General features: G+C 55.9%; 106 protein-coding genes, 3 tRNA genes and 2 pseudogenes (2 of these 111 cut by a window edge). 66 read left to right on the top strand and 45 right to left on the bottom strand.

The features are described from left to right. The 3 genes from mscM to rsgA all read right to left on the bottom strand — a co-directional run. On the bottom strand, positions 1–1,700 hold the 5' portion of the coding sequence (gene mscM / locus ACTJJI_RS11990; RefSeq protein ID WP_014830372.1) for a miniconductance mechanosensitive channel MscM. 1,624 nt of this gene lie to the left of the window's left edge; the window shows 1,700 of its 3,324 coding nt (coding positions 1–1,700); the start codon lies at positions 1,698–1,700; the stop codon falls past the left edge of the window. A gap of 19 nt (positions 1,701–1,719) precedes the next feature. After that, positions 1,720–2,688 carry an archaetidylserine decarboxylase gene (gene asd / locus ACTJJI_RS11985; RefSeq protein WP_440654185.1) on the bottom strand — a complete coding sequence of 323 codons (969 nt, stop codon included), beginning with the start codon at positions 2,686–2,688 and terminating at the stop codon, positions 1,720–1,722. Between the two features lie 97 nt (positions 2,689–2,785). Next, a complete protein-coding gene (gene rsgA, locus ACTJJI_RS11980) occupies positions 2,786–3,838 on the bottom strand; it encodes a small ribosomal subunit biogenesis GTPase RsgA (protein ID WP_046887415.1) in 1,053 nt (350 codons plus the stop codon). Between the two features lie 107 nt (positions 3,839–3,945). Here rsgA and orn point away from each other — a divergent pair, with 107 nt between their 5' ends. The 4 genes from orn (at position 3,946) to ACTJJI_RS11960 (ending at position 4,994) form a co-directional block, all read left to right on the top strand. Continuing rightward, on the top strand, positions 3,946–4,491 hold the full coding sequence (gene orn, locus ACTJJI_RS11975; protein WP_013095280.1) for an oligoribonuclease: 546 nt from the start codon (positions 3,946–3,948) through the stop codon (positions 4,489–4,491). A 185-nt stretch (positions 4,492–4,676) separates the two neighbouring features. After that, positions 4,677–4,752 (top strand) — tRNA-Gly (locus ACTJJI_RS11970). Between the two features lie 45 nt (positions 4,753–4,797). After that, a tRNA-Gly gene (locus ACTJJI_RS11965) sits at positions 4,798–4,873 on the top strand. A gap of 45 nt (positions 4,874–4,918) precedes the next feature. Next, positions 4,919–4,994: transfer RNA gene (locus tag ACTJJI_RS11960), tRNA-Gly, on the top strand. 270 nt (positions 4,995–5,264) lie between these two features. Here ACTJJI_RS11960 and queG read toward each other — a convergent pair. Next, entirely contained in the window at positions 5,265–6,404 is a 1,140-nt protein-coding gene (gene queG / locus ACTJJI_RS11955) for a tRNA epoxyqueuosine(34) reductase QueG (protein ID WP_047360711.1), read from the bottom strand. Between queG and nnr the strand changes: the two genes are divergently transcribed. The 14 genes from nnr to rlmB all read left to right on the top strand — a co-directional run bounded on the left by nnr (position 6,403) and on the right by rlmB (position 22,172). Then, positions 6,403–7,926, top strand: a complete 1,524-nt coding sequence (gene nnr, locus ACTJJI_RS11950) for a bifunctional ADP-dependent NAD(P)H-hydrate dehydratase/NAD(P)H-hydrate epimerase (RefSeq protein WP_047360710.1) — start codon at positions 6,403–6,405, stop codon at positions 7,924–7,926. The two genes, queG and nnr, sit on opposite strands and share 2 nt — an antisense overlap. After that, positions 7,919–8,380 carry a tRNA (adenosine(37)-N6)-threonylcarbamoyltransferase complex ATPase subunit type 1 TsaE gene (gene tsaE, locus ACTJJI_RS11945; RefSeq protein ID WP_013095283.1) on the top strand — a complete coding sequence of 154 codons (462 nt, stop codon included), beginning with the start codon at positions 7,919–7,921 and terminating at the stop codon, positions 8,378–8,380. The genes nnr and tsaE overlap by 8 nt, the downstream gene beginning before the upstream one ends. Positions 8,381–8,396: 16 nt before the next feature. Continuing rightward, positions 8,397–9,728 (top strand): N-acetylmuramoyl-L-alanine amidase AmiB, encoded by a 1,332-nt coding sequence (amiB, locus tag ACTJJI_RS11940; protein WP_194516725.1) that lies wholly within the window; start codon positions 8,397–8,399, stop codon positions 9,726–9,728. 9 nt (positions 9,729–9,737) lie between these two features. Then, positions 9,738–11,582 carry a DNA mismatch repair endonuclease MutL gene (gene mutL, locus ACTJJI_RS11935; RefSeq protein WP_182382001.1) on the top strand — a complete coding sequence of 615 codons (1,845 nt, stop codon included), beginning with the start codon at positions 9,738–9,740 and terminating at the stop codon, positions 11,580–11,582. Continuing rightward, positions 11,575–12,525, top strand: a complete 951-nt coding sequence (miaA, locus tag ACTJJI_RS11930) for a tRNA (adenosine(37)-N6)-dimethylallyltransferase MiaA (protein ID WP_014830380.1) — start codon at positions 11,575–11,577, stop codon at positions 12,523–12,525. Before mutL ends, miaA begins: the two co-directional genes overlap by 8 nt. A gap of 85 nt (positions 12,526–12,610) precedes the next feature. Continuing rightward, positions 12,611–12,922, top strand: a complete 312-nt coding sequence (gene hfq, locus ACTJJI_RS11925; RefSeq protein WP_013095287.1) for an RNA chaperone Hfq — start codon at positions 12,611–12,613, stop codon at positions 12,920–12,922. Positions 12,923–12,996: 74 nt separating this feature from the next. After that, positions 12,997–14,277 carry a ribosome rescue GTPase HflX gene (gene hflX / locus ACTJJI_RS11920; protein ID WP_014830381.1) on the top strand — a complete coding sequence of 427 codons (1,281 nt, stop codon included), beginning with the start codon at positions 12,997–12,999 and terminating at the stop codon, positions 14,275–14,277. Between the two features lie 56 nt (positions 14,278–14,333). Further along, the gene (gene hflK, locus ACTJJI_RS11915; RefSeq protein ID WP_014830382.1) at positions 14,334–15,593 is read left to right on the top strand and encodes an FtsH protease activity modulator HflK; all 1,260 of its coding nucleotides are present in this window, start codon (positions 14,334–14,336) and stop codon (positions 15,591–15,593) included. 2 nt (positions 15,594–15,595) lie between these two features. Continuing rightward, on the top strand, positions 15,596–16,600 hold the full coding sequence (gene hflC / locus ACTJJI_RS11910; protein WP_014830383.1) for a protease modulator HflC: 1,005 nt from the start codon (positions 15,596–15,598) through the stop codon (positions 16,598–16,600). Between the two features lie 71 nt (positions 16,601–16,671). Continuing rightward, complete coding sequence (locus tag ACTJJI_RS11905; protein ID WP_440654179.1) at positions 16,672–16,869, top strand: DUF2065 domain-containing protein; 198 nt, start codon at positions 16,672–16,674, stop codon at positions 16,867–16,869. A 104-nt stretch (positions 16,870–16,973) separates the two neighbouring features. After that, the gene (locus ACTJJI_RS11900) at positions 16,974–18,272 is read left to right on the top strand and encodes an adenylosuccinate synthase (RefSeq protein ID WP_440654216.1); all 1,299 of its coding nucleotides are present in this window, start codon (positions 16,974–16,976) and stop codon (positions 18,270–18,272) included. A 192-nt stretch (positions 18,273–18,464) separates the two neighbouring features. Then, positions 18,465–18,890 (top strand): nitric oxide-sensing transcriptional repressor NsrR, encoded by a 426-nt coding sequence (nsrR, locus tag ACTJJI_RS11895; protein WP_014830384.1) that lies wholly within the window; start codon positions 18,465–18,467, stop codon positions 18,888–18,890. 38 nt (positions 18,891–18,928) lie between these two features. After that, positions 18,929–21,370: a ribonuclease R gene (rnr, locus tag ACTJJI_RS11890; protein WP_013095293.1), complete on the top strand. Its 2,442-nt coding sequence runs from the start codon at positions 18,929–18,931 to the stop codon at positions 21,368–21,370. Positions 21,371–21,437: 67 nt separating this feature from the next. Beyond that, entirely contained in the window at positions 21,438–22,172 is a 735-nt protein-coding gene (rlmB, locus tag ACTJJI_RS11885) for a 23S rRNA (guanosine(2251)-2'-O)-methyltransferase RlmB (protein ID WP_014830386.1), read from the top strand. A 90-nt stretch (positions 22,173–22,262) separates the two neighbouring features. On the opposite strand, the gene ACTJJI_RS11880 is transcribed toward rlmB, so the two are convergent. Next, on the bottom strand, positions 22,263–23,537 hold the full coding sequence (locus tag ACTJJI_RS11880; protein WP_440654176.1) for an MFS transporter: 1,275 nt from the start codon (positions 23,535–23,537) through the stop codon (positions 22,263–22,265). A gap of 193 nt (positions 23,538–23,730) precedes the next feature. On the opposite strand from ACTJJI_RS11880, the gene ACTJJI_RS11875 reads away from it, so the two are divergent. Then, on the top strand, positions 23,731–25,353 hold the full coding sequence (locus ACTJJI_RS11875; protein ID WP_050859654.1) for an isovaleryl-CoA dehydrogenase: 1,623 nt from the start codon (positions 23,731–23,733) through the stop codon (positions 25,351–25,353). On the opposite strand, the gene ACTJJI_RS11870 is transcribed toward ACTJJI_RS11875, so the two are convergent. From ACTJJI_RS11870 to bsmA, 3 genes are all read right to left on the bottom strand, one after another. Next, complete coding sequence (locus ACTJJI_RS11870; protein WP_348567186.1) at positions 25,350–27,281, bottom strand: methyl-accepting chemotaxis protein; 1,932 nt, start codon at positions 27,279–27,281, stop codon at positions 25,350–25,352. The two genes, ACTJJI_RS11875 and ACTJJI_RS11870, sit on opposite strands and share 4 nt — an antisense overlap. A 170-nt stretch (positions 27,282–27,451) precedes the next feature. Beyond that, positions 27,452–27,739 (bottom strand): DUF1471 family protease activator YjfN, encoded by a 288-nt coding sequence (gene yjfN / locus ACTJJI_RS11865; protein WP_043951556.1) that lies wholly within the window; start codon positions 27,737–27,739, stop codon positions 27,452–27,454. A gap of 136 nt (positions 27,740–27,875) precedes the next feature. Further along, the gene (bsmA, locus tag ACTJJI_RS11860; RefSeq protein WP_071830088.1) at positions 27,876–28,205 is read right to left on the bottom strand and encodes a biofilm peroxide resistance protein BsmA; all 330 of its coding nucleotides are present in this window, start codon (positions 28,203–28,205) and stop codon (positions 27,876–27,878) included. A 137-nt stretch (positions 28,206–28,342) separates the two neighbouring features. Between bsmA and yjfP the strand changes: the two genes are divergently transcribed. Next, the gene (gene yjfP / locus ACTJJI_RS11855; RefSeq protein WP_046887402.1) at positions 28,343–29,065 is read left to right on the top strand and encodes an esterase; all 723 of its coding nucleotides are present in this window, start codon (positions 28,343–28,345) and stop codon (positions 29,063–29,065) included. On the opposite strand, the gene ulaR is transcribed toward yjfP, so the two are convergent. Both ulaR and ulaG read right to left on the bottom strand, forming a co-directional pair. Further along, positions 29,062–29,817 (bottom strand): HTH-type transcriptional regulator UlaR, encoded by a 756-nt coding sequence (gene ulaR, locus ACTJJI_RS11850; RefSeq protein WP_013095301.1) that lies wholly within the window; start codon positions 29,815–29,817, stop codon positions 29,062–29,064. The two genes, yjfP and ulaR, sit on opposite strands and share 4 nt — an antisense overlap. Positions 29,818–29,927: 110 nt before the next feature. Next, positions 29,928–30,992: pseudogene (ulaG, locus tag ACTJJI_RS11845) on the bottom strand (L-ascorbate 6-phosphate lactonase). 358 nt (positions 30,993–31,350) lie between these two features. Between ulaG and ulaA the strand changes: the two are divergent. The 6 genes from ulaA to ACTJJI_RS11815 are packed head-to-tail and all read left to right on the top strand — an operon-like array spanning position 31,351 to position 35,759. Beyond that, positions 31,351–32,751 (top strand): PTS ascorbate transporter subunit IIC, encoded by a 1,401-nt coding sequence (gene ulaA / locus ACTJJI_RS11840; protein ID WP_440654171.1) that lies wholly within the window; start codon positions 31,351–31,353, stop codon positions 32,749–32,751. A 12-nt stretch (positions 32,752–32,763) separates the two neighbouring features. Continuing rightward, positions 32,764–33,069, top strand: a complete 306-nt coding sequence (gene ulaB / locus ACTJJI_RS11835; RefSeq protein ID WP_004109091.1) for a PTS ascorbate transporter subunit IIB — start codon at positions 32,764–32,766, stop codon at positions 33,067–33,069. Positions 33,070–33,078: 9 nt separating this feature from the next. Continuing rightward, positions 33,079–33,546, top strand: coding sequence for a PTS ascorbate transporter subunit IIA (ulaC, locus tag ACTJJI_RS11830; RefSeq protein ID WP_440654169.1), 468 nt, complete (start codon positions 33,079–33,081; stop codon positions 33,544–33,546). Between the two features lie 13 nt (positions 33,547–33,559). Next, on the top strand, positions 33,560–34,210 hold the full coding sequence (gene ulaD / locus ACTJJI_RS11825; RefSeq protein ID WP_013095305.1) for a 3-keto-L-gulonate-6-phosphate decarboxylase UlaD: 651 nt from the start codon (positions 33,560–33,562) through the stop codon (positions 34,208–34,210). Positions 34,211–34,219: 9 nt separating this feature from the next. Next, positions 34,220–35,080: an L-ribulose-5-phosphate 3-epimerase gene (locus ACTJJI_RS11820; RefSeq protein WP_046887399.1), complete on the top strand. Its 861-nt coding sequence runs from the start codon at positions 34,220–34,222 to the stop codon at positions 35,078–35,080. Continuing rightward, the gene (locus ACTJJI_RS11815; RefSeq protein WP_047360703.1) at positions 35,073–35,759 is read left to right on the top strand and encodes an L-ribulose-5-phosphate 4-epimerase; all 687 of its coding nucleotides are present in this window, start codon (positions 35,073–35,075) and stop codon (positions 35,757–35,759) included. The genes ACTJJI_RS11820 and ACTJJI_RS11815 overlap by 8 nt, the downstream gene beginning before the upstream one ends. A 92-nt stretch (positions 35,760–35,851) precedes the next feature. On the opposite strand, the gene yjfY is transcribed toward ACTJJI_RS11815, so the two are convergent. Then, entirely contained in the window at positions 35,852–36,127 is a 276-nt protein-coding gene (gene yjfY, locus ACTJJI_RS11810) for a DUF1471 family protein YjfY (RefSeq protein WP_014830396.1), read from the bottom strand. Between the two features lie 343 nt (positions 36,128–36,470). Here yjfY and rpsF point away from each other — a divergent pair, with 343 nt between their 5' ends. The 5 genes from rpsF to ACTJJI_RS11785 all read left to right on the top strand — a co-directional run bounded on the left by rpsF (position 36,471) and on the right by ACTJJI_RS11785 (position 38,992). Further along, positions 36,471–36,866, top strand: a complete 396-nt coding sequence (gene rpsF / locus ACTJJI_RS11805) for a 30S ribosomal protein S6 (protein ID WP_014830397.1) — start codon at positions 36,471–36,473, stop codon at positions 36,864–36,866. 6 nt (positions 36,867–36,872) lie between these two features. Next, positions 36,873–37,187 (top strand): primosomal replication protein N, encoded by a 315-nt coding sequence (gene priB / locus ACTJJI_RS11800; RefSeq protein WP_008502895.1) that lies wholly within the window; start codon positions 36,873–36,875, stop codon positions 37,185–37,187. Positions 37,188–37,191: 4 nt separating this feature from the next. Further along, positions 37,192–37,419: a 30S ribosomal protein S18 gene (rpsR, locus tag ACTJJI_RS11795; protein ID WP_000135199.1), complete on the top strand. Its 228-nt coding sequence runs from the start codon at positions 37,192–37,194 to the stop codon at positions 37,417–37,419. Positions 37,420–37,460: 41 nt separating this feature from the next. Then, positions 37,461–37,910: a 50S ribosomal protein L9 gene (gene rplI / locus ACTJJI_RS11790; protein ID WP_008502894.1), complete on the top strand. Its 450-nt coding sequence runs from the start codon at positions 37,461–37,463 to the stop codon at positions 37,908–37,910. Between the two features lie 152 nt (positions 37,911–38,062). Beyond that, entirely contained in the window at positions 38,063–38,992 is a 930-nt protein-coding gene (locus tag ACTJJI_RS11785) for a DMT family transporter (RefSeq protein WP_014830398.1), read from the top strand. A gap of 46 nt (positions 38,993–39,038) precedes the next feature. Here ACTJJI_RS11785 and ACTJJI_RS11780 read toward each other — a convergent pair whose 3' ends face one another. Further along, positions 39,039–39,683, bottom strand: coding sequence for an OapA family protein (locus ACTJJI_RS11780; RefSeq protein WP_014830399.1), 645 nt, complete (start codon positions 39,681–39,683; stop codon positions 39,039–39,041). 233 nt (positions 39,684–39,916) lie between these two features. On the opposite strand from ACTJJI_RS11780, the gene fklB reads away from it, so the two are divergent. Together fklB and cycA are read left to right on the top strand one after the other, a co-directional pair. Next, entirely contained in the window at positions 39,917–40,537 is a 621-nt protein-coding gene (gene fklB / locus ACTJJI_RS11775; protein WP_008502892.1) for an FKBP-type peptidyl-prolyl cis-trans isomerase, read from the top strand. Between the two features lie 310 nt (positions 40,538–40,847). Continuing rightward, entirely contained in the window at positions 40,848–42,257 is a 1,410-nt protein-coding gene (cycA, locus tag ACTJJI_RS11770; protein WP_013095311.1) for a D-serine/D-alanine/glycine transporter, read from the top strand. Positions 42,258–42,332: 75 nt separating this feature from the next. Here the strand turns inward: cycA and ytfE are convergent, their stop codons facing one another. After that, positions 42,333–42,995 (bottom strand): iron-sulfur cluster repair protein YtfE, encoded by a 663-nt coding sequence (gene ytfE, locus ACTJJI_RS11765; protein WP_440654154.1) that lies wholly within the window; start codon positions 42,993–42,995, stop codon positions 42,333–42,335. 244 nt (positions 42,996–43,239) lie between these two features. Here ytfE and ACTJJI_RS11760 point away from each other — a divergent pair, with 244 nt between their 5' ends. After that, positions 43,240–44,889: a methyl-accepting chemotaxis protein gene (locus ACTJJI_RS11760; RefSeq protein ID WP_046887583.1), complete on the top strand. Its 1,650-nt coding sequence runs from the start codon at positions 43,240–43,242 to the stop codon at positions 44,887–44,889. Positions 44,890–44,951: 62 nt separating this feature from the next. On the opposite strand, the gene ACTJJI_RS11755 is transcribed toward ACTJJI_RS11760, so the two are convergent. From ACTJJI_RS11755 to ACTJJI_RS11745, 3 genes are all read right to left on the bottom strand, one after another. After that, entirely contained in the window at positions 44,952–45,917 is a 966-nt protein-coding gene (locus ACTJJI_RS11755; protein WP_014830403.1) for a DMT family transporter, read from the bottom strand. Between the two features lie 75 nt (positions 45,918–45,992). Continuing rightward, positions 45,993–46,817, bottom strand: coding sequence for an AraC family ligand binding domain-containing protein (locus ACTJJI_RS11750; RefSeq protein WP_440654151.1), 825 nt, complete (start codon positions 46,815–46,817; stop codon positions 45,993–45,995). Between the two features lie 81 nt (positions 46,818–46,898). Next, on the bottom strand, positions 46,899–47,747 hold the full coding sequence (locus ACTJJI_RS11745) for an SDR family oxidoreductase (RefSeq protein WP_014830415.1): 849 nt from the start codon (positions 47,745–47,747) through the stop codon (positions 46,899–46,901). An 89-nt stretch (positions 47,748–47,836) separates the two neighbouring features. Between ACTJJI_RS11745 and ACTJJI_RS11740 the strand changes: the two genes are divergently transcribed. Continuing rightward, entirely contained in the window at positions 47,837–48,217 is a 381-nt protein-coding gene (locus ACTJJI_RS11740) for a winged helix-turn-helix transcriptional regulator (protein ID WP_014830416.1), read from the top strand. Positions 48,218–48,315: 98 nt separating this feature from the next. Here the strand turns inward: ACTJJI_RS11740 and ACTJJI_RS11735 are convergent, their stop codons facing one another. After that, positions 48,316–50,259, bottom strand: coding sequence for a bifunctional 2',3'-cyclic-nucleotide 2'-phosphodiesterase/3'-nucleotidase (locus tag ACTJJI_RS11735; RefSeq protein WP_050859667.1), 1,944 nt, complete (start codon positions 50,257–50,259; stop codon positions 48,316–48,318). 190 nt (positions 50,260–50,449) lie between these two features. Between ACTJJI_RS11735 and cysQ the strand changes: the two genes are divergently transcribed. Next, positions 50,450–51,190, top strand: coding sequence for a 3'(2'),5'-bisphosphate nucleotidase CysQ (gene cysQ, locus ACTJJI_RS11730; RefSeq protein WP_323283095.1), 741 nt, complete (start codon positions 50,450–50,452; stop codon positions 51,188–51,190). On the opposite strand, the gene ACTJJI_RS11725 is transcribed toward cysQ, so the two are convergent. After that, on the bottom strand, positions 51,184–51,741 hold the full coding sequence (locus tag ACTJJI_RS11725; RefSeq protein WP_013095323.1) for a YtfJ family protein: 558 nt from the start codon (positions 51,739–51,741) through the stop codon (positions 51,184–51,186). The two genes, cysQ and ACTJJI_RS11725, sit on opposite strands and share 7 nt — an antisense overlap. A gap of 324 nt (positions 51,742–52,065) precedes the next feature. On the opposite strand from ACTJJI_RS11725, the gene ACTJJI_RS11720 reads away from it, so the two are divergent. From ACTJJI_RS11720 to ACTJJI_RS11705, 4 genes are all read left to right on the top strand, one after another. Further along, the gene (locus ACTJJI_RS11720; RefSeq protein ID WP_008501430.1) at positions 52,066–52,272 is read left to right on the top strand and encodes a DUF1107 domain-containing protein; all 207 of its coding nucleotides are present in this window, start codon (positions 52,066–52,068) and stop codon (positions 52,270–52,272) included. A 264-nt stretch (positions 52,273–52,536) separates the two neighbouring features. Then, positions 52,537–53,022, top strand: a complete 486-nt coding sequence (locus ACTJJI_RS11715; RefSeq protein ID WP_063412890.1) for an Hcp family type VI secretion system effector — start codon at positions 52,537–52,539, stop codon at positions 53,020–53,022. A 1-nt stretch (position 53,023) separates the two neighbouring features. Beyond that, the gene (locus tag ACTJJI_RS11710) at positions 53,024–53,440 is read left to right on the top strand and encodes a polymorphic toxin type 44 domain-containing protein (RefSeq protein WP_072058346.1); all 417 of its coding nucleotides are present in this window, start codon (positions 53,024–53,026) and stop codon (positions 53,438–53,440) included. Beyond that, on the top strand, positions 53,418–53,825 hold the full coding sequence (locus ACTJJI_RS11705; protein WP_153908224.1) for a hypothetical protein: 408 nt from the start codon (positions 53,418–53,420) through the stop codon (positions 53,823–53,825). Before ACTJJI_RS11710 ends, ACTJJI_RS11705 begins: the two co-directional genes overlap by 23 nt. A gap of 76 nt (positions 53,826–53,901) precedes the next feature. Here the strand turns inward: ACTJJI_RS11705 and ACTJJI_RS11700 are convergent, their stop codons facing one another. Continuing rightward, positions 53,902–55,239: a hemolysin family protein gene (locus tag ACTJJI_RS11700; protein ID WP_013095324.1), complete on the bottom strand. Its 1,338-nt coding sequence runs from the start codon at positions 55,237–55,239 to the stop codon at positions 53,902–53,904. A gap of 748 nt (positions 55,240–55,987) precedes the next feature. On the opposite strand from ACTJJI_RS11700, the pseudogene ACTJJI_RS11695 reads away from it, so the two are divergent. Next, positions 55,988–56,632, top strand: a pseudogene (locus ACTJJI_RS11695) (HNH endonuclease signature motif containing protein); the annotation flags it as partial. A gap of 16 nt (positions 56,633–56,648) precedes the next feature. Then, the gene (locus ACTJJI_RS11690; RefSeq protein WP_394327179.1) at positions 56,649–57,143 is read left to right on the top strand and encodes a YrhA family protein; all 495 of its coding nucleotides are present in this window, start codon (positions 56,649–56,651) and stop codon (positions 57,141–57,143) included. A gap of 92 nt (positions 57,144–57,235) precedes the next feature. Here the strand turns inward: ACTJJI_RS11690 and ACTJJI_RS11685 are convergent, their stop codons facing one another. The 5 genes from ACTJJI_RS11685 to ACTJJI_RS11665 all read right to left on the bottom strand — a co-directional run bounded on the left by ACTJJI_RS11685 (position 57,236) and on the right by ACTJJI_RS11665 (position 63,314). Then, entirely contained in the window at positions 57,236–58,783 is a 1,548-nt protein-coding gene (locus tag ACTJJI_RS11685) for an MFS transporter (protein ID WP_014830423.1), read from the bottom strand. A gap of 79 nt (positions 58,784–58,862) precedes the next feature. Further along, positions 58,863–59,885, bottom strand: coding sequence for a Gfo/Idh/MocA family protein (locus tag ACTJJI_RS11680; protein ID WP_440654144.1), 1,023 nt, complete (start codon positions 59,883–59,885; stop codon positions 58,863–58,865). 12 nt (positions 59,886–59,897) lie between these two features. After that, the gene (locus ACTJJI_RS11675) at positions 59,898–60,965 is read right to left on the bottom strand and encodes a Gfo/Idh/MocA family protein (RefSeq protein ID WP_014830425.1); all 1,068 of its coding nucleotides are present in this window, start codon (positions 60,963–60,965) and stop codon (positions 59,898–59,900) included. Beyond that, the gene (locus ACTJJI_RS11670; RefSeq protein ID WP_440654142.1) at positions 60,962–62,146 is read right to left on the bottom strand and encodes a Gfo/Idh/MocA family protein; all 1,185 of its coding nucleotides are present in this window, start codon (positions 62,144–62,146) and stop codon (positions 60,962–60,964) included. The genes ACTJJI_RS11675 and ACTJJI_RS11670 overlap by 4 nt, the downstream gene beginning before the upstream one ends. A 16-nt stretch (positions 62,147–62,162) precedes the next feature. Next, positions 62,163–63,314, bottom strand: a complete 1,152-nt coding sequence (locus tag ACTJJI_RS11665; protein WP_050859671.1) for a Gfo/Idh/MocA family protein — start codon at positions 63,312–63,314, stop codon at positions 62,163–62,165. A 192-nt stretch (positions 63,315–63,506) separates the two neighbouring features. On the opposite strand from ACTJJI_RS11665, the gene ACTJJI_RS11660 reads away from it, so the two are divergent. Further along, entirely contained in the window at positions 63,507–64,565 is a 1,059-nt protein-coding gene (locus tag ACTJJI_RS11660; protein ID WP_050859672.1) for a LacI family DNA-binding transcriptional regulator, read from the top strand. Here the strand turns inward: ACTJJI_RS11660 and msrA are convergent, their stop codons facing one another. Continuing rightward, the gene (gene msrA, locus ACTJJI_RS11655) at positions 64,566–65,207 is read right to left on the bottom strand and encodes a peptide-methionine (S)-S-oxide reductase MsrA (RefSeq protein ID WP_046887599.1); all 642 of its coding nucleotides are present in this window, start codon (positions 65,205–65,207) and stop codon (positions 64,566–64,568) included. It abuts the gene before it with no gap. 225 nt (positions 65,208–65,432) lie between these two features. Here msrA and tamA point away from each other — a divergent pair, with 225 nt between their 5' ends. Genes tamA through ACTJJI_RS11640 form a run of 3 tightly spaced genes read left to right on the top strand, consistent with a single transcriptional unit; the run spans position 65,433 to position 71,286 of the window. Then, complete coding sequence (tamA, locus tag ACTJJI_RS11650; protein WP_046887600.1) at positions 65,433–67,166, top strand: autotransporter assembly complex protein TamA; 1,734 nt, start codon at positions 65,433–65,435, stop codon at positions 67,164–67,166. Further along, a complete protein-coding gene (tamB, locus tag ACTJJI_RS11645) occupies positions 67,163–70,939 on the top strand; it encodes an autotransporter assembly complex protein TamB (protein ID WP_440654138.1) in 3,777 nt (1,258 codons plus the stop codon). Before tamA ends, tamB begins: the two co-directional genes overlap by 4 nt. Positions 70,940–70,941: 2 nt before the next feature. Continuing rightward, positions 70,942–71,286, top strand: a complete 345-nt coding sequence (locus tag ACTJJI_RS11640; RefSeq protein WP_028027890.1) for a gamma-glutamylcyclotransferase family protein — start codon at positions 70,942–70,944, stop codon at positions 71,284–71,286. A 130-nt stretch (positions 71,287–71,416) separates the two neighbouring features. Here ACTJJI_RS11640 and ppa read toward each other — a convergent pair whose 3' ends face one another. Continuing rightward, positions 71,417–71,947, bottom strand: a complete 531-nt coding sequence (gene ppa / locus ACTJJI_RS11635; RefSeq protein ID WP_008501423.1) for an inorganic diphosphatase — start codon at positions 71,945–71,947, stop codon at positions 71,417–71,419. A gap of 309 nt (positions 71,948–72,256) precedes the next feature. Here ppa and ytfQ point away from each other — a divergent pair, with 309 nt between their 5' ends. From ytfQ to ACTJJI_RS11610, 5 genes are all read left to right on the top strand, one after another. Further along, complete coding sequence (gene ytfQ / locus ACTJJI_RS11630) at positions 72,257–73,213, top strand: galactofuranose ABC transporter substrate-binding protein YtfQ (RefSeq protein WP_014882271.1); 957 nt, start codon at positions 72,257–72,259, stop codon at positions 73,211–73,213. Between the two features lie 130 nt (positions 73,214–73,343). Beyond that, complete coding sequence (gene ytfR, locus ACTJJI_RS11625) at positions 73,344–74,846, top strand: galactofuranose ABC transporter, ATP-binding protein YtfR (RefSeq protein ID WP_014830434.1); 1,503 nt, start codon at positions 73,344–73,346, stop codon at positions 74,844–74,846. Between the two features lie 10 nt (positions 74,847–74,856). Beyond that, positions 74,857–75,882, top strand: coding sequence for a galactofuranose ABC transporter, ATP-binding protein YtfT (gene ytfT, locus ACTJJI_RS11620; RefSeq protein ID WP_440654134.1), 1,026 nt, complete (start codon positions 74,857–74,859; stop codon positions 75,880–75,882). Next, entirely contained in the window at positions 75,869–76,870 is a 1,002-nt protein-coding gene (yjfF, locus tag ACTJJI_RS11615) for a galactofuranose ABC transporter, permease protein YjfF (protein WP_014830436.1), read from the top strand. The genes ytfT and yjfF overlap by 14 nt, the downstream gene beginning before the upstream one ends. 93 nt (positions 76,871–76,963) lie before the next feature. After that, a complete protein-coding gene (locus ACTJJI_RS11610) occupies positions 76,964–78,535 on the top strand; it encodes a methyl-accepting chemotaxis protein (protein WP_046887604.1) in 1,572 nt (523 codons plus the stop codon). Here the strand turns inward: ACTJJI_RS11610 and ACTJJI_RS11605 are convergent. Beyond that, on the bottom strand, positions 78,507–78,863 hold the full coding sequence (locus ACTJJI_RS11605; protein WP_440654214.1) for a LysR family transcriptional regulator: 357 nt from the start codon (positions 78,861–78,863) through the stop codon (positions 78,507–78,509). The two genes, ACTJJI_RS11610 and ACTJJI_RS11605, sit on opposite strands and share 29 nt — an antisense overlap. Before the next feature lie 150 nt (positions 78,864–79,013). After that, complete coding sequence (gene fbp, locus ACTJJI_RS11600) at positions 79,014–80,012, bottom strand: class 1 fructose-bisphosphatase (protein WP_013095345.1); 999 nt, start codon at positions 80,010–80,012, stop codon at positions 79,014–79,016. Between the two features lie 197 nt (positions 80,013–80,209). Between fbp and mpl the strand changes: the two genes are divergently transcribed. Next, a complete protein-coding gene (gene mpl / locus ACTJJI_RS11595) occupies positions 80,210–81,583 on the top strand; it encodes a UDP-N-acetylmuramate:L-alanyl-gamma-D-glutamyl-meso-diaminopimelate ligase (RefSeq protein ID WP_014830439.1) in 1,374 nt (457 codons plus the stop codon). Between the two features lie 90 nt (positions 81,584–81,673). On the opposite strand, the gene yjgA is transcribed toward mpl, so the two are convergent. Next, positions 81,674–82,225, bottom strand: a complete 552-nt coding sequence (yjgA, locus tag ACTJJI_RS11590) for a ribosome biogenesis factor YjgA (RefSeq protein ID WP_008501414.1) — start codon at positions 82,223–82,225, stop codon at positions 81,674–81,676. Between the two features lie 95 nt (positions 82,226–82,320). Here yjgA and pmbA point away from each other — a divergent pair, with 95 nt between their 5' ends. Further along, on the top strand, positions 82,321–83,673 hold the full coding sequence (gene pmbA, locus ACTJJI_RS11585) for a metalloprotease PmbA (protein WP_440654131.1): 1,353 nt from the start codon (positions 82,321–82,323) through the stop codon (positions 83,671–83,673). Positions 83,674–83,714: 41 nt separating this feature from the next. Continuing rightward, the gene (gene cybC / locus ACTJJI_RS11580) at positions 83,715–84,101 is read left to right on the top strand and encodes a cytochrome b562 (RefSeq protein ID WP_014830441.1); all 387 of its coding nucleotides are present in this window, start codon (positions 83,715–83,717) and stop codon (positions 84,099–84,101) included. A gap of 69 nt (positions 84,102–84,170) precedes the next feature. Here cybC and ACTJJI_RS11575 read toward each other — a convergent pair whose 3' ends face one another. Next, complete coding sequence (locus tag ACTJJI_RS11575) at positions 84,171–84,326, bottom strand: Hok/Gef family protein (protein WP_046887605.1); 156 nt, start codon at positions 84,324–84,326, stop codon at positions 84,171–84,173. A gap of 416 nt (positions 84,327–84,742) precedes the next feature. Here ACTJJI_RS11575 and ACTJJI_RS11570 point away from each other — a divergent pair, with 416 nt between their 5' ends. From ACTJJI_RS11570 to ACTJJI_RS11525, 10 genes are all read left to right on the top strand, one after another. After that, positions 84,743–85,081: a glycine dehydrogenase gene (locus ACTJJI_RS11570; protein WP_028027887.1), complete on the top strand. Its 339-nt coding sequence runs from the start codon at positions 84,743–84,745 to the stop codon at positions 85,079–85,081. Between the two features lie 10 nt (positions 85,082–85,091). Continuing rightward, entirely contained in the window at positions 85,092–85,454 is a 363-nt protein-coding gene (locus tag ACTJJI_RS11565) for an SFCGS family glycine-rich protein (RefSeq protein ID WP_006179053.1), read from the top strand. Positions 85,455–85,456: 2 nt separating this feature from the next. Then, complete coding sequence (locus tag ACTJJI_RS11560; protein ID WP_006810338.1) at positions 85,457–85,756, top strand: DUF4312 family protein; 300 nt, start codon at positions 85,457–85,459, stop codon at positions 85,754–85,756. Between the two features lie 22 nt (positions 85,757–85,778). Further along, positions 85,779–86,555 carry a DUF4311 domain-containing protein gene (locus ACTJJI_RS11555; RefSeq protein WP_006810337.1) on the top strand — a complete coding sequence of 259 codons (777 nt, stop codon included), beginning with the start codon at positions 85,779–85,781 and terminating at the stop codon, positions 86,553–86,555. A gap of 13 nt (positions 86,556–86,568) precedes the next feature. Next, positions 86,569–87,210, top strand: coding sequence for a DUF4310 family protein (locus tag ACTJJI_RS11550; RefSeq protein WP_008501407.1), 642 nt, complete (start codon positions 86,569–86,571; stop codon positions 87,208–87,210). Positions 87,211–87,252: 42 nt separating this feature from the next. Next, positions 87,253–88,386 carry an amidohydrolase/deacetylase family metallohydrolase gene (locus ACTJJI_RS11545; RefSeq protein ID WP_440654126.1) on the top strand — a complete coding sequence of 378 codons (1,134 nt, stop codon included), beginning with the start codon at positions 87,253–87,255 and terminating at the stop codon, positions 88,384–88,386. Next, positions 88,370–89,488 carry a DgaE family pyridoxal phosphate-dependent ammonia lyase gene (locus ACTJJI_RS11540; protein ID WP_046887608.1) on the top strand — a complete coding sequence of 373 codons (1,119 nt, stop codon included), beginning with the start codon at positions 88,370–88,372 and terminating at the stop codon, positions 89,486–89,488. Before ACTJJI_RS11545 ends, ACTJJI_RS11540 begins: the two co-directional genes overlap by 17 nt. Beyond that, positions 89,485–90,225, top strand: a complete 741-nt coding sequence (dagF, locus tag ACTJJI_RS11535) for a 2-dehydro-3-deoxy-phosphogluconate aldolase (RefSeq protein ID WP_014830446.1) — start codon at positions 89,485–89,487, stop codon at positions 90,223–90,225. Before ACTJJI_RS11540 ends, dagF begins: the two co-directional genes overlap by 4 nt. Before the next feature lie 84 nt (positions 90,226–90,309). Continuing rightward, a complete protein-coding gene (locus ACTJJI_RS11530; RefSeq protein ID WP_440654123.1) occupies positions 90,310–91,446 on the top strand; it encodes a lactonase family protein in 1,137 nt (378 codons plus the stop codon). Between the two features lie 19 nt (positions 91,447–91,465). Further along, on the top strand, positions 91,466–93,376 hold the full coding sequence (locus ACTJJI_RS11525; protein ID WP_440654121.1) for a BglG family transcription antiterminator: 1,911 nt from the start codon (positions 91,466–91,468) through the stop codon (positions 93,374–93,376). 32 nt (positions 93,377–93,408) lie between these two features. Here ACTJJI_RS11525 and nrdG read toward each other — a convergent pair whose 3' ends face one another. The 5 genes from nrdG to treR form a co-directional block, all read right to left on the bottom strand. Further along, complete coding sequence (gene nrdG / locus ACTJJI_RS11520) at positions 93,409–93,873, bottom strand: anaerobic ribonucleoside-triphosphate reductase-activating protein (RefSeq protein ID WP_440654119.1); 465 nt, start codon at positions 93,871–93,873, stop codon at positions 93,409–93,411. Positions 93,874–93,990: 117 nt separating this feature from the next. Further along, the gene (nrdD, locus tag ACTJJI_RS11515) at positions 93,991–96,129 is read right to left on the bottom strand and encodes an anaerobic ribonucleoside-triphosphate reductase (RefSeq protein WP_014830450.1); all 2,139 of its coding nucleotides are present in this window, start codon (positions 96,127–96,129) and stop codon (positions 93,991–93,993) included. Positions 96,130–96,502: 373 nt separating this feature from the next. Next, on the bottom strand, positions 96,503–98,146 hold the full coding sequence (gene treC, locus ACTJJI_RS11510; RefSeq protein ID WP_440654117.1) for an alpha,alpha-phosphotrehalase: 1,644 nt from the start codon (positions 98,144–98,146) through the stop codon (positions 96,503–96,505). Positions 98,147–98,197: 51 nt separating this feature from the next. Next, a complete protein-coding gene (gene treB, locus ACTJJI_RS11505; protein ID WP_096927904.1) occupies positions 98,198–99,616 on the bottom strand; it encodes a PTS trehalose transporter subunit IIBC in 1,419 nt (472 codons plus the stop codon). A 127-nt stretch (positions 99,617–99,743) separates the two neighbouring features. Next, positions 99,744–100,691, bottom strand: a complete 948-nt coding sequence (gene treR, locus ACTJJI_RS11500) for a trehalose operon repressor TreR (RefSeq protein WP_014830453.1) — start codon at positions 100,689–100,691, stop codon at positions 99,744–99,746. A 391-nt stretch (positions 100,692–101,082) separates the two neighbouring features. Here treR and mgtA point away from each other — a divergent pair, with 391 nt between their 5' ends. Together mgtA and ACTJJI_RS11490 are read left to right on the top strand one after the other, a co-directional pair. After that, positions 101,083–103,791 carry a magnesium-translocating P-type ATPase gene (mgtA, locus tag ACTJJI_RS11495; protein WP_333090070.1) on the top strand — a complete coding sequence of 903 codons (2,709 nt, stop codon included), beginning with the start codon at positions 101,083–101,085 and terminating at the stop codon, positions 103,789–103,791. Positions 103,792–104,137: 346 nt separating this feature from the next. Then, the gene (locus ACTJJI_RS11490; protein ID WP_440654114.1) at positions 104,138–106,522 is read left to right on the top strand and encodes a beta-N-acetylhexosaminidase; all 2,385 of its coding nucleotides are present in this window, start codon (positions 104,138–104,140) and stop codon (positions 106,520–106,522) included. Between the two features lie 75 nt (positions 106,523–106,597). Here the strand turns inward: ACTJJI_RS11490 and gbpA are convergent, their stop codons facing one another. The 10 genes from gbpA to arcA form a co-directional block, all read right to left on the bottom strand. Continuing rightward, on the bottom strand, positions 106,598–108,052 hold the full coding sequence (gene gbpA / locus ACTJJI_RS11485; RefSeq protein ID WP_440654112.1) for an N-acetylglucosamine-binding protein GbpA: 1,455 nt from the start codon (positions 108,050–108,052) through the stop codon (positions 106,598–106,600). 131 nt (positions 108,053–108,183) lie between these two features. Further along, a complete protein-coding gene (ridA, locus tag ACTJJI_RS11480; RefSeq protein WP_006810315.1) occupies positions 108,184–108,570 on the bottom strand; it encodes a 2-iminobutanoate/2-iminopropanoate deaminase in 387 nt (128 codons plus the stop codon). Positions 108,571–108,644: 74 nt separating this feature from the next. After that, complete coding sequence (pyrI, locus tag ACTJJI_RS11475) at positions 108,645–109,106, bottom strand: aspartate carbamoyltransferase regulatory subunit (protein ID WP_014830457.1); 462 nt, start codon at positions 109,104–109,106, stop codon at positions 108,645–108,647. 12 nt (positions 109,107–109,118) lie between these two features. Continuing rightward, complete coding sequence (pyrB, locus tag ACTJJI_RS11470; protein WP_014830458.1) at positions 109,119–110,051, bottom strand: aspartate carbamoyltransferase; 933 nt, start codon at positions 110,049–110,051, stop codon at positions 109,119–109,121. Between the two features lie 34 nt (positions 110,052–110,085). Next, positions 110,086–110,190, bottom strand: coding sequence for a pyrBI operon leader peptide (locus ACTJJI_RS11465; protein WP_022646880.1), 105 nt, complete (start codon positions 110,188–110,190; stop codon positions 110,086–110,088). A gap of 100 nt (positions 110,191–110,290) precedes the next feature. After that, a complete protein-coding gene (locus ACTJJI_RS11460) occupies positions 110,291–110,770 on the bottom strand; it encodes an arginine repressor (RefSeq protein ID WP_043951733.1) in 480 nt (159 codons plus the stop codon). An 80-nt stretch (positions 110,771–110,850) separates the two neighbouring features. Then, complete coding sequence (locus ACTJJI_RS11455) at positions 110,851–112,254, bottom strand: YfcC family protein (protein ID WP_014830460.1); 1,404 nt, start codon at positions 112,252–112,254, stop codon at positions 110,851–110,853. Positions 112,255–112,301: 47 nt separating this feature from the next. Then, a complete protein-coding gene (argF, locus tag ACTJJI_RS11450; protein ID WP_219280501.1) occupies positions 112,302–113,306 on the bottom strand; it encodes an ornithine carbamoyltransferase in 1,005 nt (334 codons plus the stop codon). A 91-nt stretch (positions 113,307–113,397) separates the two neighbouring features. After that, positions 113,398–114,309 (bottom strand): carbamate kinase, encoded by a 912-nt coding sequence (locus tag ACTJJI_RS11445; protein WP_440654108.1) that lies wholly within the window; start codon positions 114,307–114,309, stop codon positions 113,398–113,400. A gap of 10 nt (positions 114,310–114,319) precedes the next feature. Beyond that, positions 114,320–115,343: the 3' portion of an arginine deiminase gene (arcA, locus tag ACTJJI_RS11440; RefSeq protein WP_440654106.1), read on the bottom strand. Its footprint extends 197 nt past the window's final position; the window shows 1,024 of its 1,221 coding nt (coding positions 198–1,221); its start codon lies off the right edge, out of view; its stop codon occupies positions 114,320–114,322.

Here is a 115,343-nt window from a genome sequence, read left to right as displayed (position 1 = left end):
CACAGCAGGGGAACGGTGGCGGTGACGCCATCGCCAATGGCGACCGCGAGCGGATAGGGCCAGGCCTCCCGCAGGCCGTATCCGAGCGTCATCCACAGGACCGGCAGCGGAGAGGCGACAAGTATTGACCAGAATACGGTACGCAGCGTCAGCCAGAAGTGATCCTGCGTGACCTTACCCACCCGGGCGCTGGAGCGCTCCAGGAAGCGGGTGAAGTGCCTGCGCGAGTAAATACTAAAGCCCACCAGGATTAACGCGCCCAGAAGAGGGAAAATGGTCTCTTTGCTGGTGAGCATCATCACGCTGGCTTTTCCAAGCTGGCTGAAGGTATCCAGCGAGATCAGACGGCGCAGATCCTGGACGATGTCGATCGGCCACGAGAAAGTCAGTGGGCGCACGTCAGAGGTCCAGAAGAGATAACGGTGCGTTGCCTCGTTGACCTCTTTCAGCGCATCTTCCAGCTGGCTGTTGGAGACCTTCAGCTTGGTCAGCTCCAGAATCAGCGTGTCCCCACCCTGTAACAGGGAGTTCAGCAGCTCGCGCTGGGTCCGCAGCTGGGCTTCCAGAATACGGTTCTGCTCGCTGGTAAGAGGTTGTCCATCGGCCTGACGGATCTGGCGGATTTGCGGCTGTTTATTGAGAAGGTCTTCATAGTGCAGGCGTTGCACACGCAGTTGCGCCATCTCGGTATCCAGCTGCTGCGGTTTTGGCATCTCCGGCAGGCGTGAAACCTGGGCGCGTAACGCCTCACCCAGCAGGTTGGACGAGCCCAGCCACTGAGACTGCTCGCGCAGGGTATTGAGCGCCTGGCGAACCTGAAGGGTTTGATTGGTGGCCTGACGCTGCTGCGACGCCACCAGATCCATACGCTGTGCCTGCTGATTCAGTGCTGCAGACAGCTCACGGTTAACCTTGAACTGGTCAACGATACCCGCAGGCAGGTTAGCGCTGTTTTCCGCCAGCAGTTCGGTACTTTCCAGCGCGCGCTCGGCTTCACGCTGGCGCTGGCTGTTGAGCAAATTACGAAGTGCCTGCAGATAAGCATCGAGCTGTTCGCTCTGCTTTTGTGCAAGCTCAGAGCGCATCCGCGACAGCTCCTGGCGGTTATTTGCCGAGAGTTGCGCCAGCTCCAGTTCATCGACCAGCGCTTTGAGTCTGGCTGATTCCGCCTGAAGCGACAGATTTTGCGCCTGGTTTTGCGGCGTGTTACCCGTTTGGGTACCGACGCGGCGCTCAACCTCGTTGAGCTGACGGCGGGCATCGGTTTGCTGTTGCGGAAGCTGGCTCAGCGAGTCGGCAATTTCGCGGGCGCGTTCCTGCTCCTGCTGTGCCAGACGGCTTTTTTCCAGAAGCTGACTGCTGACCTGCAGGATCTCCTGATTCAACGCGTCGGACGTCATGCCAGCAGGCACATCGCGCGGTTCATCGCGCAGATTGTTCAACTGGGTACGTAGCGTTTGCGAGAGTTTGGGGAAGTTGTCGATAACCTGCTGATATTGCTGAGCGCGCTCAAGAGAGCCTTTCCGCTCCTCAAGCGCATTCAGTGCAGACTGGAGCGACTCAACGGTCTCTGGCTGAGCGGGTTTTGCCGCTTTCGCCTGCTCCAGTTCCTGAGTTATCTGTTTTGCGTCGGGGGCTGTCGCTGCGTACGCCCCCATGCTGAGGCACCAGGCCATCAGTAGTACGATAATCGGGCGCACGTCAGCGTTCCTTCTGTTGTTAGCCTTCGTCTTTTTTGTCGTCAACCAGCGGGCTGGCGTCGTGTTCGGCCTTGATCTCTTCTTCCGGGAGCGGTGCAGGCTCTGCATCCGGCGTCATGAAAGGTTCAGTCGAGACCGCCAGCGGCTGGCCGAGTTTGGTGACTGACAGACTCTGCAGCTGTTCAGCCAGCTTCACTTTACCAGGGGCGAAGAGGTTGATAACCGTGGAACCCAGTTTGAAGCGCCCCATCTCCTGGCCTTTCAGCAGAGCGACCGCGCCTTCCTCCTCACCGGCAGGCCAGGTCCAGCGTTTGATCACGCCTTCACGCGGCGGGGTGATGGTTCCAGCCCAGACGGTTTCGATGCTGCCGACAATCGTTGCACCCACCAGAATCTGTGCCATTGGGCCAAATTCAGTATCAAACAGGCAGATGACGCGTTCGTTACGCGCGAACAGGTTGGGTACGTTTTGCGCGGTCAGGTGGTTCACGGAGAACAGATCGCCCGGCACGTAGATCATTTCACGCAGGATCCCGTTGCACGGCATGTGCACGCGGTGATAGTCACGCGGAGAGAGATAAGTGGTAGCGAAGGTACCGTTGCGGAACAGATCCGCCATCAGGTAGTTACCTGCCAGCAGCGCTTCCAGGCTGTAGTTATGGCCTTTCGCCTGCAGGATTTTGTCGTCTTCGATGTTACCCAGCTGGCTAATCACACCATCTGCAGGCATCACCAGCACGTTAGGATCGGTATCAACCGGGCGGACTTCGTCGCGCAGCGGGCGCACGAAGAATTCGTTGAAGGTGCGATAGCTGGCGGTATCTGGCTTCTGCGCCTCTTTCATGTCGACCTTGTAATATTTTACGAAAAGGTCGATGACCAGTTTGGTCAGCCAGCCCGCTCGTTTGCTCGCGCCCCAGCCCGCCAGGCGAGTGAGCCACAGTTTTGGCAGAATGTATTGAAGCGAAAGTTTAAATGCGTTTAACAAGGTAGCCTCCAGGCCATTTTTTGTCGTTCCTGATCCGGCTGTAATCAGCCGGAACCTGAAAAAAGGGGGACGATTTTAGCGATGCTTAGCTTAGTTGTCAGTTATCAGAATCAGAAAAGTTTTTACGCGTTTTTACCTGATCCATGCTCTCAAGAATGCGGTGGTAGTTATCAAAGCGGGTCTCCGCAATCTCACCTTTCTCGACCGCTTCGCGGATGGCACAGCCCGGGTCGTTATCGTGTTTACAGTCCCGGTATTTGCAAGCACCTAAATAATCATGGAATTCGACAAATCCGTTGAAGATTTGTTCCGGCTCAAGGTGCCACAAACCGAATTCGCGCACCCCGGGGGAGTCAATCACATCGCCGCCATGCGGGAAGTGGTAAAGACGAGAAGCGGTGGTGGTGTGCTGGCCCAGACCCGAAACATCAGAAACATCGTTGGTCAGGATCTCTTGCTGGAGACCGAGAAGATTATTCAGCAGGCTGGATTTCCCCACGCCGGACTGACCGGCAAAGATGCTGATGCGCCCGGTCAGCGCTTCTTCTAATGGTTTCAGGCCATCTTTGGTGTAGCTGGAGACCATCAGCACGCGATAACCGATCTTACGGTAGATATCCATCTGCTCATTTACGAAGTCCATACCTTCGTTATCCAGCAGATCGATCTTGTTCAGGACGATGATGGGCTCAACCTGTAACGTTTCGCAGGCGACAAGATAGCGGTCGATAATATTGAGCGACAGCTCGGGTAAAATCGCCGAGACGATGACGATCTGGTTGATATTGGCGGCAATGGGTTTCACCCCGTCGTAAAAATCGGGACGGGTAAGTACCGACGTACGCTCGTGTACCGCTTCAACGATACCTTTGACCGTTACGCCTTCTGCCGCCTCTTTACCCGGACGCCAGACAACGCGATCGCCGGTGACCAGCGAACGGATAGTCCGTCGAATGTTGCAACGGTGGATCTCACCGTCGGCGGATTCCACGTCGGCATGCATACCGAAACGGCTGATGACGACGCCTTCCGTCGGCTCACCAAACAGGTTGTCGTCGTAATCGACCTTCTCCGAAGTGGTTTTAAGACGGCGCTGGTGGTTGGCATTCACGCGGCGCTGCTGCCCTTTGGAGAGTTTATTTTTACTCAATCGCGCTGGCTCCTGGTCGCCCGTAAGGGGCAAAACCTCTATGATACACTCTAATTAATACTAGTTAACCTGCTACAGCCGGTTATGCGAGAAGGGTGGAAAATAACATGAGCGCGGATGAAAACAACCTGATTTGGATCGATCTTGAAATGACCGGGCTGGATCCCGAGCGCGATCGCATTATTGAGATTGCCACGCTGGTCACCGATGCTAACCTGAATATTCTGGCTGAAGGGCCAACCATTGCGGTGCATCAGTCCGACGATCAGCTGGCGTTGATGGATGAGTGGAACGTGCGTACCCACACCGGCAGCGGGCTGGTTGAACGGGTGAAGGCGAGCACCATGGGTGACCGGGAGGCAGAGCTGGCGACGCTTGAGTTTCTGAAACAGTGGGTTCCGGCGGGCAAATCCCCTATCTGTGGTAATAGCATTGGCCAGGATCGTCGTTTCCTGTTTAAGTACATGCCGGAGCTGGAGTCTTACTTCCACTACCGTTATCTGGACGTGAGCACCCTTAAAGAGCTGGCGCGCCGCTGGAAACCTGAAATCCTCGATGGCTTTAAAAAGCAGGGGACGCATCAGGCGATGGACGATATCCGAGAGTCCGTCGCGGAGCTGGCGTACTATCGCGAAAACTTTATTAAGCTGTGATTTTTAGACCTGGTGCCTTGCGTGGCCGGGTTTTTGTCGTTAAATTGTTCAGCTTGCCGATTTAATAAGCATTTGAACTGAATTTCGAAAAAATCGCGTTGAGGGGGGTTGCAGCTAAAAGGATTTCTCGTATAATGCGCCTCCCGTAACGACAGAGAATTACGCGTTACGACAGCAACAAATTTGCGGGAATAGCTCAGTTGGTAGAGCACGACCTTGCCAAGGTCGGGGTCGCGAGTTCGAGTCTCGTTTCCCGCTCCAAAATTTGAAAAGTATCGCAAGATACGCCAGCACCAGAACACCCAAGCGGGAATAGCTCAGTTGGTAGAGCACGACCTTGCCAAGGTCGGGGTCGCGAGTTCGAGTCTCGTTTCCCGCTCCAAAATTTGAAAGTATCGCAAGATACGTACAGCTTCAGAACACCCAAGCGGGAATAGCTCAGTTGGTAGAGCACGACCTTGCCAAGGTCGGGGTCGCGAGTTCGAGTCTCGTTTCCCGCTCCAAATTCTTCTTGATATCAAAAATATCCACAGCGATAAGATGCGTTGGGGACGTTTTCTATTACTTCCGAAATACTCTTGTAAACAGAGTTATCCACAGATTTCGGGTCTGGCTGAAACCTCGCAAAAAGTTAGCAGGGTGAATAGTATCTCTGTAACTTGCTGTATCTGCTTGAGAAAATTTGATTTCAAAATGTTATTGAGATCACTTGACCTCATCTCCAGCCCTGATGCTGCTTGAGTTTGTAATTTTATTCACAGGCTGTGAATGGTTCACGCATCCCGCGGAAGCCCTTTTTCGATCACCCTCACCAGGCGTTGTTTTTGCGGTGGTTGTACCTCAACCACGCAGGCATTTCGCTTCTCGATCTGCTGCGCAATCGCCCACTCTATGTGTTCATCGAGAAGTGGGTGCTCACCTCTACGGCTCTCAAGCGCCCGGATATTCGCTTCATCCCACGGGGCATTCCCTAGCGCAACGGCGACATTACGCAGCCAGCGCAAATGGCCAATACGGCGAATGGCCGAACCTTCCGTCACTTTCAGAAACCAGGCTTCACTCCAGGCGAACAGTTCAATGAGCTGTGGGGCATGCAGCGCCTTACGCGGGCTGAAATCCTCTTCGTCCGTGAGTTGCGAATAGCGGTTCCACGGGCAGATTAACTGGCAGTCGTCGCAGCCGTAGATGCGGTTGCCGATAAGTGGCCGAAATTCTTCAGGGATTGCCCCTTCCAGCTCAATGGTGAGATAGGAAATGCAGCGCCGGGCATCCACCGTATAGGGCTCCACGATAGCGCCCGTCGGACAGATGGTCATACAGGCCACGCAGCGCCCACAGCCTTCTTCTACCGGGCCATCTATCGGCAGCGGTAAATCAATCAGCAGTTCACCAAGGAAAAAGAACGATCCGGCGTCGCGGCTCAGAATAAGTGAGTGCTTACCCGTCCAGCCAAGCCCGGCTTTTTCAGCGATCGGGCGCTCAAGAACAGGCGCAGAGTCGACAAACGGTCTAAAATTCAGCGAAACACAGTGCTGCTGAATAGTTTCGCCGAGTTTTTTTAGCCGGTTACGCAGAAGTTTATGGTAATCACGCCCCAGGGCATACCGGCTGACGTAACCCAGAGAGGGATTTTTTAACGTACGCGCAAAGGCCGCATTGGCAGGCAGGTAGTTCATGCGTACGCTGATAACGCGTAATGTACCCGGCAACAGCTCGTGTGGACGGGCCCGCATCATGCCATGACGCGCCATCCACTCCATTTCGCCGTGGTATTGTTTGTCCAGCCAGGCCTGCAGTTTCGGCTCGCTGGCGGAGAGGTCGGTGTCGGTGATCCCCACCTTCTGGAAGCCAAGCTCAGCACCCCACTGTTTTATATTTTGCGCTAATTGATTGAGATCGAGGGGCTGTGACATGACGGACCATACAGTGAAGAAAAACCCCGCAAGTATACCACATTCCATCTGGCATGCGGATGACCTCAGACGCGCCGAAAAAGAGGCCGCGGACAGCCTTGGCATTACCCTTTATGAACTCATGCAACGGGCGGGCGAGGCGGCATTTAACGTTGCCCGCAGCGCGTACCCGCAATCCGCTCACTGGCTCATTTTATGCGGACACGGCAATAACGGCGGTGATGGTTACGTCGTCGCCCGTCTGGCGGTCGCGACAGGTCTCCGCGTTACGTTACTGGCGCTGGAGAGCGATAAGCCGCTGCCGGAAGAAGCCAGCGCCGCGCGGGAAGCCTGGCTGAATGCAGGCGGAGTGATTCATGCATCCGATATCGTCTGGCCAGAGGATGTTGATCTGATTGTTGATGGCCTGCTGGGCACCGGGTTACGTAGTGCGCCCCGTGACAACGTTGCCGCTCTGATTGCGCGCGCCAATGCCCATACTGCGCCGGTGGTGGCCCTGGATATTCCCTCTGGCCTGATGGCAGAAACCGGTGCGACGCCGGGAGCGGTGATCCAGGCTGCGCAAACCGTCACGTTTATTGCCCTGAAGCCGGGGTTGCTCACCGGGAAAGCGAGGGATGTGGTGGGCATGTTGCACCATAACGCCCTGGGGCTGGAGAGCTGGCTTGCCGGGCAGGAGACACACCTTTCCCGCTTTGATGCCACGCAGCTTAGCCACTGGTTGCCGCCGCGTCGGCCAACGTCGCACAAGGGCGACCACGGCAGGCTGGTCATCATTGGCGGCGATCGCGGTACGGCCGGCGCTATCCGGATGACAGGGGAAGCGGCGCTGCGCAGTGGCGCGGGGCTGGTACGGGTACTGACGCGCGGTGAAAACATCCCCCCCATTATTACAGCCCGACCGGAACTGATGGTGCATGAGCTTACGCCGCAGACCCTTGAAGAGAGCCTTGAATGGGCGGATGTGGTGGTGATTGGCCCGGGCCTGGGGCAACAGGCCTGGGGTAAGCAGGCGCTGCAAAAGGTCGAGAATTTTCGTAAACCGATGCTCTGGGATGCCGACGCGCTGAACCTTCTGGCAATCAACCCGGATAAGCGTCACAATCGCATCCTGACGCCACACCCCGGCGAAGCCGCGCGGCTGCTTAACTGCAGCGTGGCAGAAATTGAAAGCGATCGCTTACTTTCTGCCCGCCGTCTGGTAAAACGTTACGGAGGTGTTGCGGTTCTGAAAGGGGCGGGAACCGTTATCGCAAGCGATGAGGCACTGGGCATTATCGATGCCGGAAATGCGGGCATGGCGAGTGGCGGAATGGGCGATGTGCTTTCAGGCATTGTCGGCGCATTGCTTGGACAGAAACTTCCCCTTTATGATGCAGCCTGTGCTGGCTGCGTGGCTCACGGTGCGGCGGCTGACAGCCTGGCTGCACGGTATGGCACACGCGGGATGCTGGCCACCGATCTTTTTTGCACGCTGCGGCGTGTTGTTAACCCGGATGTGATTGACGTAGAAAATGACTAATCGAGCGATTCCTTTACCTGATGAACAAGCCACTTTAGAACTCGGCAAGCGCGTGGCGCAGGCCTGTCAGGGGGCGACCGTCATTTATCTTTATGGTGATTTAGGTGCGGGTAAAACCACCTTCAGCCGGGGTTTTCTGCAGGCGTTAGGCCATAACGGGAATGTGAAAAGCCCAACCTACACGCTGGTAGAGCCGTACACTCTTGAAAATCTCATGGTGTATCACTTCGATTTATACCGACTTGCGGATCCTGAGGAGCTGGAATTTATGGGGATCCGTGATTATTTTGCCAATGATGCCATCTGCCTGGTGGAGTGGCCGCAACAAGGTGCGGGTGTGTTGCCTGACCCGGATGTCGAAATTCACTTAGATTACCAGGCACAAGGGCGTGAGGCGCGCATCAGTGCTGTTTCCTCATCAGGCAGTTCCTTACTGGCGCGTTTAGCCGGTTGAGCGTAGGGATGACGGGATGATAAATCGCGTTAAAGGTTGGTTAGTGGCTGCCACAGTGCTGCTGTGCGCGCAGGCTGGTGCGGCAAGCCTCTCGGATATTCAGGTGTCGAACGGGGAGAGTCAGGCCCGGATCACGTTCAGTTTTATGGGCGACCCTGAGTATGCTTTTTCACAACCAGACAGCCGCAGTGTGGCGCTGGATATCAAACAAACCGGTGTGATCCAGGGGTTGCCGTTGCAGTTCAGCGGGAACAACCTGGTCAAAAGTATCCGTTCGGGGACGCCAAAAGACAGCCAGTCATTGCGCCTGGTGGTCGATCTGACCGAAAAGGGTAAAACGCGGGCGGTGAAGCAGCAAAACGGCGCAAATTATACGGTGGTGTTTACCATCAACGCTGACGCGCCACCGCCACCGCCACCGGTTGTGGCGAAGCGCGTGGAAGAGCCGGTTTATACCCCGCGTCCATCTCAACCTGCGCGTAATCCGTTTAAAACCGACAACGATCGCATGACCAGCGTCACCAGCAGTAACACCGTGACGCGCCCGGCGGCCAGCGCGCGTCGTGTGGTCAGCGGTGATAAAGTGATTATCGCCATTGATGCCGGTCACGGTGGGCAGGATCCTGGGGCAATTGGCCCGGGCGGTACGCGCGAGAAAAATGTGACCATCGCCATTGCCCGTAAGCTACGGACCCTGTTGAACGACGATCCGATGTTTAAAGGCGTGTTGACCCGTGACGGCGATTACTTTATCTCCGTGATGGGACGCTCAGACGTGGCGCGTAAGCAAAATGCTAACTTCCTGGTCTCCATTCATGCGGATGCCGCGCCAAACCGTAACGCCACGGGGGCATCGGTATGGGTGCTTTCGAACCGTCGGGCGAACAGTGAAATGGCCAACTGGCTTGAAGAGCATGAGAAGCAGTCCGAACTATTAGGTGGTGCGGGCGATGTGCTGGCCAACAGCCAGTCTGACCCGTATCTCAGCCAGGCGGTGCTCGATTTACAGTTCGGTCATTCCCAGCGCGTCGGGTATGATGTCGCCACTAATGTACTGAACCAGTTGCAAGGCATCGGGGCATTGCACAAGCGCCGCCCGGAGCATGCGAGCCTCGGGGTTCTGCGTTCGCCGGACATTCCATCGATCCTCGTGGAAACGGGCTTTATCAGCAATAACAGCGAAGAGCGTTTGCTGGGCAGTGACAGCTACCAGCAGCAAATTGCCGAAGCGATTTATAACGGTCTGCGTAAATACTTTGAGGCACATCCGCTGCAGTCTGCGCCGCAGGGCGGTGCAGCCCAGACGGCCAGTGCCGTGCTGCCGGGTGAGATGACCGCGACCAACTAAGGAGAATTCATGCCGATTCAGGTTCTACCGCCGCAGCTTGCGAACCAAATCGCCGCCGGTGAGGTGGTGGAGCGCCCTGCGTCGGTGGTGAAGGAGCTGGTCGAAAACAGTCTCGATGCGGGAGCCACCCGCATCGACATTGATATCGAACGTGGTGGCGCAAAGCTGATTCGCATTCGTGACAACGGGTGTGGCATAAAAAAAGACGAGCTGGCGCTGGCGCTGGCGCGTCACGCCACCAGTAAAATCGCCTCTCTGGACGACCTTGAAGCGATCATCAGCCTCGGATTTCGCGGCGAGGCGCTGGCCAGTATCAGCTCGGTTTCCCGTTTAACGCTGACCTCCCGTACGGCCGAACAGCAGGAAGCCTGGCAGGCCTACGCCGAAGGGCGTGATATGGACGTTACGGTCAAGCCTGCGGCGCATCCTGTCGGCACGACGCTCGAAGTACTGGATCTCTTCTACAATACTCCCGCCCGCCGTAAGTTTATGCGCACCGAGAAGACCGAATTCGGTCATATCGATGAGATTATCCGCCGTATCGCGCTGGCGCGTTTCGATGTCACCATCAACCTCAGCCATAATGGCAAGCTGATGCGTCAGTACCGTGCGGTAGCGGAAGGTGGGCAGAAAGAACGTCGTCTGGGCGCTATCTGCGGTACACCGTTTCTGGAACAGGCGCTGGCCATTGAATGGCAGCACGGCGATCTGGCCCTGCGCGGTTGGGTTGCCGACCCGAACGCCAGCAGTGCCGCCTTCGCGGAGATCCAGTATTGTTACGTGAATGGTCGTATGATGCGCGACCGTCTGATCAACCACGCCATTCGTCAGGCCTGCGAGGATAAGCTTGGCGCGGATCAGCAGCCTGCGTTTGTGCTTTATCTTGAAATCGACCCGCATCAGGTTGATGTTAACGTCCATCCCGCCAAGCATGAAGTTCGGTTCCATCAGTCGCGACTGGTGCACGATTTTATCTATCAGGGCGTGCTGAGCGTCCTGCAGCAGCAGGTTGAACCCACGCTGCCGCTGCAAAATGAAGAGCCCGCTCCGCGTCCGATACCGGAAAACCGTGTTGCGGCGGGGCGCAACCACTTTGCCGAGCCTGCCGTCGCGCGTGAAGCGGAAGCGCCGCGTTTCTCATCGGCGGGGAGCGCGCCGCGACCCACCGGCGCAAACTATCCCAACGCCCAGCCCGGCTATCAAAAGCAGCAGGGGGCGTTGTACCGTAAATTGCTGGAAACCCCCGCAGTTACGCGTAAAGAGCACATTGAGGTGCAAACGCCTTCGCTGGAAGGGCATAGCCAGAGCTTTGGCCGGGTGCTGACGATTATCGCCCCGGATATGGCGTTACTCGAACGTGAGGGCAAGCTTATGCTGCTGGCTCTGCCGGTTGCGGAACGCTGGCTTAAACAGGTGCAACTGACCCCGGGTGAAAACGCGGCTTGCGCTCAGCCGTTACTGATCCCGGTTCGGCTAAAAATATCCGCTGACGAAACAAGGGTATTGCAGCGCGCAGAGGCCCAACTGGCGCAGATGGGGATAGAAATGGTACTGGAATCACAGCATGTGACAATTCGTGCAGTGCCTTTACCCTTACGCCAACAAAATTTACAAAACTTGATTCCTGAACTGATAGGCTACCTGGCGCAGCAAACGTCGTTTGATGCCGCCAACACCGCGCAGTGGATCGCCCGCCATTTGGCCAGCGAACATACGCCGTGGAGTATGGCGCAGGCGATTAGCGTGCTGGCAGAGGTGGAACGCCTTTGTCCGCATCTGGTGAAAGCACCGCCGGGTGGATTATTACAACCTGTTGATTTACAAACGGCGATGACCGCCCTGAAACATGATTGATATCAGTAAGGCGAGCCTGCCTAAGGCGATTTTTTTGATGGGCCCTACGGCCTCCGGCAAAACGGCGTTAGCTATTGAGCTTCGTAAAGTTTTGCCCGTAGAGTTGATTAGTGTCGATTCTGCCCTCATCTACCGAGGAATGGACATCGGCACAGCGAAGCCAGACGCAGACGAACTGCGCGCGGCACCGCATCGTTTGCTGGACATTCTCGACCCGGCTCAGGCCTACTCCGCAGCGGATTTTCGCCGCGATGCCTTAGCCGAGATGGCCGAGATAACGGCGGCGGGACGTATACCGCTGTTGGTTGGCGGAACCATGCTCTATTTCAAGGCGTTGCTGGAGGGGTTATCTCCTCTGCCATCAGCGGACCCTGAAATAAGAGCAAAAATTGAGCAGCAGGCGGCAGAGCAGGGATGGGACGTTTTGCATCAGCAACTGGCAGAAATTGACCCGGTTGCCGCAGCACGGATCCATCCAAATGATCCGCAAAGGCTTTCCCGGGCACTGGAAGTTTTTTTCATTTCGGGTAAAACTTTAACGGAACTGACGCAAACGTCAGGAGACGCTCTGCCGTATCAGGTGCATCAGTTCGCCATCGCCCCGGCGAGCCGTGAACTGCTCCATCAACGAATTGAGCAGCGTTTTCATCAGATGTTGGCTTCAGATTTTGAAGCAGAAGTGCGGGCGCTATTTGCCCGTGGAGATTTGCATACGGATATGCCTTCCGTTCGTTGTGTGGGATACCGCCAGATGTGGTCATACCTTGAAGGCGAGATTTCATATGATGAAATGGTTTATAGAGGTGTTTGCGCCACGAGACAGTTAGCGAAGCGCCAGATCACCTGGTTGCGCGGTTGGGAAGGTGTTCACTGGTTAGACAGTGAAAAACCGCAACAGGCGTTAAACGAAGTGATTGAGGTTGTTGGTGATATCGCTCACTGAATGTGTACAATTGAGACGTATCGTGCGCAATTTTTCAGAATCGCAAGGTTCTAAGTACAAAACAAGCATATAAGGAAAAGATAGAATGGCTAAGGGGCAATCTTTACAAGATCCGTTCCTGAACGCATTGCGTCGGGAACGTGTTCCAGTTTCTATTTATTTGGTGAATGGTATTAAGCTGCAAGGTCAGATTGAGTCTTTCGATCAGTTCGTGATCCTGTTGAAAAACACGGTCAGCCAGATGGTCTACAAGCACGCTATTTCTACTGTTGTTCCGTCCCGTCCGGTATCCCATCACAGCAATAACGCTGGCGGCGGCACTGGTAGTAACTACCATCATGGCAGCAACGCGCAGGGTTCTTCTGCTCCTGCGCAGGACAGCGACGAGACCGAATAAGGTTTCGCACTGTTATCCACACGGGGAGCCAGGGATCCTGCGTTCCCCGCTGATCTTTTTAGAGGGTTTTACGCTTGTTTGACCGTTATGATGCCGGTGAGCAGGCGGTGCTGGTACACATCTATTTTTCGCAAGACAAAGATATGGAAGACCTCCAGGAGTTTGAATCTCTGGTCTCTTCCGCCGGTGTCGAAGCAATGCAGGTGATTACCGGTAGCCGTAAAGCGCCGCACCCAAAATATTTTGTTGGTGAAGGTAAAGCAGTAGAAATTGCGGATGCCGTAAAAGCAACCGGTGCGTCAGTCGTGTTGTTTGATCATGCGCTGTCTCCGGCGCAGGAGCGTAACCTGGAAGCGCTTTGCGAATGCCGTGTTATCGATCGCACGGGGTTGATTTTAGATATTTTTGCTCAGCGTGCACGCACCCATGAGGGTAAGCTGCAGGTTGAGCTGGCGCAGCTGCGCCATCTGGCCACGCGTCTTGTACGTGGCTGGACCCACCTTGAACGACAAAAAGGCGGGATTGGTTTGCGCGGTCCGGGTGAAACCCAGCTCGAAACCGACCGCCGTTTGCTGCGTGGCCGTATTACCCAGATCCTCTCACGTCTGGAAAGAGTCGAGAAGCAGCGTGAGCAGGGACGTCGGGCGCGCACGAAAGCCGACATCCCGACGGTGTCGCTGGTGGGGTATACCAACGCCGGTAAATCCACCCTGTTTAACCAGATTACCGAGGCCCAGGTCTATGCCGCAGACCAGCTGTTTGCGACCCTGGACCCGACGTTGCGTCGTATAGACGTGGCGGATGTGGGGGAAACCGTGCTGGCGGATACCGTAGGGTTTATCCGCCATCTGCCTCATGACCTGGTGGCCGCGTTTAAAGCCACCCTGCAGGAGACGCGTCAGGCGACCCTGCTGCTGCACGTGATTGATGCTGCAGATGTTCGCGTGCAGGAAAACATCGACGCGGTGAATGTGGTGCTGGAAGAGATCGAGGCCCACGAGATCCCAACGCTGTTGGTGATGAACAAGATCGACATGCTGGATGAATTTGAGCCGCGTATCGATCGTGATGAAGAGAACAAACCGATTCGGGTCTGGCTTTCTGCCCAGACCGGTATTGGTGTGCCACTGCTTTTCCAGGCTTTGACAGAACGTCTTTCCGGTGAGGTAGCCCAGCACACGCTGCGACTGCCGCCACAGGAAGGCAGGCTGCGCAGCCGGTTTTATCAGCTTCAGGCGATAGAAAAAGAGTGGATGGAGGATGACGGCAGCGTGGGGATGCAGGTGCGTATGCCGATCGTTGACTGGCGTCGCCTCTGTAAACAAGAACCTGCGCTGGTCGACTATATCGTCTGATCGGAAAGGGTATGCCTGAATAATTCGCCCTTGCATAACAAATATGGAGCATATACATGGCGTGGAATCAGCCCGGTAATAACGGACAGGACCGCGACCCGTGGGGAAGCAGCAATAATCAAGGCGGCAACTCTGGGGGAAATGGCAACAAAGGTGGTCGCGATCAGGGGCCGCCGGATCTGGATGATATCTTCCGCAAGCTAAGCAAGAAGCTTGGTGGGCTCGGTGGAGGAAAAGGGTCTGGCTCGGGTGGCAATTCTACCCAGGGCCCGCGCCCGCAAATGGGTGGCCGCATTGTGGGCATTGTGGCCGCTGCCGTGGTCATCATCTGGGCTGCCAGCGGGTTCTACACCATTAAAGAAGCCGAGCGCGGCGTGGTCACCCGTTTTGGTAAGTTCAGCCATCTGGTTGAGCCGGGCCTGAACTGGAAACCGACCTTCATTGACGACGTGACCGCAGTGAACGTGGAATCGGTGCGTGAGCTGGCCGCTTCCGGCGTGATGCTGACCTCTGACGAGAACGTGGTGCGCGTTGAGATGAACGTACAGTATCGCGTGACCGATCCAGAACGTTATCTGTTTAGCGTGACCAGCGCAGATGACAGCCTGCGTCAGGCCACCGATAGCGCCCTGCGCGGCGTGATCGGTAAATACACCATGGACCGTATTCTGACCGAAGGTCGTACCGTTATTCGTAGCGATACCCAGCGTGAGCTGGAAGAGACCATTCGTCCGTACAACATGGGGATCACCCTGCTTGACGTCAACTTCCAGGCCGCTCGTCCGCCGGAAGAGGTGAAAGCCGCGTTTGATGATGCGATTGCCGCGCGTGAAAACGAACAGCAGTACATCCGTGAAGCAGAAGCGTACACCAACGAAGTTCAGCCTCGTGCTAACGGTCAGGCGCAGCGTATTCTTGAAGAAGCACGTGCCTATAAGACTCAGACGATCCTGGAAGCACAGGGTGAAGTGGCTCGTTTCGCGCGCATTCTGCCGGAATATAAAGCGGCTCCGGAAATTACCCGTGAGCGTCTCTATATCGAGACCATGGAAAAAGTGCTGAGCCATACACGTAAAGTGCTGGTTAACGACAGCAAAGGTGGAAACCTGATGGTACTGCCGCTGGATCAGATGCTGAAAGGCGGTTCTGCACCGGCAGCGAAAGACAACAGCGGTGCCAATAACCTGCTGCGTCTGCCACCTGCATCGTCCGGTAGCTCAAGCGCAACAACCACGCCTTCTTCGAACGATGGTGACATTATGGACCAACGCCGTGCTAACGCGCAGCGTAACGACTACCAGCGTCAGGGGGAATAAGGATGCGTAAGTCAGTTATTGCGATCATCGTCATCGTACTGGTCGTACTTTATACCTCTATCTTTGTGGTGAAAGAGGGCGAGCGCGGGATTAAGTTCCAGTTCAGCAGCGTCGTCCGTGACAGTGACAAGCGTCCGGTGATTTATGAGCCGGGTCTGCACTTCAAGGTGCCTTTTATCCAGTCTGTGAAGACGCTTGATGCGCGTATCCAGACCATGGATAACCAGGCTGATCGTTTCGTGACCAAAGAGAAGAAAGACCTGATCGTTGACTCCTACATTAAGTGGCGTATCAGTGATTTCAGCCGTTACTTCCTGGCAACAGGCGGTGGTGATGTTTCTCAGGCGGAAGTGCTGTTGAAACGTAAATTCTCTGACCGTCTGCGTTCTGAGATTGGTCGTCTGGATGTGAAAGACATCGTGACCGACTCCCGTGGTCGTCTGACCCTGGAAGTACGCGATGCGCTGAACTCCGGTACTGCAGGTACGGAAGATGAAGTGGAAACGCCAGCGGCGGACGATGCGATTGCCAAGGCGGCTGAACGTGTTCAGGCTGAAACCAATGGCAAGGTACCGGTGATCAACCCGAACAGTATGGCTGCACTGGGTATCGAAGTGGTGGATGTGCGTATTAAGCAGATCAACCTGCCGGCAGAAGTGTCTGAGGCGATCTACAACCGTATGCGTGCAGAACGTGAAGCGGTAGCCCGTCGTCACCGTTCACAGGGTCAGGAAGAGGCAGAGAAACTGCGTGCAGCCGCGGACTACGAAGTGACCAAGACGCTGGCGGAGTCTGAGCGTCAGGGCCGTATCCTGCGTGGTGAAGGTGATGCGGAAGCCGCGAAGCTGTTTGCCGATGCGTTTAGCCAGGATCCAGACTTCTACGCCTTTATCCGTAGCCTGCGTGCTTATGAGAATAGCTTCAAGAGCAACCAGGATGTGATGGTGCTCAGCCCGGACAGCGATTTCTTCCGTTATATGAAGACGCCAACTAACGCAACGCGATAAACTCAGGTTAGTTTGAGTATTCAAACCACCGCTCCCAACGGAGCGGTGGTTTTCTTTTATAAGGATTAAAAATGAATTCAACGATCTGGCTGGCCCTGGCGCTGGTTTTAGTCCTGGAAGGCCTGGGGCCGATGCTTTATCCGCGCGCCTGGCGTCGCATGATCGCCACCCTGAGTCAGTTGCCGGATAATATTTTGCGCCGATTCGGTGGCGGTCTTGTGGTTGCTGGCATTGTTATCTACTACATGTTGAGGAACACGATTGGCTGATCAAAAAGTGATCGGATTTGGCATATTTTGGGGTCAAAAAGTGCTGTATATCTGAAAAAGCGATGGTAGAATCCATTTTTAAGCAAACGGTGATTTTGAAAAAAATGGGTAACAACGTCGTCGTACTGGGCACCCAATGGGGTGACGAAGGTAAAGGGAAGATTGTTGATCTTCTGACTGAACGGGCTAAATATGTTGTGCGCTACCAGGGCGGTCACAACGCAGGCCATACTCTCGTAATCAACGGTGAAAAAACCGTCCTCCATCTTATTCCATCAGGCATTCTCCGCGAAAACGTCACCAGCATCATCGGTAACGGCGTAGTGCTGTCTCCGGCTGCGCTGATGAAAGAGATGAAAGGTCTGGAAGACCGTGGTATCCCGGTTCGCGAGCGTCTGCTGCTCTCCGAAGCCTGCCCGCTGATCCTTGATTATCACGTGGCACTGGACGTTGCGCGTGAAAAAGCGCGTGGCGCGAAAGCGATCGGCACCACCGGTCGTGGTATCGGCCCGGCTTATGAAGACAAAGTAGCTCGTCGCGGTCTGCGCGTGGGCGACCTGTTTGATAAAGCGACCTTCGCTGAAAAACTGAAAGAAGTGATGGAATATCACAACTTCCAGCTGGTGAACTTCTACAAAGCTGACGCTGTTGACTACCAGAAAGTGCTGGATGACGTCATGGCGATTGCTGACATTCTGACCGGTATGGTTGTTGATGTGTCCGATCTGCTTGACCAGGCACGCAAGCGTGGCGATTTCGTCATGTTCGAAGGTGCGCAGGGTACGCTGCTGGACATCGACCACGGTACCTATCCGTACGTAACCTCCTCCAACACCACCGCAGGTGGCGTGGCGACGGGTTCTGGCCTGGGTCCGCGTTATGTGGATTACGTTCTGGGTATCATTAAAGCGTACTCCACTCGCGTGGGTGCGGGTCCATTCCCGACCGAGCTGTTTGATGAAACCGGCGAGTTCCTGTGCAAGCAGGGTAACGAGTTTGGCGCGACCACCGGTCGTCGTCGTCGTACCGGCTGGCTGGATGCGGTTGCTGTGCGTCGTGCAGTGCAGATCAACTCCCTGTCTGGCTTCTGCCTGACCAAGCTGGACGTACTGGACGGCCTGAAAGAAGTGAAAATCTGCGTCGGCTACCGCATGCCAGATGGCCGTGAAGTGACCACCACGCCGCTGGCTGCTGACGACTGGCAAGGCATCGAGCCAATCTACGAAACCATGCCAGGCTGGTCTGAGACCACCTTTGGTGTGAAAGAGCGTAGCGGCCTGCCGCAGGCGGCGCTGGATTACATCAAGCGCATTGAAGAACTGACCGAAGTGCCGATCGACATTATCTCTACCGGCCCGGATCGTACTGAAACGATGATCCTGCGCGACCCGTTCGACGCATAATCTTCGTGACTGCTGGCCTGCGGGGAAACCCGTAGGCTGGATAAGCGTAGCGCCATCCGGCGACCGCTCCTGGATCTCCGCTTTTTCGCCCCGTCTGTCAAATAAATTAGCCGCTAACTATCTGGCTGGTTTATCATCATTAATGAATCACTTTGCGGTCTATCCGCGTTTTCCTTTTTTCCTGAGGTTGATGTGCAGTTAACAAGTTTCACCGATTACGGCTTACGTGCGCTGATCTACATGGCGTCGTTACCCGATGGGAAAATGACCAGTATCTCTGAAGTAACAGAGGTCTACGGCGTGTCCCGTAATCATATGGTCAAAATAATCAATCAACTTAGTCGTGCCGGATACGTTGCTGCCGTCCGCGGGAAAAATGGTGGGATCCGTCTCGGTAAACCGGCGCAAAGTATTCGTATCGGGGATGTGGTACGTGAACTGGAGCCATTATCTCTGGTGAACTGCAGCAGCGAGTTCTGCCACATTACGCCCGCTTGTCGCCTGAAACAGGCGCTTTCTCTGGCCGTGCAAAGTTTTCTCAAGGAACTGGATAACTACACGCTGGCCGATTTGGTTGAAGAGAATCAACCGCTTTATAAATTATTGCTGGTGGAATGAAGAAAATTTCCACCGGAGCTGACAACGGAGGAACCGATATGTCACATGATCCTTTCCAGGAACGCGAAGCTGAAAAATACGCGAATCCTATTCCCAGCCGCGAGTTCATCATTGAACACTTAACAAAACGCGAAAAACCCGCCAATCGTGAAGAACTTGCTGTTGAATTAAACATTGAAGGTGAAGAGCAAACTGAAGCCCTTCGCCGCCGCCTGCGTGCGATGGAGCGCGACGGGCAACTGGTCTTTACCCGCCGCCAGTGCTATGCGCTACCAGAACGCCTCGACCTGCTGAAAGGGACCGTCATTGGTCACCGCGACGGTTACGGTTTTCTGCGCGTAGAGGGCCGTAAAGACGATCTCTACCTCTCATCCGAACAGATGAAAATGTGTATCCATGGCGACCAGATCCTGGCGCAGCCGCTGGGTGCCGATCGTAAAGGTCGTCGCGAAGCACGTGTGGTTCGTGTGCTGGTGCCAAAAACCAGCCAGATCGTTGGCCGCTACTTTACCGATGCCGGTGTAGGCTTTGTGGTACCGGATGACAGCCGTCTGAGCTTCGATATCCTGATCCCGCCTGAAGAGGTGATGGGCGCCCGCATGGGCTTTGTGGTGGTGGTGGAGCTTACCCAGCGTCCAACGCGTCGCACCAAAGCGGTAGGGAAAATTGTGGAAGTGCTGGGCGATAACATGGGTACCGGCATGGCTGTTGATATGGCCCTGCGTACGCATGAGATCCCTTACATCTGGCCAAAAGCGGTTGAAGAGCAGATTGTGGGCCTGAAGGAAGAGGTTCCGGAAGAGTCCAAAGCGGGACGTGTGGACCTGCGCAGTCTGCCGCTGGTCACCATTGATGGTGAAGACGCCCGCGACTTCGATGACGCCGTATACTGCGAGAAAAAACGCGGTGGCGGCTGGCGTCTGTGGGTTGCTATCGCGGACGTGAGCTATTACGTTCGTCCCCACACGCCACTCGATAACGAAGCGCGCAGCCGTGGTACGTCGGTCTACTTCCCGTCTCAGGTGGTACCGATGCTGCCGGAAGTGCTCTCCAATGGCCTCTGTTCCCTGAACCCGCAGGTTGATCGCCTGTGTATGGTTTGCGAGATGACCATCTCCAGTAAAGGTCGCTTAACCGGTTACAAGTTCTACGAAGCGGTGATGAGTTCCCATGCGCGCCTGACCTATACCAAGGTCTGGCATATGCTGCAGGGGGACCAGGATCTGCGTGAGCAGTATGCGCCGCTGGTCAAACATATCGAAGAGCTGCATAACCTCTACAAAACGCTGGATCAGGCACGCGAAGAGCGCGGTGGGATCTCGTTTGAAAGCGAAGAGGCGAAGTTTATCTTCAACGCTGAACGCCGCATTGAGCGTATCGAACAGACCCAGCGTAACGATGCACATAAGCTGATCGAGGAGTGTATGATCCTGGCGAACATTTCGGCGGCCCGTTTCGTCGAGAAAGCCAAGGAACCCGCGCTGTTCCGTATCCACGATAAACCGTCGACGGAAGCGATCACCGCGTTCCGCTCCGTACTGGCTGAACTCGGTCTAGAGCTGCCTGGCGGTAACAAGCCAGAGCCGCGCGATTATGCCGAGCTGCTGGAATCCATTGGCGATCGCCCGGATGCAGAAATGCTGCAGACCATGCTGCTGCGCTCCATGAAGCAGGCGATTTACGATCCGGAAAACCGTGGTCACTTCGGTCTGGCGCTGCAGTCTTACGCCCACTTTACATCGCCGATCCGCCGTTATCCGGACCTGTCTTTGCACCGTGCGATCAAGTATCTGCTGGCGCAGGAGCAGGGCCATAAAGGTAACACGACTGAAACCGGCGGGTACCACTATTCCATGGAAGAGATGCTGCAACTGGGTCAGCACTGTTCCATGACCGAGCGCCGTGCCGATGAAGCGACGCGCGAAGTCTCTGACTGGCTGAAATGCGACTTTATGCTGGATCAGGTCGGTAACATTTTCAAAGGCGTCATTGCCAGTGTGACCGGGTTTGGTTTCTTTGTTCGTCTGGACGAGCTGTTTATCGACGGTCTGGTGCATGTCTCCAGTCTGGATAACGACTACTACCGTTTCGACCAGGTCGGGCAGCGTCTGATTGGCGAATCGGGTGGACAGACCTATCGCCTTGGCGATCGGGTGGAAGTGAAGGTCGAAGCCGTCAACATGGACGAGCGTAAGATTGACTTCAGCCTGATCTCCAGCGAGCGCGCGCCGCGTAACGTAGGGAAAACCGCGCGTGAGAAGGCGAAAAAAGGCGGTAACGGCAACGCGAGCGGCAAACGTCGTCAGGCGGGCAAGAAAGTAAACTTCGAGCCAGACAGCGCATTCCGCGGTGAGAAAAAGCAGAAGCCAAAAGCGGCGAAGAAAGAGGCTCGCAAGGCGAAAAAGCCGTCCGCGAAAACGCAGAAAATTGCTGCTGCGACCAAAGCGAAGCGCGCAGCGAAGAAACAGCAGGCGGAGTAAATCCTCCCCTCACCCTGACCCTCTCCCCAACGGGGAGAGGGGGAATTACCTATTATGAGAATCATCAATGAGTGAAATGATTTACGGCATCCACGCGGTGCAGGCCCTGCTGGAGCGCGCACCGGAGCGTTTTCAGGAAGTGTTTATTCTGAAAGGGCGTGAAGACAAACGTCTGATGCCGCTGATCCACGCACTGGAAGCGCAGGGCGTGGTGATCCAGCTGGCCAATCGCCAGTTCCTGGATGAGAAAAGTGAAGGTGCGGTTCACCAGGGAATTATTGCCCGCGTGAAGCCAGGTCGTCAGTATCAGGAAAACGATCTGCCGGATCTGATCGCTGCACTGGATAACCCGTTCTTCCTGATCCTTGATGGCGTGACCGATCCGCATAACCTCGGCGCGTGTCTGCGTAGTGCTGATGCGGCAGGCGTTCATGCGGTGATCGTGCCGAAAGATCGTTCTGCACAGCTGAACGCGACGGCGAAGAAAGTGGCCTGTGGTGCAGCGGAAAACGTTCCACTGATCCGCGTCACCAACCTGGCGCGCACCATGCGTCTGCTGCAGGAAGAGAATATCTGGATCGTCGGTACCGCCGGTGAAGCGGATCATACCCTGTATCAGAGCAAAATGACCGGCCGACTGGCGCTGGTGATGGGGGCGGAAGGTGAAGGCATGCGTCGCCTGACGCGCGAGCACTGCGATGAGCTGATCAGCATCCCGATGGCGGGCAGCGTCTCGTCCCTGAACGTCTCTGTGGCAACGGGTATTTGCCTGTTTGAAGCGGTACGTCAGCGCGCAGAATAAACAGCAAGGCCGTCCTCTGGACGGCCTTTTGTGTTTTCTCCCTCTCCCGGTGGGAGAGGGCCGGGGTGAGGGCACCAGACGGTGACAACCTCACTCCTCCAGCGCCCGCAAATGGTCATCCTTCCTGAGCGTCATCAGCGCCACAATACTCACCACCGCAGTCGCCATGACGTAATATGCCGGAATATCGAGGTTTCCCGTCTCTTTAATCAGCCCGGTAATGATCAGCCCCGCACACCCCGAGAAAATGGCATTCGACAAGGAATACGCCAGCCCAAGTCCCGTATAGCGCACGCGCGTCGGGAACATCTCTGAGAGCATTGCCGGTCCTGGACCTGCGAGCATGCCCACCAGACCGCCCGCAATCAACACCACGATCGCTTTCACCGCCAGGGTACTCGACTCCGCCTGCAGAATTTTCAGCAGCGGCAGGGCGAGGATCAGCAGTAACGCGGTGGCGATAATCATTACCGTGCGGCGGCCGATCCTGTCGCTCAGGATCCCCGACGGAATAATGGTGAGCGCAAAGCCGATATTCGAAATCACGGCTATTAACAGTGCCTGGTTAAATCCTGTGTGCAGTGCCGATTGCAGATAGGTCGGCATAATCACCAGATAGGTATAACCCGCCGCCGACCAGACCATCACCCGGCCAATTCCCATCACGATCGCTTTAATTGTGGCGACGGTACTGGCCTGTGCGATGAGCGGTTTTTCCTGCTGCTGCACGAAGCTCGGCGTCTCTTCCATACTCACCCGCAACCAGAGCGCCACCACACCCATGGGTAACGCCAGGAAAAATGGAATGCGCCAGCCCCAGTCATGCAGGGCTTCCGGTGTCAGTAAAGCAGAAAGCAAGGCGACAATACCCGCGCCCGCTAACAGCCCCAGCGCCACCGTGAACGACTGCCATGCGCCATACAGACCACGTTTACCGCGTGGTGCAAATTCCGTCATCAAGGAAACGGCACCACCGTACTCACCCCCCGCGAACAATCCCTGCAGGATGCGCAGCAGCGTAACGATCAGCGGCGCAGCGATACCGATGCTGGCATAGACTGGCACAACACCGATGGCGGCGGTGGCGAGCGTCATCAGCACCAGCACAATGATCAGCGTCGGTTTGCGGCCAATACGGTCGCCGATGCGGCCAAACACCACCGCCCCCAGTGGGCGGAAGAAGAAAGCGATGGCAAATGAGGCGTAGGTGAGGATCAGGCTGGTCAGCCCCGACTCACCTTCAAGCTGGAAGAAGTTTTTCGCAATCACGGTGGCCAGAAAGCCGTAGACCGCAAACTCATACCACTCGATGAAATTACCAATGGAGCCTGCAATTAACGCACGCTTATGCGCATTCGGTTGCATAACTTTCCTCACTGAAAGGGGTAAGAATAAATTATTCAATAAAAGTGAAGTGATGAAATAGTTTATTCTTATGTTCTGTGAGCTATTTCACGAATGATATCAGCGGGATCGCTACCGTGTGACCTTACTCCCATGCAGCGTGCACGCGGTCTGTCCATACTTATCTTCATTGCCACTTAAGGAGGGAGACAGCATGCACTGGCAAACACATACCGTTTTTAACCAACCCGCACCGCTTTCGAACAGCAACCTTTTTCTCTCTGATTGTGCCCTGCGTGACGCGGTGGCTCGCGAAGGCGCGGAGTGGGATAGCGAGCTGCTGGCCAGTATCGGCCAGCAGTTAGGTACGGCGGAGTCACTGGAGCTTGGCAGGCTGGCGAACGTCAATCCGCCGGAGTTACTCCGCTATGACCCCACCGGTGAGCGGCTGGATGATGTCCGTTTTCACCCCGCCTGGCATCTTCTGATGCAGGGGCTGTGTGCTAACCGGGTGCATAACCTGGCGTGGGAAGAGGAGGCGCGTAAAGGCTCCTTTGTCGCTCGCGCCGCGCGCTTCGTATTGCATGCTCAGGTTGAGGCCGGAACGCTGTGTCCCGTTACCATGACGTTTGCCGCCACGCCGCTGCTGCAACAGGCGCTGCCTGAACCTTTCCAGAACTGGCTCACGCCGCTACTGAGCGATCGTTATGATCCTCACCTTGCCCCTGGAGCCCAAAAGCGCGGCCTGCTGATCGGCATGGGGATGACGGAAAAACAGGGCGGCTCGGACGTGCTCAGCAACACCACCAAAGCGGAAAAGTGCAGCGACGGCAGCTACCGGCTGGTGGGTCATAAGTGGTTTTTCTCCGTGCCACAAAGCGATGCGCATCTGGTACTGGCGCAGGCGAAAGGCGGGTTGTCCTGCTTTTTTGTTCCTCGCTTTTTGCCTGACGGGCAGCGCAACGCCGTGCGCCTGGAGCGGCTGAAAGACAAGCTCGGTAACCGCGCTAACGCCAGCAGTGAAGCGGAGTTTCTGGATGCGTCCGGTTGGTTGTTAGGGGAAGAGGGGGAAGGGGTACGACAGATCCTGCGCATGGGCGGGTTAACGCGTTTTGACTGCGCTCTGGGCAGCCATGGGTTGATGCGTCGGGCATTATCCGTGGCGCTGTACCACGCCCATCAGCGACAGACGTTCGGGAAAAACCTCATCGATCAGCCGCTGATGCGCGACGTTCTGAGCCGCATGGCGCTGGTGCTGGAGGGGCAAACGGCACTGCTGTTTCGCCTTGCCCGGGCGTGGGATAAACGCGCCGATCCGCAAGAGGCGGCCTGGGCGCGGCTTTTCACACCAGCCGCGAAATACAGCGTCTGCAAAGCGGGTATCCCGTTTGTGGCAGAGGCGATGGAGGTGTTGGGCGGCATCGGGTACTGCGAGGAGAGTGAACTCCCCCGCCTGTATCGCGAGATGCCGGTGAACAGCATCTGGGAAGGCTCAGGGAACATCATGTGTCTGGATGTTCTGCGCGTTCTGGCGAAGCAGCCGGGTATGTTCGATCTGCTGGCAGAGGATTTTGCGCAGGTAAAAGGCCAGGACAGGCACTTCGATCGCAGCTGGCGACAGTTGCAGCAAAAGCTGCGTAAACCGCAGGAGGCGCAGGGCCGGGAGATTGCGCATCAGCTATTCCTGCTGGGCGCCGGAAGCCAGATGTTGCGGCACGCATCCCCACCTGTCGCGCAGGCCTGGTGCCGTATGATGCTGGATACCCGTGGCGGCACACTGATGACAGAGCAGGTTCAAAGTGACCTGCTGCTGCGCGCCACGGGCAGAGTGGGCTAGTTTTTAAGCTGGAACAGGCTCACCAGCTGGGTCAGGTGCGACCCTTTCTCGCGCAGCGATTGTGCCGTTTGCTCGCTGCGCGAGACGCGATCGGCGTTGATGTGAGAGGCTTCACCAATATGGGTCATGGCCAGATTCACCTGACGGATCCCCGCCGACTGTTCGCGGGATGCATGGTTGATCCCGGTCACCAGTTGGTTGATGTTATCGATGTGCGCGATGATGGCATCCATCGCCAGACGCGTCTGCTCTGAGAGCGCATGGCCTTCACTCACCTTGTTCAGCGTGTCGCCAATTAACTGCTCAATCTCTTTCACGGCGTTAGCGCTGCGTGCCGCCAGGGCGCGCACTTCCTGCGCGACTACAGCAAACCCTTTTCCGTGCTCGCCGGCGCGTGCAGCTTCAACTGCCGCATTAAGCGCCAGAATATTGGTCTGGAAAGCAATCGACTCAATCACGCGCGTGATGTCCTCAATGCGTTTTGAGGCGTCGCGAATAGCATCCATGGTGGAGACTGCGTGCGTCACCGTCTCGCCCCCCTGATGCACCGCGCGTGAGGTTTCCCCCACCAACTGCTGCGTCTGTTCCATATTGGCCGCGTTTTGCTGCACGGTTGCGGCGAGTTGTTCCATACTCGCAGAGGTCTCTTCAACGCTGCTGGCCTGTTTGTTGATCTGCTCTGAGATCTCACCGGTATCAGAGGCCAGGGCGTTAGTCCCCAGATGGATCTCGCCTGCGGCCTCGCGTACCTGCAGGACAATTTTTTCCAGACCACCGCCGATCCCATTGATGGCGTCGATAAGCTGGCCAACCTCATCCTGGCGGGTAACGGCCAGGCTGGCACGCAGATCGCCTGCCGCATATTGTCGGGCAAGGTGAATGACGTTACGCAGCGGGCGCGTCAGCATGCGACGAATGATGATGACAAACAGCGCGGCAAACAGGACTGACAGCGCCACGCCTGCCAGCAGGAAGCGATCCCGCATCGTGGTGACGCTTGAGAGCAGGACCGATTTATCCACTTCCCCCACAATGGTCCAGTTCCAGCCCGGCAGCGGCGTGTAGGCCATTTTCACGATACGACCGTCCTCACTTACGCGTTCCAGCGTACCCGGGGTATTGCTCAGCAACTGCTGCTGGGTGGCGCTGTCCCACTCAGGCAACTGGCCTTCTCTGCTCGTGTGGAACAGGAACTGTCCGCGCGTTTTACCGTTGCTGCGATCCAGCACGAAGAAGTGTCCACTGTCACCTAAACGGCGATTGAGGATTTTTTCGCGCATTACGTTCCAGGAGTGGGTGATATCCACACCAACAAAAATGATCCCAATGACCTGGCCGTCTGCGTTTTTGAACGGCTGATACTGGGTGATATAGCGCTTGCCGAACAGCAGCGCCAGACCGCGATAGACCTCGCCTTTAGTGACGGCCGCATAGGCCGGGCTGGCAGTGTCCAGAACGGTACCCATTGCCCGATCGCCGTTCTCTTTGCGCAGGGAGGTGGCGACACGGACAAAATCATTACCGCTACGCACAAACAGGGTCGAGATTGCCCCTGTACGCTTGAGGAAATCGTCAGAAAGGGCATTGTTTTCATGCAGGCCCGTTTCTCCCCCTTTCAGAAGGGGCACGCTAAGCCCGTTAATGGTCTGGAGTTGACTACTGTCGACGCTCAAAGGCTGCGGTAAAAAGGTGGTGAACAGCCGGGTATAGCTCTCGACCTCTTCGCTCAGACTGGTGTTAAACATCTGTACCATATCAACCATACCGGTGGACTGGTTATGCAGGTCTTCTACCGCAAGGGCTTCAAGCTGCTGGCTGGCTTTATGGCTGAGCAGAAAAGTGAAAAGCAAAAACAGCGTGGCGACACTCACACCGGTAAGAAGCGATAGCTTTGCGCCCAGACCCGCACGGCGAAAAAAGGTGATCATAAATTGCTCATTATTGAAAAGGTATGGCTTTTCAACGGCAGGGCAGAGCTAACATTTACTTAAAAAATGTAACAAAATGTTATCAAGTTGTTTTTTATGGCTTTGAAGGGAGATAAAAAATTTGCAAAAACGAAAAGCCACTAAAAATAAGTGGCTTTTATCGGAGATGATTAGACATAGAGAATAGCTTGTACGCGCCAATGATCGCTACGGTTATCTTCCTGCATCTGTACAATGCGATACCAGGAAGCGCCCTGTTCATCGGCTTTTAATGCCACGACACGTTCAACATCTTGCGGGCTCCCCGAAATGTTATTGACGGAGATCTGGCCAATTTCATTAAGGCCAGTGACGCAATCAGCACTGGCGAATTCTGCTGACTGTGCAGTCGTGCTCACAAGGCCTGCCGAGAGCAACAGAGAGGTCAAAGCAAGAGTTCGTTTCATTGTCAGCTCCATTTCACATTTCTCCGGTATCCGCCGGGCACTCCTTCGCAAATAAACTCACTTCCATTGTCGCGGGCATGGAGTTTATTGTGGACAGGAAAATGTCTATGGACGCAAAGCAGTGTAAATGTCGTTCAAATGAAGATCGTTATTTACGGTACAAAATAGCCTGTGAGTACCACTGGCCCGTAATGATGGTTTCATCGATCATAATGATGACGTAATAATCTGCTTTAGCGGCGGCAGCTTGCGCCTTTATTGACTCCTCTGCGTCATCCGGGGATCCGCGAACCAGCGCGGAGACGGTACCCATTCGTTGTAATCCTTCCGTCTGATTACGACGAATCTCCTGCGGATGATCGGCGACCGGGGGAGCGGGTTGCGGTGTCCCCTGTAGCGCACTACAGCCACTGAGCAGAACCAGCAACAATAAAGTAGCAAACCTGCGCATAACCATATCTCGTTTCCTGATAGCCATAGTGTAGTTGTCTGCGAATTTAGTTTTGGGGGAATGTTCCCGAAGTGTTATCTGGTACGTATATTTCGAATGAAAATATCGTGAAAGCGTAATCCAGTTCTCAACATTATGAATCATTCATCAGCACAGGGTCGACAATGATTGAAATTGAAACTCGCCGCCTCGGCAATCATGAAATATTACACGCTCTCCCTGCGGGGAAACATGCGCAACCGCTGCCTGTTGTGGTTTTTTATCATGGCTTTACCTCATCAAAGCTGGTTTACAGCTACTTTGCGGTGGCGCTGGCGCAGGCCGGTTTTCGGGTAGTGATGCCGGATGCGCCCGATCACGGTGCACGTTTTACCGGTGATGAACAGGTGCGACTGGGGCAGTTCTGGCAGATTTTACACGGTAGCCTGAGCGAATTTGCCGGGCTGCGCGATGCGCTTTACCAGGCGGGGCTGGTGGCGGATCAACGGCTGGCGGTGGCCGGCGCATCGATGGGGGGAATGACGGCGCTCGGGATCATGGCCCGTCACCCTGAGGTGACCTCCGTGGCGTGCCTGATGGGCTCGGGCTATTTTACGTCATTGTCAAAAACGCTGTTTCCACCGCAAGACGCGACGGAGATTGACGCGTTGCTGGCCGAATGGGAAGTGACCCGGGCGTTACCGCGTCTGGCCGATCGCCCGTTGCTGTTGTGGCATGGTGACGCGGATGATGTGGTGCCCCCTGGCGAAACCTTCCGTCTCCAGCAGGCACTACAGCGCGAAGGGCTGGACGGCAACCTGACCTGCCTGTGGGAAGCGGGGGTTCGCCACCGTATCACGCCAGCGGCGCTGGACGCGACGGTGGATTTTTTCCGCCAGCATCTTTAAACGCGCAGAATTTTGACGCCCTGATCTTCCAGCTTCTGGAGGATCTCTGGATTGGCATGTTTGCCGGTGATCACCATGTCAATCTGCTCGGCGCGGCTGAACAACATCCCTGCACGCTCGCCGACTTTGCTGCTGTCGACCAGTACGACGAGCTTGCCCACGACGTTAAGCATATTTTGCTCTGCCATCGCAGTTAACATGTCGGTTTTGTAGAGCCCATCCGCTGTCAGGCCTTTGCCGCTGGTAAACATCCAGTGCCCGGCATAGAGGCTGTTTTCACTGTCCTGCGGGCTGAGGGTAATGGACTGGCTCTTATTATACTGGCCGCCCATGATCACCACGCTTTCATGTTCCTGATCGATGAGATAGTTAGCCAGTGGCAGATAGTTGGTGATGATTTGCACCGGTTTACCGCACATCTCGCGGCCCAGCAGAAATGCCGTGGAGCCACAGTTGATCACCACGCTCTCACCCGGGTTGACCAGCTGCGATGCGGCTCTGGCAATGCGCACTTTTTCATCGTGGTTTTGTGCCTGATGGATGTTCATCGGCGTCCAGCGAGGGCGCTGCTGGCTAATGGCTTCCGCGCCGTTACGGACTTTTTTCAGCTTACCGCTCTCATCCAGCTTATTGATGTCTCGTCGCGCCGTCGCGGGGGAAATCCCTAAACGTTCGATCACTTTCTCGACGGTGATAAACCCTGTTTGCGCCAGGAGTTCCAGTAATATTTGATGCCGTTGCGCTTCCGTCATGAGCTATTCCGATAAGAATTGATTTGAAAAGATGATATTTGAAATAGCGTGAAATTACTAAAATAAATATGAAATCGCCAGACGCAAGGTCTGGCGATGGGGTTTCACAATCAGAGGAATGACTTGAACGGCAGGTCTGGCTCAATGGTGAAGCAATCATCGAAACCGCGTGGGTAGTGATACTCGAAATTGTCTTTGTCCAGCGGCCAGGTGAACTTACCGCCTACCTGCCAGATAAATGGCTTGAAGCCATACTTCAGACGGTCTTTTTTCATCTCCTACAGTACGCGGATTTCCTGCGGATCGGCCTGGAAGTTTGACCAGATATCGTGGTGGAAAGGAATCACCACTTTGGTGTTCAGTGCTTCCGCCATGCGCAGCATATCGGCGCTGGTCATTTTGTCGGTAATGCCGCGTGGGTTCTCGCCGTAGGAGCCCAGCGCCACGTCAATCTGATGCTCGTTACCATGCTTCGCATAGTAGTTGGAGTAGTGAGAATCACCGCTGTGGTACAGGGAACCGCCAGGGGTTTTAAACAGATAGTTTACTGCTCGCTCATCCATGCCGTCTGGCAGGACGCCTGCGGCTTTCTGGTCCGCCGGCAGAGTGATCAGCGCGGTGCGGTCAAAGGCGTCCAGCGCGTGGATTTCAATGTCTTTAATTTTTACCACGTCGCCTGGTTTCATGACGATGCAGCGCTCTTTCGGCACGCCCCAGCCAATCCAGAGATCCACGCAGGTCTGCGGCCCGATAAACGGCACGTCGTCCGCACAGTTTTGCATCACCGCTGCCGCCACGTTTACATCGATGTGATCGTTATGATCGTGGGTGGAAAGGACGGCGTCGATCTGGCGAATGGCAAAAGGATCAAGAACAAACGGCGTGGTACGCAGGTTCGGCTGCAATTTTTCTACACCTGCCATGCGCTGCATCTGATGACCTTTTTTCATTAGCGGATTGCCGTGGCTCTGTTTGCCGGTACCGCACCAGAAATCAACGCAAATATTGGCGCCACCCTCGGATTTCAACCAGATGCCGGTGCAACCCAGCCACCACATTGCAAACGTACCAGGAGCAACCTGTTCCTGCTCAATCTCTTCATTCAGCCAGCTGCCCCATTCCGGGAAGGTGCTCAGAATCCATGATTCACGGGTGATAGTGTTCACTTTACTCATCGTTTTGACTCCTGGTTTAATCAAAAGTAATCATTTGGTGATTTGCTGTGATTAATGCTGGCACTCTTTGAATCGGTTTGCAACGAGTAAATTGAGGAAATTTATCTTCTCCATGTCACAGATAATCCATTTTTACGTTGTTGGAATATCCGCTATCAATGATTAATTGCATGAATTGTAAGAAATAATTTATTCGTCAGAATCGGTAGTGAAAATCATTACTAACAGCATGGAAATAATTTGCGTGATACGTCACAAATAATCAAATGCAATCTTGTGGTGATTATTTGTGATTAATAGAGTGATGACACCAACCGAACAGGGATTACCCCTCGTGTTCTCATTTCTGGAGAGAGTTATGGAGATCCTCTACAACGTCTTTACCGTGTTCTTTAATCAGGTAATGACTAACGCCCCGCTTTTGCTGGGTATCGTGACGTGCCTGGGCTACATCCTTCTGCGCAAAAGCGTCAGCGTCATCATCAAAGGCACAATCAAAACCATCATTGGTTTCATGCTGTTGCAGGCGGGTTCAGGCATTCTGACCAGTACCTTTAAACCCGTTGTTGCCAAAATGTCTGAAGTGTATGGCATCAACGGTGCCATCTCTGACACCTACGCGTCGATGATGGCCACCATTGACCGCATGGGCGATGCCTACAGTTGGGTGGGCTACGCGGTACTGCTCGCGCTGGCGTTGAACATCATTTACGTTCTGCTGCGCCGCATTACCGGCATCCGCACCATCATGCTGACTGGTCACATTATGTTCCAGCAGGCCGGGCTGATTGCGGTGTCTCTCTATATCTTCGGCTACCCCATGTGGACCACGATTATCTGCACCGCTGTGCTGGTATCGCTTTACTGGGGTATCACCTCCAACATGATGTACAAGCCGACGCAGGAAGTGACTGACGGCTGCGGTTTCTCCATCGGCCATCAGCAACAGTTCGCCTCGTGGATCGCTTACAAGGTTGCGCCATATCTGGGCAAAAAAGAGGACAGCGTTGAAGACCTCAAGCTGCCGGGCTGGCTGAATATCTTCCACGACAACATCGTCTCCACGGCGATCGTAATGACCATTTTCTTCGGGGCCATTCTGCTCTCCTTCGGGATTGACGTAGTACAGGCGATGGCGGGTAAAACGCACTGGACGGTCTATATCCTGCAGACCGGTTTCTCCTTCGCGGTGGCGATTTTCATCATTACCCAGGGCGTGCGCATGTTTGTTGCCGAGCTCTCTGAAGCCTTCAACGGGATCTCTCAACGCCCGATTCCTGGTGCGGTACTGGCCATTGACTGTGCGGCTATCTACAGCTTTGCGCCAAACGCGGTGGTATGGGGCTTTATGTGGGGCACCATCGGCCAACTGATTGCGGTAGGCATTCTGGTCGGCTGCGGCTCATCCATTCTGATTATTCCTGGCTTTATCCCGATGTTCTTCTCCAACGCCACCATTGGCGTCTTTGCTAACCACTTTGGCGGCTGGCGTGCAGCGCTCAAGATCTGTCTGGTGATGGGCATGGTGGAGATCTTCGGTTGCGTGTGGGCGGTCAAGCTCACCGGTATGAGCGCCTGGATGGGCATGGCGGACTGGTCAATCCTGGCCCCGCCAATGATGCAGGGCTTTGCGTCCGTCGGGCTGGCCTTTATGGCCGTCATTATCGTGATTGCCCTGGCTTATATGTTCTTCGCTGGCCGTTCTCTGCGAGCTGAAGAAGATGCGGAAAAACAAACAGCAGAAGTTTCTGCTCACTAAGGAGTTTCGATTATGACCGTACGTATCCTGGCTGTGTGTGGCAATGGGCAAGGTAGCTCCATGATCATGAAGATGAAAGTGGACCAGTTTTTAACCCAGTCAAACATTGACCACACGGTGAACAGCTGCGCGGTGGGTGAATACAAAAGTGAACTGAACGGCGCCGATATCATCATCGCGTCTACCCATATCGCCGGTGAAATTAGCGTTTCTGGCAACAAGTATGTCGTGGGGGTACGCAATATGCTCTCCCCTGCGGATTTCGGCCCAAAACTGCTGGAAGTGATCAAAGCGCACTTCCCGCAAGATGTGAAGTAAGGACGCCACATGAAACTACGTGATTCGCTGGCAGAGAATAACTCCATCCTTTTACAGGCCGAGGCCAGCACCTGGCAGGACGCGGTGAAGCTGAGCGTGGATCTGCTGGTTAAGGCCGATGTTGTCGAGCCGCGTTATTACCAGGCCATTCTTGATGGTGTGGCGCAGCATGGTCCTTATTTTGTGATTGCGCCAGGACTGGCGATGCCACACGGCCGCCCGGAAGAGGGCGTGAAGAAAACCGGCTTCGCGCTGGTAACGCTGAAAACGCCTTTGGTGTTTAACCATGAAGATAACGACCCGGTCGACATCCTGATCACCATGGCGGCCGTCGATGCCAATACCCATCAGGAGGTTGGCATCATGCAGATCGTTAACTTGTTTGATGACGAAGCGAATTTTGATCGTTTACGCGCCTGCTGCACCGAGCAGGAAGTGCTGGATTTAATTGATAACGCCACAGCGGCGGCAGTTTAAGAAGGAATTGAAAATGTCATTACCAATGTTGCAGGTCGCGCTGGATAACCAGACTCTGTCCGATGCGTATGAAACCACCCGCTTGATTGCGGAAGAGGTGGATATTATCGAAGTTGGCACCATTCTGTGCGTAGGTGAAGGCGTGCGCGCCGTTCGCGATCTGAAAGCGCTCTACCCGCATAAAATCGTGCTGGCCGATGCCAAGATTGCCGATGCAGGCAAAATTCTCTCCCGCATGTGTTTTGAAGCTAATGCCGACTGGGTCACCGTGATCTGCTGTGCAGATATCAACACTGCGAAAGGTGCGCTGGATGTGGCGAAAGAGTTCAACGGCGATGTGCAGATTGAACTGACCGGTTTCTGGACCTGGGAACAGGCCCAGGCGTGGCGCGATGCTGGCATTCAGCAGGTCGTTTATCACCGCAGCCGTGATGCGCAGGCCGCCGGCGTGGCGTGGGGAGACGCAGATATCAGCGCCATTAAACGTCTTGCTGACATGGGCTTTAAAGTGACCGTTACCGGTGGCCTGGCGCTGGAAGATCTGCCGCTGTTTAAAGGTATCCCTATTCACGTCTTTATCGCGGGTCGCAGCATTCGTGATGCCGCGTCTCCGGTGGAAGCGGCACGTCAGTTCAAACGTTCAATCGCTCAGCTTTGGGGCTAAGGAGCGGGTATGTTGTCTAAACAGGTCCCGCTTGGCATTTATGAAAAGGCACTCCCCGCGGGGGAGTGCTGGCTGGAGCGGCTGAAACTGGCGAAACAGTTGGGCTTCGATTTTGTCGAAATGTCCGTGGATGAGACCGATGAACGTCTTTCTCGCCTCGACTGGAGCCAGGAGCAGCGTCTGGCGCTGGTGAGTGCGGTCGCCGAAACGGGCGTGCGCGTGCCGTCCATGTGCCTTAGTGCCCACCGTCGTTTTCCGCTTGGCAGTGAAGATGATACGGTGCGCGCGCAGGGGCTGGAGATCATGCGTAAAGCCATTCGTTTTGCGCAGGATGTGGGTATTCGCGTGATACAGCTTGCCGGGTATGACGTTTACTATCAGGAAGCCAATGACGAAACGCGTCGTCGTTTTCGTGACGGCCTGAAAGAGAGCGTTGAGATGGCTAGCCGCGCGCAGGTGACGCTGGCGATGGAGATCATGGACTATCCGTTAATGAACTCGATCAGCAAGGCGCTGGGCTATGCGCATTACCTGAACAATCCGTGGTTCCAGCTCTATCCTGATATCGGCAACCTGTCGGCGTGGGATAACGACGTACAAATGGAACTGCTGGCGGGGATGGGCCATATCGTCGCGGTTCATGTCAAAGATACGCGTCCTGGGGTATTCAAAAACGTTCCGTTCGGCACCGGGGTGGTGGATTTCGAACGGTGCTTCCAGACGCTCAAACAGGCGGGGTATTGCGGACCTTACCTGATTGAGATGTGGAGCGAAACGTCAGATGACCCGGCAGGTGAAGTGGCTAACGCTCGCGACTGGGTACGGGAACGTATGGCACGGGCCGGCTTACTGGAGGCTGAACATGCGTAACCTTAAGCAGCAGGTCTTTGACGCTAATATGGATCTTCCGCGCTATGGACTGGTGACCTTCACCTGGGGAAACGTCAGCGCCATCGACCGTGAGCAGGGGCTCGTGGTGATTAAGCCCAGCGGCGTGGCATATGACGCCATGAGCCCTGACGATATGGTGGTGGTTGATCTTGAGGGTAACGTTGTCGACGGCAAATGGCGCCCTTCTTCAGATACAGCCACCCATCTGGCGCTCTACCGGCGTTACCCTTCTCTTGGCGGCGTAGTGCATACGCACTCTACGCATGCCACAGCCTGGGCACAGGCGGGGCGGGCCATTCCGGCTCTGGGAACCACGCATGCGGACTACTTCTTTGGTGACATTCCCTGCACGCGGGCACTCACGCAGACAGAAGTGGAAGGCGAGTACGAGCTCAACACGGGTAAGGTCATTATCGAAACGCTGGGTGAGAGCGAACCGCTGCACACGCCGGGCATTGTGGTCTATCAGCACGGTCCGTTCGCCTGGGGTAAAGATGCGCATGACGCTGTCCATAACGCGGTAGTCATGGAGGAGGTGGCTCGTATGGCGTGGATTGCTTGCGACATCAACCCACAGCTTCAGGGCATTGATGATTACCTGATGAACAAACACTTCATGCGCAAGCATGGGCCTAATGCTTATTACGGGCAGAAGTGAGTCAGAACCAAAAAAAAAGCCCCCGGGCAGGGGGCAAGTCAAACTATGGCTATGTTCTCTTTGTTGGCTTTCCTGGTGCTAGCGTTAAAAGGTTATCGGTAAATATCTGCACTGGCGTGCATATTGCCGTTGCTGCCGGGCTCACGCATCAGTATGACGTGATAGTAATTTGCCCCCTGAGCATCGGTTTCTTTATTAAGAGCCTGATCTGCTTCGCTCTCTGTGGCGAAATTATGATTGATGTAAATTACGCCTAAGCTCTGCACATCATCCATGTTTCTGGCCTGTCGGCTGTCTATCTTGATGGCTGCCATCGCGTTTGCACTGAGCAAAAGCGCAGCCATTACGGCAATTGCGATTTTTTTCATGATATGCGCTCCACGACTGCGTGCTGTGAGACGGTTGATTGCTCTCCTTCGGTGTTTAAATGGTCTCTGATTAAAGTGTAATCACTTATCCGGCGAGGATGCGTGACCATTTCTGATGCAGTTGTTCAAAAAAACAACGCCTCCTGATGCGATTAATTTTAAATCACCCACTTAGACCAGCTTTGCGGTTTGTGCGAATTATTTGTGCAATCAGCTTGAGTTTCCAGGGGCGCGCAAGTATTATGACGCGTCAATTTTTCAGCCGACCTTTAACACGTTCCTTGCCTCCCCGGGCCTCGGCTGACCCAGACAGGAGGCTGAATAATCCGTAAGGAGCAATTCGATGCGTCATTACGAAATCGTTTTTATGGTCCATCCTGACCAGAGCGAACAGGTTCCGGGTATGATCGAGCGCTACACTGGTGCAATCACTGCAGCAGCGGGCACGATCCACCGTCTGGAAGACTGGGGCCGCCGTCAGCTGGCTTACCCGATCAACAAACTGCACAAAGCACACTACGTTCTGCTGAACGTTGAAGCTCCGCAGGAAGTGATCGATGAGCTGGAAACTAACTTCCGCTTCAACGATGCCGTTATCCGCAGCATGGTTATGCGTACTAAACACGCAGTTACCGAAGCATCTCCGATGGTTAAAGCGAAAGACGAGCGCCGTGAGCGTCGCGATGATTTCGCAAACGAAACCGCAGATGATTCTGATGCTGGGGATTCTGAAGAGTAATTTCTGATGACCAACCGTCTGGCGTTGTCCGGCATCGTATGCAGGGCTCCCCTTCGAAAGGTCAGTCCATCAGGAATTCCGCATTGCCAGTTCGTGCTTGAGCATCGTTCTGTGCAAGAGGAAGCCGGGTTTCACCGGCAGGCGTGGTGCCAAATGCCCGTTATCATTAGCGGACACGAAAACCAGGCCATTACTCACAGTTTAACGGTCGGTAGTGCAGTAATCGTTCAGGGGTTCATCTCTTGCCACAAGGCAAAGAACGGTCTGAGCAAAATGGTTCTGCATGCCGAGCAGATTGATTTGATAGATTCTGGAGACTAGCCATATGGCACGTTATTTCCGTCGTCGCAAGTTCTGCCGTTTCACCGCGGAAGGCGTTCAAGAGATCGACTATAAAGATATCGCAACGCTGAAAAACTACATCACCGAAAGCGGTAAGATTGTCCCAAGCCGTATCACCGGTACTCGTGCAAAATACCAGCGTCAGCTGGCTCGCGCTATCAAACGCGCTCGCTACCTGTCTCTGCTGCCGTACACTGATCGTCATCAGTAATCGGGCACGGTCCATTAATACGACTTTAAGAGGATAAGGTAATGCAAGTTATTCTGCTTGATAAAGTAGCAAACCTGGGCAGCCTGGGTGATCAGGTAAACGTTAAAGCGGGCTACGCTCGTAACTTCCTGGTTCCACAGGGCAAAGCTGTTCCTGCTACCAAGAAAAACGTAGAGTTTTTCGAAGCACGTCGTGCTGAGCTGGAAGCCAAACTGGCTGACGTTCTGGCGGCTGCTAACGCTCGCGCTGAAGCAATCAACGCACTGGGCACTGTTACCATCGCTTCCAAAGCTGGCGACGAAGGTAAACTGTTCGGTTCCATCGGTACCCGCGATATCGCTGATGCAGTTTCTGCAGCAGGCGTTAAAGTGGCTAAGAGCGAAGTTCGTCTGCCGAACGGCGTTCTGCGTACCACTGGTGAGCACGAAGTTGACTTCCAGGTTCACAGCGAAGTGTTCGCTAAACTGGTTGTTAACGTTGTAGCTGAGTAATTTTTTACTCTGCTCGCGTCGAAGCGCCGGCCTTGTGCCGGCGTTTTGCTTTTTAAAGCCTGCAGAACGTCACTTTACATCTTGTATGGTAGCTATTCCTGACGCATTCTCTGATAATAAAATGAAACGCAATTTTATCTTTGAGATTTGCCATGGATACTGCTCTGCCCACGCCCGTCTTTGCCCGTCGCAATGTAGCCTACGCCTGCGCCACGCTCTGCTGTCTGCTCTGGGGTAGCTCTTACCCGGCCATTAAAAGTGGCTATGAACTCTTTCAGATCGCAACCGATGATATTCCGTCAAAAGTCGTCTTTGCCGGGTACCGTTTTCTGTTCGCCGGGGCATTGCTGCTGCTGTTTGCGCTGGCTCAGCGTAAACCCATCGCCAGGCTCACGCCCACGCAGTTTGGTCAGCTTACGATCCTGGGGCTGACGCAGACCACCATTCAGTACACCTTCTTTTATATCGGGCTGGCGTACACCACGGGCGTTAATGGCTCGATCATGAACGCCACCGGCACCTTCTTCAGCGTACTGCTGGCGCATTTTATCTACCTCAACGATAAGCTCAGCTATAACAAAACGCTGGGCTGTATTCTGGGGTTTGCCGGGGTGATGCTGGTGAACTTCCACAGTGGTCTCAGTGATTTCCGTTTTGTCTGGAATGGTGACGGGTTTGTGGTGCTGGCGGCGTTCATCCTCTCCGCCGCCACGCTGTACGGAAAACGTATCTCCCAGACGGTCGATCCGACGGTGATGACCGGCTGGCAACTGGGTATTGGTGGTCTTGCCCTGGTGGCAGGGGGATATGCCACGGGTGGGACGCTGGAAGTGCATAGCCTCACCGCGGTGGCGGTATTGGGGTATCTGACGTTGCTCTCATCCGTCGCCTTCGCTCTGTGGAGCGCCCTGCTGAAAGTGAACCGCGTCAGTATGATTGCCCCGTTCAACTTTGTGATCCCCGTCGCCGGGACGGTACTGTCCGCTATTTTCCTGGGGGAAAACATCCTGGAGATTAAATACGCGATTGCGCTGGTGCTGGTCTGCTCGGGGATCTGGTGGGTGAATAAACGAAGTGCCTGAGAACAAAAGTGCCGGGTGGCGGCTTCGCCTTACCCGGCCTACGCCATTACCGTGCTCTGATAAAACTGCCGTCTGGCTGGCGGGTAAACAGCACCTGTTGGCCATTACCCGTATCAATCGTTAGCCCGGTGACCACGCCGCTGGCATTCTGACGGATCTGCACCATCTGGCCGTTCTGCAGGTTACTGAGCGGCTTGCCCGCACCTTCTACCTGGGCCATCGCATAGACATCGGTTGGTGGCAGGTTGTGGTCGCGGAACAGCTGAGCAAGCGTTTTACCCGGCTCTACGCGGTAGGAACGCCACTGCTGCTCAATACCGGTGGGCTGCTGTGTCTGTGGTTCAGACGGGGTGACGGCCTGCTCCTGCGGTTGTTCTTCCTGAATCGGCTCTGGCTCAACCGGAGCAACCTGACCCGGATCGTTAGACGGCGTCACAAGCTGTGTCTGCATAGGCTGCGCGTCAGGTTGCGGACGCGTTTGCGACTGAAGATCCAGTTGCGCATTGCGGGTGACTGGCGCGGTGTCGACATCATCGCCGCCAGAAGGGAGCAGGAAACCGACGATCACCAGCAGCGCACCAATGATGATCCCTCTGCGATGCAGGGGAGGTAGCGGGTCCATAATGCGAAAATTGTCCGGCGCCTGCCAGATTTTCGCCAGGGTAGGTTTCAGTTCAAATCGCCCGGGCATGGCTCTCCTCCTGCTCCGCGTCTTTTTTATCCTGTGCTCCGAAGTATAGTTCGCTAACTGCCTGAACGGCGTAGCAAACCCGACATCCGTGACATCCGTTCGGGATTAATCCTGGTTACCTCTATTGTTTCTGTTTCGTCGCAGTTTGTCACCTTAACTTCAGACAAAGTTTTACCCATAAGGGCATGGCTGCTATGCTGCCCGCTACTTTAAATGTGATGGAAGGAAAACCCATGACCACCCCGACTTTTGACACTATCGAAGCGCAGGCAAGTTACGGTATCGGCTTGCAGGTAGGACAGCAACTGAGCGAATCCGGCCTGGAAGGTCTGTTACCAGAAGCGCTGGTGGCGGGTATCGCTGACGCGCTGGAAGGCAAACAGCCAGCCGTTCCGGTTGATGTTGTGCACCGTGCGCTGCGTGAAATCCACGAACGTGCTGACGCAGTGCGTCGCGCGCGCTTCGAAGAGATGGCGGCAGAAGGCGTGAAATATCTGGAAGAGAACCGTGAGCGTGAAGGCGTGAACAGCACCGAGTCTGGCCTGCAGTTCCGCGTAATCAATCAGGGCGACGGCGCTATCCCGGCACGCACTGACCACGTTCGCGTGCACTACACCGGTAAACTGATCGACGGTACGGTGTTCGACAGCTCTGTTGCACGCGGTGAACCGGCTGAATTCCCGGTTAACGGCGTTATCGCAGGCTGGATTGAAGCCCTGACCCTGATGCCAGTCGGCTCCAAATGGGAACTGACTATCCCGCACAACCTGGCGTACGGTGAGCGTGGCGCTGGCGCATCCATCCCGCCATTCAGCACCCTGGTGTTTGAAGTCGAGCTGCTGGAAATCCTGTAATCGGCTTTTCTTATTTCCTCTCTCCGTCCGGGGAGAGGAAAATAGTGTTAAAACCTATAGTTACGAAGGAATCAATATTTTATCTTGCAAACGAAACTGTTGCGTGTATTTTTGTGAGCTGTTTCGCGCTGTATGAGTGATATGACACTCACTTCCAACATATTATTAACATAATATCTAAATCATAGTATTCATCCCGCCGATTCTTACCTAATATCGATAAACCCTTACAGAGGGACCGTCATTTATTTGACGTTTTAAAGGCCAGAAGAGCCTTAACAACACAGACAGGCATAAACAGGAAAATTACATGGTAGATCAGGTCAAAGTCGCCGCGACAGAAGAGGCGACGTCTGAACAGTCGCTACGGCGCAATCTCACAAACCGTCATATTCAGCTTATCGCCATCGGGGGTGCCATCGGTACCGGGCTGTTTATGGGCTCAGGCAAAACCATCAGTCTTGCCGGGCCGTCGATCATTTTCGTTTATATGATCATCGGTTTTATGCTCTTTTTCGTGATGCGTGCAATGGGTGAATTGCTGCTCTCCAACCTCGAATACAAATCTTTCAGCGATTTTGCTTCCGACCTGCTCGGCCCCTGGGCGGGTTATTTCACCGGCTGGACCTACTGGTTCTGCTGGGTCGTGACCGGCATGGCGGATGTCGTCGCCATTACCGCTTATGCGCAGTTCTGGTTCCCCGGTCTGTCGGACTGGGTCGCCTCGCTGGCGGTGATTGTTCTGCTGCTGAGCCTCAACCTCGCCACCGTTAAGATGTTCGGTGAGATGGAGTTCTGGTTCGCGATGATCAAGATTGTCGCTATTGTGGCGCTGATTGTGGTGGGCCTGGTAATGGTGTTGACGCATTTCCAGTCGCCAACCGGCGTACAGGCTTCGTTTACCCATTTGTGGAATGACGGCGGCTGGTTCCCGAAAGGCATCAGCGGCTTCTTTGCCGGTTTCCAGATTGCGGTGTTTGCCTTTGTGGGGATTGAGCTAGTCGGAACCACCGCTGCGGAAACCAAAGACCCGGAAAAATCCCTGCCGCGCGCAATCAACTCCATTCCGGTTCGTATCATCATGTTCTACGTCTTCGCGTTGATCATTATTATGTCCGTGACGCCGTGGAGCTCCGTTGTGCCAAGCAAGAGCCCGTTCGTTGAGCTGTTCGTGCTGGTGGGACTGCCTGCGGCAGCGAGCCTGATTAACTTCGTGGTGCTGACATCTGCAGCGTCGTCGGCGAACAGCGGTGTGTTCTCAACCAGCCGCATGCTGTTTGGCCTGGCGCAGGAAGGCGTTGCGCCGAGCGCGTTTGCCAAACTCTCTAAGCGTGCCGTACCGGCGAAAGGGCTGACCTTCTCCTGCATGTGCCTGCTGGGTGGTGTGGTGATGCTCTACGTGAACCCGAGCGTCATCGGTGCGTTCACCATGATCACCACCGTCTCGGCGATCCTGTTTATGTTCGTCTGGACGATCATCCTCTGTTCGTACCTGGTGTATCGTAAACAGCGCCCACACCTGCACGAGAAATCAATCTACAAGATGCCATTGGGCAAGCTGATGTGCTGGGTGTGTATGGCATTCTTCGCGTTCGTGCTGGTTCTGCTGACGCTGGAAGATGACACCCGTCAGGCGCTGATCGTCACGCCGCTGTGGTTCATTGCGCTTGGATTGGGCTGGCTGTTCATTGGTAAGAAACGAATGGCAGGCGTAAGGTAAAAGCAAAACGGCAACTTCGGTTGCCGTTTATAGTTTTTGCACCCTCTCCCTGTCATCAGGCTTCAGTGGCCTTTTTTATTCCCCTGCCAATGCTCGCGGGAACAGAACGTTGTTCTCAAGACTGATGTGTTCCATCAGGTCGTCGATCATCTCGTTAATACCGTTGTACATCGCTTTCCATGTGGTGCAGGCTTCTGGCGGCGGCGTGACGTTATTGGTGGTGTGTTTGATGACTTCCAGCAGCTCACCCGCGTCGTCATGTTCGCTTTCCATCACGCTAATTGGCCCCATCGCCTGGCTGCCCATTCCCTGTTTGACCATCGGGAAGAGGATCTGCTCTTCTTTCATCATGTGGCTGGTGAGTTCTTCATGCAGCATGGTCAGGTATTTCGCCAGGCCGCGCGGCACGGAAGGTTTGTCGGCGTGTACGCGCTCCACTTTGGTCGCCTGCAGGATCAGCTCCGGCAGCTGTTCACGGTGGTGGTCGTGGTAACGCACGATAATGTGGTCGATGATTTCGGCAAGCGGGGCCGTGCGCCAGTCTTTGTCGATGGGCTGCTCTGCCAGCTGCGCCAGTTCCGCTTCAATGAGCCCGACATCCAGCTCTTTGCGCGAGGCCGCACGTGCCAGGGTTTGCTTACCGCCGCAGCAGTAATCCATGTCGTATTTACGAAACAGCGCAGAAGCGCGAGGGATGGAGAGCGCCAGCTCGCCGAGGGGTTGGTCGCGGAAGGCCATAGCAGTTACCTCATCATCAAGAATATAAGATGCATATTAAATGCATCTTTATGGCAGTGCTATAACCCTTTAGAGGCAAGGGTGAAAATGCGATGTGGATCACAAAAAAATTCCCGCGTTTAACTCACTGAATGAACGCAGAAAATGACTTTAGAAACTTTTTTACAGTGGAGAAACAGTAAACAACCCGCCGCGCCTGCCGATATATCCACGTCAGACAACCTGCATATAACAAAGGCAACGCATGTTTAAACGTATAAAAGTCATTACCCTTTTGATTTCGGTGCTGCTTGTGCTCGGCATCATGCAACTCGTCTCCGCCGGTATCTTTATTAACGCGCTGAATAACGACAAAGATAACTTCACCGTGTCGCAGCTATCCAGCAAGAACGTGGCGGAGTTTACCGATGCATGGATTAGCCTGAACCAGGCGCGCGTCACCCTGAACCGCGGCATGCTGCGTCTGCAAAGCAGCATGGCCTCGCAGATTAACGGCGGGCAGCTCAACGAGCTGGTGAACACGGCGAAAAACCTGCTGGCCAATGCCCAGTCTCATTACGACAAATACTATGCCTTACCGAATACCCCAGGGCTGGATCCCAACCTGGCGAATCGCCTGGAAGAGCAGTATCGCAATTACTCCGCGACGCTGACCCAAATGAACGTTTTGCTCTCTCAGGGCAATCTGGAAGAGATGTTCAAGCAGAATGCAGAGCAGAAACAGACTGCGATGCAAAACGTGTACCGGGAATGGCGTGAAGCCCAGGCCGTGCTTACGGACAAAGGGATCAAAGATAACGAAAGCGATTACAAGCGTATCCTGTGGATCCTCTCTGCGGTCATGCTGCTGGTGATTGTCGTGATTATCTCCAGCTGGATTGCCATGCGCCGTGTGCTGCTGTTGCCGCTGCAGGATGTGATAAGCCATATCCGCGCCATTGCCGCCGGTGATTTAACCCAGCCGATCCATGCTGAGGGTAAAAACGAGATGGCCGTGCTGGCGCAAAACGTCCAGGAGATGCAAACCGCGCTGGCAAACACCGTGGGCGTGGTGCGTGAAGGTGCGGATACCATTTACACCGGTGCGGGGGAAATCTCTGCGGGCAGTAACGATCTCTCTTCCCGTACCGAACAGCAGGCTGCCTCGCTGGAAGAGACGGCTGCCAGTATGGAGCAGCTGACGGCAACGGTGAAACAAAACGCCGACAATGCCCGTCAGGCTTCCCGTCTGGCGCTTGATGCCTCCTCAACGGCGAAGAAGGGCGGTAACGTTGTGGAAGGCGTCGTCCGTACCATGGACGAAATCGCCACCAGCTCCAGCAAAATTGCGCAAATTACCAATGTCATTGACGGCATTGCCTTCCAGACGAACATTCTGGCCCTGAACGCGGCGGTTGAAGCGGCGCGCGCCGGTGAGCAGGGGCGTGGCTTTGCGGTGGTTGCGGGTGAAGTGCGTACGCTCGCTCAGCGCAGCGCCCAGGCGGCGAAAGAGATCAAAGCGCTGATTGATGACTCTGGTGAGCGGGTTAACGCAGGCTCGCAGCTGGTGAACGAGGCCGGAGCGACCATGGCGGAGATTGTTAACGCCGTGACTCGCGTCACTGACATTATGGGCGAAATCGCCTCTGCGTCTGATGAGCAGAGCCGCGGGATCGATCAGGTGGGCCAGGCGGTAGCTGAGATGGATCGTGTTACCCAACAGAACGCCTCGCTGGTGGAAGAGTCTGCGGCCGCAGCGGCCGCGCTGGAAGACCAGGCGGCACGCCTGAACGAAGCGGTAGCGGTGTTTAAAATTGCCCGCAGCCAGGCGGTTAAGGCGGCTCCGGTAAAAACCTATACGCCAAAGGCGCAGCCCGTCGCTTCTGCGTCTGAAGCTAACTGGGAAACGTTCTAAAGGCCTGCCCGGTGGCGGCTACGCCTGACCGGGCCTACGTTTTTGCAGGCCCTGCAAACGCCTCACATCTCCGACGCCGGAACGACCATCGGTTTTTCCGGCTTCGCTCTTACCGCCATCACTACCCCCATCACCAGCAGCACTATTCCGCAGGCCGTTAACAGCGGTGGTACGCTCTGGCGCATCAGGAAGGTGTACAGCAGCCCGGCCAGCGTTTCGAAGACAATCAGCGGCCCCAGGATCACCGTTGGCAGTTTCTGGCTGGCGATATTCCAGCACAGTGCCCCCACCCAGGAACAGAGCACAGCGATAGCGATCATCAGCCCGACAAAGACCCACGGCCGCGGCCCGAAGGGCAGGGCGAAGTCCGGCTGTTGCTGAGCAGACCAGATACACGCCCCGGCATAACCCACCAGCGAGACTGGCAGCGTCACCAGCGCCTGCGCCGTTGCCCACATCATTGGATGTTTATCCGGATTCTCCCGCAACCAGCGCGCATTACGCAGGGCATACCAGGCCCAGCAGGCGACGGAAATAAACGCTAAACCGATCCCCGAGCCATAACGCCAGACGCTGAAATCAGTGAGCCCGTGGCGAAGCTCGGCAATGTTCACACAGACCAGCCCGACACCCGTGCAGATCAGCGCGGGCACCATTTTTGACCATGCCAGTTTGCCATCGCGCTGGCTGTACAGCAGGTTTGCAAAGACGGGGATGACGACGGGCAGCGTGCCGATAATCATGGTCGACACCGGGGCACCGGTACGCTGAATGGCGCTCGCCAGACAGACGTAATAGATAAGGTTGCCCATCATGGTCAGCGCCAGCGCGGTCATCCAGTCCTGGCGGCTGAGCTGACGTAAACGCGTACGACCCAGCCATGCCAGCGGCAGGGCAATCAGCCCCAGCGCCAGATAGCGGCCGGTCGATTGCAGGGCTGCCGGATACTCGGGCACAATCAGCGGGCCAACAAAAATCAGCCCCCACATCAGCCCTGCCAGCAGGGCATACAACACGCCACTAATCATTTTTCCATCCACATCGGTTTACTTTGTACTCAGTGTAGAAGGGGGGATTGCACGCGTATTGTATGAGATTGCGCATCAGCGCCGGGTGACCTGCTTCTGGTAGCGGACGGGGGTGATGCCGTAGCGGCGGGTAAAGGCGCGGGTTAAATGCGACTGATCGGTCAACCCGGTCGCGGCGGCCACTTCAGCGGCAGGCATGCCGTGCGTAAGAAACACTTTGGCGCGCCACAGGCGAATAGCCATCAGCATCTGGTGCGGCGTAACGTGGAAATGGGCTTTGAACTGGCGCTGAAAATGGTAAGGGCTGAGGGAAACCACGTTGGCCAGCTCGTCCAGCGTCACGGCGTGCATATAGTTGTCGTGCAGATACTCGCGCACCCGTTCGAACCGGTGCGCGCCTTCCTTAATTATTGGGGCGTGATGGGCCAGCGGCTGGAAGGTCTCAATCAGATCCAGCAGCAGTCCTTTTTGCGCAAGCGGGTCCTGGGTATGCCACAGGCCGTAAATCAGCTGGCCGATTTGCTGCGAACGCAGCGGGTCGTGGCGGGTCACGTCGCTAAACCACCAGTGACGCAGGCCAGTCACCTCTTCCAGTAAAGCGGGTTCGATGTAGACCATCCGGTAGCGCCAGCCGCCTTCGGTGGCCGATTCTCCGGTGTGGATCTCGTCCGGGTTCATGGTGACAACGGATTTTTCAGCGGCCAGGTGCTGGGTACCGCGATAGCGAAAGCGCTCGGCACCGGTTTCGATGGTGCCGATGCCGAAGGCTTCGTGCGTGTGAGGCTCAAAGGCGTAGTCAGCGATATGCGCGTGATAAAGTTCCAGACCCGGCAACTGCGCCAGATGGCGAAAGCACGCGCTGTCTCTCTCATCGCTAAATTGTTCCGGTACGCCTTGCACGCTGATTCTCCTCGTGGGTCATCGCTTCATTATCAGAGATGACCCGAGGGGATGCCACAAAAAATAACCAATCCGTAACAATTACAGGATGGTCTTGACGCTCTCCGCCAGTGAGGTCGTTGGTCGCCCAATCAGTTTGCTCAGCGTGTGGCTATCGTCAAAGAGCCCGCCTTTAGATGCGCCCACATCAGAGTCCGCCAGCATATCCGCCAGCCCGGCAGGCAGGCCGACACTCTTCAGCGCAGCGGCGAAATCCGCTTCGCTCATGTTCTGATAAACCACCGGTTTACCGCTCTGCTTGCTCAGTTCAGCCGCCAGTTCGCTCAGCGTCCACGCGCTGTCGCCTGCCAGTTCATAGACCTTGCCAGCGTGGCCCTCTTCCGAAACCACTTTTGCCGCCGCCGCCGCGTAATCCGCTCGGGTGGCTGAGGCGATTTTGCCTTCACCTGCGGCACCGATAAACACGCCGTGTTCCAGCGCAGGCGGCGCGCTCGCCAGGTAGTTTTCGGTATACCAGCCGTTGCGCAGCAGGGCATAAGGAATGCCGGATGCCGCCAGCGCTTTTTCAGTGGCAACGTGCTCAACGTGCAGGCCCAGCGGTGAGTTATCCGCATGCAGCAGGCTGGTGTAGGCGATAAATGTCACGCCAGTCGCTTTGGCAGCGTTGATGACGTTCTGGTGCTGCGTGGCGCGCTGACCCACTTCGCTGGATGAGATCAGCAGAAGTTTCTCCACACCCTTCAGTGCCGTGGTCAACGCGGCCTGGTCGGTGTAATCGCCCTGACGAACCACAATACCCTGCTGGCTCAGAGCTTCCGCTTTCGCCGGGTTACGCACAATAGCCACAATCTGGTTTGCCGGGACGGTTTTTAACAGCTGTTCGATAACGAGGCGGCCAAGCTGGCCGGTAGCGCCGGTAATCGCGATCATGATCAATCTCCTTCGTTTTTGTCTGGTGTTGTGGCACACTAGCACCATAACTAACTTTTAGTAAGTACGTACAAAAAGGTAAGTATTAAATGACGATACCGACACTCAGCGAACAAATGCGCGATGGTAATCTCTTCGCGGAGCAGTGCCCGTCCAGAGAGGTGCTCAAACATGTCACCAGCCGCTGGGGGGTTCTGATCCTGGTGGCGCTACGTGAGGGAACGCATCGCTTCAGCGATCTGCGCCGTAAAATGGGCGGTGTGAGCGAGAAGATGCTGGCCCAGTCGTTGCAGGCACTGGAGCATGACGGTTTTGTCGATCGCGTTTCGTATCCTGTTGTACCGCCGCACGTTGAGTATAGCCTGACGCCGCTTGGCGTAGAGGTGAGCGAGAAAGTGGCCGCGCTGGCGGACTGGATAGAGGTGAATACGCCGAAGGTGATGGCGAGCCGGGATGAGCGGGCAGCGTAAAAGCCGGGAATGTGCGGTCTGATACCCTCACCCTAACCCTCTCCCACAGGGAGAGGGAATAAACACTAAAAACGGCAACGTGCGTTGCCGTTTTGCTTTTACTTACTTAAATCCACCTGATAAATGGCGAACCCGATATCATCCGTCGCCACCTTCTTCATCGGATACTGCGCCTTCTCCTTAATAAACGCCGCAGCCTTATCCGACGGGGACGTTTCAATGCGAATATCCAGTGGGGTATCGCTGTGGATCGGGGCCAGACGCCAGTTGTTATCGACCGCCGGATGAATCTCTCCCGCCTTTTTCGACTCTGCGCTGATCCAGGCGGCCAGCACCGAGCGGTTCTCATCCGGGGATGCAAAGGCAATGTGGCTATCGCCGGTGCCGGCAAATTTGCCGCCATACGCGCGATAGTTATTGGTCACCACCAGGAAGGTGGCCGCCGGATCGACAGGCTTGCCCTTGAAGGTCAGGTTTTTGATGCGCTCTGCCTGCGGATGAATGGCCTGACACTCGCCGTCATATTTCGCGGGCTGGGTGACATCAATCTGATACTCCACCCCGTCGATAACGTCGAAGTTATAGGTGCGGAACCCGTCCCAGTTAATCAACGACTGCGGCTTGCTGCTCTTCGGATCGATCTGGTTAAACTGCCCGGCGGAGCATTCCAGCCACTCTTTCACCTCTTTACCCGTTGCTTTAACCACGACCAGCGTGTTCGGATAGAGATAGAGATCGGCGGCGTTACGGAACGTCAGCTGGCCTTTTTCCACTTCAACGTAGCTGGCCGGGTCATTCTTACGTCCGCCCACTTTGAACGGTGCGGCGGCGGAAAGCACCGGCAGGTTGGCTAAATCCGGATCGCCCTGAACAAAATGTTCGGCATAGGCTTTCTGCGCCATATTGACCACCTGAACGGTTGGGTCATCCTGTACCAGCGCCAGATAGCTGTACATGTTGTCGGCGGATTTGCCGATCGGCTTGCTGACGAATTCGCGGGTGGCGTCGTGGTCATGTTTGAGCACGTCGAGAAGTTTTTGGTCTTCAGCCGCCAGTGATTTTTTGGCGGCAGCATCGTAAATGGGGCGCGCTTCGGCTTTGGATCCGGTCACCTTCCAGCTGCCGCTGTCGTTATTGAGCACCAGATCCACCACGCCAAGATGGTCGCCCCACATGCCGGGCATTACCGCCGGCACGCCGTTGAGCGTTCCCTTGTCGATGTCTGCCCCTTTGATGCTGGCAAAATCCTTACCCGGGAAGACCGCATGAGCGTGGCCGAAGAGGATCGCGTCCACGCCCGGCACTTCGCTCAGGTAGTAAACTGAGTTTTCCGCCATCACCTGGTACGGATCGGCCGAGAGGCCCGAGTGGGCGACAACGACCACAACATCCGCCCCTTTTTCACGCATCTCCGGTACGTATTTACGCGCCGTTTCGGTGATGTCGTTAACGGTGACTTTGCCGGTGAGATTGGCTTTATCCCAGGTCATGATCTGGGGAGGTACAAAGCCGATGTAGCCAATTTTCAGCGTCTGCTTTTTACCGTCCTGATCAACAACCTCGGTCTCTTTAATCAGATAAGGGGTGAAAAGCGGCTTTTTGGTCTTAACGTCGATGATATTGGCGTTAACGTACGGGAATTTTGCACCTGCCAGCGCATCGTGCAGGTATTTCAGACCATAGTTGAATTCGTGGTTCCCGAGGTTGCCGACGGTATAATCCAGGGTGTTCATTGCTTTATACACCGGATGGATCTCGCCTTTTTTCAGCCCCTTTGCCGCCATGTAGTCACCCAGCGGACTCCCCTGAATCAAATCACCGTTGTCGACCAGAACGCTATTTTTCACTTCATCGCGGGCGGCATTGATCAAACTTGCCGTGCGTACCAGTCCGAATTTTTCCGTAGGGGTATCTTTGTAGTAATCGAAGTCCATCATATTGCTGTGCAGGTCGGTGGTTTCCAGAATACGGAGATCGACCGTCGCCGCCTGTACGCTCGCTGCAATCAGCGTCGCCAGGAGCGTTGCGCTAAACTTAATCATCAGAGGAGTCCTTTTTTCGATCCAGGCCACAAAAGAATATGTATCTATCGTTTGTTGCTTACAGAAGTGTGAATCCTGCCAGAAAAAAGGGCGATGAAACCGGAATTGCTTCACAGATAGCGGAATTGTTCACATTACGATATAAATAAAACAACGAGTTATGCCCACTGCGTTAACGAAGAGGTGGATAATGTTAGATAAAATTTGTCAGCTCGCACGGGATGCGGGTGATGCCATTATGCAGGTGTATGATGGCGCACAACCGATGAATGTCGTCAGCAAGGCGGATGATTCCCCGGTCACAGCGGCGGATATCGCGGCGCATGGCGTGATCATGAAAGGGCTACAGGCACTCACGCCAGAGCTCCCCGTGCTTTCCGAAGAAGCGCCGCAGAGCTGGGATGAGCGCCAGCACTGGCAGCGTTACTGGCTGGTCGATCCTCTTGACGGCACCAAAGAGTTTATCAAGCGTAACGGTGAATTCACCGTGAATATCGCCCTGATCGACAAGGGCAAAGCGGTGCTTGGGGTGGTCTACGCGCCGGTAATGAAAGTGATGTACAGCGCTGCGGAAGGCAAAGCCTGGAAGGAAGAGTGCGGCGTGCGTAAGCCAATCCAGGTGCGCGATGCGCGTCCTCCGCTGGTGGTTATCAGCCGCTCGCACAGCGACAGCGAGCTGGAGGAGTACCTGCAACAGCTGGGTGAGCACCAGACAACGTCGATTGGCTCATCGCTCAAATTCTGCCTGGTGGCGGAAGGGCAGGCGCAGCTCTACCCGCGTTTCGGGCCGACGAACATCTGGGACACGGCAGCCGGCCATGCGGTAGCCGCGGCCGCGGGTGCGCATGTTCATGACTGGCAGGGCAAGCCGCTGGACTACACCCCGCGCGAATCATTCCTCAATCCAGGCTTCCGGGTCTCTCTTTACTGAGCCAGTAGCTTGTGCAGCAGATCAACCACCTGCTGCACCTCTTCCTGGGTCAACGCCCCGTCTTTTACCCACTGCACCTGGCCATTTTTATCCAGCACGATAATCGCGGAACTCTCTTCCTCAAGCTGCCAGGCTTTGCGCGTCACGCCGTTGCTGTCGACAATAAACTGCGACCACGGGTAGAGCTTTTTGTTGCTCTCAAGGCTTGAGCGCACAAACATCCCGGAGCCAGGGATGGCATCGTCGGTGTTCACAATGGTGGTGGTCTGATAGCGGTCATGCGGGAATTTTGCGGCCTTGATCGCTTCCACCAGGTTTGCGTTTTTCTCTTTTGCAGATGTACGACCGGCAATATGTTGTACAACTCTCACTTTGCCCGCGAGTTGCGCGCTATTCCACGGTTTGTAGCTAAACTTATCATTGTCGAGAATCAATTCTCCCCGGTCAGCAATGCCGACTGGCGGTACGCGTTGTCCTTTTTCAATGTTGTGGGCACTCGCCCACAGGGGCAGGAGCAGGCATGCGGCTGCAAGAATGTTACGTAGGGTCATGGTGTTTCCTTATTGTATGCAGGTGATCCGACCACTTGGTCTTACGCTTTTAATCATAAGTGCGATCAATGGGCTTTTCCCGCAATCCCGATGCCAGTTTGCGGGCGAACGCACATATCCATGAAAAAATGACGGCTTATACTGCCTGTCGTCACAGTTTGAAAAGATTATTCTGAATAATTGTAATCAAACGGTAAATAAACTTATGCACACTGGGTAACAACGTAGTTCTGGTCTATAGTCATTGGGCAACAAAATTTGCGCTCAGAACAGTCGGGCCGATTGTGGCGCCGCAAGAGCGTATGATTCGCAGGAGATACAAGAATGAAAATTTTCCAACGCTACAACCCGCTTCAGGTGGCGAAGTACGTGAAGATCCTGTTCCGTGGACGGTTGTATATCAAGGATGTTGGCGCTTTTGAGTTTGATAAGGGCAAGATCCTTGTCCCAAAAGTGAAGGACAAACAGCACTTGTCTGTGATGTCCGAAGTCAACCGTCAGGTTATGCGTCTGCAAACTGAGATGGCTTAACCAACGTGCTATGCAGTAGTTAAAAAAAACGGCTCCCGATGGGAGCCGTTGATGTTTGTGGGGGGAAGTATAATTCTGACTCTGTTGTATCGGTAAATTTCTGGTTGCCACTTTCCAGAGGAAGTATGCGTTTGTGTAGTTATTCTTAAACGCTCTTTCAGTGCTCTCGCTTTGATATAAAACAATAAAAAATTGATTCTCTATTGGCCTTATTGAATAACGCATAAAGAATGCTCATCTCATTAACGAAAAGGAGTTATAAGGATGGCTATTCCTGCTTATTTATGGCTGAAGGATGACGGTGGTGCGTTAATAAAAGGTGCTGTTGACGTACAAGATAGAGAGTCAAGTATAGAGGTAAATGGGTTTTCACATAATGTATCTATTCCAACAGATCCATTGACAGGAAAAATTACCGGAACAAGGAAGCACTCAAGTATCCTCTTTATGAAAGAATTTGATTGTTCATCTCCCTATCTGTTCAAGGCGGTTTGTAGCGGTCAAACGTTAATAAGCGCAGAGTTTAAATGGTATTGTATTAACGATGCGGGTCAGGAAGTTGAGTATAACAACATGTTTCTTGAAAACGTAAAAATTGTCGGTGTTTCGCCTGTCATGCATGATACGAAAGATGCTTCGAAAGAGAAACATAATCACCTTGAATGTGTTGAGATGCGATATGAAAAAATAACATGGAAACACTGTGATGGGAATTTGCTCTTTTCCGATAGCTGGAACGAAAGGGCATAACATGAGACGTCCAGCGATCGCTGTTAAGCCTCAACCTCCTTATGATATTTCTTCATTTTCTCCACCTGGCGTTTCGTTATCAAACAACATGATGATTGCGCGGTTCCATTATGGCCCGTCAGCGCTGACCTACTTATGGTTTTATAAGCAAGTAAGAGGGCATGGCCCTTGGGATTATAAAAACATATTAGGCAGGCAATACGAAAATTTTGGGAATTTTCATTTCGGAGCGGTAGGCATTGCCGCCGGAATTCAACCCGAGATATTATTGCGGGCAGCTGGACTTGCTCAAATTCTTGCAGGGACCAGCGACCCTGGTTTTAAAAATTATCAAGGGCCAGATTCACATGGGGATGATCCAACCGATCAGACATGGATTAGAGCAGGAATAGACTATGCTCAACGCTCTGGTTTTTAAAAAGAAGTGGCTATATATAATCGTCATGATTATTTTGTTAGGGTGTGGCATATGGCGTGTAGTTGATGAGTTTCTTTACCTTGAACAGGATATTATACGTCGAGAAAAAGTTGGTGACTTGTCAACTTTAATTATTACTGAAAGTAGTGCTGGAGCAACCACTCCATATGTATACCAATATTACCTATACTCTGCGAAAAAATCGGATGCGGATTTTTTAAATGATCTAAGAAGTGGCTATGAACCTTTCCTGGTGACTACCGCCTCAGATGTGTATGTAAAAATTGAAGATAATTCTATCCATCTTAAGGTTAGTGGTGACATCTTTAAATTTAAGAACGTTGCAGGCTATAGTTTTATATATATGGATTCATCACCGTTCTAAATTTTTTTATCATTGTCAGATACGTACTGCATATGAGTGAAAAAAGAAAGGGCAGTTAATCACTGCCCTTTTGTTATCACGCTGACACCTTCTCTTCCGCATCCGGCAGTTTCGGCACCAGCACGGTCGGTTTGTTATCAATACGCGTCACCAGCAACTGGTCGATGCGGTAGTTATCAATATCCACCACTTCAAACTTGTAGCCGGAGAACTTCACCGAGTCGGTGCGCTTTGGGATTTTACGCAGCATAAACATCATAAAGCCGCCGATGGTCTCGTAGTTGCCTGACTGCGGGAACTCGTCGATATCCAGCACGCGCATCACGTCGTCGATTGGCGTTGCGCCGTCAATCAGCCATGAGTTCTCATCACGCGCCACAATCTGCTCTTCCAGACCCTGGCCGACCAGGTCACCCATCAGCGTGGTCATGACGTCGTTGAGGGTAATGATGCCCACCACCAGCGCGTATTCGTTCATGATAACGGCGAAGTCTTCACCGGCGGTTTTGAAACTTTCCAGCGCTTCAGAGAGCGTCAACGTGTCCGGTACAATCAGGGTATTGCGGATCTGCACGCCGCTGTTGAGCGCCAGGCTTTGGTTCGCCAGCACGCGGTTCAGCAGATCTTTGGAGTCCACATAGCCGATGATGTGGTCGATATCTTCATTACAGACCAGGAATTTAGAGTGCGGGTGCTCCGCGACTTTATTCTTCAGGCTCTGCTCGTCTTCATGCAGATCGAACCAAATCACGCTTTCACGGCCCGTCATGGAAGAGGGCACGGTACGGGATTCCAGCTCGAACACATTTTCGATCAGCTCATGCTCCTGCTTACGCAGCACCCCGGCCAGCGCACCGGCTTCTACAACGGCGTAAATGTCGTCGGAGGTGATGTCATCTTTACGCACCATCGGCAGTTTAAAGATGCGGAAGATGACGTTCGCCAGGCCGTTGAAGAACCACACCAGCGGACGGAACACGAACAGGCAGAAGCGCATCGGGTTGATGATACGCAAAGCCACAGCTTCTGGCGCAATCATACCGATGCGTTTCGGGGTCAGGTCAGCGAACAGGATGAACATCCCGGTGACCAGCGAGAAGGAGAGAATAAAGCTCATCTGCTCGGCAAGTTCGGCGGACATGTACTGCACGAACAGGCTGTAAAAGGCCGGAGAAAACGCTGCATCCCCCACGATACCGCCGAGAATAGCGACCGCGTTCAGGCCAATTTGTACCACGGTGAAGAACGTTCCAGGATTTTCCTGCATCTTCAGGATACGGGAAGCATTGATGTTGCCTTCGTCGGCAAGCAGCTTAAGTTTGATTTTACGGGACGCGGCCAGCGAGATCTCGGATATCGAGAAAAATGCGCTGACGGCTATCAGACAAAGTATTACTAAAATACTGTTTAACATAGTTTATCCGGCTTCTCGCCAGATCCTCGGAAGGGAAGTTGATACCATTTGTGTGGAAACACATTGAACGTCAGCTCGTAGCGTTGAGCTGATTATTTCAGCGGCTAGTATAGCGTAAAGAGATGTAAACCTGCCAGAGGTCACATTTTGGTGTACTCATGGGAAACCCGCGGGGAGCAGACAAAACAATCATTTGTTTTCAATACGTTGTGGTTATAAAATGCGCAGATCGTTACCAAAAGGAGTTGGTATGAGTTTTAGCTTACCGGGATTTAACGTGTTTTACCTGTCCAGGGATAACCTTGAACCAGAGAAGTATGAGTTGATTACTCGCCCTTCTGTCACATGGGATTACATCAGACAGTAGTATGAATTCGATGACAGGTACCGTGATCATTATCATGTCGAAGGGCTCAGGCCACGACCATCCTGTTCACGCAGCTACGCTTATCAGAACAATCATGCTAATGGATTCAACACAGAAAGGCGGCTGAGATACCTTGTCTTCAGAGGTGAAGTTGTGATGTTAAACCGTTACGGTTCCCCTGGAGAACTTTTCTATATTGATGAAGAAGGCCAGCTTATCTGCAGGAATTTCCATGTGTTTGAAATGAACGGGGCTGAACGGATCCTGAGAGAGTACAGGAATTCTGTAGGGTGCAGATACTACCGTTCAGGAAAGCCCCGCCCAACTTCGTTTGCTTTATCTTTCTCAGGTGGCATATCAGCCCCCGCTTCTGAGCCGACATACCAGGCAATTAACAGCAAGGCTGCAGGACGTCTACTGGCGGCTGGCGGTGTCTACAATGGTAACGTTGAAGGTTTCAGGAAAACAGCTGAGCAGTTAGGTGGAGATGCTGTTAAGGGATATGAACAAGTATTGAATGAACAGACAGCAGGTACAGCTATTGCGGCGGCTTCAATTCTGTTAGCGAAACGACCTAATAGTGAGTCTTTTGGAGAAGTGTATAACTACTTAGGTAAAGTAAGGGGAGAGACAAAACTATTAAACAATATAGAAGTGAAAGAAATAAATTACATAAAACGTGATCCTTCTGAAACTATGTTGCTGAGGAAAGAATTTAATAATACAGTGAGGAAGAAATTTCTTAATCAATTATCCAATTCTTCAGATGCAGCTAACGTCTTCGAACCTTCAGATTTGTTCAAAATGAGTAAGGGTACAGTACCAGATGGCTGGGAAGTTCATCATAAACTACCATTGGATGATGGTGGCACAAATGCCTTTGATAACTTATCATTGATTGAAAAAGAACCGTTTCATAAGGTGTTAACAAATATGCAGAGAACATCGACAAGAGGTATGCTACCGGGAGACAGCAAAGTAACTCCATGGGTTATGCCTACTGGCTCGATTTATCCGCTTAAATAATTTGATGGGTATGAAAATGAAATCAAATGTAACAGATCTACTAATAGAATTAAGAAAGATGATGACTGATTTAGAATACCCAGTACAGCAACCTATTAACACATCATTTCTTGATAGTCTAACAAAAGGACATAGAAATACTGCATCACCAATACTGGATCAAATCGGGAATGAAACTTGTCTTCTTTTAGTGAATCAGCCTGATTATACTACATTCATCAAAACCATGGATGGATTTGAGTATAATGGGCTGACAATGTTTAGTTTATCAATTCCAGAACCAATAGTTAAAAATTTGTTCATTATGAATGAATTTTATCGCAATAATGATTATTTAGATCCCGAATTACAAGAACGATTAGTTATTGGGGAGGATGGAATGTCATTGTTTACTTATGATACAAAAATGAATTTATTTGAAATTCGCGACAATGCCTCTACAGAGTCGATATATGGTTCCTTTGATAATTTCAATGACTTTTTAAGTGAAATACTTGACTCTGTAAAATAAAAATTATTTCAATGAATCTAAATCCACTTATAGGTCTAACATTACAGCTAGTAAGAGGCCGGGCAGGCGGGGATCCGGCCCGGCGAGACGCTCTATTTTGCGGCTGATAACCCGACGTTGTTCACCGCACGACGGGCAGCATCGCCTCCCCACACCTGATCGTACTCATAGCCTGTGAGCTGTTTTATCACCACACGGGTATTGGCATCACAGTCGCGGTAATCACCGCCCAGCTTACGGCGGGCAATCTCCTTGAGAAGCAGTTTATGCGTCTCGCGGGTGAGCTTGAACTTATAGGTAGTGAAGAAGCTCACCGCCAGCAGGGCTGCCGTCGCGAAGATCATCAGGCCTATAATCGCCCCCAGCGCGCTTTCAGGCTGTGCGCCGCCGCCCTTCACAAAGCCGGACTCCTGCAGGACCAGGCCAATAATCATGATGGCGATCGCCACGGTGCTTTTGCGGGTCAGGACCATCACTCCGGCAAAAATCCCTTCGCGGCGCTGCTGCGTCACCATCTCGTCAATATCCGGAATGAAGCTGTAGATGTTCCACGGTATGTAATAGAGGCCAGAGCGCGCGGCACCGAGCAGGATAAAGACCGCCGAGAACAGCAGTGTGGGCACCTGGGTTTTGGTCAGGTAGACCGTAAACAGGAACGCCAGGACCAGGAAAATACAGCTGTAGGAGAGACGCAGGGCGCCAGACGGCGTCATGTTCAGCCGGTTCAGGAGCAGCATAAATCCATACGTGCCAGGTACCGAGGCGAAAGCCGCAACGCTCAGCCAGCCCGACACGGCTGCCGCGTCCTGGCTCAGGCAATACACGACATAATACGTAAACACCGAACCGAATACGTCCATCGCCGTAAACGAAAAGATATAAATAATAATATGCAGGCGAAACGCACGAATACGGAAAGAGGAAAAGAGATCCAGCACCAGATATTTCAGGTGATTAACGATTCCGCTGCTGCGCTGATTATCCACTTTAAACGTGGACTCCTGTTGCACATCTTTCGCTTCCCAGGTGGTGTACCAGGTAATAAATACCGCAATACAGAAGACGCAGGAGAATATCAGCCCGGTGAGCGTATAGGTAAACGGATTATCTTTACCCGTGAACTGCATAATGACGCCGGGTACGGAAACCGCAAGAAAGCCGCCGAGCTGGGAGCAGATCATGCGCACGCCGGAGAGACGGCTACGCTCTTCATACCGGTTAGTCATTTCTGCGGCCAGGGTTTCCCAGGGCACCAGCACCATCGCTGACAATAGCTCAATAGAGAGGTAAGTGCCCAGGTAATACCAGTAACCCATGTCTGTCAGCCACAGCAGGGCATACAGAAACATCAGCGGCGAACTAAGTAATAAAAAGAAGCGGCGACGACCAAATTTACGCCCGAGCCAGGTATCACCGAAATTATCAGTAATATAACCCATAATCGGACTTAATAACGCATCAATGACGCGGGCAATAGCAAAGATCGAACCCGCTTCGACGACAGAGAGCCCGCAATAGGTGGTGTAAAAAAATAAAAGCCAGGTGCCGATAATGGCGAAAGCGCCTCCGCCAAACAGATCGGTTATACCGTAGCCGAGCGCCACGCCATAACCCACTCTACGTTCAGTTGGTTTGACCATAATAATATCCAGTGTAGGGTAATGATTAACCCGTTCTGCCGGGTCGTTTTTTATTTACTGCTGGAATACAAATTACGTTCTATTTAGTGATTTCTATCCATTGCCGTAATTGAGATGAACGATAAATAGCCTCCACAAGGGTGAGTGATTTCCCGGCTTCACCGACATCGGTGTAATCCGTGTAACCGGGGTGAGTGATAGCCTGATAAAAACGACGGATCGCCTGCTGGTGGCCCAGCCCCCAGTAGCTTTTGACCGAACCGTCCGGGGAGTCGTCGCAGGTGAGCCTGACGCGCTCGCCCGGCGTCACGCGCCAGAGCGTGTTGTCGTTCAGCAGCAGCGAGCCCTGCTCGCAGTGGATCTCCATCAGAAGCGGGGAATCGGTGGTATTGCAGTTGCTGGCGTAAAACAGGCCGCGCGCGCCGTTGCCAAAGTGCAGCGTGGCCATCGCGCTGTCTTCGCCTTCCGTCACGTCCGCCAGCTCACCGCTATCCACCACGCCTTTCACATGCGTCACGCCGCCGGCGAACCACTGCATCAGGTCGAGGGTATGAATGGCCTGGTTGATCAGCAGGCTGCCCCCTTCCGTAGCCAGTCGCCCACGCCACGGACTCCGGGTGTAGTACGCACCCGAGCGCGACCACGTCAGCACCGCTTTGATGCTGAGCATTTTTCCCAGCTCGCCTTCGTCCAGCGCCTGACGAATGCGCAGGCTGGTGGGGTTGAGCCGGTTCTGATAACACACGCCGAGCAGACCCGACGCCTGGTCAGCGGCGCGGGAGATATCCACCAGTTCGCTGCTGTTCATGCCCACCGGTTTTTCGCAAAAAACATGCTTTCCGGCGGCGAGGGCCGCCAGAACCATGCTTTTATGCTCAAAGTGCGGCGTGCAGATATGGACCACGTCGATGGCATCATCCAGCAGCATTTCCCGGTAATCCTGGTAGAAGCGGCACTGATAGCCCAATGCCAGCTTCAGACCTTTGACGCTGTCGATATCTGCCAGCGCACGCAGCGCAACGTTGGGGAGCTGGCGCAGCGCATTCACGTGGCAACCGTGAATCGCTCCGGCGCCTATCACCGCCGTGTTCAGGAGCTTCATTGTCGCCTCCTGTTAGTTCGTGGCGTTGGCCAGCATCTGTGCCTTCACGCAGAGCTCCGCCGCCTTAAAGGCGTGAGCCTGGGTCATGGCATGTTCAGTACGATGCAAACAGTCGAGGATCAGTTCGCCAAAGAACGGGAAACCGACCTGGCCGGCGACCGGATAACGGAACTCTCCCTCTTTATTGACGAGATACACCACGTCCTGTTCGCCACGAGTAAGATCGACATACTTGCGGATCTCGATATAGCCTTCGGTGCCGAGCAGCGTCAGGCGGCCATCGCCCCAGGTCGAGAGCCCGTCAGGAGTAAACCAGTCGCAGCGGAAATAGCCGCTGGCGCCGTTTTCCCCTTTCAGCATGGCATCGCCAAAATCTTCGAAGGCGGGATACTGCGGGTGTTTCACGTTGCGCACCTGGCTTGCCACCACAGAAGCGTCGCTGTTGCCGGTGTAAAACAGGAACTGCTCAATCTGGTGGCTGCCGATATCGCACAGAATGCCGCCGAAATAGCGCCGATCGTAGAACCAGTCCGGGCGGCCGGTCCCTTCCCGGTGCGGGCCCGTCCCCAGCGTTTGTACGACGCGGCCAATGGCCCCTTGCTGCACCAGCTGTCCGGCAAAGACCGCGCTCTCAACGTGCAGGCGCTCGCTGTAGTACACGGCGTATTTCCGGCCCGTTTTTTCCACCATGGCTTTGGCATCCGCCAGTTGTTCGAGGGTAGTAAGAGGCGCTTTATCGGTGAAGTAGTCTTTGCCTGCGGCCATCGCTTTTAGCCCCAGCGCGCAGCGCTCCGCGGGAATGGCGGCGCCAGCCACCAGACGCACCTCGTCGTCGGCGAGTATGACATCCAGGGAGTCTGCAACCCTGGCCTGCGGATACTGCTGAATGAATTTGTCTACTTTTGCCGGATCGGGGTCGTAGACCCATTTCAGCGTGGCGCCCGCTTCAATCAGGCCGTTGCTCATGCCGTAGATATGACCGTGGTCGAGCGCGGCAGCGGCAAAGACAAACTCTCCTTCCCTGACAACGGGCTGAGGTTTACCCACCGGCGCGTAGTTCATGCCGTCATTTTTGTTCATGGTGTTACTCCTTCATCCAGATCTTTGCCCAGGGGAATCGCCCCGACTTCGCTGAAGTTGGCGACGCTTGCGGATTTTTCATAAAAACGGGGGGCGAGGGCGTTGGTCCCACCGGTACGGTAAAACGGGTCATCGCATTGAATCGGCAGCGAAACCACGGAGCGGGTGATGGCGGATTTATAGGTCGCGGTTATCAACTCCAGCGAGCGTTTGCCCTGCAGGCCATCCACTAACGGCGCCGCGCCGTGCTCAATGGCATAAAGCAGGTCGTTAATCTGCCCGGTGTGTAACGTCCATTCGAGCTTCGGTGTCTCGTGAAAAACGGCGTTAAGCTGCGCTTCCCGCTCCAGGTCCCGATCCTCCTGGGGGAAGCCGTTATCAGCGCTGACGCTGGCAAAGGCCTGCCACGGTGCGGAGATGCGCGCCTTTTCACCCTGGATAATGATTTTTTGATCTTCCCCGTGGTGCACGACCGAGGCGGTTAGCTGGGTGAGTGCGCCGCTGGGGTATTTAAAAATTGCGGCGCTGAGATCTTCGACTTCAGCGTTGTCGTGCGCCACGTTGGTCATCATAGCCACCACCTCGGACGGAAAGCCCAGCATCCACTGAATGGCGTCGATGTGGTGCACCGCGTGGTTAAGGGTGCAGCCGCCACCCTCTTTTTCCCAGGTGCCGCGCCACCACAGGTCGTAGTAGCAGTGTCCGCGCCACCAGAACGAGTCCACCTGGGCATGGCACACCTTGCCCGCAAGGCCCGAATCCAGCGCCGCTTTTAAACGCCAGAAGGCATCGGTAAAGCGATTTTGAGCGATGATGGCGAGCAATTTCCCGCTGGCCTGTTGTGCGGCGATCATGGCGTCGCACTCCTCCAGCGAGGCGGCCATCGGTTTTTCGCACAGCACATGGCAACCCGCATTGAGGGCATTAATGCTTATCTCTGCATGAACGTAGGGCGGCGTGCAGACATCGACGATATCGATATCTGGCTCTGCCGCCAGCATCTGCTGGTGGCTTTCATACACGCGTGCGTCCGTCAGGTTGTAGCGTGCTTTTTTCTCGTGGGCTTTTTCCGGGTAAATATCGACCAGCGCGACGATCCGGCAGCGTTGGCCAAACTGCAAATAACCCTGAATATGGTTATGCGAGATATTTCCTGTTCCCACGATAGCGACATTTAACATCGTTTCTTCTCCTGAGTTACCAGGTGCCGGAGGCATCCAGCGTGACGCTGGCGGTCTCTTTAGCCACTGAGGTGCTGATACGCTGTTGAAGCAAGCGCAGATACTGTTTCTCGTTGAGCGGGAGGTCGACCCAGTCGTCGGTCCAGGTGGAGAGGTGCATGGCGTTGGAGAGCGTTAACCCGTGGATCCCTTCCAGCCCCGGGGCAATGAGTGGCTCGCCGCGCAGGATAGCGCCGCAGAAATTGGCGGTAATGACGTGGTGTTCGCTGCATTCCGGGCCGACGGGAAGCGTGACCTCCCAGCATTCCGGTTCACCAAAGCCGTTTTGCCAGCGGGCGTTGAAGGCGGTTTCGGATTCCCGCAGCCGCCAGTAGCGCAGTTTCCCTTCTTCGACGACCACCTTGCCGCGATCGCCGACGATCTCCAGCCGGTTGGTCCCCGGTGTTTCTGCCACGGTCGTGATAAACACGCCCGTCGCACCGTTGGCATACTCAGCGTAGGCGGTGACTTCGTCTTCCACTTCAATGTCGCGGTGCTTACCAAACTGGCAAAACGCGCGCAGACGGATCGGCATACCAACCAGCCACTGCCAGAGATCGAGCTGATGCGGGTCCTGATTGAGCAGTACGCCGCCGCCTTCCCCTTTCCAGGTAGCGCGCCAGCCGCCGGAGTTGTAGTAGCTCTGCGAGCGATACCAGTTGGTAATGATCCAGTTGGAGCGGCGGATCTCACCCAGCTCACCGCTGTCGATCAGATCTTTCACCTTCTGATAGAGCGGGTTCGGGCGCTGGTTGTACATGATGCCGAACACCACATCACACTCCCGGGCGCAGGCGTTCATCTCCTGAACCTGGGCGGTATACACGCCCGCCGGTTTTTCACACAGGGTGTGGATGCCGTGGCGCATCGCCAGCATCGACAGACGCGGATGCTCGTAGTGCGGCGTCGCGACAATCACCGCGTCGATAAGCCCGCTCTGGAGCATCTCCTGCGCGTCGCTGAAGAGGGGGAGGGAGCCGACCAGCTGGCGAATGGCCGGATGCTTTTCCGGTGCATTATCACAAACCGCCGCCAGGCAGGCGTCACTGACCGTACCCGCCAGTAAATAACGCGCGTGGACCGTACCGATATTACCTATTCCGATAATGCCAAAACGTACCTTCTCCATGTCACACCTTAATTTCAGTTGAAATGAGGGATGACCGGAAAATAGGAAAGGGGAGCCGCAGCGACAATGTGTTTTTGTGAGAATACTCGCAAGCTGTTTAAGTAATCTCCAGGCTCTCTGAAATTTGGTTTTAAAATCAAAGCGCTGTTTCTGCAAATATTTGCAAAAACTGATTGAGAGCGAGGTCACACTATGCCGGGCAGGTTAAAAATGGAGGAGATTGCGACCCTGACGGGGTATTCCGTCAGCACGGTTTCGCGGGTATTAAGCGGCAAGTCTTATGCCAGCGATAAAGCCCGTGACGCGATCGTTCGCACCGCGCGCGAATTAGGTGTTCTGGAGGCAATGGCATGCGGACGGCTGTTAATTAACGGTATCGCTGTTTTTGCTCCGGAAAGAACCTTTCAGGGACGTGGAGACATTTTTTATCTGGAAGTGACCAAAGGCATTGCAGAAGCGTGCGCCCCGCATAACGTGTGGGTCAGTTGCTGTGGCTTAGAAGAGCAGCACGCCGACGTGAAATTATTTATGGAAAAGGCCAGCCATAAGAATATCAACGCGATAATTATTATTGGGACTGATGATTCCACCATCTTTAAACTGGCGAGCACGCTGAATAAGCCCTGCGTATTGATTAACTCCGTTGATCGGGATCGGGTGCTGGACGCCGTGTCACCCGATCACCGGGCGATTGGTTTCACCGCCATGCAGTACCTTTTTGAGCAGGGGCACCGCCGTGTGCTCACGCTCACCTGCCTGCGGCGTGAGACGCTGTATGCGCGTCTGGACGGCATTAAAGAGGCGTACCGCCATTTTCACGTGGCCTTTGATCCCCAGCGTGATTTGCTGGTAACAGAGTGGTTTACGGCAGAGGAGGCCGAGCGGGCGCTGGATGCATGGCTGTTAAGTCATGACAGATCGCAGTGGCCAGAGGTGATTTTCCCGAACAGTACCAGCATGACGGAGGGGGTGATCAGGGCGCTAACGCGCCACGGGCTGCGCATTCCGGAAGACATTTCGCTCATTACGACCGATTTTGCATGGAATTTAGCGCACCGTCTGGAAAAGCCGATCACGGGCGTCACGGTGCCCTGCCGTGAACTGGGGATAGAGGCCGTACACCTGCTGCAAACGCGGCTCAACCGACCACAGGCGCCGGTCTATAACCTGCTGTTGCAGGGCAAAGTCATGGATTACGGCTCAGTCAGTAATGCCACGCGCCACGCGGCTCGCGTGGCGCTGGATCAGTAATCAGGCAAGCTGCGGCGGCAGGCACACGCCGATGCCCCCGATACCGCAGTAGCCGTACGGATTTTTGTGCAGATACTGCTGGTGGTCGTCCTCGGCATAGTAGAACGGCTTCGCGGTGGTGATTTCCGTTGTCACCTCGCGCGTATCACCTGCGTCGCGCATGGCCTGCTGGAAACGGTCCTTACTGGCAAGTGCGGCGGCTTCCTGCTCCGGCGTGAGCGGATAAATCGCCGAACGATACTGGGTGCCATGGTCATTACCCTGACGCATACCCTGCGCCGGGTCGTGGTTTTCCCAGAACACCTGCAGCAGCTGTTCATAGCTGATGACGGACGGGTCGTATACCACGCGTACGGCTTCAGCATGACCGGTCTCGCCGGAGCAAACTTCGCGGTAGGTGGGGTTTGGCGTATATCCGCCGGTGTAGCCCGCCGCGGTGCTGTAGACGCCAGGCAACTGCCAGTAGAGGCGTTCCACGCCCCAGAAGCAGCCCATGGCAAACAGGGCGATTTCCATACCTTCAGGTACGTTGGTCATGGAATGGCCATTCACGGCATGTAAGGTTGCGACTGGCATAGGGGTGTTGCGTCCCGGTAATGCATCTGCTTGTGAAACCAGATGCTTTTTGTCGAATAAACTCACGATGGGGCCTCCCGGGGTGCGATGTTTCGGTTAAGGTTGTCACGAAGCGTTTAATTGAACACAATAAATGCGCTGAATGAGTCTAGATTTAATCATAAGAAATATTTGGGTGTTACACCCTTTTTCAACCCGAGAATTGGGTTTTTTGGCTAACAGGCCGTCTTTTGCCGCGGAGCGGCACTTCATTTGCTTCCAGGGTGGAAACAGGGATATTCAGGAGAGAACGTGACAAAAATCCGCCAGTTATGTTTGGTCAGTGTGTTGCTGACAAGCGGGGTTGCCAGCGCGGCGAATGTCCGTTTGCAGGTTGAGGGGTTATCCGGGGCGCTGGAAAAAAACGTGCGCGCACAGCTGTCGACGATTGAAAGTGACGAAGTGACGCCAGACCGGCGTTTTCGCGCGCGCGTGGATGATGCTATCCGCGAGGGGCTAAAAGCGCTGGGATATTACGAACCTACCATCGATTTCGATCTCCGCCCGCCGCCAAAGAAGGGGCGGCAGGTGCTTATTGCCCGCGTTTCACCGGGGGAGCCGGTGTTGATTGGTGGCACCAATGTGGTGTTACGCGGCGGCGCGCGTACCGATCGCGATTACCTGGATCTGCTCAGCACGCGACCTAAAATCGGTACCGTACTGAATCACGGTGATTACGACAGTTTCAAAAAATCGCTAACCAGCGTCTCCTTACGTAAGGGCTACTTCGACAGCCAGTTCAATAAAAGCCAGCTGGGCATTGCGCTGGACCGACGCCAGGCCTTCTGGGATATCGACTACGACAGCGGCGAACGCTACCGCTTTGGCGATGTGACGTTCGAAGGCTCGCAAATTCGTGAAGAGTATCTGCAAAACCTCGTGCCGTTCAAAAAGGGTGACTACTACCAGTCACGCGATTTGGCCGAGCTGAACCGCCGCCTGTCGGCAACCGGGTGGTTTAATTCGGTGGTTGTCGCACCAGAGTTTGAAAAATCACGCAAAACCAAGGTATTACCACTGCACGGTGTGGTTTCACCCCGCACCGAAAACACCATTGAGACCGGGGCTGGCTATTCGACGGACGTGGGGCCGCGCGTGAGGGCGACCTGGAAAAAGCCGTGGATGAACTCGTACGGCCATAGCCTGACCACCAGCGCCAGTATCTCTTCGCCGGAACAGCAGCTCGACTTCAGCTACAAAATACCGCTGCTGAAAAACCCGCTTGAGCAGTACTACCTGGTTCAGGGGGGCTTTAAGCGTACCGATCTGAACGATACCGAGTCTGATTCCACCACGCTTGCTGTATCCCGCTTCTGGGATCTCTCCAGCGGCTGGCAGCGCGCCATTAACCTGCGCTGGAGTCTTGACCACTTTACCCAGGCCAACGTCACCAACACCACCATGCTGCTCTATCCTGGGGTGATGATCAGCCGTACCCGCTCACGCGGCGGCCTGATGCCGACCTGGGGGGATTCCCAGCGTTACTCTATCGATTACTCCAACACCATGTGGGGTTCCGATGTGGATTTCTCGGTGATTCAGGCGCAAAACGTCTGGATCCGTACGCTGTATGACAAACACCGCTTTGTGATGCGCGGCAACCTCGGCTGGATTGAAACCGGCGACTTCGACAAAGTCCCGCCTGACCTGCGCTTCTTCGCCGGGGGCGACCGCAGTATCCGCGGCTATAAATACAAATCCATCGCGCCTAAAGATGATGACGGTAAGCTGATCGGGGCCTCCAAGCTGGCGACCGGCTCGCTGGAGTACCAGTACAACGTCAGCGGAAAATGGTGGGGCGCGATGTTTGTGGACGGCGGCGAAGCGGTAAGCGATATCCGCCGCAGCGATTTCAAAACCGGCGCGGGCGTAGGCGTGCGCTGGCAGTCACCCGTCGGGCCCATCAAGCTCGACTTCGCCGTGCCGGTGGGTGACAAAGAAGAACACGGTTTACAGTTTTACATCGGTCTGGGGCCTGAATTATGAGTTTATGGAAGAAGATAAGCCTCGGAGTACTGATTTTTATCGTGCTGCTGCTCGGTACGGTGGCGTTTCTGGTGGGAACGACAACCGGCCTGCATCTGCTGTTTAACGCGGCGAACCGCTGGGTACCCGGGCTGGAAATCGGCCAGGTCACGGGCGGCTGGCGCGATCTACGTCTGAAGAATATTCGCTACGAGCAGCCTGGCGTTGCGGTCAACGCGGGCGAGTTTCACCTTGCCGTCAGGCTGGGTTGCCTGCGGGACAGTAAGCTCTGCGTCAACGATCTGTCGCTAAAAGATGTGAACGTGGCGATTGATTCGAAGAAAATGCCGAAATCAGCGCCGGTTGAAGAAGAGGACAGCGGCCCGCTGAATCTCTCTACACCGTACCCCATCGCCTTTTATCGGGTGGCGCTGGACAACGTGAATATCAAAATCGACGACACCACCGTGTCGGTGATGGATTTCACCTCCGGCCTGCGCTGGCAGGAGAAAAACCTCACCCTGACGCCAACCTCCTTGCAGGGATTGCTGATCGCGCTGCCGAAGGTAGCGGACGTAGCGCAGGAAGAGATTGTCGAGCCGAAGATCCAGAACCCACAGCCGGAAGAGAAACCGCTGGGTGAAACGCTGAAAGATCTGTTCTCAAAGCCCGTCCTGCCGGAGATGACGGATGTGCATCTGCCGCTGAACCTGAATATCGAAGCGTTCAAGGGCGAGCAGCTGCGTCTGACCGGTGACACCGATCTCACGGTCTATAACATGTTGCTGAAGGTCAGCAGTATCGACGGCAACATGAAGCTCGACGCGCTGGATATCGACACCAACCAGGGCTCTGTCAATGCCTCGGGTCATGCCCTGCTGCGTGACAACTGGCCGGTGGATATTACCCTGAACAGCGCGCTCAACATCGACCCGCTGAAAGGCGAAAAGGTGAAGGTGAAAGTGGGCGGCGCGCTACGCGACAAGCTGGATGTCGGGGTGAATCTCTCCGGCCCGGTGGACATGGTCCTGCGGGCGCAAACCCAACTGGCGGAAGCCGGATTGCCGCTTAATCTTGAGGTGGTCAGCAAGCAGCTGTACTGGCCGTTCACCGGCGAAAAACAGTTCCAGGCCGATGACCTGAAGCTGAAGCTGAGCGGCAAGATGACCGATTACACCCTGTCGTTCCGCACCGCCGTGAAGGGGCAAGGTGTGCCGCCAGCCACGATCACGCTGGATGCAAAAGGCAATGAACAGCAGGTTAATCTCGACAAACTGACCGTAGCGGCGCTGGAAGGCAAAACCGAGCTGACCGCGCTGCTCGACTGGCAGCAGGCGATCAGCTGGCGCGGTGAGCTGAAGCTCTCGGGGATTAACACGGCGAAAGAGGTGCCGGACTGGCCGTCAAAACTGGATGGTCTCATCAAAACCCGTGGCAGCCTGTACGGCGGCACGTGGCAGATGGATGTCCCGGAAATTAAGCTCACCGGTAACGTGAAGCAGAACAAGGTTAACGTTGAAGGTTCGCTCAAAGGCAACAGCTACCTGCAGTGGATGATCCCGGGTCTGCACGTGGCGCTGGGGCGCAACACGGCGGATATCAAAGGCGAGCTGGGCGTGAAAGAGCTCAACCTGGACGCCACTATCGACGCACCAAATCTGGATAACGCCCTGCCGGGCCTTGGCGGTACGGCGAAGGGGCTGCTTAAGGTGCGCGGCACGGTGGATGCACCGCAGTTGCTGGCGGATATCACGGCCAGTAACCTGCGCTGGCAGGAGCTGTCCATCGCCCGCGTTCGCGTTGACGGGGATGTGAAATCCACCGACCAGATCGGCGGCAATCTGAACCTGCGCGTGGAGCGCATTTCTCAGCCGGACGTGAACATTAATCTGGTGACCCTGGATGCCAAAGGCAACGAGAAGCAGCACGACCTCCAACTGCGCGTGCAGGGCGAGCCGGTTTCCGGGCAGCTTCACCTGACGGGGAGCTTCGACCTCAAAGCGGAGCGCTGGAAAGGGACGCTCGACAACACCCGTTTCAATACCCCGGTTGGGCCACTGGTGCTGTCACGCGCTATTGCCCTGGACTACCGCAATGCCGAACAAAAAATCAGCATCGGGCCGCACTGCTGGACTAACCCGAATGCGGAACTGTGTGTGCCGCAAACCATTGACGCCGGGGCAGAAGGGCGTGCGCAGATCACCCTCAATCGTTTTGATCTGGCGATGTTAAAACCGTTCATGCCGGATACCACCCAGGCGAGCGGCGTCTTTAGCGGGAAGGCCGATGTGGCCTGGGATACCACCAAAGAGGGGCTGCCACAGGGCAGCGTAACGCTCTCTGGGCGCAACGTGAAGGTGACCCAGGAGGTCAACAACGCGCCGCTGCCGGTGGCGTTTGATACCCTGAACCTGAGCGCCGATCTGCACAACAACCGGGCCGAGCTGGGATGGCTTATCCGCCTGACCAACAACGGTCAGTTTGACGGTAAGGTGCAGATTAACGACCCACAAGGGCGACGTAATCTGGGCGGGAACGTCACTATCCGCAACTTCAACCTGGCGATGGTTAACCCGATTTTCTCGCGCGGTGAAAAAGCGGCGGGGATGCTCAACGCGAACCTGCGGCTGGCGGGGGACGCGCAAAGCCCGCAGCTGTTCGGGCAGATGCAACTCAACGGCGTGGATATCGACGGTAACTTTATGCCGTTCGATATGCAGCCAAGCCAGATTACGATGAACTTCAACGGGATGAGCTCAACGCTGAACGGTTCGGTGCTGACCCAGCAGGGGCAAATCAACCTCAGCGGTGACGCCGACTGGAGCCAGCTTGATAACTGGCGCGCCCGTATCGCCGCGAAAGGCAGCAAGGTGAGGATCACCGTGCCGCCAATGGTACGCCTGGACGTGTCGCCGGATATCGTCTTTGAAGCGACACCAAGCCTCTTTACCCTCGACGGCAACGTTGACGTGCCGTGGGCGCGCATCGTGGTCCACGAGGTGCCGGAAAGCGCGGTAGGTGTCTCCAGTGATGAGGTGATGCTCGACAACAACCTCAAGCCGGTTGATCAGAAGAGCGCGGGCATCCCGATCAACAGCAATCTTACCGTGCACGTGGGGAACAACGTGCGTCTGAACGCGTTTGGGCTGAAGGCACGTCTGACGGGCGACCTGAAAGTGGCGCAGGATAAACAGGGGCTTGGCCTGAACGGGCAGATCAATATTCCTGAGGGGCGCTTCCATGCCTATGGTCAGGATCTGATTGTGCGTAAAGGTGAACTGCTGTTCTCCGGTCCACCGGATCAGCCGCTGCTCAATATTGAAGCGATTCGTAACCCGGAAGCGACAGAAAACGACGTGATTGCGGGCGTGCGCGTCACCGGTTCGGCCGACGAGCCGAAGGCGGAGATCTTCTCCGACCCGGCCATGTCACAGCAGGAAGCGCTCTCTTATCTGCTGCGTGGCCAGGGCCTGGATAGCGGCCAAAGCGACAGTGCGGCAATGACCTCGATGTTAGTGGGTCTGGGGGTTGCACAAAGTGGTCAGGTTGTGGGTAAAATCGGTGAGACGTTTGGCGTAAGTAATCTGGCGCTGGACACCCAGGGCGTGGGTGACTCCTCGCAGGTAGTGGTCAGCGGTTATGTACTGCCGGGTCTGCAGGTAAAATATGGCGTGGGGATCTTTGACTCGCTGGCAACTCTCACGTTACGCTATCGCCTGATGCCTAAGCTATATCTGGAAGCAGTGTCCGGCGTAGACCAGGCACTTGATCTGCTCTATCAGTTTGAGTTTTAGCAATGCGAATATTTGTCTACGGCAGTTTACGAACCAAGCAAGGCAACAGTCACTGGATGACCAATGCCCTGCTGCTGGGGAATTACAATATCGAAAACTACCAGTTGTACAGCCTGGGCCACTATCCAGGCGCGGTTCCCGGCGAAGGAACAGTACACGGTGAAGTTTATCGTATTGATAACGCGACACTTGCCGAACTTGATGCCTTGCGCACCAGGGGCGGTGAATACGCGCGCCAGTTGATCCAGACGCCGTACGGAAGTGCGTGGATGTACGTCTACCAGCGTCCGGTCGAAGGGTTAACGCGGATTGTAAGCGGTAACTGGTTAGACAGAGACCAGTACTGAAAAGACAACGCCACCGTGAGGTGGCGTTGTTTTTTGTGCCTCTTGCCGGGTAAGCGTAGCGCTGCCGGGCAAAACTCTCCAGCCACAAAAAAGCCCCGACCAGCGGGGCTTTATCGATGTGCAGTGAGAATTACTTCTTAGCAGCGCGTTCGAAAGAGGCGATGATTTCTGCTTTCGCCGCTTCTGCGTTGTCCCAGCCGTCAACTTTAACCCACTTGCCTTTTTCGAGGTCTTTGTAGTGCTCGAAGAAGTGAGTGATCTGCGCTTTCAGCAGTTCTGGCAGGTCGTTCACATCTTTGATGTGATCGTACTCTTTGCTCAGCTTGGTGTGCGGTACCGCAACCAGTTTCGCATCTTCGCCGGATTCGTCGGTCATTTTCAGCACGCCAACCGGGCGGCAGCGAATGACAGCGCCTGGCTGCAGTGGGTATGGCGTTGGAACCAGCACGTCAACCGGGTCACCGTCCAGAGACAGGGTGTGGTTGATGTAACCGTAGTTGCATGGGTAGAACATCGCGGTAGACATGAAACGGTCTACAAACAGCGCACCGCTCTCTTTGTCCACTTCGTATTTGATAGGATCTGCGTTAGCCGGGATTTCGATAACAACGTAGATGTCTTCTGGCAGTTCTTTACCCGCAGGGACGTTGAGTAAGCTCATGTCTGTGTCCTTTAAAATGGATGGTAAACAAGTGGCAGGTATTATAGCCAACTGGCGCTGAATGTCTCCGCCTGTTTTCGTCTTCTCACCGCGTTCGTCTCACTTTTCAGACCGATTCCATGACAGAAAAATCCATAAACTCAGCCGCATTTTTCATGGAGAAATGAAAGCGATTACAAACTTGTGATTAACGTTTTATTCACTTTTCTGAAGTGTGATGTAACGCAATTCGTTACATATTTCATTGGCTATAGTCATTTCGCAGAACATCTTTTAACCAACAATAACTCACCCTACGAGGACGTTCATATGTGGAAGCGCTTACTTCTTGTCACAGCAGTTTCGGCAGCCATGTCGTCTATGGCGATGGCCGCACCTTTAACCGTAGGATTTTCGCAGGTCGGCTCTGAATCAGGCTGGCGTGCGGCAGAAACCAACGTTGCGAAAAGCGAGGCCCAGAAACGCGGCATCACGCTGAAGATCGCCGATGGTCAGCAAAAACAGGAAAACCAGATTAAAGCCGTGCGTTCGTTTATCGCGCAGGGTGTGGATGCCATCTTTATTGCGCCCGTTGTGGCGACCGGCTGGGAGCCTGTCCTGAAGGAAGCGAAAGATGCTGAGATCCCGGTCTTCCTGCTCGATCGTTCCATTGATGTAAAAGACAAATCTCTCTATATGACCACCGTGACCGCCAACAACGTTCTTGAAGGGCAATTAATTGGTGACTGGCTGGTGAAACAGGTGGATGGCAAGCCGTGTAACGTCGTTGAACTGCAGGGGACGGTCGGCGCGAGCGTGGCCATCGACCGTAAGAAGGGGTTTGCTGAGGCCATCGCCAAAGCGCCAAACATTAAAATTATCCGTTCTCAGTCCGGCGACTTTACCCGCAGTAAAGGTAAAGAGGTCATGGAGAGCTTTATCAAGGCTGAAAACAACGGCAAGAACATCTGCATGGTTTACGCCCACAACGATGACATGGTGATCGGGGCGATTCAGGCGATTAAAGAAGCGGGCCTGAAACCGGGCAAAGATATCCTCACCGGCTCTATCGACGGCGTGCCAGACATCTACAAAGCGATGATCGACGGCGAAGCCAACGCCAGCGTGGAGCTCACGCCAAACATGGCCGGTCCGGCATTCGATGCGCTGGAGAAATTCAAGAAGGACGGCACGATGCCTGAGAAGGTGACGGTCACCAAATCCACCCTCTACCTGCCGGATACCGCCAAAGAAGAGTTAGAGAAGAAGAAAAATATGGGCTACTAAGCCTCTCGCCCCTCACCCCAGCCCTCTCCCGGAAGGGAGAGGGAGAAAGGCAGGGCGGAGCTGGAAATTAACAATTGGCACGATCAATCCCCTCTCCCCTCCGGGGAGAGGGTCAGGGTGAGGGGGAACCATGACCACTGAACAACACCAGGAAATCCTCCGCACAGAGGGCTTGAGTAAATTCTTTCCCGGCGTAAAAGCGCTGGATAACGTTGATTTTAGCCTGCGACGCGGCGAGATCATGGCGTTGCTGGGCGAGAACGGTGCGGGGAAATCGACGCTGATTAAAGCCCTGACCGGGGTTTATCACGCCGATCGCGGCACCATCTGGCTGGAAGGTAATGCCATATCACCCAAGAATACCGCCCATGCGCAACAGCTGGGGATCGGGACGGTGTACCAGGAAGTGAACCTGCTGCCGAATATGTCGGTGGCGGATAACCTGTTTATTGGCCGGGAGCCACGACGCTTTGGTCTGCTTCGCCGCAAGGAGATGGAAGCGCGGGCGACAAAACTGATGGCGTCTTACGGCTTCTCTCTCGACGTACGCGAGCCGCTGAACCGTTTTTCCGTCGCCATGCAGCAGATTGTCGCGATTTGTCGCGCGATCGACCTCTCGGCAAAAGTGCTGATCCTTGATGAGCCCACCGCCAGCCTCGATACCCAGGAAGTGGAGATGCTCTTTACCCTGATGCGTCAGCTGCGCAATCAGGGCGTGAGCCTGATCTTCGTCACTCACTTCCTCGATCAGGTGTATGAGGTGAGCGATCGCATTACGGTGCTGCGCAATGGCAGCTTTGTCGGTTGCCGCGAAACGCGCGAGCTACCGCAGATTGAACTGGTCAAAATGATGCTCGGCCGCGAGCTGGATACCAATGCACTCCAGCGCGCCGGGCGTACGCTGCTGAGTGAGAAACCGGTCGCCGCGTTCAGCGATTTCGGTAAGAAAGGGGTCATCTCACCGTTTAACCTGGAGGTGCGCCCCGGTGAAATTGTCGGTCTGGCGGGGCTGTTAGGCTCGGGTCGTACCGAAACCGCCGAGGTGATCTTCGGGATCAAGCCAGCAGACAGCGGCACCGCGCTGATCAAAGGTAAACCGCAAGCCCTGCGCTCGCCGCATCAGGCTTCCTGCCTGGGGGTGGGCTTCTGCCCGGAAGACAGAAAAACGGATGGCATTATTGCCGCCGCCTCGGTGCGGGAAAATATCATTCTGGCCCTGCAGGCACAGCGTGGCTGGCTGCGGCCGATCCCACGGAAAGAGCAAAACGCCATTGCCGAGCGCTTTATTCGCCAGCTCGGTATCCGTACCCCGAGTGCGGAACAGCCAATAGAGTTTCTCTCCGGCGGCAACCAGCAGAAGGTGCTGCTTTCCCGCTGGCTGCTGACCAAACCTCAGTTCCTGATCCTCGATGAACCGACCCGTGGCATTGACGTGGGGGCGCACGCCGAAATTATCCGCCTTATCGAAACCCTGTGCGCGGACGGGCTGGCGCTGCTGGTCATCTCGTCTGAACTGGAGGAGCTGGTGGGCTATGCCGATCGCGTCATCATCATGCGCGATCGCAAGCAGGTGGCAGAGATCCCGCTGGATAAACTGTCCGTTCCGGCAATCATGAATGCCATCGCGGCGTAAGGAGTGAATCGTGATGTCTCGTTCGCTTTCGCAAACTGGCGAAACAAAGCGCCGCTTCAGCTGGCCAACCGGCACGCCGCAAATCGCCGCGCTGCTGGTGGTGTTGCTGGTCGATAGCCTGGTCGCACCGCATTTCTTCCAGATAATCGTGCAGGATGGCCGTCTGTTCGGCAGTCCGATAGACATTCTAAACCGTGCTGCGCCCGTGGCGCTGCTGGCCATTGGCATGACGCTGGTGATCGCCACCGGCGGGATCGACCTTTCCGTTGGCGCGGTGATGGCGATTGCCGGGGCGACGGCGGCCTCGATGACCGTCGCCGGGCACAGCCTGCCGGTGGTATTGCTGGCGGCGTTAGGCACCGGCGTGCTGGCCGGGCTGTGGAACGGCATTCTGGTGGCGGTGCTTAAAATCCAGCCGTTTGTTGCCACGCTGATTTTGATGGTGGCCGGGCGCGGTGTGGCGCAGCTTATCACCTCGGGGCAGATTGTTACTTTTAACTCGCCGAACCTGGCGTGGCTCGGGAGCGGTAAGCTGCTCTTCTTCCCCACGCCGGTCATCATTGCGCTGGTGACGTTGGTGGTGTTCTGGCTCTTCACCCGCAAAACGGCGCTCGGCATGTTCATTGAAGCGGTGGGGATTAATATTCGCGGCGCGCGCAACGCAGGCGTCAACACCCGGCTGATGGTGATGTTGACCTACGTGCTGAGCGGCGTGTGCGCCGCCATTGCCGGGGTGATCGTCGCGGCAGATATTCGTGGGGCCGATGCCAACAACGCCGGGCTGTGGCTGGAGCTGGATGCGATCCTGGCGGTGGTGATTGGCGGCGGGTCGCTGATGGGCGGGCGTTTTAACCTGCTGCTCTCGGTGATTGGCGCGCTGATCATTCAGGGGATGAACACCGGGATCCTGCTTTCCGGGTTCCAGCCGGAGCTCAACCAGGTGGTGAAAGCGGTGGTCGTGCTCTGCGTGCTGATCGTTCAGTCACCGCGCTTTGTCAGCATCATTAAGGGGATCCGTGGCCATGATAAAACGTAATTTACCGTTAATGATCACGCTGGGCGTGTTTGTGCTGGGTTATCTCTACTGCCTGACCCAGTTCCCGGGGTTCGCCTCGACGCGTGTGATTTGCAACATTCTGACGGATAACGCCTTTTTAGGCATCATCGCGGTCGGTATGACCTTTGTGATCCTCTCCGGAGGGATTGATCTCTCTGTCGGGTCGGTGATCGCCTTTACCGGCGTGTTCCTCGCCAAAGCGATCGGTTTCTGGGGCATCTCGCCGCTGGTGGCCTTCCCGCTGGTGCTGGTGATGGGCTGTGCGTTTGGCGCCTTTATGGGGCTTCTGATTGACGCGCTCAAGATCCCGGCCTTTATCATTACCCTTGCCGGGATGTTCTTCCTGCGCGGCGTGAGCTACCTGGTATCAGAGGAGTCGATCCCGATCAACCATCCGGTGTACGACACGCTCTCCAGCCTGGCGTGGAAAATCCCCGGCGGTGGCCGCCTGAGCGCGATGGGGCTGCTGATGCTGGGCGTGGTGGTGATTGGGATCTTCCTTGCCCATCGCACCCGGTTTGGTAATCAGGTTTATGCCATTGGCGGCAACGCGACCTCGGCCAACCTGATGGGGATCTCCACCCGCAGCACCACCATTCGCATCTATATGCTCTCCACCGGGCTGGCGACGCTGGCGGGGATTGTCTTCTCCATTTACACCCAGGCGGGTTACGCGCTGGCCGGGGTTGGCGTTGAACTGGATGCGATTGCCTCTGTGGTGATTGGCGGCACGCTGCTCAGCGGCGGGGTGGGGACGGTGCTGGGAACACTGTTTGGCGTGGCAATCCAGGGGCTGATCCAGACCTATATCAACTTTGACGGCACGCTCAGCTCGTGGTGGACGAAAATCGCCATCGGCATTTTACTGTTTATTTTTATTGCCCTGCAGCGCGGTCTGACGGTGCTCTGGGAGAACCGCCAGAGCTCGCCTGTTACCCGCGTGAACACATCAGTAACAGAGCGATAACATACTGAATTTGCTTAAAGTCTAAACATTTTCCGGTAGCGGCCGATACTCTTTTTTTATGCCCAGAAATATCTCGCTACCGGAAATAACATCATGCTTAAAACGCTATCGATTCGTACCGGCTTGCTCTCTTTACTGGCCGTTATGACCCTTCTGCTGCTGATTGTCAGCGGCATTGGCATTTATGCCCTCACACAGAGTTCTTCGTCACTTCAGCGCATCAACCACCTTCAGGGTGAGCAGATGGTGCAGCTCAATTCTGGCTATACGCTGATCCTTCGTGCGCGCAACGAGGCGGGCCAGGCCGTCAGAATGATGGAAATTGGTCTGCTGGACGATGCCGCGAAATCGGTGAAAAGCATTAATCAGGAGATCGCCCTGGCGCAAAAAACGCTGAAAGGCGTGATCGACGCAGGCGTGGCCGATCCCCAGGGACAGCAGTTGCTGGATAAGGTGGCGGCCAGTCTGGCGGCTTATAACCAGCAGGGGATCAACCCAATGCTGAAAGCGCTGAACGAACAGAGCGCAGACAGCTATTACGATCTGCTGGAGAGTAAGCTCATTCCGGTGGCAAAGCAGTTTGATAACGATATGCAGGCGTTCCAGATGTGGAGCGACGCGCGCGGGAAAGCGGAAGTCAGCGCCGTGCAGTCGAGCAAAACGCGGGTTCTGATCCTGATCGTTGTCGCGGCGCTGCTGACGGCAGGTATCATTGTGCTGGCCTGGCTGGTGTTGCGCCACATGCTGCTCAAGCCGCTGTCGGCGTCGATTGCGCAGCTGGAAAACGTCGCCGCGGGGGATTTAACCCACACGCTGAATGCCCCGGCGAGCCAGGAGTTCAACCGTCTGAACGCTGCTATCGAAGGGATGCGTCAGTCGCTGATGCACTCGGTGCTGCGGGTCCGCGATGCCAGCTCGCAAATTGATACCGGCAGCCGCGAGCTGACGGCGGGAAACAGGGATCTTGCCGAGCGCACGGAATCCACCGCCACCTCGCTGGAGCAGACCGCCGCCAGCATGGAACAGATCACCGCCACGGTGAAACTCAACGCGGATAACGCCGAGCAGGCGCACCAGCTGGCGAAATCTGTCTCGGATACCGCCGATCACGGCAGCGAAATGGTCTGCTATGTAATTGAGAAAATGCGTGATATCTCCGGCAGCTCGGCGCGCATTGCTGACATACTGAGCGTTATTGACGGTATTGCCTTCCAGACCAATATTCTGGCGCTGAACGCCTCCGTGGAAGCGGCGCGTGCGGGCGAGCAGGGGCGCGGTTTTGCCGTCGTTGCGGGCGAGGTGCGCAATCTTGCCAGCCGCAGCGCTGATGCGGCAAAAGAGATCCGCTCGCTTATCAGCGACTCGCAGACTCACGTCAATGAGGGCAGTGAGCTGGCGCAGCAGGCAGGCGAAACGATGGATGAGATCGCCACCGAAGTGCTGCGCATGACCAAACTGATGCGCGAAATTGCTACCGCGTCTCAGGAACAGAGCCGTGGCATTGAACAGGTGAATATTGCGGTGAATCAGATGGATGAAACCGCGCAGCAGAATGCGGCGCTGGTGCAGCAATCCTCTGCCGCGACGCGCTCGCTGGAGGAGCAGTCGCGCCAGCTGATGGAAGCCATGTCATCATTCAAACTGACGACGCAGACTGCCGCATAATATTTCCCGGCCCTGGTGCACTCTGCGCCAGGGTATTATTCTCCGGCGAATTAATTGCGCTAATATTTTCGTGAATATTCCCAAGTAATATTTCCAGCGAGCGGGTTAAGGTTAACGCTTTTTCAGTCGGTTCAAGATATAACCCTTTGCGGAAAAATAGCGGCTCAGCAAAAAGCTGGCTAAAGCGCTTTAACGCCAGGCTCACGGCCGGGCGCGACATCTCCAGACGGACAGAGGCCTTCGCCATGCTGCCGCAGCGGATCACTTCAATAAAGACAGGAATAAGATTTAAATCAATGCCGGTATTGGCACGGGAATAGTTTTTCATCACGATTACGCTCCAGGAAATATCCGTCAAACTGTTATGGAAATAATGCAGGAGCGAATCTGAATATTAAAGCGTGTTTTTTATAAACACTTATACGGTAAAATATATAAATGGGTTGGGGAGCCAGACGGGCTCCCCGGGAGAGTGGTATTACGCGTCCGGATACTCACGGATAAAACGTTCAACGTCTTCAACCATATGGTTGTTGCCGACGAAGAAGGAACGACGCTGGTGCAGACTTTCTGGCACGATGTCCAGAATACGCTCTTTACCGTCGCTCGCCTTGCCGCCCGCCTGTTCAGCGAGGAACGCCATCGGGTTGCATTCATACAGCAGACGCAGCTTGCCGTCCGGGTGGCTGGCGGTGCTTGGGTAGAGGTAGATGCCGCCTTTCAGCAGGTTACGGTGGAAATCCGCAACCAGGGAACCGATATAGCGGGAGGTGTAAGGGCGCTGGGTGGCTTTATCTTCTTCCTGGCAGAATTTGATGTACTTCTTCACGCCAGTCGGGAACTTGATGTAGTTACCTTCGTTGATGGAGTAGGTGTTGCCCTTCTCCGGGAAGCGCATACGTTCCTGACACAGGCAGAAGACGCCCAGCGACGGATCGTAAGTAAAGGCATGAACGCCACAGCCGGTGGTATAGACCAGCATGGTGGAGGAGCCATACACGACATAACCGGCAGCAACCTGCTGACTGCCCGGCTGCAGGAAATCTTCTTCTGTCACCGGCGTGCCAACAGGCGTGACGCGGCGGTAGATGGAGAAAATGGTACCGACAGAAACGTTAACGTCGATGTTGGAGGAGCCGTCCAGCGGATCCATCAGAACAACGTATTTCGCGTGTTCACACCCTTCGAATACGACAATTTCATCTTCTTCTTCAGAGGCGATACCCGCAACGATGTCGCGCGCGCGCAGTGCAGCTTTCAGTTTTTCATTTGCGAACAGATCGAGTTTCTGTTGAACCTCGCCCTGAACGTTCTCGGCACCGCTGGCACCCAGGATATCGACCAGACCGGCCTTGTTGATATCACGGTGGATGATCTTAGCGCCCAGCTTTATTGCCGACAGTAAAGCAGTGAGTTCACCGGTAGCATGAGAAAACTCGTGCTGCTTTTCGACAATAAATTCACCTAACGTTTTCATAACACTTTCCCTGCATCTTTGTGAGTAGAGCGATTGTATGTTCACTAAAACGACTAATGCCCAACAATCTTAACAAATATTCAAATAGTAGCGCAGTGGTGAATCGCGCCAGCAATATACGGATTTACCTGAAATGCGTTTCACACCCGCTAACATGTGAGTAAAATGTGCGCCACATTGAAGAAGGATAGTGACGTATGCGCATTCATATATTGGGGATTTGTGGCACTTTCATGGGCGGACTGGCAATGCTGGCGCGCTCGCTGGGCCATGAAGTGACAGGTTCGGACGCCAATGTGTATCCGCCGATGAGCACGCTTCTGGAGAAACAGGGCATCTCTCTGATTCAGGGTTATGATGCCAGCCAGCTGGATCCCGCGCCGGATCTGGTGATCATTGGCAACGCCATGACGCGAGGTAATCCGTGCGTTGAGGCGGTACTGGAACGCAATATTCCGTTCATGTCTGGCCCACAGTGGCTGCATGATTTCGTCCTGCGCGACCGTTGGGTTGTCGCCGTGGCCGGTACGCACGGCAAAACCACCACCGCCGGTATGGCGACCTGGATCCTCGAAGCCTGTGGTTACAAGCCGGGCTTTGTGATCGGCGGCGTTCCGGGTAACTTCGACGTGTCTGCGCGTCTCGGTGACAGTCCGTTCTTTGTGATCGAAGCCGATGAGTACGACTGTGCGTTCTTCGACAAGCGCTCCAAGTTTGTACACTACTGCCCGCGCACGCTGATCCTCAACAACCTTGAGTTCGATCATGCGGATATCTTTGACGACCTGAAAGCCATTCAGAAACAGTTCCACCACCTGGTGCGCATCGTTCCGGGCCAGGGCCGTATTATCCTGCCGGAGAACGACATCAATCTTAAGCAGACCATGGCAATGGGCTGCTGGAGCGAGCAGGAGCTGGTGGGCGAGCAGGGCCACTGGCAGGCGAAAAAACGCAACGTGGATGCCTCGGAGTGGGAAGTGTGGCTCGACGGCGAGAAAGTGGGTGAGGTGAAGTGGGGCCTGGTTGGCGAACACAACATGCACAACGGCCTGATGGCGATCGCGGCCGCACGCCATGTGGGTGTTCAGCCTGCGGACGCGGCGAATGCACTGGGCTCGTTTATTAATGCCCGTCGCCGTCTGGAGTTGCGCGGTGAAGCACACGGCGTGACGGTGTATGACGATTTCGCACATCACCCAACCGCTATTCTGGCAACACTTGCAGCGTTACGCGGCAAGGTCGGCGGTACTGCGCGCATTCTGGCGGTGCTGGAGCCACGCTCTAACACCATGAAAATGGGCATCTGCAAAGACGATCTCGCGCCTTCCTTAGGACGTGCTGACGAAGTCTTCCTGCTGCAGCCACAGCATATTCCATGGCAGGTAGCTGAAGTGGCCGATGCCTGCATTCAGCCTGCGCACTGGAGTGCGGATGTTGATGCTCTGGCGGATATGGTGGTGAAAGCCGCTCAGCCGGGTGACCATATTCTGGTGATGAGTAACGGCGGTTTTGGTGGGATCCATCAGAAGCTGCTGGACGGTCTGGCGAAAAAGGCCGAGGCTGCAGAGTAAAAAAAGCCCGGTGGCGCTAGCGCTTACCGGGCCTCCATTCTCTCTTCTCCCTCTCCCCTTTGGGGAGAGGGCCGGGGTGAGGGGAACAGATTACTCTTCGTTCTCAGACAGCTCACGCAGATACTGGAAAATCAGTCGCGCGGACTTCGGCGGCTTATTCCCTTCTTTCTCTTTCTTCGCGTTACGGATCAAGGAACGCAGCTGCTGGCGGTCGGCATCCGGCCACAGGTTCAGGACTTCCGGTACGGCGTCATCACCCTGTTCAATCAGACGATCGCGGATCTGCTCCAGCTTGTGGAACAGCGCAACCTGCTGGTTGTGGCGGTTTTTCAGTTTATCCAGCGCCTGGCGGATCGGATCGACGTCGCGCTGACGCAGCATTTTACCGATAAGCTGAAGCTGGCGACGACGGCCTTCTTTTTTGATTTTCTGTGCCAGTTCAATGGCATCACGCAGATCCTGGTCGAGCGGGATCTTATCCAGCGCGTTTTTACCCAGTTCCACCATTTCTGCGCCAAGCTGTTTTAACTCTTCGGCGTCGCGTTTAATTTCACTTTTACTGACCCAGATGATCTCATCATCTTCGTCTTCGATGTCATCACCGGGAACGTCGTCGAGCCAGTCTTCGGGCTGCTTAGTCATGTCAGGCTCCTTAAAAAAAGAGGCTAATGTTACCAGTTAAGACGCGCACTGAAAAACGGTTCTCTGTTAGACTTCAGTTAACTCTCTCTTACAGTATGGCATTTGCGATGAAAGTAACCTCACAAGTTGAAGCGCAGCGTAAGATTCTGGAAGAAGCCGTCTCCACCGCGCTGACGCTCGCTTCAGGTAAATCAGATGGCGCCGAAGTGGCGGTCAGCAAAACCACCGGCATTAGCGTGAGCACCCGCTATGGCGAAGTGGAGAATGTAGAATTTAACAGCGATGGGGCGCTGGGGATCACGGTCTATCACCAGAATCGCAAAGGCAGCGCGTCGTCTACCGATCTCAGCTCCGATGCCATTGCCCGTACGGTGCAGGCGGCGCTGGATATTGCGCGTTACACCTCCCCGGATCCTTACGCTGGCGTGGCGGATAAAGATCTGCTGGCGTTTGACGCCCCGGATCTCGATCTTTTCCACCCGGCGGAAGTCACCCCGGATGAAGCCATCGAGCTGGCCGCGCGTGCCGAACAGGCGTCTTTGCAGGCGGATAAACGCATCACCAATACCGAAGGCGGCAGTTTCAATAGCCACTACGGCATCAAAGTCTTCGGCAACTCGCATGGCATGCTGCAGGGCTACTGCTCAACCCGTCACTCGCTCTCCAGCTGCGTGATCGCCGAAGAGAACGGCGATATGGAGCGGGATTACGCGTACACCATCGGCCGTGCGCTGGGCGATTTGCAGTCGCCGGAGTGGGTGGGTAAAGCGTGTGCCGAGCGCACGCTGTCTCGCCTGTCGCCGCGTAAGCTCTCCACCATGAAAGCCCCGGTCATTTTTGCCAATGAAGTGGCGACCGGTCTGTTTGGTCATCTGGTGGGGGCGATTGCCGGGGGATCGGTTTACCGTAAATCGACGTTCCTGCTCGACTCACTGGGCAAACAGATCCTGCCCGAATGGCTGACCATTGAAGAGCACCCGCATCTGCTGAAAGGGCTGGCCTCCACGCCATTCGACAGCGAAGGCGTGCGCACGGAACGCCGTGATATCGTCAAAGACGGTGTGCTGACCCAGTGGCTGCTGACCAACTACTCCGCGCGCAAGCTTGGGCTGAAAAGTACCGGGCATGCAGGCGGCATTCATAACTGGCGGATTGCCGGACAGGGCCTGAACTTTGAGCAGATGCTTAAAGAGATGGGCACCGGTCTGGTCGTCACAGAACTGATGGGCCAGGGCGTGAGCGGCATCACCGGGGATTACTCTCGCGGGGCGGCGGGTTTCTGGGTCGAAAACGGCGAAATTCAGTATCCGGTAAGCGAAATTACCATTGCCGGCAACCTGAAGGATATGTGGCGCAATATCGTTACGGTCGGTAACGATATTGAAACACGTAGCAATATACAGTGTGGTTCTGTATTACTGCCGGAAATGAAAATCGCCGGCCAGTAATACCCGAAAAGCGTTTTAATAATAAAAAAAGGAAGTGAGCAATGCGTAAACATCTGTTAGCGATCGTCGCGGCTTCAACGCTGGTTCTTGGCTCTTCTGCGTTTGCTGCCGATCTTGAAGATAACATGGATATCCTCAGTGAAAACCTGAAGGTCGTTCAGAAGACGGACAATGCGGCGGAAATGAAAGGCGCTTTGACCAAAATGCGTGAAGCGGCGCTGGACGCGCAAAAAGCGACACCGCCAAAGCTGGAAAGCAAAGCGGCAGACAGCGCAGAGATGAAAGACTACCGCCACGGTTTTGACGTGCTGGTTGGTCAGATTGACGGCGCGCTGAAGCTCGCTAACGAAGGCAAAGTGAAGGAAGCCCAGGCGGCAGCCGACCAGTTTGTCGCGACGCGTAACACGTATCACAAAAAGTATCGTTAATTGGGTGCCTGAGCTGTACGTCCTTTCCCGTATGCGGGGGCGCAGTTAGCGCCCCCGCATCTTTGCTCCCTACTTGCCGGAGCGACACTCCATCCGCGCGGTCACTTCAAGCGAGCCGTTTCGAAAACGGATCTCGCACAGTGTTTTCCTCGTCACCAGCGTTAAGATGATTATCGTCAAAGAAATAATCATCAAAACCCTGATACTTGGGGATTGGCGTTTCATGGATGCCTCCTTGCTGTAAAGCGGGCGAGGTAGCGAACTCCACGGTCCGACGTGTCGTTTCGAGCCCCCGCCCTGATTTTTTATCAGGCGGGGCTTTCCACTTTCCGTCCCATGCCTGAGACGGTCAGTCTCAAGCACCCGCCGCCACTCTAGCGAATCCCCATAAGAAAACCTTATCCACGTCACATTTCTACGAGTCGGCTCGTAATCTTTTCCGCTTCGCTCTCCCCATATTTGCCGTCAGATAACGTGATATTCATCACGTAAATACAGCGATTTATCCAGATTCAGCCTATTTATGTGGCACAGATCACTGCTGCGGCTCGCCTTTCCACTTCGAAGTGGAAAACAACTCGCTACAAACCCGCCATCGCCAACGTTAGTTTTATTCCAGAGCCATTAACGGGGTAAGACCAGTGAGTAACGGAGCGGTAATGAACGACGTTGGGGATCAGGCGGAGCAAACAGAAAAGCTCGCGAACACCATGCTGCAGCAGGTTTATGCCCTGCTGGCCCGGCACAACATCATCCCCAATGCAGTACAGGAACAGATGCTCACCTCCCATGTCCGCGCGATGGCGCACCGGTCCGTGACCGGCGAGCCGCTACCGGAAGTGGAGGCAGAGCTGTTCGACGAAATTTCACCGGATTCAATGCGGCTCGCCCGTGAAGTGGTAGCGCAGTTTGGCAATCTTCCTGACGAAGAAGCCTGGCTGCTCTCCGTTCACTTTGAAGTCGCGAAAGACAACCTTTAAGGAGCAACACATGGAACAGATTACAGTCGTGATTGGCGATCGCCTGGGTAAAGGCCAGAAAGTGGCTGCCGGTGTGGAAAAAGCGGGTGGACGTGCGGTTGTCGTGCCGGGTATGGCGGCAGATATGAAACTCGGCGACGTCATGAAAGCGGAAAACGCCACCTTCGGCATCTCCTTCTGCGGCAGCGGCGGCGCGGGTGCCATCACGGCGCAAACCAAATATGGCTACAAAGCGAAATACGGCATGCGCTCCGTGGATGAGGGGGTGACCGCCATCAACGAAGGCTGCAACGTGCTGGGCTTTGGCTTTATGGATAAAGAAGAGCTGGGTGAGCGTCTGGTGCAGGCGTGGCAGAAGAAGCACGGCGCATAAGCATGAAAGAACAGTTCACAACCACGGTGAGAGTGAAGGGGAAGGGCGACGCCAAAGCGCGCGCCTTTGCCGACGCGCTCAACCACGTTCAGGCCGCGGTGATGAAAGCCTCACCGCATATCTTACTGCGTATTGAGCCACAGGATGTGCAGGTCGTTCAGGCGCAAGAAGCGGTGCGTAAAGAAGCCTTTCTGTTCTTCTTTTTGCGCCGGGAAAGACGCACCTACAGCGTGGAGCTGGATGTGACCGTCAACGTGACCGCCATCAATCTTGACCAGGTGGATTTCGTCACGCAACGCTGATTATTCATAAAAGGGCAGACTGATGTTCTTAATTATATTAATAAAATCGCTCATCATTGGCGGCCTGGTGGGCGTCGGTGTGGGGGCCGGGGCTGCACGCATGTTTCATGCGCCTACCACTCAGGGGATGGGCGCGTTTCGTACGTTGGGGGAACTGAACTCCTGCGAAGGGGATCCAGCGTCCCACTTCTCCTTTGGGTTAGGCTTCTTCTTTAACGCCTGGGCCTCTTCCGTGGCCGCAGGTGCCTTCACACAGGACGTAGACCACCGCATCATCCCAAACTGGGGTGCCGCAGCCTTGATGATCAAAAACCGTAACGTCGGCGAAACGCTGCACGATCCCCGCAAAATGGCGATTGCCTGCGGCATCATCGGCATGATTGTCGTCACCTTCCTTAACCTGACTGCCTCCTCCGTGCCGGCCGCGCTGCAGGTCACCGCCGTGAAGGTACTGGTACCGGCGGCGAACCTGCTGGTGAACACCGTGATGCCGGTGATCTTCTGGCTGGCGGCCATCGACGCGGGTAAAAAATCCGGCTTCTGGGCCACCATTTTCGGCGGCGCGGCGCAGCTGATCATGGGCAACGCCGTACCGGGCCTGGTATTGGGGATCCTGATCGGTAAAGGCGTGGAAGAGAGCGGCTGGAACCACGTCACCAAAGTGATGATGGCGGCCATCGTTCTGCTGTTCGTGCTGAGCGGCTTCTTCCGCGGCTTCGACATGAAGATGATCGAATCCTTCCATCTGACCGTGCCGAACTGGCTCGACATGATCCACAACTCGCTCAGCGGTAAATAACAGGAGCCTCTGAATGGAACAGAATAAAGGTTTTTGGTATGCCGACTGGTCGTTCCCGATCTTCGTTGGCCTGCTCTCCTCCGGCGTATTTGCCGGGACGCACATGTACTACCTCTACGGCATTGGTGCGTTTAACGAAGTGGCCTTCGTGGCGATGCTGAAGGCGGGGATTGATACCGGCGTCTACGGCGCGGTGGCGGCGTTCGGCGCGAGCTTCCTGTTCGCCCGTATTATCGAAGGCTCGCTGGTCGGTATTCTTGATATCGGCGGGGCGATCCAGACCGGCGTGGGTCTTGGTGTGCCGGCACTGCTGTTGGGCGCGGGGATCATGTTCCCGGTGACCAACTTCATTGCCGCGCTCATTACCGGCCTGGTGATTGGTCTGGCGATCGGCTACGTCATCATCCTGGCGCGTAAGTTCACCATCAACCAGAGCAACTCCACCTACGGGGCGGACGTGATGATGGGCGCGGGCAATGCCTCCGGTCGTTTTCTGGGGCCGTTGATTATCCTCAGCGCCATGACCGCTTCCATTCCGATTGGCGTCGGTTCCCTGCTGGGCGCGCTGCTGTTCTACATCTGGCAGAAGCCGATCACCGGCGGTGCCATCCTTGGCGCCATGATTTTAGGCTGGCTGTTCCCGGTCGCCCTTTAATACCTGCGGGCGCGCTGGCGCCCGCCTTATCAGGAGAACCCCATGTTTGATTTACTCCTGCGCCGTGCGCGCCTTAGCGACGATACCCTGACCGATATCGCCATTCTGGACGGGAAAATTGCCGCAACAGGCGACATAGACGCTCCCGCCCGCAAAACGGTGGAGCTGAACGGTGACGTATTCGTCAGCGCAGGCTGGATCGACTCCCACGTCCACTGCTACCCGAACTCCCCCATTTACCACGACGAACCGGACAGCGTGGGTATTGCCACCGGCGTCACCACCGTGGTGGATGCGGGCAGTACCGGTGCCGACGACGTGGACGATTTCTACGACATCACCCGCAAAGCCTCAACCGAGGTCTTTGCCCTGCTGAATATCTCCCGCGTGGGGCTGATTGCCCAGAACGAGCTGGCCAATATGGCGAATATTGATGCCGATGCCGTGAAGCAGGCGGTGAAACGCCATCCTGACTTTATCGTCGGGCTGAAAGCGCGCATGAGCAGCAGCGTGGTGGGTGAAAACGGTATTACGCCGCTGGAGCGCGCCAAAGCCATTCAGAAAGAGAACGGCGACCTGCCGCTGATGGTGCACATTGGCAATAACCCGCCGAATCTGGATGAAATTGCCGAGCTGCTGAGCTCGGGCGACATCATTACCCACTGCTACAACGGCAAGCCAAACCGCATTCTGACGCCCTCCGGCGAACTGCGCGCCTCCATTACCTCTGCCCTGAAACGCGGCGTGCGGCTGGACGTCGGTCACGGTACGGCGAGCTTCAGCTTTGAAGTGGCGAAACGCGCTATCGCGATGGGCATTCTGCCGCACACCATCAGCTCGGATATCTACTGCCGCAACCGCATCAATGGCCCGGTGGGCTCGCTGGCAAGCGTGATGTCGAAATTCCTCGCCATCGGCATGTCATTGCCGCAGGTGATTGATTGCGTCACCGCCAACGCCGCCGACGGCCTGCGCCTGACGCGCAAAGGGCGTATCGAACCCGGCCTCGACGCCGACCTGACGCTGTTCACCCTTAAACGCCAGCCAACGCTGCTGGTGGATGCCGAAAACGACAGCCTGCAGGCTGAACACATTCTGGTGCCGCTTGCCGCGATCCGCGCGGGCAAGGGCTACATGACCGAACAAGGGAGCACGGAACATGCCTTCGATTTATGAGAAGTACCACTTAAAGCAAGTCATCAACACCTCTGGCCGCATGACGGCGCTGGGTGTCTCCACGCCACGCCCTGAAGTGGTGCAGGCGGCGATGGACGGCATGAATCACTATTTCGAGATGAAGGATCTGGTCAACAAAACCGGGGAATACATCGCGAAGCTGCTGGAGGTGGAAGGGGCGACGGTGGTCTCCTGCGCGTCGGCGGGCATTGCCCAGTCCGTGGCGGCGGTGCTGGTAAAAGACAGCGACTGGCTGCTGGAAAACCTGCACGTCACTCCAGTTGAGAACAACGAAATCGTGCTGCCGAAAGGCCACAACGTTAACTTTGGCGCGCCGGTGGGCACCATGGTGGCGCTGGGCGGCGGCAAGCTGGTGGAAGCGGGTTACGCCAACGAATGCTCAGCCGATCAACTTGCGGCGGCCATCACCCCGCGCACGGCGGCGATCCTCTATATCAAATCACACCACTGCGTGCAGAAAAGCATGCTCAGCGTTGAGCAGGCAGCGGTTGTGGCGCGCAAACACGATCTGCCCCTGATCGTCGATGCCGCAGCGGAAGAAGATCTGCATACCTATTACCGCTCCGGTGCCGACCTGGTGATCTACAGCGGCGCGAAGGCAATTGAAGGGCCAACCAGCGGGCTGGTGATCGGCAAGACCCAGTACGTTGAGTGGGTGAAGCGCCAGACGGCGGGCATTGGCCGCGCCATGAAGGTGGGTAAAGAGGGGATCCTCGGCCTGACCTGCGCCATCGAACACTATCTGACGGCGACCAAAGAGAGCGGGGCGGAGATGGTGGCGAAGATGACGCCGTTTATCGATGCGCTCAACACCCTTAACGGCGTCACCGCGCGCGTGGTCTGGGACAGTGCCGGTCGCGATATCGCGCGTACCGAGATTAAGTTTGACGAAGCCGTAACCGGCATCGGCACCGGCGAGCTGGTGAATGCCCTGAAGCAGGGCGAATACGCCATTTATTTCCGCGGCTACAAGGCCAACGAAGGGATTATCGAAGCGGACGTGCGCAGCGTGAACGCTGACCAGCTGAACATTGTGTACCGCCGCATAAGCGAAGTGTTAGGACAGGAGAAAAAGGCATGAAACTGACCCCCAATTTTTACCGTGACCGCGTCTGCCTGAACGTGCTGGCAGGCTCAAAAGCGAACGCCAGCGCCATTTACGAGGCGGCGGAAGGTCATGTGCTGGTGGGCGTGCTCTCCAAAAATTACCCGGACGTGGCCAGTGCGGTTGCTGATATGCGTGAGTACGCGGCGCTGATTGATAACGCGCTCTCGGTAGGCCTGGGGGCGGGCGACCCGAACCAGTCGGCGATGGTGAGCGAAATCTCCCGTCAGGTGCAGCCGCAGCACGTTAACCAGGTTTTCACCGGCGTGGCCACCAGCCGTGCGCTGCTGGGGCAGAATGAATCGGTGGTCAACGGTCTGGTCTCCCCAACCGGCACCGTCGGGATGGTGAAAATCTCCACCGGCCCGCTGAGCAGCGCGGCACCGGACGGCATTGTGCCGGTTGAAACGGCGATCGCCCTGCTGAAAGACTTTGGCGGCAGTTCAGTCAAATACTTCCCGATGGGCGGCCTGAAGTGCCGTGACGAATACCAGGCCGTGGCGGAAGCCTGCGCCCGTCACGACTTCTGGCTGGAGCCGACCGGGGGGATCGATCTGGAAAACTACGAGGCGATCCTGCAGATCGCCCTGGACGCGGGCGTGAGCAAAATCATTCCGCATATTTACAGCTCGATTATCGACAAAGCCAGCGGCGATACGCGTCCGGATGATGTGCGTACGCTGCTTGCGATGACGAAGACGCTGGTGAAGTAAAAACTGCCCCTCACCCCGGCCCTCTCCCTTTGGGAGAGGATTAGGGTGAGGGGAAACACACCGCACCAACCTGAAGGAGCCACCATGCACACCCGTACCTTGCTTGTCGCTTCACTCTCTTTACTGGCTAACGCCGCTATCGCCCAGACGCAGTACGCCTGGGTCGGCACCTACAACCCCAACGGGGAAGGGCTGTACCGCTTTACTGTGGACCCGCACACCGGTGCGCTCAGCGATAAAATGCTGGTCAGCAAGCTACCGAATGCCGCGCAACTGACCGTCTCTCACGATGGCAAAATGCTGTATCTGGCAAGCGAAGTGGAGCAGGGCGTAGTGCAGGCGCTGCGTATTGGTGCCAGCGGCGAACTGAGCGAGATGAATCAGATCTCCTCCGGTGGTGCGGGACCGGTGTATCTGTCGCTCACGCCGAACGGGCGTCATCTGCTGGTGGCAAACTACGTAAGTGGATCGATCGCCGTGCTGCCGATCAAAGCCGATGGCAGCCTGGGTGACGCCACGGACAAACGTCAGGATCAGGGCGAACCGGGGGCGGCAAAACCGGAAGCCGCTGTGGAGGGCAGTTTTGCCATCAGCGATCATAATGGCCCCCATGCGCACATGATCGCCGCCGATCCGAGCGGGAAATATGTGTTTTCCACCGATCTGGGGCTGGATCGTATCTACCAGTACCGCTTTGACGATCGAACCGGCAAGCTGACGCCGAACGATCCGCCGTTTATCAGCGCCTCCTCAAAAGGGGCCGGGCCGCGGCACTTTGTCTTTACGCCGAAGGGGGATGCGCTGTGGCTGATTAATGAAGAGGCGTCAACGCTCACCCATTATACGCTGGACAGCAACGGCAGGCTGAAAGAGGGCAAAACGCTCTCCGCGCTGCCAGAAGGTTACAAAGGCACCAGTTTTGCGGCCGGGCTGGTGCTGAGCTCAGATGGTAAACAGCTGTATGTGGCTAACCGTTTGCATAACAGCATCGGCCACTTTACCGTAACAGCGGAGGGCACGCTGACGCATCAGGACGATGTCTGGACGCGTGGCGACCACCCGCGCACCCTGACGCTCGATAAACAGGGGCGCTGGCTGTACGTCATGAACCAGCGCAGCGACAACATTACCCGTTTCCGCGTCGGTCAGGACGGCAAGCTAAGCTTTGAGTCAGACTATACCCCGGTCGGCAGCCCATCCCAGATGGTCATTTCACCCTGAGCAGTAAGAGGACAACGACGTGCGATTTCCGAACCAACGTTTAGCGCAACTTTTCGATCTGTTGCAAAACGAGACGCTGCCGCAGGACGAGCTGGCGCAGCGGCTGTCGGTCTCCACGCGAACCGTCCGGGCGGATATTTCCGCCCTGAACGCGCTGCTGGCAAGCCACGGCGCGCAGTTTATCCTTAGCCGTGGCAATGGCTATCAGCTCAAAATTGACGATGCGGCGCGGTATCAAGAGCTGCAGGCTTCCCATCCGCGCGCGCTGCGTATCCCCCGCACCGGGCCGGAGCGCGTGCATTATCTGGTGGTGCGTTTTCTCACCTCGGCGTTTTCACTCAAGCTGGAAGACCTGGCCGATGAGTGGTTCGTCAGCCGCGCCACGCTGCAGAGCGACATGGTGGAGGTGCGGGAGTGGTTCCACCGCTACAACCTGACGCTGGAAACGCGTCCACGCCACGGCATGAAGCTGTTTGGCAGTGAGATGGCGACCCGCGCCTGTCTGACCGATCTGCTCTGGGAGCTGGCCCAGCAGGACAGCCTGAACCCGCTGGTGACCGACGTGGCGCTCAATGCCGGAGTAGCAGAGCAGATGGTGCCCGTACTGCACGAGGCGCTGACGCGTCATCACATCCGCCTGACCGATGAAGGCGAGCTGTTTCTGCGACTCTACTGCGCGGTGTCGGTGCGCCGCATCAGTGAAGGTTACCCGCTGCCGGAATTCCACGCCGAAGATGTGGAAGAGAACGTGCGTGACGCGGCGAAAGATATCGCGGTGACCATCCAGCAACTGGCGGGCAAAGCGCTTTCCCCTTCGGAAGAGAGCTGGCTGTGCGTGCATATCGCCGCGCGGCAAATCCAGGATATCGCACCGAGCGCCATCAATGCGGATGACGACGAAGCGCTGGTCAACTACATCCTGCGCTATATCAACACCCACTATAACTACAACCTGCTCAGCGACGAGCAGCTGCATGCGGATCTGCTTACCCATATCAAAACCATGATCACCCGCGTGCGGTATCAAATCATGATCCCGAATCCGCTGCTGGATAACATCAAGCAGCACTATCCGATGGCGTGGGATATGACGCTGGCGGCAGTCTCAAGCTGGGGCAAATACACGCCGTATGTGATCAGCGAAAACGAGATTGGCTTCCTGGTGCTGCATATTGGCGTCGGGCTGGAGCGCCACTATAACATTGGCTACCAGCGCCAGCCGCGCGTGCTGCTGGTGTGCGATGCCGGTAATGCCATGGTGCGCATGATTGAGGCGGTGCTGCAGCGCAAATACCCGCAGATTGAGGTCACACGCACGCTTACGCTTCGCGAGTACGAGCAGACGGAAACCATTAGCGAAGACTTTGTGATCTCAACCGCCCGCGTCAGTGAAAAGTCTAAGCCGGTGGTGATGATTGCCCCGTTCCCGACGGACTACCAGCTGGAGCAGATTGGCAAGCTGGTGCTGGTGGACAGAACCCGTCCGTGGATGCTGGATAAATACTTCGATGCCGCGCATTTCCGCATTCTCAACACTCCGGTGGACCAGCAAACGCTGTTCCGCGAGCTCTGCGTTCAGCTTGAAGAAGAGGGCTTTGTCGGGGCGGAGTTCCTCGACTCGGTCGTTGAACGTGAAGCCATCGTCAGCACTATGCTTGGCGACGGCATCGCGCTACCGCACTCACTGGGTCTGCTGGCACATAAAACGGTGGTCTATACCGTGCTCGCCCCGCACGGCGTCCTGTGGGGCGACGAAACCGCCCACGTCATCTTCCTGCTCGCCATCAGCAAAAGCGAATACGAAGAGGCGATGGCGATCTACGATATTTTCGTCACCTTCCTGCGCGAGCGTGCGATGTCACGGCTCTGTAGCTGCGGTGATTTTGCCGGGTTTAAGGCAGTGGCGATGGAGAGTTTGAGCCGGTTTTGAAAAGAGGGCGGATAGAGGATATCCGCCGTCGATCACCGTAGATGATGCACAACCTGGTTACTGCTGCCGCGCCAGATAAGCGCCGGGTCTTTTAAATCCTGCACAAATTTGCCGTCAACCAGCACGTTAATTAGATCCACCACTTCCTTTTGCTGAGCATTCAGTTCATCCAGCTTATAGCCCGTCCAGACCCAGATATCTTTTCCTGCGCACTCGCGGCGAATGCGTTTCACCAGCTTCAGGATCTCCGGCACGTTTTGCGGATGCAGCGGATCGCCGCCGGAGAGCGAAATCCCCTGGCGTTTGATGCGGGTGTCGTTGAGATCGTTAATGATCCGGTCTTCCATCCCGGCGGTAAACGGCATGCCGGAATTGAGGCGCCAGGTACTTTTGTTGTAGCAACCAGGGCATTCGTGCACGCAGCCTGAGACAAAAAGAGTGCAGCGGGTGCCGGGGCCGTTAACGATGTCGACGGGGTAGTACTGGTGATAGTTCATAGTGTTAACCTGATGTGATGCCTTTAACCCTCATCCCGGCCCTCTCCCACGGGGAGAGGGGGAAGAGTTCCCTCTCCCTTGAGGGAGAGGGCCAGGGTGAGGGGGAGAACACGGAACTTACCCGATCTGCCCATTCCCTAAATGCTTCACGCGGCGTTTCACCTCTTCCTGCTTGCCGGCGTTGAACGGACGCGCATCCGGGCTGCCAAGATAGCCGCACACGCGGCGGGTCACCGATACGCGGGCCGCATCGTGGTTGCCGCATTTCGGGCAGGTAAAGCCTTTACTGGTACACTCAAACTCGCCGGTAAAGCCGCACTCGTAGCACTCGTCGATAGGCGTGTTGGTGCCGTAATACGGCACGTGCTGATAGCTATAATCCCACACGTCTTCCAGCGCCTTCAGGTTATGCTGGATGTTCGGATACTCGCCGTAGCAGATAAAGCCGCCGCTGGCGATAGGGGGATAGGCCGCTTCAAAGTCGATCTTGTCGTACGGGTTCACCTTTTTCTCCACGTCCAGGTGGAAGCTGTTGGTGTAGTAACCTTTGTCGGTCACCCCTTCCACAATACCGAACTCGGCGGTGTCCAGACGGCAGAATCGGTCGCACAGGTTTTCGCTCGGCGTGCTGTACAGGCTAAAGCCGTAGCCGGTCTCTTCTTTCCACTGGTCAACGGCATCGCGCAGACGCTGAACAATGGCGATGCCTTTCTCGCGCAGGGCGTCGCTGTCATACATATGCGTGTTACCAAACAGCGCGTTGATGGTTTCGTGAATGCCGATATAGCCCAGCGAGATCGACGCACGACCGTTTTTGAAGATCTCAGACACGTCGTCGTCCGCTTTCAGACGCACGCCGCAGGCCCCTTCCATATAGAGGATCGGCGCCACGCGCGCCTTGACTCCTTCCAGACGGGCGATGCGGGTCATCAGCGCTTTACGCGCCAGCTGTAAACGCTCATCCAGCAGCGTCCAGAAGGCCGCTTCATTCCCTTTCGCCTCCAGCGCGATGCGCGGCAGGTTCAGGCTGATCACACCCAGGTTGTTGCGGCCGTCATGCACCTGCTCACCGTTTTCGTCCTCATACACGCCGAGGAAGCTGCGGCAGCCCATCGGGGTTTTAAACGAACCGGTGACTTTCACCACCTGGTCGTAGTTCAGAATGTCCGGATACATGCGCTTGCTCGCGCACTCCAGCGCCAGCTGTTTAATGTCGTAGTTCGGGTCACCAAACTTATGGTTCAGGCCGTCGCGGATGGCGAACACCAGTTTCGGGAACACTGCCGTTTTGCGGTTTTTGCCAAGACCGGAGATACGGTTACGCAGAATAGACTGCTGAATCAGGCGCGATTCCCAGCTGGTTCCCAGACCAAAGCCGAACGTGACAAACGGCGTCTGACCATTAGCGGTATGCAGCGTGTTCACCTCGTACTCCAGCGACTGGAACGCGTCATAGCACTCTTTCTCGGTGCGGGAATGGGCGTAGCCGTCGGCATCGGGGATCTGCCACTCTTCCGCCGTTTTACGGTGCTTCTTAAAGCTGGCGGTGACAAACGGGGCCAGCACTTCATCTATGCGGTTAATGGTGGTGCCGCCGTAAATGTGGCTCGCGACCTGGGCGATAATCTGCGCCGTGACGGCCGTCGCCGTGGAGATGGACTTCGGTGGCTCAATTTCGGCGTTACCCATTTTAAAACCGTGGGTCAGCATGCCTTTCAGGTCGATCAGCATGCAGTTGAACATCGGGAAGAACGGCGAGTAATCAAGATCGTGGTAGTGGATCTCACCGCGCTCGTGCGCCGACACCACGTCGCGCGGCAGCAGATGCTGACGGGCGTAGTGTTTGGCGACAATACCGGCCAGCAGATCGCGCTGGGTCGGGATCACCTTGCTGTCTTTATTGGCGTTTTCATTGAGCAGGGCGGAGTTGGTCTGTTCGACCAGGCCCCGGATCTCCTGATTCAGGCGGCCGCGCTTCTCACGCTGGACGTCGCGGTCGTGGCGGTACTCAATATAAGCGCGCGCTAACTGCTTGTAAGGACCAGACATCAGCTGGTTCTCAACCGCAGTCTGGATCTCGCTGATATCCACCTGGCTGCGTTCGTTCATCTGGCGGCTAACGACGTCTGCGACGGTGGCGCAGTAATCTGCGTCATCGACTCCCGCTGCTTTCGCTGCACGCAGAATGGCTTCCTGAATGCGCTCTGATTTAAACGGCACTTTACAGCCATCACGTTTCATCACATGCGGTGTCATGATCACTCCATTTTAAAAACAGGTTATCCACAGAGGTGGGGAAGTATGCACCGGATGGATTATCAGCCAGCCCAATGACTTCCCGCGTTCCCGACCCTTGTTATCCACAATTCCGGAGAGCGGAGTCGCCGTCTTGTTGTTGGAATAGTAGACGATAAATACAAGATGTTGGGTCGGCCAGCATTTTAAGTTCTATATATAGTGATTTGCATCAAACATGTTTGCGATTTTTTTGATTCAGAACAAAGTAAAAAGACGAGAGTACACACGGCGGGCGCTGGAGCGAATGTAAATCCGCAAAGGAAAAATCTGATTAATTATTCAACAAAAACAGTAAAGTACACCGGGCGCCGCTGTCGCGCCCGGCGGGAGATTACGCCTGTAGCCACCAGACGGCTTCAAACGGACGTAGCGTGGTGGGGTGGGGGGCCGGGTAGTTACTCATGACGGCTTGCCACTCACCGCTGAGAACGTCGGATTCCCATTCATGAGACTGATGGCTGAGGTTAGCCACCACCACCAGGGTTTGCCCCTGCCACTGGCGGCGATAACACCACAGGGACGGATGTTCCGGCAGCAGATCCTGATAATCGCCCCATGTCAGCACCGGCAGGGTTTTGCGCAGGCGAATCAGCGACTGGTAGGAATAAAACACCGAATCAGGATCGTCCAGCGCCGCGCGGGCGTTGACCGTCTCGTAGTTGTCGCAGACGCCAATCCACGGCTCACCTTCGGTAAAGCCCGCATTGTGCGAGGCATCCCACTGCATCGGCGTGCGCCCGTTATCACGCGACTTACTCGCCAGAATCGCCAGTAATTCGTTCGGATCGCGGCCGTTAGCCCGCAGTTCGGCGAACATGTTCAGGCTTTCCACGTCGCGGTAATCGGTGATGCGGCTGAAGTGCGGGTTGGTCATGCCCAGCTCTTCCCCCTGATAGATATACGGCGTGCCCTGCATCCCGTGCAGCACCATGCCGAGCATCTTCGCCGCCGGTACGCGGTGTTCGCCTTCATCGCCAAAGCGCGACACAATGCGCGGCTGATCGTGGTTACACCAGAACAGCGCGTTCCACGCTTTGTTATGCATCCCCTGCTGCCAGTGGTTGAAGAGGGTTTTTAGCGCCACGAAATCCGGTTTTGCCAGCGTCCATTTTTCGCCGCCGGGGTAATCCACCTTCAGATGATGGAAGTTAAAGGTCATCGACAGTTCGCGCCCGTCGAGAGACGCATACTGCTGGCAGTTCTCCAGCGAGGTGGAGGACATCTCGCCCACCGTCATCAGATTACGCGGCGTAAAAACGTCGCGGCTCATCTCCTGGAGATATTCATGAATGCGCGGCCCGTCAGTATAGAAGCGGCGACCGTCGCCAATATCGTCATTCGGGAAAGCCTGATCTTTCGAAATCAGGTTAATCACATCCAGACGCAGGCCGTCCACGCCGCGATCGGCCCAGAACTCGCACACCTTTTTCAGCTCGGCGCGCACGGCCGGATTCTCCCAGTTGAGATCCGCCTGCTCCGGGGCGAAGAGGTGCAGATAATACTGCTCGCTCTCGGCGTGCCAGCGCCAGGCGTTGCCGCCGAATTTGGAGCGCCAGTTGTTGGGAAGCTGCTCCAGCGTGCCATCGCGCCAGATATAAAACTGGCGGTACGGGCTGGCTTTATTCAGTGATTCACGGAACCAGGCGTGCTGGGTCGACGTGTGGTTAAACACCATATCCAGCACGATGCGAATGCCGCGTTCATGCGCCTGGGCGACCAGCTCGTCAAAGTCATCCAGCGTGCCGTACGCCGGGTCGATGGCGGTGTAATTCGCCACGTCGTAGCCATTATCCACCTGCGGGGAGATGTAAAACGGCGTCAGCCAGATGGCGTCAATACCCAGGGTTTTCAGGTAGTCCAGCCGCTGCGTCACGCCGCGCAAATCGCCGGTGCCGCTGCCGGTCGTGTCCTGAAAACTTTTTGGGTAAATCTGATAGATGACGCCGTTCTGCCACCAGTGAGGAAGGGTATTCATAATGCGTTCCTGCAAATGCGAAGGGGCGCAACTGCGCCCCGAAAGATGAAGTTAAACAATCTGCAGCGCGCCCTGACGGAACTTACGCTGGTAAACCACGGTGGTGAGCGCCATAGGGACGATGATCGCGATGGCCATCGCCAGGGCAAACACCTGCCAGAAAGTAGGCTGAATGGAGAGAATACCCGGCAGGCCACCGACGCCGATACCGTTCGCCATCACGCCGTTGAGACCACACACGAGACCCGCCAGACCCGAGCCGATCATGGCGCAGAGCATCGGGAAGCGGTATTTCAGGTTGATACCGTACATCGCCGGTTCGGTAACGCCGAGATACGCGGAGATGGCGGCCGGAACGGAAATTTCACGCTCGTTATGCTTACGGCTGACCAGAATAATGCCCGTTACGGCAGATGCCTGAGCGATGTTAGACAGCGCGATAATCGGCCAGACCGGCGTGCCGCCAAGGCTCTGGATCATCTGCATATCAATCGCCAGCGTGGTCTGGTGTACGCCGGTGATCACCAGCGGGGCGTACAGGAAGCCGAACAGCGCGGCACCAATCGGCGCGAAGCTGCCGGTCATCAGGTGACGGACGGCAAAGGCCACGCCGTCGCCGATCATGCGGCCAAACGGACCGATAAAGGCGTGCGCCAGGAACACCGCCAGGATCAGCGAGCAGACCGGCACCACCACCAGATAGAGGTAATCCGGCACAATGCGTTTCAGGCGCGTCTCAATAAAGCCCAGCGCCAGACCCGCCAGCAGTGCCGGGATAACCTGCGCCTGATAGCCCACTTTGGCGATGGTGAACAGGCCAAAGTTCCACACTTCCGGCGCCTGCTGACCAAGTAAGTAAGCGTTCATTAACTGCGGAGAGACCAGCGTTACGCCGAGTACGATACCCAGAATCGGGGTACCGCCCATTTTGCGTACGGCGGACCAGCAAATCCCCACCGGCAGATAGAAGAAGATCGCTTCACCAATCAGCCACAGGAAGTCGTAAATGGTTTTCAGCGCCGGGTACATCTGCGCCAGGGTTTTGCCGTCGCTCATCGGCACATCACCGATGACGTTACGGAAGCCTAAAATTAAGCCCCCGCTGATCAGCGCCGGCAGCAGCGGGAAGAAGATCTCTGCGAAGTGGGAGATAAGCTGCTCGTGCCATTTCATATTCTGGCGCGCGGCCTTTTTAGCCTGCTCTTTATCCGCCGCGCTATGCCCGGTAGTGGCGAGCAGAGCCTGATAGTAATCGCCCACTTCGGTACCAATAACCACCTGGAACTGCCCGGCGTTGGTGAAGCAGCCTTTCACCATCGAAAGCGCTTCAATCGCTTTCGGATCGGCTTTAGCCGGATCGTTCAGCACGAAGCGCAGGCGGGTAATGCAATGGCTGACCGTCGCGATGTTTTCGCGACCGCCCACCAGGACGATCAGCTGATCGATATCTGCTTGTTTGACTTTACTCATCATGAAACCTCATGACAGATGGGAAGGGTGTAATGACCTGAGCGCAAGCCTACTCCTTCAGCGGGACGGCGAAAATGGGAACGTTCCCGAAACCGGGCGAAGATCACAATAAACCGATTTATGGCGGTTATGAAAGGTGGGCGGGAATGACGATTTGGCGGGGCTCTGCGCGCCCGTTGATCTGCTCAATCAGCTGTGCGGCGGCCTGACGGCCGGACTCGGCGTAGCCCGGATCGACGGTGATGATCTCCGGGTGCAGGAACTTCATCAGCGGGGTACTGCCTACGCTGGCGACCTGCAGCTCGTCGATGCGCTGTTCCTGTAAATATTTACTTGCACCCAACGCCAGGGTATCGGTCGCGCACACCAGCGCGGTGGTCTGTGGGGTCAGCACGCTGGCGACCTGCTCATAGCCCTGCTTCATGCCAAGCCCGGGCAGGGAGGCCACGGCAGAGAGGTTGTGCTTTTTGCAAAACGCCAGATAGGCTTCATGACGGCGTTTGCCGGTGGTGACGTCCGCGTGCGGTACGCCAAGATAGCTGATATGGCGATGGCCTTTTTCGTACAGGCGCTGCATCAGGGTAATAATCGCCCCTTCATCGTCATAGCAGACGGACGCAAAGCCGTGGGCATCGCGTGCCAGCAAGACCAGCGAGGGTTGCCAGGGTTTGAGCATCTCCTCTTTAATGCCGGTAAAGCCAAACAGCACCACGCCGTCGATGTTGCGTCGCTCAAGCATCCCCAGATGCTCTTCCACCAGCTGTGGCGAGAACTGGCTCTCCATCATGATCGGATCGTAACCCTGCTCATAGAAGGCGGGCAGCATGGTCTGTACGGCGAGGTTTTCAGACAGGGAATCCAGACGCGAGACAATAATGGCGACCACTTTATCGCTCTGTCCGCGCATGGCGCGTGCGGAACGGGAAGGGGAAAACCCGTGCTGATTCATCACCGCCTCGACGCGCTCGCGCGTGCGTTCACTGACACCGCTCTCGTTGTTCAGCACGCGCGATACGGTGGATTTCCCCACGCCGCTTAAACGCGCAATGTCTTTAATCGTAAGGCGGTTTTGCATGCTGTATTCCCTGTAACAACGATAATGGTGTCAAATGAGCCTAATGCTATAGCGCTAATTCGCTATGGGCAAAGTCTGGTTTACGTTCGGTTTATTTGAGGGTGGGTATAATACCGCCCGACGCGCCGCTAAGGGTACGGTTAAATCCTTATACTGCGCGGCGTACCCCTTATTTTTACTTACCGGAGGCGACATGGATCCCGATCCCACACCTCTCCTGACCAGGAGACCCCCTTCTTTCCGGTAAGCCAGCCTTGTGCTGTCTCACCGGTGATGTGAGGCAGCAACGTTCTGAACGTTCCTGCTTGAAAATTTAAGTGCCTGTCAGGTACGGCTTTGCCACGCCTGCAGGAAAGACTGCGTCCGCCCAGGCGGATGCGGGGGAATGACTATGTTTAAAAATATCACCCGGCAGCTACAGGCGCTGCTGAGCCGCCACCTGCCACACCGTCTGGTTCAGCGCGATCCGCTGCCAAACGGCAAAAATCTGTCCGGCGCCACTATTCCCGCCAGCCTCACCGAGCGCTGCCTCAACGTGGCGGCGATGGATGAGAACGAAGTCTGGCGCGCCTTTAACGGACACCCGGAAGGGCTGAACGCGGCTGAAGTGCAAAAAATCCGGGCCGTGCATGGCGACAACCTCATCCCGGCGCAAAAACCGGCGCCGTGGTGGGTGCATCTGTGGATCTGCTACCGTAATCCCTTCAACCTGCTGCTGACCGTGCTGGGCATTATCTCTTACGCCACTGAAGATCTGTTTGCCGCGGGCGTTATCGCCCTGATGGTGGGGATCTCCACGCTGCTGAACTTTATCCAGGAAGCGCGCTCCACCAAAGCGGCGGATGCCCTGAAAGCGATGGTCAGCAACACCGCGACCGTGTCGCGCGTGATTAACGATCTGGGTGAAAACGCCTGGGTCGAACTGCCCATCGACCAGCTGGTGCCGGGCGATCTGGTGAAGCTCGCCGCCGGGGATATGATCCCGGCGGATTTACGCATCATCCAGGCACGCGATCTGTTCGTGGCCCAGGCCTCGCTCACCGGGGAGTCTCTGCCGGTGGAAAAGGTGGCGCGAACTCGCGATCCGCAGCAGATGAACCCGCTTGAGTGCGACACCCTGTGCTTTATGGGCACCACGGTGGTCAGCGGCACGGCGCAGGCGATTGTCACCGCCACCGGTGGCAATACCTGGTTTGGTCAGCTTGCCGGACGTGTGACGGAGCAGGAGAGCGAGCCGAATGCGTTCCAGAAAGGCATTGGCCGCGTCAGCATGCTGCTGATCCGCTTTATGATGGTGATGACGCCGATTGTGCTGCTGATCAACGGCTACACCAAAGGCGACTGGTGGGAAGCTGCGCTGTTTGCGCTCTCCGTGGCGGTTGGCTTAACGCCGGAAATGCTGCCGATGATTGTCACCTCCACCCTGGCGCGCGGGGCGGTGAAGCTGTCAAAACAGAAGGTGATCGTTAAACACCTCGACGCCATTCAGAACTTTGGCGCGATGGACATTCTCTGCACCGACAAAACCGGCACGCTGACGCAGGATAAAATCGTGCTGGAGAACCATACCGATATCGCCGGTAAAACCAGCGAACGCGTGCTGCACAGCGCCTGGCTTAACAGCCACTACCAGACCGGGCTGAAAAACCTGCTCGATGTCGCGGTGCTGGAAGGGGTGGATGAAGAGTCTGCCCGCTCACTCTCTGGCCGCTGGCAGAAGGTGGATGAGATCCCGTTCGATTTTGAGCGCCGCCGGATGTCGGTGGTGGTCAGCGAGCAGCCGGATGTGCACCAGCTGATCTGCAAAGGCGCGTTGCAGGAGATCCTCAATGTTTCCACCCAGGTGCGCTACAACGGCGACATCGTGCCGCTGGACGACACCATGCTGCGCCGCATCAAACGCGTCACGGATAACCTGAACCGTCAGGGGCTGCGGGTGGTGGCGGTGGCGAGCAAATTCCTGCCTGCGCGCGAGGGGGACTATCAGCGTATCGACGAATCCGATCTGATCCTCGAGGGTTATATCGCATTCCTCGATCCGCCGAAAGAGACCACCGCTCCGGCGCTGAAAGCGCTGAAGGCCAGCGGGATCACCGTGAAAATCCTTACCGGCGACAGCGAGCTGGTGGCCGCCAAAGTGTGCCACGACGTGGGGCTGGACGCGGGTGACGTGGTGGTAGGCAGCGATATCGAACACCTCAGTGACGACGAGCTGGCTCAGCTTGCCCGGCACACCACGCTGTTTGCCCGCCTGACGCCGATGCACAAAGAGCGTATCGTCACCCTGCTGCGTCGCGAGGGGCACGTGGTGGGCTTTATGGGCGACGGCATCAACGACGCGCCCGCGCTGCGTGCGGCGGATATCGGTATCTCCGTGGACGGGGCGGTGGACATCGCCCGCGAAGCGGCAGACATCATCCTGCTGGAAAAGAGCCTGATGGTGCTGGAAGAGGGGGTGATCGAAGGGCGTCGGACTTTTGCCAACATGCTTAAATACATCAAAATGACCGCCAGCTCCAACTTCGGTAACGTCTTCAGTGTGCTGGTGGCGAGCGCGTTTCTGCCGTTCCTGCCGATGCTGCCGCTGCATCTGCTGATCCAGAACCTGATGTACGATGTCTCTCAGGTCGCCATCCCGTTTGATAACGTCGACGACGAGCAGATCCAGAAGCCGCAGCGCTGGAACCCGGCGGATCTGGGGCGTTTTATGCTCTTCTTTGGCCCGATCAGCTCCATCTTTGACATCCTGACCTTCTGCCTGATGTGGTTTGTGTTCCACGCCAATACGCCGGAACATCAGACCCTGTTCCAGTCCGGCTGGTTCGTGGTGGGGCTGCTGTCGCAAACGCTGATTGTGCATATGATCCGCACCCGTCGTATTCCGTTCATCCAGAGCCGTGCCGCCTGGCCGCTGATTGTGATGACGGGGATTGTGATGGCGCTCGGCATCGCGCTGCCGTTCTCACCGTTGGCCAGCTACCTGCAGCTGCAGGCCTTACCGCTGAGCTACTTCCCATGGCTGGTGGCGATCCTCGCGGGCTATATGGTGCTGACGCAGATGGTGAAAGGGTTTTATGCGCGTCGGTATGGGTGGCAGTAAAAACATACCCTCTCCCCTTTGGGGAGAGGGGACTGGCTTTCCTCTCAAATTCAACAACCTGTGATCTCCGTCGGCGCATTCGCTTGACGACAAATTGAGCGCATGTTACCAGAATGTTTTGCCTTTATACCCTAAATAATTCGAGTTGCATGACAAAACGCCTATAGCGTTTTGAACAGCGCTTGCGCTGACCCCGTAGGGGCGAGGCCACAGGCCGAGTCACGCGGCAGGGGAGTGAATCCCCGGGAGCTTACATAAGTAAGTGACCGGGGTGAACGAGTGCGGCCAACGCACAGGCAACTTGAAGTATGACGGGTATATTTGGCCCGTCAGATAAGGAACATTCATGTTACGGTACAGTCTCTTAACCGCCGGGCTGCTGCTCGGCGCGTCAGCGTTTGCCGCCCCGGCAGGCGATCTTCCCCTGATGCCCTGGCCTGCGAAGGTTGAACGCCCGACCACTCAGGGCGCGCTGGTGCTTAATAATCAACTCTCCGTAAGCGTCAGCGGAGACGATCTCGGTGACGCCGTTAACCGCCTGCGCCAGCGTATTGCCCTGCAAACCGGCTGGACGCTGCAGCCGCAGACCGACAAACCCGAAAAACCGACCATCCGCATTGCCATCGCCAAAAAAGTGAAGCCGCAGCCGCTGCCGGACAGCGACGAAAGCTACAGGCTGACGGTGGATGCCAACGGGGTGGATATCTCCGCCAACACCCGCTTCGGCGCGCTGCGCGCTATGGAAACGCTGCTCCAGCTGGTGCAAAACGGCGCGGAAAACACCTCTGTACCGTGGGTGACCATTGAAGATTCCCCGCGCTTCCCGTGGCGCGGGCTGCTGCTGGACTCGGCGCGCCACTTTATCCCGCTGGCGGATATCAAACGCCAGATCGACGGTATGGCCGCGGCAAAACTCAACGTGCTGCACTGGCATTTAACCGACGATCAGGGCTGGCGCTTCAGCTCAACGCGCTATCCTAAGCTGACCCAGCTTGCCAGCGACGGGCTGTTCTACACGCCGAAGCAGATGCGCGAGATTGTCCGCTATGCCGCCGCGCGCGGTATCCGCGTCGTGCCGGAGATCGATATGCCGGGCCACGCCTCGGCCATTGCCGTGGCCTACCCGGAGTTGATGAGCGCGCCGGGGCCGTACGAAATGGAGCGCCACTGGGGAGTCTTAAAGCCGGTGCTGGATCCGACCAAAGAGGCCACTTATGCCTTTGCTGACGCGATGGTCAGCGAACTGGCGGCGATCTTCCCCGATCCCTATCTGCACATCGGTGGCGATGAGGTGGACGACAGCCAGTGGAAAGCGAATCCGGCCATTCAGCAGTTTATGCGCGACCACAAGCTGGCGGACAGCCACGCGCTGCAGGCGTATTTCAACCGCAAGCTGGAAACGATCCTTGAGAAACACCACCGGCAGATGGTGGGCTGGGATGAGATCTACCATCCCGATCTGCCCAAAAGCATTCTGATCCAGTCCTGGCAGGGGCAGGACGCGCTGGGACAGGTGGCGCAGAACGGCTACAAAGGGATCCTCTCGACGGGCTTCTATCTCGATCAGCCGCAGTCCACCGCTTACCACTACCGCAATGAGATCGTTCCGCAGGCCTTAAACGGCGTGGACGTGATTGCCGACACCGACAGCGCCCAGAGCTGGGCCTTCTCCATGCCGCGTCTGAAAGGCAAGCCGGTCGAAGGCAGCTTCACGCTGGTGAAAGGGGAGTCCGGCTGGCGCGGATTTATTGATTTTGCCGGCAAGTCCCGCCGCGCGGTGGATAACATTGCGTGGCGCGATGACAATCAGGTGACGTTTACCGTTGATACCTGGATGGGCGAAACGCGCCCGGTGGTGTCGGTTGATAACGATACGCTCACGGGGGATTTCCTGGTGGGGAACGTCCGCTACCCGATCAGCGGCACGCGTCTTGACGAGATCCCCAAGGGCACCCCGCCGGTAGTGCCGGATACCGCAAATCAGGCCAACCTCCTCGGCGGCGAAGCCGCGCTGTGGGCGGAAAACGTGGTCGCGCCGGTGCTGGATATCCGCCTGTGGCCGCGTACCTTTGCGGTGGCGGAGCGCCTGTGGTCCGCGCAGGACGTCAACGATGTCGACAACATGTACACCCGCCTGCAGGCGATGGACAGCTGGTCGACGGTCTCGGTCGGGTTGCAGCAGCACACCCAGCAGCAGGTGCAGTTCACGCGCCTTGCCGGGAATGCCGATACGCTGCCGCTGCAAATCCTCGCCCAGGCGGTGGAGCCTGCGCAGTATTACACCCGCCAGCACCTTAAGTTCCAGGCCGGAAACTACCATCAGTTTGAGCCGCTCAACCGCTTCGCGGATGCGCTGAACGCCGAAAGCGTCACCGTGCGCCAGATGAACAAATGGGCCGACCGTCTGGTGAGCGACGCCGAGGATACCGAAAGTGCCGACGCGCTGCGCCATGTGTTTAACCGCTGGCAGAGCAATACCAGCGACGCGCTGGCACTGAGTGAAAACAGCTATCAGCTGAAGGCGATCAAGCCGGTGATTCAGGAGGTGGATAAGCTGGCCTCGATTGGCCTGAGGCTCACCGATCTGGTGGCGCGTCAGGGCACGCTGGACGATAAAGAGATCGCCTCGATTCAGAGTGAGTTGGATAACGCGGCGAAGGTTCAGGACGAAGTGGTGATTGCGGCGGTGTACCCGCTGGAGACGCTGCTGCGCGCGACGCGGAATCAGTAACCCTCTCCCAGGGGGAGAGGGAATTTATACACCCTCTCCCTTTGGGAGAGGGCCGGGGTGAGGGAATCAGACGACTCAGTGCTTAAGCACCCACGCCTCTTTCCAGTGTGAACCTGTGCCCGGCTCAAACTGGGTCGCATACTTGCTCCACTGCACGCAGTAGCCGCTGTACGGGAAAGGCTTACACTGGTAGGTCTTACCGTCTTTTGGCTGCAGCACCACGGTGCCTGCCTTGTACGACGCGATGTTATCCGGGAAGATGTAGTCATGCTGACCGGTGCTGTTGTCCGCCGCGGCTTCCTCTTCCAGCATCAGGTTCAGCACATCCTGCGCAAACAGCGTGCCGTCTTTATTGGTGGCGTAGTACTTCAGCATGTGGTGACCCGCCTCAACGCCGGTCAGCGTCAGGGTGATGTCCTGATTAGCGTTGTTCATCTCCTGCTTCAGATACGCTTTTTCCGCCCCGTGATGGTTCATGACGTGGGCTTCGAAATCGACGTTACCGTGGGTATTCACATGGAAGGTGACGGTCGCATTGCCGTTCTCGATTTTGCTGTAGTGCAAATTGCTGACGGCGATGGTTTCGTTGACCTCCTCCTTCTGCTCTTCGTAAGAAATCGCAACGGACTGCAGGGCGCTGCCCTCTTTGACGAAGACGCTGTTCGCGCCATGAACCGGGCTAATCTCGCCACCCTCATCCTTCACCCCGACGCGAATGTCCTGGTGCGCGGTGTTAATTTTCTGCGCCAGATCGTACGACCACTGGTTGGCATCCCCCTGCGCGGCCGTGGCGATCGTCATTTCCGTGCGCAGGGACGTCACTTCACCGTGCGCATCGAAGAAGCGGGCAATGATCTTATCGCCGACGTTCAGGTTATTTCCCGCAATCTGACCGCTGAGGACTTTGCTCCACTCTGATTCGATGCTGGCACCGTCATCCGGGGTAACATTGCCGCCGTTACCGAAATCAACGTCAATGGCCTGGTAGAAACTGTTCGAGGTATCCGCTATTTCCCAGACACCATAAATCACCTGGTAACCCGTTCGCGCAGGTACATTACAGGTCATGGCTTTCCGCATCGCAGGGGCCTGGCCATTTCCATTCACGGTACAGAACGGGGTTAATTCAAACTGATCGCGGGTCAGGGGTTTATTCGGATCCCAGTTTTGTTTGGTGATGTAGTAACGCCAGTTGGTGGTTTTGTGCGGCGCGGTGTGATACCAGACAAACTCATGTGGGCCGGCAGTCATGGGGCTTTTCGTCCACGCGTTCAGGCTCTGTTTATCCAGCTGGGAGTAATTCGCAATCCCCGCGCTGGCAAGCTGGCCGTCTGGCGGCATCGCACCGCCCGGGAAGCCGGAGGTTTTCTCCACGCTCTGCGGTTCATACTGAACGGAGCCACAGTCAATGTTTTGACCGAGCTTGCACATATAAGCGCGGCTGGCAGGAGACTCAATATATCCGTGCGCTAAAGCGGATGAGGCAACGGTCAGGGTAGCCATCGCAAGGGCAATCTTTGATAATTTCATTGTTAGTCCATTAATAATAAATACGCAGGGTGATGTTATTAATGGCGGGTGGGGAAGGTCATGCTGTGGTGAGAGGAAAAATAACCAAAAAAAATGGACAGCCGAAGCTGCCCATTCTCTGCTGCTATCAATCAGCGACGTACGGCAATCGCTTCGATTTCAATTTTCACGTCTTTTGGCAGACGAGCCACTTCCACGCAGGAGCGCGCCGGGAAAGAGGCGTTATGCTCGGTGAAGAACGCTTCGTAAGTGGCGTTAACGGTGGCGAAATCGTTCAGATCTTTCACGAAAACGGTGGTTTTCACGATGTCGCCCACTTTCAGGCCTGCGGATTCCACGATCGCCTGCACGTTTTCCAGCGACTGACGCGCCTGCGCCGCTACGTCGGCTGGCACTTCACCGGTCTTCGGGTTCACCGGGATCTGGCCAGAGGTAATAATCATGCTACCCAGATCAACGCCCTGAACGTATGGGCCGATAGCCGCTGGTGCATTTTCCGTCGCGAGTACTTTGGTCATGATTTCTCCAGAATAACAGCTGATTTAAGAGTCCCGGCCATTATAGGGAGGCCGGGATCCTTTACCAACCTCAATTAGTTGGCCAGCACCACATAATGAGAAAACTCTTTTTCGCAGTATTTGCATTTGAGTGCGATGTCATCGGCGCGTTTTTTCACTGCGAAGCTGGAGGAAACCGGCTCCGCGTGGCTGATGCAGTTGCTGTTCGGGCAAACCAGCACGCTCTCAATTCGCTCCGGCAGGCTTGGGCGTGATTTACCCACCACGTCGTAATCGTCGATGCGGTTCACCGTGGCGTCCGGCGCGTACAGCGACAGCTGGTTAACCTGCTCGTCGGTCAGGAAGGTGTTCTCGATCTTGATCAGGTCCTTGCGGCCCATTTCGCCTGACGGCAGGTTCAGGCCAATGGTGATGCGCTGGTCGGTTTCGGTCAGTTTGAACAGCGTCAGCAGCTTAAAACCAACCTGCGCAGGGATGTGGTCAATCACGGTGCCACGTTTGATGGCTTCAACCTGGAGTTTGTTATCGTGTGTCATTGTTGTTTCCCCTTACAGAGCCAATTCGCGATTCAGAACCAGTGCCAGTAACGCCTGGCGGGCGAAGATGCCGTTTCCGGCCTGCTGGAAGTACCAGGCGTGCGGCGTTTTATCCACGTCTGTGGTGATCTCATCGATGCGTGGCAGCGGGTGCAGCACCTTCATGTTGTCGCGCGCGCCCTCGAGGTCGCTGGCGCGCAGCACAAACTGCGCCTTCACGTTGGCGTACTCGGACGGATCCAGACGCTCTTTCTGCACGCGGGTCATATACAGAATATCCACGTTGCCCATCACCTCTTCGATGCTGGCGTGCAGGCTCCACGGGATGCCTTTTTCGTCCAGCATGTCGAGAATGTACTGCGGCATCGCCAGCGCGTCCGGGGCGATGAAGAAGAAGCGGTTGCCGTTGAATTTCGCCAGCGCCTGGGTCAGGGAGTGAACCGTGCGGCCATATTTCAGGTCGCCAACCATGGCGATGTTCAGGTTTTCCAGACGGCCCTGGGTCTCCTGAATGGTGAACAGATCCAGCAGGGTTTGCGTCGGGTGCTGGTTGGCGCCGTCACCGGCGTTCAGCACCGGGATACCGCCGGAGAACTCGGTCGCCAGACGGGCTGCGCCCTCCTGCGGGTGACGCATTACAATCGCGTCAACGTAGGTGCTGATCACTGAAATGGTGTCCGCCAGGGTTTCGCCTTTTTTACCCAGCGACGTGTTGCTGCTGTCTGAGAAGCCCACCACGCTCGCGCCCAGGCGGTGCATGGAGGTTTCAAAGGAGAGGCGGGTGCGGGTCGAGGCTTCAAAGAAGCAGCTCGCAATCACCTTGTGCTTCAGCAGCTCCGGTTGCGGATTGGCCTTCAGTTTTGCCGCGGTTTCCAGAACCAGTTCCAGCTCTTCGCGGCTGAGGTCGTTTATGGAAATGATGTGTTTTTGATAAAGCGGATTCATGTTTATCTCCTGACGCCGGGCAAAAAAAAGCCCCTCAAATGAGGGGCTCTGGGAATAGGTTTAGCAACGGGAAGAAAAACGGCAGGCCAGCGTCTGATTTCAGACGCGGTAAGACGTTATGTCGAACACGCTTGACCATGCTTCCTCCCGGCAAATTGTCGGGCATTATACGCACCCCGATGTCCGGATCAAGCAATTTAATGCACGCTTTACTCAATGCAAACGGTTCTTTATGAATATTAATGCGTTCTGAGTAAATAATTAATTTGCTTATGCACCAGCGCGGTACGCTTCACCACCCGGGGGGCGACCCAGACAATACTGCTTCCGGCAACCACGCCTAAAATTTCCGGTAACTGGTGATAATCCAGAATGCGCGCCACCGCGCGGCCATATCCGGCCACGGTATGAATAAGGATAAATTCGCTATTATGCTCCACGCTGACCACCATTTCGGAAACGGTACGCGCGGCGTCGGGGGCAGGGCGCAGAAGAGGATTCAACGAATAAATCTTTAGCCCTTTGGCATTTCGAATTTTTATGACACCAAGCAACTTGAGCAGACGTGAAACGGTGGACTGGCTGATGGTCTCAAAACCACGCTCCTGCAAATCGCGGCGAATCTCTTCCTGGGAGAGATAGCTCTTTTCCGCGATCAGACGCTGGCACACCGTAAGCTGCAGTTGCTCTTTGGGAGAGTACTCTTCGTAATCCATCATAGTTCCCATATTAGTTCCCGAAATAACCGGTGGCACCGCACCGATCCGTAGGCCGGATAAGCGCAGCGCCATCCGGCAAATTACAACAATGCCCCCAGACTTAACGCCACCATGATCACCACCGTCAGGATCGCCAGCAGCGGCGCCACCCATTTCAGGTAGCGCACGTAGGGCACGCGGGCGATAGCCAGCCCGCCCATAACCACCGCGGAGGTGGGCGTCACCAGGTTAACGATACCGGAGGCTGACTGGTAAGCCGTGACTACCAGGTCGCGGTTGACGTTAGCGAAATCGGCAAGCGGTGCCATGATCGGCATCGTCAGAACGGCCAGGCCGGATGAAGAAGGCACAAGAAACGACAGCACCACCTCCAGCCAGTACATCACGTTGATAAACGCCACCGTGGACAACCCGCTGACCAGCCCTTCCGCGCTGTGTAAAATGGTGTGGGTAATCATGCCCTTATCCATGATGACTACGATACCGCGGGCAATACCGATAATCAGCGCGACGCCCAGCAAATCTCGTGCGCCGTTGATAAACGTTGAGGTCAGCTCCTCTTCACTCATGCGGGCGATCAGGCCGACGATAATGGCGCTGGCGAGAAACACCGCCGAGATCTCCGCCATCCACCAGCCCAGCACCGCCACGCCGTAAATCATCACCGCGAAGGCGAGGGCGAAAATCACCAGGATGATTTTGCGCACCGGGGTAAATTCCAGCGACTGTTCCCCCTTGTTGCCAAGGAAATGGGCGCGGTTCTCTTCCTGTTTGTCTGCGACGATGGAGAGAGACGGATCCTGGCGCACCTTACGGGCGTAACGCATTACCCACGCCACGCAGATGATCCAGCCGATGACCAGCAGCGCCACGCGCAGGGCGATCCCGTTGGTGAAGGGGATCCCGGCGGCGTTGGCGGCGATCACCGTGGCGAAGGGGTTGATGGTAGAGCCGAGCGTGCCGATCCCCGCGCCGAGCAGCACGGTGGAGGCCGCGACAACCGGATCAAAACGGGCGGCAAGCATTACCGGCACCAGCAGGGTGTAGAACGGCAGTGACTCTTCGGCCATGCCGTAAATGGTGCCGCCTGCGGCAAACAGCGCCATCAGGATCGGGATCATCCACTCCTCGCGGCCGCGCAGTCGGGTGGTGACGCGCTCGATCCCGGCGTCGATCGCCCCGGTTTTGGTGACGATCCCGAGAAATCCCCCGATGATCAGGATAAACAGCGCCACGTCGATCGCCCCGGCCTGGCCGGACTCCGGATCGTACAGCCCGGCAATGGGAGCCATCAGGACGGAAACCAGCCCCTGCGGGTGGGCCGCCACGTGCGCGTAGGTCCCGGCAACCGGCACGTCCTTACCGAGCGCCTCGTTCATTGCCATATGGTACTGTCCGGCCGGAATAATCCACGTCAGCACGGCCACGACGGCAATCAGAAAAAAGAGAATGGTGTAAGCGGAGGGAAACTTAAACTTGCCCATGATGTTCTCCTGAACCCCGGCGCACCCCGTGGCGCGCCGGGCGGTGATTAGTCGCCGAGTGTCGCCACCATGACGGCTTTTATGGTGTGCATACGGTTTTCTGCTTCGTCGAAGACAATAGAGTTTGGTGATTCAAAGACCTCTTCCGTCACCTCCAGCCCTTTCAGGCCGTAAGCCATCTCAATTTCGCGGCCCACTTTGGTGTGTTCGTTGTGAAACGCCGGCAGGCAGTGCATAAACTTGACGTTCGGGTTGCCGGTGGCCTTCATCACCTGCGCGTTAATTTGATACGGCTTCATCAGGCTGACGCGCTCGGCCCAGGCCTCCTTCGGCTCGCCCATGGAGACCCACACGTCGGTGTAGAGGAAATCTGTTCCCTGCACGCCTTCTTCCACGTCGTCGGTAAGGGTGATGCGTGCGCCCGTTTCTTTGGCGATGGCGCGGCACTGTTCAACCAGCCCCGCTTCCGGCCAGAAGGATTTTGGTGCCACCAGGCGAATATCCATCCCCATCTTGGCCGCGCCGACCATCAGCGAGTTGCCCATGTTGTTGCGCGCGTCGCCCAGATAGGCAAAGCTCAGCTCCGGCAGGGTTTTGCCCGGCGAGTGCTCCAGCATGGTCATCAGATCGGCGAGGATTTGGGTGGGGTGGAACTCGTCAGTCAGGCCATTCCACACCGGCACACCCGCGTACTCGCCCAGCTCTTCGACGATGGTCTGGCCGTAACCGCGATATTCGATGCCGTCATACATACGGCCCAGCACGCGGGCGGTGTCTTTCATCGACTCTTTATGGCCAATCTGCGAGCCGCTTGGGCCGAGGTAGGTGACCTGCGCGCCCTGGTCGAACGCGCCCACTTCAAAGGCGCAGCGGGTGCGGGTGGAGGTTTTTTCAAAAATCAGGGCGATGTTTTTCCCGACCAGAGTTTGCTTCTCACGCCCGGCTTTTTTGGCCGCTTTCAGTTCGATGGCGAGGTCAATCAGGTACTGGATCTCCGCCGGGGTGTAGTCCAGCAGTTTGAGGAAGTTGCGGTTTTTCAGGTTGATGGTCATGGGTAAATCCTTTTTAAAATTTAGCTGTCTGGTGCCCTCACCCCGGCCCTCTCCCACGAGGAGAGGAAGAGTCGGGTGAGGGGAAAACGACTCAGTTACGAATCAACGTGCCTTTCTCGCCCGCGAGGATCTCCGTGCCGTCGGCCAGCGCGCCGATCCCGGCAATCCCGTTGCAGGCCTCAACAAACTCGCGACAGGCGGCCACTTTCGGCCCCATCGAGCCGGCGTCGAACGCCATGCCCTTGAGCAGTTCCGGCGTCACCTGCGCCAGCGGGCGCTGGGTTGGTTTGCCCCAGTCGAGGTACACCGCGTCGGCGTCAGTGAGGATCAGCAGGGCATCCGCCTCAATCTGGCGCGCCAGCAGGGCGGCGGAGAGGTCTTTGTCGATCACCGCCTCAATGCCGTGATAGCCGTTGGCGTTTTCCACCACCGGCACGCCGCCGCCGCCGTTGCAGATCACCAGGTGGTCGCGCTGGATCAGCGCCGCGATGGCATCGCTCTCAACGATCCGCTTCGGCTGGGGAGAGGGCACCACGCGGCGGAAGTAGCTGCCGTCGGCCCTGAACACCCAGCCTTTTTCCGCCTGTAGCGTTTTTGCCTGGGCTTCGCTGTAGACCGGGCCGATGTACTTGGTCGGGTTGCTGAAGGCCGGATCGTCGGCGTCCACCTCCACCTGGGTGAGCAGGACGCTCACCTCGCGCTGGGGCAGGCTGTTTTTTAGCGCCTGCTGGAGCATGTAGCCGATCATCCCCTGGCTTTCGGCGCCGAGAACGTCCAGCGGGTAGGGGGCGACTTTGTCGTAGGCGCTGTTCTGCAACGCCAGCAGCCCGACCTGCGGCCCGTTGCCGTGCACCAGCACCACGCGCCACTGCGCCGTCAGCCCGGCGATGGTGCGGGCGGCCTGCTCGATGTTCTGGCGCTGGATCTCCGCTTCCAGCGGCTCGCCGCGTTTGAGCAGCGCGTTGCCGCCAAGCGCCACAACCAGAGTGGGTTTTCGTTCCATAGTGGCTCCTTTAAATTCCGTCGCGTTCCAGTGGGCAGCTCATGCAGCGCGCGCCGCCGCGACCGCGTCCCAGTTCGTCGCCCGGGATTGGCAGCACGGCGATCCCCGCTTTGTCGTATTTCTCGTTGGTCCAGACGTTGCGCTCGTAGCCGATCACCACGCCCGGGCGGATGGTGAGCACGTTGTTGGCGTCATTCCACTGCTCGCGCTCGGCTTCAAAGGCGTCGCCGCCGGTGGTGATCAGGCGTACCTGATTAATGCCGAGCGCTTTCTCGATGGCGTGCAGCAGGTCGGTTTCCTGGGTGCGCAGCAGGCCGCCGCGTCCGTCCGGGGTGAGCGTCCAGCACTGGGCGTCTTTACGCACCACTTCCGGGTAGACGGAGAAGGTGTCCACGTCGATGTGGGTCATGACGGTGTCGAGGTGCATGCAGGAGCGGTGTTTTGGCAGCTCAACGGCGATCACGCGCTCGGCCTGGCGATGTTTGAACAGGCTGTTGGCGAGAAACTCCACGCCCTGCGGGGTAGTGCGTTCGGACATGCCGATCAGCACCGCGCCGCGGCCAATGACTAATACGTCGCCGCCCTCCAGGGTGGCGTGGTCATAATTAATATTCTCGTCGCCGAAATACTTAATAAATTCGCCATCGGCGAATGCCGGATGCCAGCGATATATGGCCCGCAGGTTATTGGTTTCACGCTGGCGGGCCGGTTTGGCCATCGGATTAATGGAGACGCCGTTATAAATCCAGCACGAGGTATCGCGGGTAAATAAATGGTTTGGCAGCGGCTTCATAATAAAATCATTCGCCGTGTGGGTATCCACCACCATATTTTTAATCGCCGCCGGAATTTCACCGTAGGTTAATCCGCCGCTCAGTCTGCGCGCCAGTTCCCGGTGCGGCATATCTGCCAGCCAGCCGCGCACGTCGCTGGCAAAGGTTGGTCCGAGACGGTAGTCGGAGATTTGCGTCTCCAGCAGCCAGGCCTTCGCCTCTGCAATATCAAGCGTTTGGGTGAGAAGGTCGGTCAACAGC

Origin of the sequence: Enterobacter sp. 22466, from assembly GCF_052044775.1 — a bacterium.
Taxonomy (GTDB): Bacteria; Pseudomonadota; Gammaproteobacteria; order Enterobacterales; family Enterobacteriaceae; genus Enterobacter; species Enterobacter dissolvens.
Note: the sequence above shows the minus strand (reverse complement) of the source record. Positions and strands in the feature narration are given on the sequence as shown.

Coding starts and splice junctions, on each gene's coding strand:
- rpsR (WP_000135199.1), top strand. CDS start 37,192: ATGGCACGTTATTTCCGTCGTCGCAAGTTCTGCCGTTTCACCGCGGAA.
- treB (WP_096927904.1), bottom strand. CDS start 99,616: ATGAGTAAAGTCAAACAAGCAGATATCGATCAGCTGATCGTCCTGGTG.
- rlmB (WP_014830386.1), top strand. CDS start 21,438: ATGAGTGAAATGATTTACGGCATCCACGCGGTGCAGGCCCTGCTGGAG.
- cysQ (WP_323283095.1), top strand. CDS start 50,450: ATGTTAGATAAAATTTGTCAGCTCGCACGGGATGCGGGTGATGCCATT.
- hflK (WP_014830382.1), top strand. CDS start 14,334: ATGGCGTGGAATCAGCCCGGTAATAACGGACAGGACCGCGACCCGTGG.
- ACTJJI_RS11900 (WP_440654216.1), top strand. CDS start 16,974: ATGGGTAACAACGTCGTCGTACTGGGCACCCAATGGGGTGACGAAGGT.
- ACTJJI_RS11715 (WP_063412890.1), top strand. CDS start 52,537: ATGGCTATTCCTGCTTATTTATGGCTGAAGGATGACGGTGGTGCGTTA.
- ACTJJI_RS11455 (WP_014830460.1), bottom strand. CDS start 112,254: ATGGGCAAGTTTAAGTTTCCCTCCGCTTACACCATTCTCTTTTTTCTG.
- ulaC (WP_440654169.1), top strand. CDS start 33,079: ATGAAACTACGTGATTCGCTGGCAGAGAATAACTCCATCCTTTTACAG.
- yjgA (WP_008501414.1), bottom strand. CDS start 82,225: ATGACTAAGCAGCCCGAAGACTGGCTCGACGACGTTCCCGGTGATGAC.
- ACTJJI_RS11875 (WP_050859654.1), top strand. CDS start 23,731: ATGCACTGGCAAACACATACCGTTTTTAACCAACCCGCACCGCTTTCG.
- nnr (WP_047360710.1), top strand. CDS start 6,403: ATGACGGACCATACAGTGAAGAAAAACCCCGCAAGTATACCACATTCC.
- rplI (WP_008502894.1), top strand. CDS start 37,461: ATGCAAGTTATTCTGCTTGATAAAGTAGCAAACCTGGGCAGCCTGGGT.
- ACTJJI_RS11575 (WP_046887605.1), bottom strand. CDS start 84,326: ATGAAACGCCAATCCCCAAGTATCAGGGTTTTGATGATTATTTCTTTG.
- ACTJJI_RS11735 (WP_050859667.1), bottom strand. CDS start 50,259: ATGATTAAGTTTAGCGCAACGCTCCTGGCGACGCTGATTGCAGCGAGC.
- ACTJJI_RS11465 (WP_022646880.1), bottom strand. CDS start 110,190: ATGGTCAAGCGTGTTCGACATAACGTCTTACCGCGTCTGAAATCAGAC.
- ridA (WP_006810315.1), bottom strand. CDS start 108,570: ATGACCAAAGTACTCGCGACGGAAAATGCACCAGCGGCTATCGGCCCA.
- amiB (WP_194516725.1), top strand. CDS start 8,397: ATGATAAATCGCGTTAAAGGTTGGTTAGTGGCTGCCACAGTGCTGCTG.
- ACTJJI_RS11815 (WP_047360703.1), top strand. CDS start 35,073: ATGCGTAACCTTAAGCAGCAGGTCTTTGACGCTAATATGGATCTTCCG.
- argF (WP_219280501.1), bottom strand. CDS start 113,306: ATGACCATCAACCTGAAAAACCGCAACTTCCTCAAACTGCTGGACTAC.
- tamB (WP_440654138.1), top strand. CDS start 67,163: ATGAGTTTATGGAAGAAGATAAGCCTCGGAGTACTGATTTTTATCGTG.
- ACTJJI_RS11700 (WP_013095324.1), bottom strand. CDS start 55,239: ATGTTAAACAGTATTTTAGTAATACTTTGTCTGATAGCCGTCAGCGCA.
- ACTJJI_RS11905 (WP_440654179.1), top strand. CDS start 16,672: ATGAATTCAACGATCTGGCTGGCCCTGGCGCTGGTTTTAGTCCTGGAA.
- ACTJJI_RS11725 (WP_013095323.1), bottom strand. CDS start 51,741: ATGACCCTACGTAACATTCTTGCAGCCGCATGCCTGCTCCTGCCCCTG.
- ACTJJI_RS11560 (WP_006810338.1), top strand. CDS start 85,457: ATGAAAGAACAGTTCACAACCACGGTGAGAGTGAAGGGGAAGGGCGAC.
- ACTJJI_RS11610 (WP_046887604.1), top strand. CDS start 76,964: ATGCTTAAAACGCTATCGATTCGTACCGGCTTGCTCTCTTTACTGGCC.
- dagF (WP_014830446.1), top strand. CDS start 89,485: ATGAAACTGACCCCCAATTTTTACCGTGACCGCGTCTGCCTGAACGTG.
- ytfQ (WP_014882271.1), top strand. CDS start 72,257: ATGTGGAAGCGCTTACTTCTTGTCACAGCAGTTTCGGCAGCCATGTCG.
- rpsF (WP_014830397.1), top strand. CDS start 36,471: ATGCGTCATTACGAAATCGTTTTTATGGTCCATCCTGACCAGAGCGAA.
- ACTJJI_RS11780 (WP_014830399.1), bottom strand. CDS start 39,683: ATGCCCGGGCGATTTGAACTGAAACCTACCCTGGCGAAAATCTGGCAG.
- ACTJJI_RS11550 (WP_008501407.1), top strand. CDS start 86,569: ATGGAACAGAATAAAGGTTTTTGGTATGCCGACTGGTCGTTCCCGATC.
- nrdD (WP_014830450.1), bottom strand. CDS start 96,129: ATGACACCGCATGTGATGAAACGTGATGGCTGTAAAGTGCCGTTTAAA.
- yjfY (WP_014830396.1), bottom strand. CDS start 36,127: ATGAAAAAAATCGCAATTGCCGTAATGGCTGCGCTTTTGCTCAGTGCA.
- ACTJJI_RS11675 (WP_014830425.1), bottom strand. CDS start 60,965: ATGAACAAAAATGACGGCATGAACTACGCGCCGGTGGGTAAACCTCAG.
- ACTJJI_RS11710 (WP_072058346.1), top strand. CDS start 53,024: ATGAGACGTCCAGCGATCGCTGTTAAGCCTCAACCTCCTTATGATATT.
- gbpA (WP_440654112.1), bottom strand. CDS start 108,052: ATGAAATTATCAAAGATTGCCCTTGCGATGGCTACCCTGACCGTTGCC.
- cycA (WP_013095311.1), top strand. CDS start 40,848: ATGGTAGATCAGGTCAAAGTCGCCGCGACAGAAGAGGCGACGTCTGAA.
- ACTJJI_RS11870 (WP_348567186.1), bottom strand. CDS start 27,281: ATGATCACCTTTTTTCGCCGTGCGGGTCTGGGCGCAAAGCTATCGCTT.
- ulaD (WP_013095305.1), top strand. CDS start 33,560: ATGTCATTACCAATGTTGCAGGTCGCGCTGGATAACCAGACTCTGTCC.
- fklB (WP_008502892.1), top strand. CDS start 39,917: ATGACCACCCCGACTTTTGACACTATCGAAGCGCAGGCAAGTTACGGT.
- miaA (WP_014830380.1), top strand. CDS start 11,575: ATGATTGATATCAGTAAGGCGAGCCTGCCTAAGGCGATTTTTTTGATG.
- ACTJJI_RS11720 (WP_008501430.1), top strand. CDS start 52,066: ATGAAAATTTTCCAACGCTACAACCCGCTTCAGGTGGCGAAGTACGTG.
- ACTJJI_RS11670 (WP_440654142.1), bottom strand. CDS start 62,146: ATGTTAAATGTCGCTATCGTGGGAACAGGAAATATCTCGCATAACCAT.
- ACTJJI_RS11640 (WP_028027890.1), top strand. CDS start 70,942: ATGCGAATATTTGTCTACGGCAGTTTACGAACCAAGCAAGGCAACAGT.
- ACTJJI_RS11880 (WP_440654176.1), bottom strand. CDS start 23,537: ATGCAACCGAATGCGCATAAGCGTGCGTTAATTGCAGGCTCCATTGGT.
- ulaB (WP_004109091.1), top strand. CDS start 32,764: ATGACCGTACGTATCCTGGCTGTGTGTGGCAATGGGCAAGGTAGCTCC.
- ACTJJI_RS11690 (WP_394327179.1), top strand. CDS start 56,649: ATGAAATCAAATGTAACAGATCTACTAATAGAATTAAGAAAGATGATG.
- hfq (WP_013095287.1), top strand. CDS start 12,611: ATGGCTAAGGGGCAATCTTTACAAGATCCGTTCCTGAACGCATTGCGT.
- ACTJJI_RS11555 (WP_006810337.1), top strand. CDS start 85,779: ATGTTCTTAATTATATTAATAAAATCGCTCATCATTGGCGGCCTGGTG.
- orn (WP_013095280.1), top strand. CDS start 3,946: ATGAGCGCGGATGAAAACAACCTGATTTGGATCGATCTTGAAATGACC.
- treC (WP_440654117.1), bottom strand. CDS start 98,146: ATGAATACCCTTCCTCACTGGTGGCAGAACGGCGTCATCTATCAGATT.
- ACTJJI_RS11745 (WP_014830415.1), bottom strand. CDS start 47,747: ATGATCGCGATTACCGGCGCTACCGGCCAGCTTGGCCGCCTCGTTATC.
- cybC (WP_014830441.1), top strand. CDS start 83,715: ATGCGTAAACATCTGTTAGCGATCGTCGCGGCTTCAACGCTGGTTCTT.
- ulaA (WP_440654171.1), top strand. CDS start 31,351: ATGGAGATCCTCTACAACGTCTTTACCGTGTTCTTTAATCAGGTAATG.
- bsmA (WP_071830088.1), bottom strand. CDS start 28,205: ATGGCTATCAGGAAACGAGATATGGTTATGCGCAGGTTTGCTACTTTA.
- hflC (WP_014830383.1), top strand. CDS start 15,596: ATGCGTAAGTCAGTTATTGCGATCATCGTCATCGTACTGGTCGTACTT.
- yjfP (WP_046887402.1), top strand. CDS start 28,343: ATGATTGAAATTGAAACTCGCCGCCTCGGCAATCATGAAATATTACAC.
- ACTJJI_RS11460 (WP_043951733.1), bottom strand. CDS start 110,770: ATGATGGATTACGAAGAGTACTCTCCCAAAGAGCAACTGCAGCTTACG.
- ACTJJI_RS11685 (WP_014830423.1), bottom strand. CDS start 58,783: ATGGTCAAACCAACTGAACGTAGAGTGGGTTATGGCGTGGCGCTCGGC.
- pyrB (WP_014830458.1), bottom strand. CDS start 110,051: ATGAATCCGCTTTATCAAAAACACATCATTTCCATAAACGACCTCAGC.
- pyrI (WP_014830457.1), bottom strand. CDS start 109,106: ATGACACACGATAACAAACTCCAGGTTGAAGCCATCAAACGTGGCACC.
- mpl (WP_014830439.1), top strand. CDS start 80,210: ATGCGCATTCATATATTGGGGATTTGTGGCACTTTCATGGGCGGACTG.
- ACTJJI_RS11820 (WP_046887399.1), top strand. CDS start 34,220: ATGTTGTCTAAACAGGTCCCGCTTGGCATTTATGAAAAGGCACTCCCC.
- ytfE (WP_440654154.1), bottom strand. CDS start 42,995: ATGGCCTTCCGCGACCAACCCCTCGGCGAGCTGGCGCTCTCCATCCCT.
- ACTJJI_RS11445 (WP_440654108.1), bottom strand. CDS start 114,309: ATGGAACGAAAACCCACTCTGGTTGTGGCGCTTGGCGGCAACGCGCTG.
- ACTJJI_RS11605 (WP_440654214.1), bottom strand. CDS start 78,863: ATGAAAAACTATTCCCGTGCCAATACCGGCATTGATTTAAATCTTATT.
- ulaR (WP_013095301.1), bottom strand. CDS start 29,817: ATGACGGAAGCGCAACGGCATCAAATATTACTGGAACTCCTGGCGCAA.
- treR (WP_014830453.1), bottom strand. CDS start 100,691: ATGCAAAACCGCCTTACGATTAAAGACATTGCGCGTTTAAGCGGCGTG.
- ACTJJI_RS11540 (WP_046887608.1), top strand. CDS start 88,370: ATGCCTTCGATTTATGAGAAGTACCACTTAAAGCAAGTCATCAACACC.
- ACTJJI_RS11755 (WP_014830403.1), bottom strand. CDS start 45,917: ATGATTAGTGGCGTGTTGTATGCCCTGCTGGCAGGGCTGATGTGGGGG.
- priB (WP_008502895.1), top strand. CDS start 36,873: ATGACCAACCGTCTGGCGTTGTCCGGCATCGTATGCAGGGCTCCCCTT.
- ytfR (WP_014830434.1), top strand. CDS start 73,344: ATGACCACTGAACAACACCAGGAAATCCTCCGCACAGAGGGCTTGAGT.
- ACTJJI_RS11785 (WP_014830398.1), top strand. CDS start 38,063: ATGGATACTGCTCTGCCCACGCCCGTCTTTGCCCGTCGCAATGTAGCC.
- queG (WP_047360711.1), bottom strand. CDS start 6,404: ATGTCACAGCCCCTCGATCTCAATCAATTAGCGCAAAATATAAAACAG.
- pmbA (WP_440654131.1), top strand. CDS start 82,321: ATGGCATTTGCGATGAAAGTAACCTCACAAGTTGAAGCGCAGCGTAAG.
- ACTJJI_RS11760 (WP_046887583.1), top strand. CDS start 43,240: ATGTTTAAACGTATAAAAGTCATTACCCTTTTGATTTCGGTGCTGCTT.
- yjfN (WP_043951556.1), bottom strand. CDS start 27,739: ATGGAGCTGACAATGAAACGAACTCTTGCTTTGACCTCTCTGTTGCTC.
- ppa (WP_008501423.1), bottom strand. CDS start 71,947: ATGAGCTTACTCAACGTCCCTGCGGGTAAAGAACTGCCAGAAGACATC.
- ACTJJI_RS11565 (WP_006179053.1), top strand. CDS start 85,092: ATGGAACAGATTACAGTCGTGATTGGCGATCGCCTGGGTAAAGGCCAG.
- nrdG (WP_440654119.1), bottom strand. CDS start 93,873: ATGAACTATCACCAGTACTACCCCGTCGACATCGTTAACGGCCCCGGC.
- ACTJJI_RS11740 (WP_014830416.1), top strand. CDS start 47,837: ATGACGATACCGACACTCAGCGAACAAATGCGCGATGGTAATCTCTTC.
- ACTJJI_RS11490 (WP_440654114.1), top strand. CDS start 104,138: ATGTTACGGTACAGTCTCTTAACCGCCGGGCTGCTGCTCGGCGCGTCA.
- yjfF (WP_014830436.1), top strand. CDS start 75,869: ATGATAAAACGTAATTTACCGTTAATGATCACGCTGGGCGTGTTTGTG.
- ACTJJI_RS11665 (WP_050859671.1), bottom strand. CDS start 63,314: ATGGAGAAGGTACGTTTTGGCATTATCGGAATAGGTAATATCGGTACG.
- ACTJJI_RS11545 (WP_440654126.1), top strand. CDS start 87,253: ATGTTTGATTTACTCCTGCGCCGTGCGCGCCTTAGCGACGATACCCTG.
- ACTJJI_RS11660 (WP_050859672.1), top strand. CDS start 63,507: ATGCCGGGCAGGTTAAAAATGGAGGAGATTGCGACCCTGACGGGGTAT.
- ACTJJI_RS11680 (WP_440654144.1), bottom strand. CDS start 59,885: ATGAAGCTCCTGAACACGGCGGTGATAGGCGCCGGAGCGATTCACGGT.
- rnr (WP_013095293.1), top strand. CDS start 18,929: ATGTCACATGATCCTTTCCAGGAACGCGAAGCTGAAAAATACGCGAAT.
- mgtA (WP_333090070.1), top strand. CDS start 101,083: ATGTTTAAAAATATCACCCGGCAGCTACAGGCGCTGCTGAGCCGCCAC.
- fbp (WP_013095345.1), bottom strand. CDS start 80,012: ATGAAAACGTTAGGTGAATTTATTGTCGAAAAGCAGCACGAGTTTTCT.
- ACTJJI_RS11530 (WP_440654123.1), top strand. CDS start 90,310: ATGCACACCCGTACCTTGCTTGTCGCTTCACTCTCTTTACTGGCTAAC.
- mutL (WP_182382001.1), top strand. CDS start 9,738: ATGCCGATTCAGGTTCTACCGCCGCAGCTTGCGAACCAAATCGCCGCC.
- ACTJJI_RS11705 (WP_153908224.1), top strand. CDS start 53,418: ATGCTCAACGCTCTGGTTTTTAAAAAGAAGTGGCTATATATAATCGTC.
- tsaE (WP_013095283.1), top strand. CDS start 7,919: ATGACTAATCGAGCGATTCCTTTACCTGATGAACAAGCCACTTTAGAA.